General features: G+C 34.2%; 106 protein-coding genes, 1 CRISPR repeat array and 2 other annotated features (2 of these 109 cut by a window edge). Of the genes, 44 read left to right on the plus strand and 62 right to left on the minus strand.

All coding sequences use genetic code 11. From position 1 onward, the window contains the following. The 3 genes in view from EKM77_RS07490 to EKM77_RS07500 are tightly spaced (at most 53 nt apart) and all read left to right on the plus strand, a layout consistent with a single transcriptional unit that may run on beyond the window. Nucleotides 1-846: the 3' portion of a lactonase family protein gene (locus tag EKM77_RS07490; RefSeq protein WP_125593436.1), read on the plus strand. Its footprint begins 168 nt before the window's first position; the window shows 846 of its 1,014 coding nt (coding positions 169-1,014); its start codon lies beyond the left edge, outside the window; the stop codon is at nt 844-846. 30 nt (nt 847-876) lie between these two features. Further along, nucleotides 877-1,716, plus strand: a complete 840-nt coding sequence (locus EKM77_RS07495; protein ID WP_125593437.1) for an undecaprenyl-diphosphate phosphatase — start codon at nt 877-879, stop codon at nt 1,714-1,716. 53 nt (nt 1,717-1,769) lie between these two features. Next, nucleotides 1,770-2,408 carry a copper homeostasis protein CutC gene (locus tag EKM77_RS07500; RefSeq protein WP_125593594.1) on the plus strand — a complete coding sequence of 213 codons (639 nt, stop codon included), beginning with the start codon at nt 1,770-1,772 and terminating at the stop codon, nt 2,406-2,408. 75 nt (nt 2,409-2,483) lie between these two features. On the opposite strand, the gene mgtE is transcribed toward EKM77_RS07500, so the two are convergent. From mgtE to EKM77_RS07520, 4 genes are read right to left on the minus strand one after another with little or no spacing between them, the layout of a single operon-like run. Further along, on the minus strand, nt 2,484-3,857 hold the full coding sequence (gene mgtE, locus EKM77_RS07505) for a magnesium transporter (RefSeq protein ID WP_125593438.1): 1,374 nt from the start codon (nt 3,855-3,857) through the stop codon (nt 2,484-2,486). Between the two features lie 5 nt (nt 3,858-3,862). Further along, complete coding sequence (locus tag EKM77_RS07510; RefSeq protein ID WP_125593439.1) at nt 3,863-4,768, minus strand: RluA family pseudouridine synthase; 906 nt, start codon at nt 4,766-4,768, stop codon at nt 3,863-3,865. Next, on the minus strand, nt 4,758-5,567 hold the full coding sequence (locus EKM77_RS07515; RefSeq protein ID WP_125593440.1) for an NAD kinase: 810 nt from the start codon (nt 5,565-5,567) through the stop codon (nt 4,758-4,760). Before EKM77_RS07515 ends, EKM77_RS07510 begins: the two co-directional genes overlap by 11 nt. After that, complete coding sequence (locus EKM77_RS07520; protein WP_125593441.1) at nt 5,567-6,220, minus strand: GTP pyrophosphokinase; 654 nt, start codon at nt 6,218-6,220, stop codon at nt 5,567-5,569. The genes EKM77_RS07515 and EKM77_RS07520 overlap by 1 nt, the downstream gene beginning before the upstream one ends. A gap of 143 nt (nt 6,221-6,363) precedes the next feature. Between EKM77_RS07520 and EKM77_RS07525 the strand changes: the two genes are divergently transcribed. Then, nucleotides 6,364-7,017, plus strand: coding sequence for a DsbA family protein (locus EKM77_RS07525; protein WP_125593442.1), 654 nt, complete (start codon nt 6,364-6,366; stop codon nt 7,015-7,017). A gap of 125 nt (nt 7,018-7,142) precedes the next feature. Beyond that, nucleotides 7,143-7,514: a hypothetical protein gene (locus tag EKM77_RS07530; RefSeq protein ID WP_125593443.1), complete on the plus strand. Its 372-nt coding sequence runs from the start codon at nt 7,143-7,145 to the stop codon at nt 7,512-7,514. Here EKM77_RS07530 and EKM77_RS07535 read toward each other — a convergent pair. From EKM77_RS07535 to EKM77_RS07595, 13 genes are all read right to left on the minus strand, one after another. Further along, a complete protein-coding gene (locus tag EKM77_RS07535; protein ID WP_125593444.1) occupies nt 7,504-8,367 on the minus strand; it encodes a competence protein CoiA family protein in 864 nt (287 codons plus the stop codon). The genes EKM77_RS07530 and EKM77_RS07535 overlap by 11 nt on opposite strands. Nucleotides 8,368-8,518: 151 nt before the next feature. Then, nucleotides 8,519-9,295 (minus strand): SDR family NAD(P)-dependent oxidoreductase, encoded by a 777-nt coding sequence (locus EKM77_RS07540; RefSeq protein WP_125593445.1) that lies wholly within the window; start codon nt 9,293-9,295, stop codon nt 8,519-8,521. A 13-nt stretch (nt 9,296-9,308) separates the two neighbouring features. Next, the gene (locus tag EKM77_RS07545) at nt 9,309-9,782 is read right to left on the minus strand and encodes an S-ribosylhomocysteine lyase (RefSeq protein ID WP_125593446.1); all 474 of its coding nucleotides are present in this window, start codon (nt 9,780-9,782) and stop codon (nt 9,309-9,311) included. 20 nt (nt 9,783-9,802) lie between these two features. Further along, the gene (locus EKM77_RS07550; protein WP_125593447.1) at nt 9,803-10,651 is read right to left on the minus strand and encodes a MetQ/NlpA family ABC transporter substrate-binding protein; all 849 of its coding nucleotides are present in this window, start codon (nt 10,649-10,651) and stop codon (nt 9,803-9,805) included. Between the two features lie 458 nt (nt 10,652-11,109). Beyond that, entirely contained in the window at nt 11,110-11,820 is a 711-nt protein-coding gene (locus EKM77_RS07555) for an ABC transporter ATP-binding protein (protein WP_125593448.1), read from the minus strand. Continuing rightward, entirely contained in the window at nt 11,807-12,772 is a 966-nt protein-coding gene (locus EKM77_RS07560; RefSeq protein ID WP_125593449.1) for a FecCD family ABC transporter permease, read from the minus strand. The genes EKM77_RS07555 and EKM77_RS07560 overlap by 14 nt, the downstream gene beginning before the upstream one ends. After that, nucleotides 12,741-13,631, minus strand: coding sequence for an ABC transporter substrate-binding protein (locus EKM77_RS07565; protein ID WP_125593450.1), 891 nt, complete (start codon nt 13,629-13,631; stop codon nt 12,741-12,743). Before EKM77_RS07565 ends, EKM77_RS07560 begins: the two co-directional genes overlap by 32 nt. Next, the gene (locus tag EKM77_RS07570; RefSeq protein WP_125593451.1) at nt 13,609-14,367 is read right to left on the minus strand and encodes an NEAT domain-containing protein; all 759 of its coding nucleotides are present in this window, start codon (nt 14,365-14,367) and stop codon (nt 13,609-13,611) included. The genes EKM77_RS07565 and EKM77_RS07570 overlap by 23 nt, the downstream gene beginning before the upstream one ends. Further along, nucleotides 14,367-15,527: a hypothetical protein gene (locus tag EKM77_RS07575; protein ID WP_125593452.1), complete on the minus strand. Its 1,161-nt coding sequence runs from the start codon at nt 15,525-15,527 to the stop codon at nt 14,367-14,369. Before EKM77_RS07575 ends, EKM77_RS07570 begins: the two co-directional genes overlap by 1 nt. Nucleotides 15,528-15,916: 389 nt before the next feature. Next, nucleotides 15,917-16,570 (minus strand): adaptor protein MecA, encoded by a 654-nt coding sequence (locus EKM77_RS07580; protein WP_125593595.1) that lies wholly within the window; start codon nt 16,568-16,570, stop codon nt 15,917-15,919. A 68-nt stretch (nt 16,571-16,638) separates the two neighbouring features. After that, the gene (locus EKM77_RS07585; protein ID WP_125593453.1) at nt 16,639-19,170 is read right to left on the minus strand and encodes a BspA family leucine-rich repeat surface protein; all 2,532 of its coding nucleotides are present in this window, start codon (nt 19,168-19,170) and stop codon (nt 16,639-16,641) included. A gap of 164 nt (nt 19,171-19,334) precedes the next feature. Then, nucleotides 19,335-19,733: a transcriptional regulator SpxA gene (gene spxA, locus EKM77_RS07590; RefSeq protein ID WP_125593454.1), complete on the minus strand. Its 399-nt coding sequence runs from the start codon at nt 19,731-19,733 to the stop codon at nt 19,335-19,337. Nucleotides 19,734-19,996: 263 nt separating this feature from the next. After that, complete coding sequence (locus tag EKM77_RS07595) at nt 19,997-20,719, minus strand: MBL fold metallo-hydrolase (protein ID WP_125593455.1); 723 nt, start codon at nt 20,717-20,719, stop codon at nt 19,997-19,999. Nucleotides 20,720-20,761: 42 nt separating this feature from the next. Between EKM77_RS07595 and EKM77_RS07600 the strand changes: the two genes are divergently transcribed. Beyond that, complete coding sequence (locus EKM77_RS07600; protein WP_125593456.1) at nt 20,762-21,208, plus strand: hypothetical protein; 447 nt, start codon at nt 20,762-20,764, stop codon at nt 21,206-21,208. Here the strand turns inward: EKM77_RS07600 and EKM77_RS07605 are convergent. Together EKM77_RS07605 and EKM77_RS07610 are read right to left on the minus strand one after the other, a co-directional pair. Continuing rightward, nucleotides 21,201-23,189 (minus strand): ABC transporter permease family protein, encoded by a 1,989-nt coding sequence (locus EKM77_RS07605; protein WP_125593457.1) that lies wholly within the window; start codon nt 23,187-23,189, stop codon nt 21,201-21,203. The two genes, EKM77_RS07600 and EKM77_RS07605, sit on opposite strands and share 8 nt — an antisense overlap. Then, nucleotides 23,170-23,940, minus strand: coding sequence for an ABC transporter ATP-binding protein (locus EKM77_RS07610; RefSeq protein ID WP_125593458.1), 771 nt, complete (start codon nt 23,938-23,940; stop codon nt 23,170-23,172). Before EKM77_RS07610 ends, EKM77_RS07605 begins: the two co-directional genes overlap by 20 nt. 75 nt (nt 23,941-24,015) lie before the next feature. Here EKM77_RS07610 and EKM77_RS07615 point away from each other — a divergent pair, with 75 nt between their 5' ends. The 4 genes from EKM77_RS07615 to EKM77_RS07630 all read left to right on the plus strand — a co-directional run bounded on the left by EKM77_RS07615 (nt 24,016) and on the right by EKM77_RS07630 (nt 27,422). Further along, a complete protein-coding gene (locus EKM77_RS07615) occupies nt 24,016-24,690 on the plus strand; it encodes a response regulator transcription factor (protein WP_125593459.1) in 675 nt (224 codons plus the stop codon). 12 nt (nt 24,691-24,702) lie between these two features. Continuing rightward, nucleotides 24,703-25,707, plus strand: a complete 1,005-nt coding sequence (locus EKM77_RS07620; RefSeq protein ID WP_125593460.1) for a sensor histidine kinase — start codon at nt 24,703-24,705, stop codon at nt 25,705-25,707. A gap of 78 nt (nt 25,708-25,785) precedes the next feature. After that, complete coding sequence (locus tag EKM77_RS07625) at nt 25,786-26,502, plus strand: hypothetical protein (RefSeq protein ID WP_125593461.1); 717 nt, start codon at nt 25,786-25,788, stop codon at nt 26,500-26,502. After that, nucleotides 26,499-27,422, plus strand: a complete 924-nt coding sequence (locus tag EKM77_RS07630; RefSeq protein ID WP_125593462.1) for a sce7725 family protein — start codon at nt 26,499-26,501, stop codon at nt 27,420-27,422. The genes EKM77_RS07625 and EKM77_RS07630 overlap by 4 nt, the downstream gene beginning before the upstream one ends. 531 nt (nt 27,423-27,953) lie before the next feature. Here EKM77_RS07630 and EKM77_RS07635 read toward each other — a convergent pair. The 3 genes from EKM77_RS07635 to EKM77_RS07645 form a co-directional block, all read right to left on the minus strand. Beyond that, on the minus strand, nt 27,954-29,993 hold the full coding sequence (locus tag EKM77_RS07635; RefSeq protein WP_225425207.1) for a heavy metal translocating P-type ATPase: 2,040 nt from the start codon (nt 29,991-29,993) through the stop codon (nt 27,954-27,956). Then, nucleotides 29,993-30,412: a CopY/TcrY family copper transport repressor gene (locus EKM77_RS07640; RefSeq protein ID WP_125593463.1), complete on the minus strand. Its 420-nt coding sequence runs from the start codon at nt 30,410-30,412 to the stop codon at nt 29,993-29,995. Before EKM77_RS07640 ends, EKM77_RS07635 begins: the two co-directional genes overlap by 1 nt. A gap of 254 nt (nt 30,413-30,666) precedes the next feature. Then, a complete protein-coding gene (locus EKM77_RS07645; RefSeq protein ID WP_164507737.1) occupies nt 30,667-33,198 on the minus strand; it encodes a leucine-rich repeat protein in 2,532 nt (843 codons plus the stop codon). A 270-nt stretch (nt 33,199-33,468) separates the two neighbouring features. Here EKM77_RS07645 and EKM77_RS07650 point away from each other — a divergent pair, with 270 nt between their 5' ends. Next, the gene (locus EKM77_RS07650) at nt 33,469-35,490 is read left to right on the plus strand and encodes a hypothetical protein (RefSeq protein ID WP_125593465.1); all 2,022 of its coding nucleotides are present in this window, start codon (nt 33,469-33,471) and stop codon (nt 35,488-35,490) included. Nucleotides 35,491-35,570: 80 nt separating this feature from the next. Here EKM77_RS07650 and EKM77_RS07655 read toward each other — a convergent pair whose 3' ends face one another. The 4 genes from EKM77_RS07655 to EKM77_RS07670 all read right to left on the minus strand — a co-directional run bounded on the left by EKM77_RS07655 (nt 35,571) and on the right by EKM77_RS07670 (nt 40,614). Continuing rightward, a complete protein-coding gene (locus EKM77_RS07655; RefSeq protein ID WP_125593466.1) occupies nt 35,571-36,734 on the minus strand; it encodes a cation:proton antiporter in 1,164 nt (387 codons plus the stop codon). A gap of 16 nt (nt 36,735-36,750) precedes the next feature. Then, complete coding sequence (gene brnQ, locus EKM77_RS07660; RefSeq protein WP_125593467.1) at nt 36,751-38,118, minus strand: branched-chain amino acid transport system II carrier protein; 1,368 nt, start codon at nt 38,116-38,118, stop codon at nt 36,751-36,753. Between the two features lie 154 nt (nt 38,119-38,272). After that, nucleotides 38,273-38,500, minus strand: a binding site (T-box leader). A gap of 123 nt (nt 38,501-38,623) precedes the next feature. Next, nucleotides 38,624-40,348: a phosphoenolpyruvate--protein phosphotransferase gene (gene ptsP / locus EKM77_RS07665; protein WP_125593468.1), complete on the minus strand. Its 1,725-nt coding sequence runs from the start codon at nt 40,346-40,348 to the stop codon at nt 38,624-38,626. Then, the gene (locus EKM77_RS07670; RefSeq protein ID WP_057765009.1) at nt 40,348-40,614 is read right to left on the minus strand and encodes a phosphocarrier protein HPr; all 267 of its coding nucleotides are present in this window, start codon (nt 40,612-40,614) and stop codon (nt 40,348-40,350) included. The genes ptsP and EKM77_RS07670 overlap by 1 nt, the downstream gene beginning before the upstream one ends. Nucleotides 40,615-40,906: 292 nt before the next feature. On the opposite strand from EKM77_RS07670, the gene EKM77_RS07675 reads away from it, so the two are divergent. Together EKM77_RS07675 and EKM77_RS07680 are read left to right on the plus strand one after the other, a co-directional pair. After that, the gene (locus tag EKM77_RS07675; protein WP_125593469.1) at nt 40,907-43,117 is read left to right on the plus strand and encodes an ATP-dependent Clp protease ATP-binding subunit; all 2,211 of its coding nucleotides are present in this window, start codon (nt 40,907-40,909) and stop codon (nt 43,115-43,117) included. 168 nt (nt 43,118-43,285) lie between these two features. Continuing rightward, nucleotides 43,286-44,260 carry a MucBP domain-containing protein gene (locus EKM77_RS07680; RefSeq protein ID WP_125593470.1) on the plus strand — a complete coding sequence of 325 codons (975 nt, stop codon included), beginning with the start codon at nt 43,286-43,288 and terminating at the stop codon, nt 44,258-44,260. Between the two features lie 207 nt (nt 44,261-44,467). Here EKM77_RS07680 and EKM77_RS07685 read toward each other — a convergent pair whose 3' ends face one another. Then, entirely contained in the window at nt 44,468-45,385 is a 918-nt protein-coding gene (locus tag EKM77_RS07685) for an AEC family transporter (protein WP_125593471.1), read from the minus strand. 166 nt (nt 45,386-45,551) lie between these two features. Here EKM77_RS07685 and EKM77_RS07690 point away from each other — a divergent pair, with 166 nt between their 5' ends. Beyond that, nucleotides 45,552-46,001 carry a PTS sugar transporter subunit IIA gene (locus EKM77_RS07690; protein WP_164507738.1) on the plus strand — a complete coding sequence of 150 codons (450 nt, stop codon included), beginning with the start codon at nt 45,552-45,554 and terminating at the stop codon, nt 45,999-46,001. Between the two features lie 49 nt (nt 46,002-46,050). Here the strand turns inward: EKM77_RS07690 and EKM77_RS07695 are convergent, their stop codons facing one another. After that, complete coding sequence (locus EKM77_RS07695) at nt 46,051-46,617, minus strand: TetR/AcrR family transcriptional regulator (RefSeq protein ID WP_125593473.1); 567 nt, start codon at nt 46,615-46,617, stop codon at nt 46,051-46,053. 171 nt (nt 46,618-46,788) lie between these two features. Here EKM77_RS07695 and EKM77_RS07700 point away from each other — a divergent pair, with 171 nt between their 5' ends. After that, complete coding sequence (locus tag EKM77_RS07700; RefSeq protein WP_125593474.1) at nt 46,789-49,374, plus strand: YhgE/Pip domain-containing protein; 2,586 nt, start codon at nt 46,789-46,791, stop codon at nt 49,372-49,374. A 338-nt stretch (nt 49,375-49,712) separates the two neighbouring features. On the opposite strand, the gene EKM77_RS07705 is transcribed toward EKM77_RS07700, so the two are convergent. The 12 genes from EKM77_RS07705 to hisJ all read right to left on the minus strand — a co-directional run bounded on the left by EKM77_RS07705 (nt 49,713) and on the right by hisJ (nt 59,320). Further along, a complete protein-coding gene (locus EKM77_RS07705; protein WP_125593475.1) occupies nt 49,713-50,396 on the minus strand; it encodes a GTP pyrophosphokinase in 684 nt (227 codons plus the stop codon). A gap of 86 nt (nt 50,397-50,482) precedes the next feature. Further along, nucleotides 50,483-51,556 (minus strand): histidinol-phosphate transaminase, encoded by a 1,074-nt coding sequence (gene hisC / locus EKM77_RS07710; RefSeq protein WP_125593476.1) that lies wholly within the window; start codon nt 51,554-51,556, stop codon nt 50,483-50,485. Between the two features lie 9 nt (nt 51,557-51,565). Continuing rightward, nucleotides 51,566-51,898: a phosphoribosyl-ATP diphosphatase gene (hisE, locus tag EKM77_RS07715; RefSeq protein WP_125593477.1), complete on the minus strand. Its 333-nt coding sequence runs from the start codon at nt 51,896-51,898 to the stop codon at nt 51,566-51,568. Between the two features lie 2 nt (nt 51,899-51,900). Continuing rightward, complete coding sequence (hisI, locus tag EKM77_RS07720) at nt 51,901-52,218, minus strand: phosphoribosyl-AMP cyclohydrolase (protein ID WP_125593597.1); 318 nt, start codon at nt 52,216-52,218, stop codon at nt 51,901-51,903. Next, a complete protein-coding gene (hisF, locus tag EKM77_RS07725; protein WP_125593478.1) occupies nt 52,218-52,970 on the minus strand; it encodes an imidazole glycerol phosphate synthase subunit HisF in 753 nt (250 codons plus the stop codon). The genes hisI and hisF overlap by 1 nt, the downstream gene beginning before the upstream one ends. Next, complete coding sequence (gene hisA / locus EKM77_RS07730; protein WP_125593479.1) at nt 52,960-53,679, minus strand: 1-(5-phosphoribosyl)-5-[(5-phosphoribosylamino)methylideneamino]imidazole-4-carboxamide isomerase; 720 nt, start codon at nt 53,677-53,679, stop codon at nt 52,960-52,962. Before hisA ends, hisF begins: the two co-directional genes overlap by 11 nt. Further along, nucleotides 53,660-54,280 carry an imidazole glycerol phosphate synthase subunit HisH gene (gene hisH / locus EKM77_RS07735; protein WP_125593480.1) on the minus strand — a complete coding sequence of 207 codons (621 nt, stop codon included), beginning with the start codon at nt 54,278-54,280 and terminating at the stop codon, nt 53,660-53,662. Before hisH ends, hisA begins: the two co-directional genes overlap by 20 nt. Continuing rightward, on the minus strand, nt 54,280-54,864 hold the full coding sequence (hisB, locus tag EKM77_RS07740) for an imidazoleglycerol-phosphate dehydratase HisB (protein ID WP_125593481.1): 585 nt from the start codon (nt 54,862-54,864) through the stop codon (nt 54,280-54,282). Before hisB ends, hisH begins: the two co-directional genes overlap by 1 nt. A gap of 11 nt (nt 54,865-54,875) precedes the next feature. Next, complete coding sequence (hisD, locus tag EKM77_RS07745) at nt 54,876-56,162, minus strand: histidinol dehydrogenase (protein ID WP_125593482.1); 1,287 nt, start codon at nt 56,160-56,162, stop codon at nt 54,876-54,878. Then, on the minus strand, nt 56,159-56,794 hold the full coding sequence (gene hisG, locus EKM77_RS07750) for an ATP phosphoribosyltransferase (RefSeq protein ID WP_125593483.1): 636 nt from the start codon (nt 56,792-56,794) through the stop codon (nt 56,159-56,161). The genes hisD and hisG overlap by 4 nt, the downstream gene beginning before the upstream one ends. Then, the gene (locus EKM77_RS07755) at nt 56,787-57,935 is read right to left on the minus strand and encodes an ATP phosphoribosyltransferase regulatory subunit (RefSeq protein ID WP_125593484.1); all 1,149 of its coding nucleotides are present in this window, start codon (nt 57,933-57,935) and stop codon (nt 56,787-56,789) included. Before EKM77_RS07755 ends, hisG begins: the two co-directional genes overlap by 8 nt. 249 nt (nt 57,936-58,184) lie before the next feature. After that, nucleotides 58,185-58,414: a binding site (T-box leader), on the minus strand. Between the two features lie 69 nt (nt 58,415-58,483). Continuing rightward, nucleotides 58,484-59,320, minus strand: coding sequence for a histidinol-phosphatase HisJ (gene hisJ / locus EKM77_RS07760; protein WP_125593485.1), 837 nt, complete (start codon nt 59,318-59,320; stop codon nt 58,484-58,486). 115 nt (nt 59,321-59,435) lie between these two features. On the opposite strand from hisJ, the gene EKM77_RS07765 reads away from it, so the two are divergent. Both EKM77_RS07765 and EKM77_RS07770 read left to right on the plus strand, forming a co-directional pair. Next, nucleotides 59,436-60,242: an HAD family hydrolase gene (locus tag EKM77_RS07765; RefSeq protein ID WP_164507740.1), complete on the plus strand. Its 807-nt coding sequence runs from the start codon at nt 59,436-59,438 to the stop codon at nt 60,240-60,242. 9 nt (nt 60,243-60,251) lie between these two features. Continuing rightward, nucleotides 60,252-61,205: a LacI family DNA-binding transcriptional regulator gene (locus tag EKM77_RS07770; protein ID WP_125593487.1), complete on the plus strand. Its 954-nt coding sequence runs from the start codon at nt 60,252-60,254 to the stop codon at nt 61,203-61,205. Nucleotides 61,206-61,264: 59 nt separating this feature from the next. Here the strand turns inward: EKM77_RS07770 and brnQ (EKM77_RS07775) are convergent, their stop codons facing one another. Further along, complete coding sequence (brnQ, locus tag EKM77_RS07775; protein ID WP_125593488.1) at nt 61,265-62,587, minus strand: branched-chain amino acid transport system II carrier protein; 1,323 nt, start codon at nt 62,585-62,587, stop codon at nt 61,265-61,267. Nucleotides 62,588-62,740: 153 nt separating this feature from the next. Between brnQ (EKM77_RS07775) and EKM77_RS07780 the strand changes: the two genes are divergently transcribed. Next, a complete protein-coding gene (locus tag EKM77_RS07780) occupies nt 62,741-63,295 on the plus strand; it encodes a GNAT family N-acetyltransferase (protein WP_125593489.1) in 555 nt (184 codons plus the stop codon). Nucleotides 63,296-63,468: 173 nt separating this feature from the next. Here the strand turns inward: EKM77_RS07780 and EKM77_RS07785 are convergent, their stop codons facing one another. After that, nucleotides 63,469-65,046: a peptide chain release factor 3 gene (locus EKM77_RS07785; protein WP_125593490.1), complete on the minus strand. Its 1,578-nt coding sequence runs from the start codon at nt 65,044-65,046 to the stop codon at nt 63,469-63,471. Nucleotides 65,047-65,054: 8 nt separating this feature from the next. After that, complete coding sequence (locus EKM77_RS07790) at nt 65,055-66,410, minus strand: hemolysin family protein (RefSeq protein ID WP_125593598.1); 1,356 nt, start codon at nt 66,408-66,410, stop codon at nt 65,055-65,057. A gap of 131 nt (nt 66,411-66,541) precedes the next feature. On the opposite strand from EKM77_RS07790, the gene EKM77_RS07795 reads away from it, so the two are divergent. The 8 genes from EKM77_RS07795 (at nt 66,542) to EKM77_RS07830 (ending at nt 72,566) form a co-directional block, all read left to right on the plus strand. Beyond that, nucleotides 66,542-67,006: a hypothetical protein gene (locus EKM77_RS07795; protein WP_125593491.1), complete on the plus strand. Its 465-nt coding sequence runs from the start codon at nt 66,542-66,544 to the stop codon at nt 67,004-67,006. Nucleotides 67,007-67,272: 266 nt separating this feature from the next. Further along, a complete protein-coding gene (locus tag EKM77_RS07800) occupies nt 67,273-67,932 on the plus strand; it encodes an amino acid ABC transporter permease (RefSeq protein WP_125593492.1) in 660 nt (219 codons plus the stop codon). Beyond that, entirely contained in the window at nt 67,913-68,605 is a 693-nt protein-coding gene (locus EKM77_RS07805) for an amino acid ABC transporter permease (RefSeq protein WP_125593493.1), read from the plus strand. The genes EKM77_RS07800 and EKM77_RS07805 overlap by 20 nt, the downstream gene beginning before the upstream one ends. After that, nucleotides 68,595-69,335 (plus strand): amino acid ABC transporter ATP-binding protein, encoded by a 741-nt coding sequence (locus EKM77_RS07810; RefSeq protein ID WP_125593494.1) that lies wholly within the window; start codon nt 68,595-68,597, stop codon nt 69,333-69,335. Before EKM77_RS07805 ends, EKM77_RS07810 begins: the two co-directional genes overlap by 11 nt. 23 nt (nt 69,336-69,358) lie before the next feature. Further along, entirely contained in the window at nt 69,359-70,213 is an 855-nt protein-coding gene (locus tag EKM77_RS07815) for a transporter substrate-binding domain-containing protein (RefSeq protein ID WP_125593495.1), read from the plus strand. An 85-nt stretch (nt 70,214-70,298) separates the two neighbouring features. Further along, nucleotides 70,299-71,087, plus strand: coding sequence for a transporter substrate-binding domain-containing protein (locus EKM77_RS07820; protein WP_125593496.1), 789 nt, complete (start codon nt 70,299-70,301; stop codon nt 71,085-71,087). A gap of 37 nt (nt 71,088-71,124) precedes the next feature. Beyond that, a complete protein-coding gene (locus tag EKM77_RS07825) occupies nt 71,125-71,820 on the plus strand; it encodes an amino acid ABC transporter permease (RefSeq protein WP_125593497.1) in 696 nt (231 codons plus the stop codon). Then, complete coding sequence (locus tag EKM77_RS07830; RefSeq protein ID WP_125593498.1) at nt 71,820-72,566, plus strand: amino acid ABC transporter ATP-binding protein; 747 nt, start codon at nt 71,820-71,822, stop codon at nt 72,564-72,566. Before EKM77_RS07825 ends, EKM77_RS07830 begins: the two co-directional genes overlap by 1 nt. 50 nt (nt 72,567-72,616) lie before the next feature. Here the strand turns inward: EKM77_RS07830 and ntdP are convergent, their stop codons facing one another. After that, a complete protein-coding gene (ntdP, locus tag EKM77_RS07835) occupies nt 72,617-73,150 on the minus strand; it encodes a nucleoside tri-diphosphate phosphatase (RefSeq protein ID WP_125593499.1) in 534 nt (177 codons plus the stop codon). A gap of 182 nt (nt 73,151-73,332) precedes the next feature. Between ntdP and cas9 the strand changes: the two genes are divergently transcribed. The 4 genes from cas9 (at nt 73,333) to csn2 (ending at nt 79,474) form a co-directional block, all read left to right on the plus strand. Further along, nucleotides 73,333-77,430 (plus strand): type II CRISPR RNA-guided endonuclease Cas9, encoded by a 4,098-nt coding sequence (gene cas9 / locus EKM77_RS07840; protein ID WP_125593500.1) that lies wholly within the window; start codon nt 73,333-73,335, stop codon nt 77,428-77,430. Between the two features lie 151 nt (nt 77,431-77,581). Continuing rightward, complete coding sequence (gene cas1 / locus EKM77_RS07845; RefSeq protein ID WP_125593501.1) at nt 77,582-78,460, plus strand: type II CRISPR-associated endonuclease Cas1; 879 nt, start codon at nt 77,582-77,584, stop codon at nt 78,458-78,460. Between the two features lie 4 nt (nt 78,461-78,464). Next, a complete protein-coding gene (gene cas2, locus EKM77_RS07850) occupies nt 78,465-78,770 on the plus strand; it encodes a CRISPR-associated endonuclease Cas2 (RefSeq protein WP_125593502.1) in 306 nt (101 codons plus the stop codon). Then, nucleotides 78,767-79,474, plus strand: coding sequence for a type II-A CRISPR-associated protein Csn2 (gene csn2, locus EKM77_RS07855; protein WP_125593503.1), 708 nt, complete (start codon nt 78,767-78,769; stop codon nt 79,472-79,474). The genes cas2 and csn2 overlap by 4 nt, the downstream gene beginning before the upstream one ends. Nucleotides 79,475-79,493: 19 nt before the next feature. After that, nucleotides 79,494-81,774: direct repeats of the CRISPR family, unit length 36 nt; unit sequence GTTTTAGAAGTAAGTCATTTCATTTAGTTTAGAACC. Between the two features lie 52 nt (nt 81,775-81,826). Here csn2 and recX read toward each other — a convergent pair. Beyond that, nucleotides 81,827-82,588, minus strand: a complete 762-nt coding sequence (gene recX / locus EKM77_RS07860; protein WP_225425213.1) for a recombination regulator RecX — start codon at nt 82,586-82,588, stop codon at nt 81,827-81,829. Nucleotides 82,589-82,661: 73 nt separating this feature from the next. On the opposite strand from recX, the gene rlmD reads away from it, so the two are divergent. Continuing rightward, nucleotides 82,662-84,041 (plus strand): 23S rRNA (uracil(1939)-C(5))-methyltransferase RlmD, encoded by a 1,380-nt coding sequence (rlmD, locus tag EKM77_RS07865; protein ID WP_125593505.1) that lies wholly within the window; start codon nt 82,662-82,664, stop codon nt 84,039-84,041. A 75-nt stretch (nt 84,042-84,116) separates the two neighbouring features. After that, complete coding sequence (locus tag EKM77_RS07870) at nt 84,117-85,049, plus strand: aldo/keto reductase (RefSeq protein WP_125593506.1); 933 nt, start codon at nt 84,117-84,119, stop codon at nt 85,047-85,049. Here EKM77_RS07870 and EKM77_RS07875 read toward each other — a convergent pair. After that, nucleotides 85,046-85,474 (minus strand): MarR family winged helix-turn-helix transcriptional regulator, encoded by a 429-nt coding sequence (locus tag EKM77_RS07875; protein WP_125593507.1) that lies wholly within the window; start codon nt 85,472-85,474, stop codon nt 85,046-85,048. The genes EKM77_RS07870 and EKM77_RS07875 overlap by 4 nt on opposite strands. Before the next feature lie 92 nt (nt 85,475-85,566). Here EKM77_RS07875 and EKM77_RS07880 point away from each other — a divergent pair, with 92 nt between their 5' ends. Continuing rightward, nucleotides 85,567-86,943, plus strand: coding sequence for an MDR family MFS transporter (locus tag EKM77_RS07880; protein ID WP_125593508.1), 1,377 nt, complete (start codon nt 85,567-85,569; stop codon nt 86,941-86,943). Nucleotides 86,944-87,024: 81 nt separating this feature from the next. On the opposite strand, the gene EKM77_RS07885 is transcribed toward EKM77_RS07880, so the two are convergent. Beyond that, a complete protein-coding gene (locus EKM77_RS07885) occupies nt 87,025-87,891 on the minus strand; it encodes a DegV family protein (protein ID WP_125593509.1) in 867 nt (288 codons plus the stop codon). A 566-nt stretch (nt 87,892-88,457) separates the two neighbouring features. Here EKM77_RS07885 and EKM77_RS07890 point away from each other — a divergent pair. Further along, a complete protein-coding gene (locus EKM77_RS07890; RefSeq protein WP_125593510.1) occupies nt 88,458-89,489 on the plus strand; it encodes a branched-chain amino acid aminotransferase in 1,032 nt (343 codons plus the stop codon). A gap of 20 nt (nt 89,490-89,509) precedes the next feature. Next, nucleotides 89,510-90,442, plus strand: coding sequence for an L-lactate dehydrogenase (locus tag EKM77_RS07895; protein WP_125593511.1), 933 nt, complete (start codon nt 89,510-89,512; stop codon nt 90,440-90,442). Between the two features lie 421 nt (nt 90,443-90,863). Here EKM77_RS07895 and EKM77_RS07900 read toward each other — a convergent pair whose 3' ends face one another. Beyond that, nucleotides 90,864-91,880 (minus strand): YeiH family protein, encoded by a 1,017-nt coding sequence (locus EKM77_RS07900; protein WP_125593512.1) that lies wholly within the window; start codon nt 91,878-91,880, stop codon nt 90,864-90,866. Nucleotides 91,881-91,987: 107 nt separating this feature from the next. On the opposite strand from EKM77_RS07900, the gene EKM77_RS07905 reads away from it, so the two are divergent. After that, the gene (locus EKM77_RS07905) at nt 91,988-92,845 is read left to right on the plus strand and encodes a LysR family transcriptional regulator (RefSeq protein ID WP_125593513.1); all 858 of its coding nucleotides are present in this window, start codon (nt 91,988-91,990) and stop codon (nt 92,843-92,845) included. Here EKM77_RS07905 and EKM77_RS07910 read toward each other — a convergent pair. Then, entirely contained in the window at nt 92,840-94,540 is a 1,701-nt protein-coding gene (locus EKM77_RS07910) for an FAD-dependent oxidoreductase (protein ID WP_125593514.1), read from the minus strand. The genes EKM77_RS07905 and EKM77_RS07910 overlap by 6 nt on opposite strands. Nucleotides 94,541-94,711: 171 nt before the next feature. On the opposite strand from EKM77_RS07910, the gene EKM77_RS07915 reads away from it, so the two are divergent. The 5 genes from EKM77_RS07915 to EKM77_RS07935 all read left to right on the plus strand — a co-directional run bounded on the left by EKM77_RS07915 (nt 94,712) and on the right by EKM77_RS07935 (nt 99,090). Beyond that, nucleotides 94,712-95,185, plus strand: a complete 474-nt coding sequence (locus tag EKM77_RS07915; protein ID WP_125593515.1) for a nucleoside 2-deoxyribosyltransferase — start codon at nt 94,712-94,714, stop codon at nt 95,183-95,185. Nucleotides 95,186-95,349: 164 nt separating this feature from the next. After that, the gene (locus EKM77_RS07920) at nt 95,350-96,174 is read left to right on the plus strand and encodes an RlpA-like double-psi beta-barrel domain-containing protein (RefSeq protein WP_125593516.1); all 825 of its coding nucleotides are present in this window, start codon (nt 95,350-95,352) and stop codon (nt 96,172-96,174) included. Between the two features lie 101 nt (nt 96,175-96,275). Next, the gene (locus tag EKM77_RS07925) at nt 96,276-96,731 is read left to right on the plus strand and encodes a phosphatase PAP2 family protein (protein WP_164507742.1); all 456 of its coding nucleotides are present in this window, start codon (nt 96,276-96,278) and stop codon (nt 96,729-96,731) included. Between the two features lie 586 nt (nt 96,732-97,317). Continuing rightward, complete coding sequence (locus EKM77_RS07930; protein ID WP_125593518.1) at nt 97,318-97,599, plus strand: ArsR/SmtB family transcription factor; 282 nt, start codon at nt 97,318-97,320, stop codon at nt 97,597-97,599. Between the two features lie 117 nt (nt 97,600-97,716). Further along, complete coding sequence (locus tag EKM77_RS07935; protein WP_125593519.1) at nt 97,717-99,090, plus strand: MFS transporter; 1,374 nt, start codon at nt 97,717-97,719, stop codon at nt 99,088-99,090. 122 nt (nt 99,091-99,212) lie between these two features. Here EKM77_RS07935 and EKM77_RS07940 read toward each other — a convergent pair whose 3' ends face one another. From EKM77_RS07940 to EKM77_RS07965, 6 genes are all read right to left on the minus strand, one after another. Further along, entirely contained in the window at nt 99,213-99,416 is a 204-nt protein-coding gene (locus EKM77_RS07940) for a transposase domain-containing protein (RefSeq protein WP_125593520.1), read from the minus strand. A gap of 215 nt (nt 99,417-99,631) precedes the next feature. After that, entirely contained in the window at nt 99,632-101,497 is a 1,866-nt protein-coding gene (locus tag EKM77_RS07945) for a lectin-like domain-containing protein (RefSeq protein ID WP_225425208.1), read from the minus strand. Nucleotides 101,498-101,626: 129 nt separating this feature from the next. Beyond that, nucleotides 101,627-102,388 carry a helix-turn-helix domain-containing protein gene (locus EKM77_RS07950; protein WP_125593522.1) on the minus strand — a complete coding sequence of 254 codons (762 nt, stop codon included), beginning with the start codon at nt 102,386-102,388 and terminating at the stop codon, nt 101,627-101,629. A 513-nt stretch (nt 102,389-102,901) separates the two neighbouring features. Then, nucleotides 102,902-104,056 (minus strand): hydroxymethylglutaryl-CoA synthase, encoded by a 1,155-nt coding sequence (locus tag EKM77_RS07955; RefSeq protein ID WP_125593523.1) that lies wholly within the window; start codon nt 104,054-104,056, stop codon nt 102,902-102,904. Next, nucleotides 104,056-105,288 carry a hydroxymethylglutaryl-CoA reductase, degradative gene (locus EKM77_RS07960; RefSeq protein WP_125593524.1) on the minus strand — a complete coding sequence of 411 codons (1,233 nt, stop codon included), beginning with the start codon at nt 105,286-105,288 and terminating at the stop codon, nt 104,056-104,058. Before EKM77_RS07960 ends, EKM77_RS07955 begins: the two co-directional genes overlap by 1 nt. Beyond that, nucleotides 105,285-106,439 carry a thiolase family protein gene (locus EKM77_RS07965; RefSeq protein WP_125593525.1) on the minus strand — a complete coding sequence of 385 codons (1,155 nt, stop codon included), beginning with the start codon at nt 106,437-106,439 and terminating at the stop codon, nt 105,285-105,287. Before EKM77_RS07965 ends, EKM77_RS07960 begins: the two co-directional genes overlap by 4 nt. Before the next feature lie 91 nt (nt 106,440-106,530). Between EKM77_RS07965 and EKM77_RS07970 the strand changes: the two genes are divergently transcribed. Continuing rightward, nucleotides 106,531-106,815: a hypothetical protein gene (locus EKM77_RS07970; protein WP_125593526.1), complete on the plus strand. Its 285-nt coding sequence runs from the start codon at nt 106,531-106,533 to the stop codon at nt 106,813-106,815. Here EKM77_RS07970 and galU read toward each other — a convergent pair. From galU to map, 3 genes are read right to left on the minus strand one after another with little or no spacing between them, the layout of a single operon-like run. Beyond that, nucleotides 106,812-107,708 (minus strand): UTP--glucose-1-phosphate uridylyltransferase GalU, encoded by an 897-nt coding sequence (gene galU / locus EKM77_RS07975; protein ID WP_125593527.1) that lies wholly within the window; start codon nt 107,706-107,708, stop codon nt 106,812-106,814. The two genes, EKM77_RS07970 and galU, sit on opposite strands and share 4 nt — an antisense overlap. A gap of 3 nt (nt 107,709-107,711) precedes the next feature. Then, complete coding sequence (locus EKM77_RS07980) at nt 107,712-108,656, minus strand: YihY/virulence factor BrkB family protein (protein WP_125593528.1); 945 nt, start codon at nt 108,654-108,656, stop codon at nt 107,712-107,714. A gap of 11 nt (nt 108,657-108,667) precedes the next feature. Further along, complete coding sequence (map, locus tag EKM77_RS07985; RefSeq protein ID WP_125593529.1) at nt 108,668-109,462, minus strand: type I methionyl aminopeptidase; 795 nt, start codon at nt 109,460-109,462, stop codon at nt 108,668-108,670. Between the two features lie 135 nt (nt 109,463-109,597). Between map and EKM77_RS07990 the strand changes: the two genes are divergently transcribed. Both EKM77_RS07990 and EKM77_RS07995 read left to right on the plus strand, forming a co-directional pair. Continuing rightward, nucleotides 109,598-110,053 (plus strand): flavodoxin, encoded by a 456-nt coding sequence (locus tag EKM77_RS07990; protein WP_125593530.1) that lies wholly within the window; start codon nt 109,598-109,600, stop codon nt 110,051-110,053. Between the two features lie 3 nt (nt 110,054-110,056). Beyond that, nucleotides 110,057-110,497: a GtrA family protein gene (locus EKM77_RS07995; protein ID WP_125593531.1), complete on the plus strand. Its 441-nt coding sequence runs from the start codon at nt 110,057-110,059 to the stop codon at nt 110,495-110,497. A gap of 125 nt (nt 110,498-110,622) precedes the next feature. On the opposite strand, the gene EKM77_RS08000 is transcribed toward EKM77_RS07995, so the two are convergent. From EKM77_RS08000 to wecB, 4 genes are all read right to left on the minus strand, one after another. Then, entirely contained in the window at nt 110,623-111,954 is a 1,332-nt protein-coding gene (locus EKM77_RS08000; protein WP_125593532.1) for an APC family permease, read from the minus strand. A 28-nt stretch (nt 111,955-111,982) separates the two neighbouring features. Continuing rightward, nucleotides 111,983-112,939: an L-threonine 3-dehydrogenase gene (locus EKM77_RS08005; protein ID WP_125593533.1), complete on the minus strand. Its 957-nt coding sequence runs from the start codon at nt 112,937-112,939 to the stop codon at nt 111,983-111,985. Nucleotides 112,940-112,972: 33 nt separating this feature from the next. After that, entirely contained in the window at nt 112,973-114,160 is a 1,188-nt protein-coding gene (locus tag EKM77_RS08010; RefSeq protein WP_125593534.1) for a glycine C-acetyltransferase, read from the minus strand. Nucleotides 114,161-114,565: 405 nt separating this feature from the next. After that, a protein-coding gene (gene wecB, locus EKM77_RS08015; RefSeq protein WP_125593535.1) for a non-hydrolyzing UDP-N-acetylglucosamine 2-epimerase crosses the window boundary here: on the minus strand, nt 114,566-115,343 show its 3' portion. It continues 365 nt past the right edge of the window; 778 of the gene's 1,143 nt are visible here — the last part of the coding sequence; the start codon falls outside the window, past its right edge; the stop codon is at nt 114,566-114,568.

Genomic DNA, 115,343 nt, shown 5'->3' on the forward strand with positions numbered 1-115,343 from the left:
AAAAAAGACGGTAAAGGTGGGATTGCTGTCTATGATATCAATTCTGATCCTAAATTGCTGGATGAAGATATTTCAGAAAAGACTTCTCCCTCTTACGTAAAGTTTGACGCTAGTCGTAATTTGATTTTTAGTTCGTACTTTCATTTAAGCAAGGTTAAAATTGACCATTTGTCAAATGAAGGAAAAATTGAAAATTACGCTACTTTAAACTTTGAAGGGTCTGGACCAAGACCTGAACAAGATCAATCAAAACCACATTACAGTGCTTTAACTCCAGATGGAAAACTAATTATTTGTGATTATGGTGCCGATCGTATTTATATTTATGGATTGGATGATCCCAAAAATCCTAAATTATTAAACGAATACATCGTCCCTAGTGGCTATGCACCAAGACATTTAGTTTTTCATCCAACTGAATCATATTTGTACGTTGCATGTGAACTATCATCAAAGGTACTTGTTTTAGAATATGATGCTAAAAGTTCTCGATTAACATTAGTAGATGAAGTCGATGCGGCTAAAGATGAACAAAAAAATACAACTGCAGCTATTCGTATTAGTAACGATGCTAAATTTCTTTATGTTTCAACTAGAGGAGCAGATTCAATTGCTATATTCTCAGTTGATCCAGATGGTTCAAGATTAAAGAAGATCGATACCATCAAAACTAAAGGCAAAGGACCAAGGGACTTCGATCTCGACCCTTCACAGAATTTTGTATTAGCAGCAAATCAAGATAGCGACAATTTAACACTCTATAAAAGAAATACTAGAAAGGGAATTTTAACAATTATCGCTGATGATATTGCTATTCCTGAGTGTGTATGTGTACACTTTATCTAGTTTTAATTAATATTAGGAGAAAATTTTATAATGTTCATTGAAATAATAAAAACTATTATTCTGGGTATTATTGAAGGTTTTACTGAATTTCTACCAATCAGTTCAACTGGACATTTATACTTAGCCGATGAGTTTGTTAAATTAAATGAGTCAGCCGCCTTTATTCATATGTTCATGGTTGTTATCCAATTTGGTGCGATATTGGCAGTTATCTTAATTTATTTCCACAAGCTCAATCCTTTCTCACCAAGAAAATCTAGTCACGAAAAGAAATTAACTTGGAATATTTGGTTCAAAGTTTTAATTGCTATTATTCCTTCTGTTGTGATCGGATTTCCATTAAACGATTGGATGGATGCCCATTTAACTAGTTGGCAAGTAATTGCTGCCACTCTTTTGATTTATGGTATTTTATTCATCGTCGTTGAAAACTACTTTAAAAACAAACGTCCACAAGTAACTGATCTTGATAACCTTTCCTATAAGACCGCCTTTGAAATTGGACTTTTCCAAGTTCTATCTTTAGTTCCAGGTACATCACGTTCTGGTGCAACTATTTTAGGTGGTATCTCAATTGGTACGTCAAGATTTGTAGCAACTGAATTTTCATTCTTCTTGGCTATCCCAACAATGTTTGGTGCTAGTTTATTGAAAATTCTAAAGTATTTCAAAAACGGAAATACTTTCACATCTAGCCAAGCTATCATCTTACTTATCGGTACTTTTGTATCATTTGTAGTAGCTTATGTATCAATTAAATTCTTATTGAATTATATTAAAAACAATGATTTCAAGGCATTTGGTTGGTATAGAATTATCCTAGCTGTTATTGTTATCTTATACTTTGGATTCTTTAAAGCTTTCATCTAGAACGCCATCTGGCGTTTTTTTTATGAAAAAAATTAACGGGAGAAGTGATTATTATTTTTAAAGAAATTGCAGTAGAAAACTTTACCAATATTCCTCAAGCCGTTTTGGCCGGTGCCAATCGTATTGAATTGAACGATAACTTATCTGAAGGTGGAACTACTCCTAGTTTTGGAGTTCTTCAAGAAAGTACAAAATATCTTCAAGAAAAATCAATTCCTCTAGTCGAAATGATCCGTCCACGCGGCGGTGACTTTGTTTATAACGATTTAGAAATAAAAATGATGGAAGCAGATTTGTTTGAAGCTCAAAAATTAGGTGTAGACGCTGTTACTTTTGGAGCTTTGACTCAAAATGGAGAAATCGATTCTGACGCTATGGAGCAATTGATTGCCGCAAGTGCTGGTATGCAAATAGTATTCCATATGGCATTTGATGATATATCACCTGATAAACAAAAAGAAAGTATAGATTGGTTAGTAGAACATGATGTTGATCGAATACTAACACACGGTGGTCCATTTGAGATCTCAATCATGGATAATCTCGACAACATTAAACAATTAATTGACTATGCAGACAATCGCATTACGATCTTGCCTGGCGGTGGTATCACATACGAAAATTGTGATGAAATAGCCTCTAAACTAGGTGTTAAAGAATTGCATGGAACACGTTTAATAGACTTAGCATAATTACGAAAAAAAACAGACCTAGTAGTCCAAAAATCGGATTAATAGGTCTGTTTTTTGTATGTGTTTGATAAATTTTCATGCCCCCACAAATGATTGTAAGAACATACCAGCAATACTGAAATAAATTAAAACACTAGTTAAGTCACTCAAGGTAGAAATAAAAGGTCCACTGGCAACGGCTGGATCAAAACCAAAACTAGACATCAGCATTGGAATCAAGCTACCTGCCAAATTAGCGACCGTTATAGCGGCACACATTGCCAATCCTATAACCATTCCTAAGATAAAGTTATGTTTCCAAAAACCGACTAGCAGTAGTACTGATGCCCCCGTTACAACGCCAGTAATAAAACCAGTCAATAATTCTTTACCGACTAACTTGAAAAACTCATTGCGGTTTATTTCTTCCACAGCAAGCCTTCTAACTGCAACGGCCAGACTTTGCGTACCGGCATTACCAGCGGTACCAGTTATCGTGGAAATAAAAACAGCTAATATACTTGCTTCAGCAAGTAAGTTTTCATAATGATTGATCAAAGTTGCTGTGATCATACTAAGCAGTAACAATGTTATCAACCAAGGTAAACGTTTCGATGCCGCCTTTACTGGATTATCCTGAACGGTCTCATCTACACTAACACCGGCAAGTCCTGAATAGTCTTGCAATGATTCATCATCGATAACTTCAATAACATCATCAACCGTAACAATACCAACCATTTGATTCGAGTGATCAACAACAGGAACGGCCAAGAATTCGTAATCTCTAAAAACTTGAGCAACCTCTGCTTGTTCAGCATCAACGTTAACTGTAATAATATCTGAATTCATATTGTCTTTTAAAGTTGCATTATCATCTAACATGATCAAATCACGCAAAGACATAACTCCAACTAAATCATCATGATCATCTAAAACATATAAATAATAAATCGTTTCGGCAGTTTCAGCGAATCTTTTCAAATTACCAATTGCTTCTTTAGCTGTCTCAAACTCATGAAATCTCACGTAGTCAGTGGTCATAATACCACCGGCGGTTTCAGTATCATAGTGGAGTAATCCACGTAAATTATTGGCATCCGCTCGAGGCAACTGTCCTAAGAATCGATCTACATCCACCTTATCTAAATGCTCCAAAATATCGGCAGCATTATCGTCATACATATCATTTAACATCTTTGATGCATAACTTAGGTCCATTTCGTTTAAGTATTCTGGAATTTCTGGTAGATCATCCTCAAGTGTATCGAACATGTCTCCCATTTCGTTTGGCTCAAGAATCGTGTAAATACTTAATCGTTCGTCCTTATCTAAGGTTAAGTAGAATGTACTCTGGTCATAAAAATGCATATCCAGATAAGTTTTTCTAAATCGTTTCTTATCACCCTTATCAAGATATCTTTTTAACTGGGTAAATTTTTCCTGCAGTCTTTTTTCATTTTCATCCATTGTTTTCACCCCTTTAACACACTTCTTAACAATACCATATCTGGGGGAATAGGTGCCGTTAATTTTAACAGCTTTTTGGTGACTGGATGTACAATTTGAAGTTGATAACAGTGCAATGCTTGGCGATTTATTCGAGGATCTTTTTTGAGACTATACATTTCATCTCCAATAATTGGGTGCCCGATTGCTGATAAATGTACTCTAATTTGATGTGTTCGACCCGTCAATAATTTCAGTTTCAACATGCTATCTTTTTCATAATTTTCAATAGTTTCATAAACGGTTCTTGACTCTTTGCCAAGTTTATAATCAATAGTTCGTAAATAAAATGCCTCAGGATCGATTCCAATCGGCAAATCGATCAATCCTTTTGAAGGAGTAACCTTTCCATAGACAATTGCTAAATAAAACTTTTGAAAATCATTTGAATGTAAAATTTGGTCTAATAATGAGTGTGTATATGAATTTTTAGCAAATACCATCAAGCCAGAAGTATCTCGATCTAATCGTGTGACAAGATGGATCGATGAATTCTCGTGTTTTTCTTGCAGATAATATTTAACCATATTAGCAACCGTTTTACTTGTGCGGGCTTTAGCGGGAAGACTCGCTATTCCTGGCTGCTTATTGACGACTAATAAATACTTATCTTCAAAAATAACATCCAAATCACCCTTCATAGGTTCGATTAAATCTGAAGGTTCTTCATCATTTAAAACGACTAAAAGCGTGTCTCCAATTTCCATTTTGAAATTAAAGTGTCTTTGTTTATGATTAACATAAATTTTTCCACCTTTATTTTTCAAATTATGCAATTGGCTGGAGGAAAAGTTATGCTGAATCAAAAATTTTCTTAGAATCTTTTTATCTGTTTTTTGAATTATGAACTTTAAAAAACGATTATTCTGCATCTTGACCTAGAAAGGCAGTCCCAACTCTAGTCCAGAAATGTCTATGACGATACTGGGCAAACTGTGCTCGTTGACTATTTAATCGTATTGAGATCCTTTTAACTTTCATCAATTTAGTTGTAATTCCGTCACAACTAATAACATAATCATCAGCAACTTGTGGATAAAGATCTACTTGTTGATTGTGCGGAATTATAAGTGGTGAAGAGATCGTCCGATAAACACGATTATTGATCGAAGCCATCTCAACCATTTGAAAAACACTGATTTTTGGATGGATCAACGCTCCACCGATTGCTTTAGAATAGGCTGTTGAACCAGTTGGTGTAGAAAAACACAGTCCATCACCACGAAAACTTTCAAAAAATTCCCCATCAATATCAACATTGGTTTTCATTGTCATTGAAGATAAACGACGGACGACAACTTCATTGATCGCTATTTCATGCAAATAACATCCATCTTCACTCTCAACTCTGATATCGATCAAAGGATAGCTTGTTGAAGGGATCTTTTCTTTATATTCTTTAATTCTCTGTGTTAACTCCGGAATTTCTTGATCTGTCCAATCAGAATAAAATCCTAAATGACCAGTATGAAGTGCTAAAAATTTTACCTTATCTAAATGATTTGCATAAGCGTGAAATGTACTTAAAAGGGTTCCATCCCCACCAACACTGATGACTAGATCAGGATTGCGGCGATACTCTTCTAATCCGAGATCTCTCAAGTCAGATCTGATTTTATCCCCGGCGATGACTGATTGTTCCTTATTATTATTATTGACCCAAAATTTCATTAATTTTTATCCTTCGTAGAATTATTGATATCTCGTTTACTATCTGTAAAATATTGTTGGGCATCTTGAATTTCACCTCTGATTTTAGACATCTCTTCATCCAGCATAAAAGATGCTTCAGCGGCTCGCTTCAATCGTTCGTTTATTTCTTCTGGAAAATCACCACGATATTTATAATTCAATGAATGTTCAATAGTAGACCAAAAGTTCATTGCTAAAGTTCTAATTTGAATCTCGGCAATAATATTTTTTTGACCTCTAGATGTTTGAATGGGATATTCAATAACAACATGATATGAACGATAGCCACTAGGCTTACTATTGGCGATATAATCACGTTCTTCAATAACTTGCATATCTTCTCTAGAATGCAAAAGCTTAGCAACATCATAAATATCCTCTACAAATTGACACTGAATCCTGATTCCGGCAATATCTTGCATATCTTGTTCCAAAAGATCTTCTGTAATATATCTGCGACGCATTTTTTCTTTGATACTATCAACCGTTTTAACACGTCCAGTTACAAATTCAATTGGTGAATGTTCATTTTTCTCTAAAAATTCTTTTCGTAAGTTTCGAAACTTCAGTTTAAGTTCGTCGACTGTTTGCGAATAGGGTATTAAAAACTCATTCCATTTAATTCTTGTCATATTAACCCACCTTACCACTCTAAATATATCGTAATTCGAACAAAGATTCACCTAAATAGCCAAATTGTTCTCTGGAGTTATTATTTTACCTTTTATAAGTTTGCTGTTATGATGACTATGCTAGAGAGATGGAGGGAAGCAAAATGTGGGAAGTATTCTTATATATTAATCCCTTGTGTTCATATTGTTTGAAGGTTGAACAAGCTATTATCGACTTCACAAGAAAACACGATATTGAAACTCAATACCACTTTGTAACCACTAATAATATGGAAACAATCAACGAATACATGCAATTAAAAGGATACCAACTTTGTGATCTACAAAACAGATCAAAAGTTTCAACGGATATTTACGAAGCCGCTAGTCTTTACAAGGCTGCATCCTGTCAGGGAAATAAAAAAGCCCGTAATTTCTTAATGAATCTTCAAGAACAAATCAATGTTTTAGACAATCCTTTTGATGCTGAATCCGTTAAGGTTGCGATCAATAATAGTGGTCTTGATTATGAAGCTATAATGGAAGACAAACGAAGTGAATGTGTTGAACAAGGCATTAAACGCGATAAACAATTAGCGATTGAAATGAATATTACCAAAGCACCTACGATCGTTGTTTTTGATCTAAACAATGAAGAACGTCCTGGTGTAATGATCGATGATTTTGGAAGTAAGACTTCTGAAGATATCATCAATAGTAATCTAACAGCGATGTTAGAAGCAGCTATCCCAGAAATAGCTGAACAACCTACTATTAATAGCAGTTCCGTAATTAGTCTAGATAAATTTAGACGATAGTTCAAAAAGACTTGTTTAAACAAGTCTTTTTTTTTACTTAAAATTTGAAATGATGCTATTATGCTTTAAAACATCTCTACCCCTGTGGTAGTCATTTTTTTAATAATATTCGTTAGAGGTAAATTATGGAAATTGGTTCTTTAGCCGAATGGGTCGCTGGTATTGCTGAAACTCTTGCTGTAACTGTGGCATTATTTTTACCCTATTATCAAAAAAGAAAATCTGACCAAAATAGTAATCAACGAGCTAAGCAAATTATAGCTACGACCACAACTCATTTGTTACACCAAAATAATATTCAAGATAACAACAGCTACCTTGAATTGAAGCGCTTTGTAGAAATATATTCGGTTCTCGCAACTAATGAACGGACGATTAGAATAATCTCACAAGGAGATTTTATTTTAAGTATCATCGACAATTCAAATAATCTAGGTAACACTCAAATTAAAAGAATAAGTGAGATTTTGAATTCACTAAAAGAACTCAAATCCTAATTTTTTTAAATAACAACGGTTGCTCTAAATACCTTGGTTCTTCTCCACACAAAATACGCCAATAATGATTACTATAGACTGGTTTTTGACAATTAAGAGACTTTTTTAATAAGTATTCTTCCACAGTTTTTCCAGACTGATTAAAAAATTCTGATTTCAGCTTATCCACTTTTACACCTCGAACATTTTTTATTCGTTGAATTTGGTAATGATCGACCTTAATAGGTGGATAACTTTTTAATTCCGTACTAAATTTAAACAGTTCTGAAATGTCATCTGTGTAAAAGTCTTTTCTGCTGTAATTGATCTTATTGAACAAGCCAAAATAGCGTATTTGATAAAATAGATGGTAAATTTTATTCTCTGAATCTAACATGATCAAATAAAATCCCCAATTGGGATCATACGATAAAAATTTTAAATGCTTTTTCAAAATTTTCTTATTTAAATAAGCTCCACCAAGTATCCAAATGCTTTTAATATTCAAAGTCGAGTAACCATCGATCCTATCTTTAAACTTAGAAGAACTAATAGTCGCACACTGATATTCTAAAGCTAGATTGTTTGTTAATAAAATATCCGGTTTTTGTTTGATCTCTGTTAAAAATTTTTCTTGTTGAATATCTTGATAACCTAGTTGAGAAAAGTTATTTACTAGAATATCTTTACCCTTTTTATGAATATTGCGTTCATTAACTTCATTGAATTTCTTAGTTGAATGTTGAAAATACGCTGAATCATTTTTTTGAATCAGTCTGACTGTTTTTAAACACTTGGGACAATGATAATTTTCGATATTTTCAACTTCAACAGCATAAACTAAATTACCTTCTTCATTCAAAGCAGCATACATTATTATCACCTCAATAAAAATTACGAAAAAAGAACGAGACTAAGTCTCGCCCTTTTTATATGGTACTTAAGATGAAGTTTTGTGGTAGTCAACCTCTACCACAGATAGTGGGCCTATCTTGATAGATCCATTATCTGTGGAGAGGTTTATTTTAATTCATCGTCATCCCACCTGTAACATTGATTCCTTGACCTGTCATATAGTCAGATAAGGGACTTGCTAAAAATAACACGACATTAGCAACATCTTTAGGTGTCCCCGTTCTCCCTAGTGGAACTTGACTATTATCCTCTGCCTCAATTTCATCAGGAGTTAAGCCGCGAATGACTGCTCCATCTTTTCTCTCTCTATGCTTCATAGAAGTTTCGATAATGCCAGGACAAACGGCATTAACATTAATTTTGTCCTTAGCCACTTCGATCGCCAAAGTTTTGGTCAATCCTAGCACGGCATGTTTTGAAGCTACATAGGATGACATCGCACGATAGCCGTTCTTTCCTGCTTGCGAGGCAATGAAAACTACTTTGCCGCCATTTTTAGCATCGACGATCAATTTAACCAGATACTTAGCCACTAAATACGTCCCCCGAGTATTTACAGCAATAGTCTTATCAAAGTCTGACGTTTTGCTTTCAATTAAATAATCCATAGTAGAAATTCCAGCGACATTGACCAAAACATTAGGGATCAATTTGGCTGAGACTAAGTTTTGAGTTAGTTTTTTAACACTATCCTCATCACTGACATCTAAATGAATTTGATATTTATTACCGGAAACTTGCTTTAATTCTTGGTTTTCAAATGCTAGATCCGCTGCAACTACGATTGAATCTTCATTCAAAAAAGTATCAACAACTTCTTTGCCTATTCCTTGATGACCTCCAGTAACAACTACAATTTTCTTCTTTAATGATTCAAATAGACTCATATTATTACCTCTTCTAAATTACGTGACGTTCATATGGATCGGTACTGATACCTTCGTCAAGAATCTTTTTGGACCATTCTTTAGCAGAGAATAATGAATGATCACGATAATTCCCACAACTGTATTTATCAGTTCCTTGCACATCTTTCCATTCAACTTTGTTAGCAATATCATCTAAGGCACCTTTTAGCGCATTGGCAACTTCAGTTGTTGAATGTTCACCCCAAGTGATCAAATGAAATCCTGTTCGACAGCCAAATGGTGAACAATCAATGACGCCATCTAAACGATCTCTTAATAGTCCTGCTAGTAAATGTTCGATCGTATGAAGACCGGCTGTTGGAATAGCATTCTCATTTGGTTGAACTAAACGTAAATCAAAGTTTGAAATTGTGTCGCCTTTTTCTCCATTTTCTTCAGTGATCAATCTAACGTATGGTGCCTTTACCTTTGTATGATCCAATGTAAAACTTTCAACTTTAGCCATAATTAATATCTCCTTAAATTTTATTTATTTTTTAAATAACTTAATGGTTTTTGTACTTCAATTTTTGTTCCGTAATATTTCTTAGTGATCCATTTTTGAATGGTCTTGTTGTGGTATAACTTGACCAGCTTTTTGTATTCTTTATTATTTCGGTTCTTATAAACTGTTGCCAAAATATTAACGTTATCTTTTGTACTTTGGTTAACCTTTTCGTGGTAGATAGAATCAGTTAAAACATGCAGGCCGCCATCTAAAGCAACTGTATTAGAAATTAAAACTACATCGACATCATTTAAAACCCTAGGTCCTGTGGTATCATCAATCTCTTTAAATTGAAGGTCCTTAGGATTATCTTTGATATCTTTAGTATTGCTTAGAGCATTGAAGCCCTTCTTCAAAGTTAGTAATCCAGCTTTTTGCAATAATAATAAATCTCTGGAAGTATTGGCAGGATTGTTGGCAATCGCAATTGTGGCATTATCTGGTATTTCTGAAATACTCTTATATTTCTTAGAATAAATTCCTAGTGGTTCCAAATAAGTTGTCCCCAAAGCACTTAATTTACCACTAGGATTTTGTTTATTATAAGCTTCATAGTATGACCAAGATTGAAAAGCATTAACATCTACTTCTCCTTCAGTGGTTGCTTTATTAAGCTGTCCTCCATCGGTGATTTCTTTAACTTTGATCTTTAAGCCGGCTTTTTTAGCTTGCGGACTTTTGGCGATATGTTCCCAGATCTCTAAATCAGATCCTTGTGAACCAACTGTAATGGTTTTAGATTCTGAACTTGATTTGCCGCATCCTACTAACAAAATAACTGACAGTGCTAAAATAACGCTTAAAAATAATTTATGTCTTTTTCCCATCTTCTTATTCCCCTTCTCAACTTTGATCTTATCTTTTTAAAAGCGGTGGTCGAATCCTCATCATCTTCATCAACAATTCCTCCTAAAATTTAATTTTGTACAAAAAAATCGTCCCTACATACACAGAATTTCTCTGCAATGTAGGGACGATCACCCGTGATACCACCCTATTTCATATTTTGTTCACACAAAATACCTCAACGACACTAACATGTCCGGGATGATATCGCATCCTTGCGTACTTTTGGCTTGCACCTAAGTAAGACTCCAAGCTCATCTTCGATCAAGGTTTCGTTCCGCCTTTTCACCATCTAGCGGTCACTATTCAAAACTACTAATTGATCTACTCTTCTCTTCAACGTCTAATAAAATTAAATAAGTTTTAATTGATTGGTGATTAAATTACTCTTAAAGAAATACATTGTCAAGCAACTTTCTAAAGAAAATGAAAATCAACTTCAGAAATCTTGTATCAAACGCCTATTGCCATTAACATCTTGATGAATTTTAAATTCTGTTCCAAAAATATTTTTCAAGTTGTTTTCCGTTAATAATTCTACGGAACCTGACTTCACTATTTTGCCATTTTTATACAATAAAATCCTATCTGCCAAAATGGATAAAGTATCTAAATCGTGATCAACAATGAAAAAATTCTGTTCTGATCGTTTGATCAATTTAACCAATTTAGCTTTATATAAGGGATCTAAATTATTAAATGGTTCATCTAAATAGACATATGGGGTTTGTTCAACCATGACCGCTAAAACTAAAATAACTTGCTGCTGACCACCAGATAATTGATTGAATGGCAATTTTAATTTGTCAGTCAATCCAAAATAATCCAAATATTTCGTATAATCGATATTCTTTAAATTGCTCATCTCAAAAATAGATTCCACACTTATCAGTCCATAAATTTGCTCTTTTTGATTGAAATACGATAATAATCGACTAATTTGTGAGACAGATAAATTTTTAATATTATCGCCATCATATTCAATTGATCCTGAATAATTTTTAATTTGTCCAGATAATATCTTTAACAACGTACTTTTTCCACTACCGTTAGGGCCGATCAATGTTGTAACACCAACGTCAAACCGTATGGATACATCTTTGATAACTTGTTCCTTTTCATATGAATAACTAATATTATCTGCTTTCATAATTACCTCGCAAAACAATATAAAATAAGATTGGGGCACAAATTAGACTACAAATTAATCCTGCGGGAATTTCCACGGGATAAAACAAATTACGACCAATAAAATCAGACAATAACATTAGATTGGCACCTAGCATGAAAGTATCAATAAAATAATGCTTAACTTTAGTTCCATTAATGGATTTTACAATATTAGGGATAACTATCCCGATAAAAAAGAACTCGCCCACTATCCCGACAATCGTTGAAATTGCCAGACTGATAATTACTAAAATATAAAGATTGATTTTTCTAATATCGATCCCTAGATCCAAAATTTTTTGATCATTAAAGGCATAGTATGGAATATATTTATCAAAAAACATTAATCCTGTAACAATTATTGCCCCTAAAATTATCATCAAGTAAGTCACGCTAGGACTGACTAGGTTGAAACCTGAAAATAGATCTAATTGCCCATGAGTAAAATAACTTAGAACTTGATTAAGACTTATAAAGAAGATCGTCAGACATACTCCAAATAAAACAAATCTAGTGGGACTAATGACTTTGGTCTTTAACCATATTAAGATGCTCACTATAATCAAAGCACCTACTAAACCATAAATAACTTGCGAACCTAAAAAGGCTGGCAAAAATATTGCTAATAAGTTTTTAAAAAAACTTGTTCCAGAAGTTAAACCAACTAATCCCGGATCGACTAGATCATTTCTAAAAATCAATTGTAAAAATAGCCCCGATAAACTGATCAAACCTCCTGTGAATAAAGCTGTCATCGTTCGTGAAAGCCGTAATTGTAAAATCGGATAATCATTGACTTGAAGTTTGAATAAATTAAGTAAACTATTATCACCTGAAATAATATTGAGAATACCAAAAACAACTAAAATTAAAATATTCAAACTCAAAAAAATATTGATCTTACTTTTCATTAACAATTTTATCAATTCCATTCAACGCCTTAATGACGTTCATATTTGCGGTTGAAGAATAAACAGGTTCTCTCAGGTAATAAACTCGTTTATTTTGAAAAGCTGGTAATTCCTGCCACATTTGATTACTAGAAAATTCTTCCTTAAAAGATTTTTCGACCATCTCCGGCATCGCATGTGCCAAACAAATAACGACTTCTGGTTTTTCTTTTTGAATTTGTTCCATATTGACAGATATATATTCACCTTGGCTATTTTTAGGCTGGATCACAATATTGTTAGTATCCTTGACCAATGAACCAATATAAGAATTGGTGGTTGCCTGTAAATAACCTCCTCCGGGCATCCCAAATAAAACCAAGACTTTCTTGGAATCATTATTTTTATTTTTTTGTTTTACTTTCAAAATATTTCTATCTAATTTGTTAATAAATTTGTCAGCATAAACTTGTTTATCATAACGCTTAGCTAAAGTATTCAAAGTTGTTTTTAAATGATCAACAGTTTGTAAATTCAGATAAGTTACATTGATCTTATTTGCTTTATAACTTTTCCCCTGCATCGATCTCAAAGTCGTCACAGAATAAACTGTATCAGGATTCAATTTTTTAATTTTCTCCATGCTAGGAGCGTTCGGTGCCCCCACTTTATCAGTATTTTTGTAACGTTTAGGAATTGGATATTGAGTATTGGGAATACCCGCCAGATCCATATGCAAAGTATCAGCAACTTGTGTCAAGGCATAGGTTGTCATAACTACTGAATCACTTTGTTTAGCTTGTGTTTTCTTTAAATTATTCAAAGTAAAAATTGCCGCAAAACCAATGACCCAAATAGATAAAATAAAAAGAATTTTTTTAGAAGAATCTCTTTTTAACAAAGAAGCCGCCACCTATCACAACAGCTATTAAAGTAACCCCTGCGGAAATTTTAGGTACGTTAGATTTTTTATTATCTGATTTATCCGCTTTTTTAGCTGATTTCTTTTCCTGCTTATTTTTATTAGGAGTTTTCTTTTTCGTCTTTTTATCTGCCTTTTTATTTTTCTTATCAGACTGTTTCAATGGGTCGACTACATTCTCTGAAACATCAGTTTGAGCATTATCATTATTCGTATCAGCTGTATTCGCATTATTATCAGTTTGATCAGCAGTATCAGCACTGTTTTGATCACTTGCGGCGTTCAATTTAGGGGGATTGCTGAATTTCAGACCAAAGGGGTGAGTTTGATGAATATTGGCAGAATCCACGTCTACTTTCATCGTTCCAGTAATATTATCCAATTGATTAGACTTAAATGTGATCGATGTATAATAAGCATTGCTGTCTTCTTTGTTGCTGATCCCCGTCGTTTGAACATTCATTGAAAGGATCTTTACAGGATAAGTACCTAAGTCCTTATTGGTTCTAATAGTATAAGTGACTTCATATTGATCATTGGAAACATTGACCGTAGCTGGTTTCACTAAATAAGCATCAGCCATACTAGTCGATCCATTGGGCTGAATTGCTGTAACATTGACTGAATCAGCTTTAGCAGTTATTTGTGGTATTGAAAAAAGCGCTAAAACAATCAAAGTTAAACTTGTTACTAAAAAATAAATAACCTTTTTCATTATTTATCAAATTTTCCCATACTATTAATACCCGCCATTGCCACTGCTAAAGTAATGAAGCCGGCATACATGATATAAATTGGTAAGCTCTTTGATCCAGTTTGAGGAAGTGAACCAGTATTTGTTGGTAAATTTGAGACTGTTGATCCACTAAAGCCTGGCAAAGTTGGTGTTGAGCTAGTCGTTGGTAAATTAGTGGTACCACTTGGTGCTACACCTTGTCCTTGGCTAAATTTGAAATTAACGTTGTGAGTTGCATAATATCCAAAATTTGCCACGCTGATCTTTAAACTGGCAGGAATATAATTATTTAATGCATCAAGACTACTAATATTGAAACTATAATTCATGTAATTATAACTATCATCTGCTGAAGTAGTAACATCAGGATTGATCGACTCTCCATTGATCGATGTTATTTCAACTGGATCAGTTCCAAAATTCTTTGGCGTTCTCATTTGCATGGAAACTGTATAAGTGCCATCACTATTTGGGGTTACCGTAGATTGATTTGTAAAAAATTGGGCTGCTACTGATTCACCTGCACTAGGATCCTCTTGCAAAACTTGGTAACTATAAGCAATTGACTGTGTTGTATCAGTCGTTTGATCAGTATTTTCTTCTACAGTATTAGTATCTGGTGTTTCCGGTGTCGTTATCAGATTTCCATCATCAATATCTGGGATATTGATATCAGTTCCAGTATCAACATCCGGTGTTGGCTCTGTTGTAGATTGTGGATCAGCGATACTTACCTGCATTGGAAATACATTAGGTTTATCCTTACCCGGGATCAATACGCTTACAGTTGCATCACTACTGGATCCATCCGACTTAACCGGTATATTAATATACCCATTTTGTGGAGTATATTTTATTCCATCGATCGTCATTGATTGTAAACTCGAATTTGCCATGTCTGAAAGTTTGATCTGGGCATAAGTTCCATTTCCATCAGTTGTTATTGTCGCATTACCTTCAAAAACTGGCATCATAGTAAATGGTTTACCATTGAAATCTAAATTTATAGCTGATTGATAAGTGTTCCCTGACACTTCAGCTGCAACAACATTAGGATTATTGATCACAGAAATAGTTGATCCAACTCCACCCATCAATAAAAGTAATGTACTCAAATAAGTGATACCCTTATTCTTCATAATTTTTCTCCCCTGATAATTAAAATTGCATTCACACCCCTCATTTTTGATAAATGACTTATCGAAAACGTTAAAGCGATAAATGTACTTTAATGATATGATAGCGTTTACATTGTGTCAATACAGGCTTGCAATCAGAGCGTGCCATAAGGCGGTTAGAGACTGAGCATATCCTAGAATATCGAATAATTGTGTACTTTCAATTGTTCGATATTCGTAGATAAGCGGAGGTCTCTGCCTTATGGCACGCGTTTCAACAAAATGGATTAAAGAAAAAAATAACTTGTCTCAAAATATGCGGTATAGACGTGGAACAAAAACATAGCTTTTTCCACAAAAAAATAACCGTAATCCCCAATCGGATTACGGTTATTTAAAAACTAAAAATATTACTTACTAAAATAATATCTAGTCAACTCTAGTGCTGTTTTACTCATAACTTCTTTACCATACTCTGATAGCACGGCCGCTGTAACTTTAGTCTTATTGCTGTACTCACTCATCAGTGCCATAACGTCGTTATAGGTCATATCGTGCATTTCTTCAGTAAATAATACCAATTGTAGATAATATTTACCCTTATATTCCCAAAGATTTGAAACGCCGCTTTCCAAATGCAACAAGTCAGCTAATTGAATGTAGTCTTCAAAATCATCAAATTCAACAATTAATGTCTTTGTAGGTGTGTCAGGATCCTTCAGATAAGGTGAAGTATCACTGTCATATTCCTCAAAGCCTACGCGGTCATCAGTTACATCATTATTGTCAGATTCTGTATCAGCATACAAAGTATCATCAGCATCATCAAGACTCTTACTGATTATTAATTCCAGTCCCTGCTTGTTAGGCATGATTTGGAAAGTTACAGGTTCGTTGTTAGAGAAAACATGGTCCTTGTCAACTTCATCCAAAATACTATAGAAGAAAGATTCAATCTGTTTCTTGTTACCCAAGAGATCCAAAACAGTTACACCACGGTCTTGTAAATCCTGCGTACTAAGAATGACTTTGATTGTATTCTCATTAAGTCGATCCATTTCCATCATAGTCACCTCAATTCTGTATCTACATTCTAACAGTCTCAAAATTTATGTAAAGAAAAGAAACTCTACTAAAGGCTATTTTGCAAGGTCCAAGTTAAAGTTCCAGAATAATCTCCTGCTTTGACAGTTGAACCATCAAAATCCATCAAAAAGCCCTCATTTTTACTCCAGCTAATTGTCGAGTCACTCGTTGGAAATGATCTTGTCGCAATAGTAGTATCATCAGAACCAATAACTTGATCATCTTTGCCATAATCTCTAAAAATCAAAGATCCATTAAGACTATTACCATTAGCATCAGTCAAGTCTTTTGACATCTTGACTTTGACGTCGCCCTTTACATACTGAGCGGGGAAGGTGTTATTAGTTACTGTTATTCCCCAGTTGCTTTCTTGTCGATGGACTACCATTTTATTTGAACCTGTTTTACTAAAGGATAGATCCGGGACATCCATCTTCATATCTATAAGTGGAGTTTGTTGAGGAACATAAGTAGCAGTCGGACCGCCTTGTTTAGAATAAAGAGCCGCTAAATCATCATTTGAAATTAACTGACCTAATGCAGAATGAGGAGTTCCACCAATATCTTCCCCTACCGCTTGCCAGTAACCTGAGATTGAAGTATATTGTTTATTTTCTTCTTGATCAGTAAATAGATGATTTGAATATGCCTGAGGAAGTGACACATCATCAGTGAAGAACACTTTAGGACCTAATCCAAGGCTCCATAAACTATTAGCCCCGTCAAACATACTGTCCATACTTTTTACATTCGACATATCCCAATTGGAAAGATCCAATTTACCAAGAGAAGACGCACTTCCGAACATAGAAGTCATATCGGTAACTTTACTTGTATTCCAACTGGAAGTATCTAGTATTTTAATTCCGGAACTATAAAACATATGATTCATATTAGTTGCGCTACTTGTATTCCAGTTCGAAGTGTCTATTTTATCTATATTACCAATAGAATAAAACATACTAGAAAAGTTTTGTACCTTACCTGTATCAAAGTTAGAAATGTCCAAATTATTCAAATTTTTGTCCATAGAAAACATAGATGACATGTTAGTTACGTTTGGGGTGTTCCACTTTGAAAGATCTAGGTCTGTCAAATTAGACATTTGACTAAACATAGAATAAAAATTTTCGGCAGATCCTGTATTCCAATTGATTACCTCTGGTAAGGAGGTAAATTTAGTTTGACTAAAGGCAGCTGAAAAATTTGTTACGTTGCTAGTATCCCAATCAGCAATATTTAAACCAGAAAAATCAGAAATAGCACTCCCCAAGAATATACTGCTTAGAGTGTTTACTTTTGATGTATTGAATTCACCAATAATTTTAGTTAATGATTTTGTACTGAAAAACATGTTTGATAAACTTTCAGCGCTACTTGTATCAAAATTGGATAGATTCAAAACTGTAAATCCTGTACTAGAAAACATACTACCGAAGTCCTTAACTTTAGCAGTATTAAATTTATCGATTCCTATCAAGTTGTTTTCATTTAACTTAGCATCACTACCAAACATATATGACATATTAGTAACGTTATCCGTATTCCAATTGGATAGATCTAAGTTATTAAGATTCGTACATTGATAAAATATCTTAGACATATTAGAAACGCTTGAGGTATTCCAATTTTCTATTTCAGGTAGTTCACTAAACCTTGTGTTCGTAAAAAGACTTGACATATTAGTAATATTACTCGTATCCCATTCTTTTAGACCATTTATTTCAGTTAAAGCTGTATCATTTGAAAACATACTTGAAATATTTACAACTTTAGTTTTGTCCCAATTAGATAGATCGATACTTGTCATTTTAGAATTGAATGAAAGCATATTTGACATGTTGCTAACACTTGATGTATCCCAATTTTTAATATCATCGGTGTTAGTTAATTGGGTACTAGAAAAGATAGAAGACATATTTGCAACTTTACTTGTATCAAAATTTTTTAAGCCTGTAATATTGGCACGGCAAGATTGAAACATACTTGACATACTGGTAACTTTACTCGTATCAAAATTCGAGACATCTAAAGTTGTCAAAGCAGAATTGGAACTGAACATTGAGCTCATGTTGGTTGCGCTACTAGTATTCATCTTTTCAATACCGATTATGTTTTGTAATTTAGAATCACCTGAAAAAAAGCTACTAAAATCTATGACATTACTAGTATCTAAATTAGTAACATCGATCGATGTTACATTTGTTAAGTTATAAAAGAGTTGAATTGAATTAGAATTTGCTACTACTCCAGGATCAACATAGACACTAGTAACCAACGCTTTATTCCAATTACCCATACCAGCACCTAAAACACCAGCGTGAATCGTCAATAAACCTGTATCGTCAATATCCCAATCACAAGTTCCAAAAGTTCCACTATTGGTAACTGAATAAGCTGAGATACTGGCTGCTTGAGTTTTTGCTTTTGGTTGATTAACCACTAATGAATCATTTTGATTAATAAGATCTTGAACGTCATTAGCTTTAACGGAAGTATTTACCAAAAAAAACGAGACAAAAACAAATAAGCTTGCAAAAATAAGCTGAATTAAACTTTTTGTTCTGCCTTTATTCATAATTTCCTCCTATTAATAACAAAATAAACTTATATATACTAATAATATCTTAATATTTATAAAAAAGGCGGTCATATTTGAATACTTTGAATATCAAAAATTGGATTATGTAACTTAAAACTTATGGTAACAAAAAAAGCCGTTCACTTACGTGAACGACGTTCTTATAACCCAGCCATAAGTTGAGCTCTTTGTAATTCCATTGTTCTAACACTTCTAGGCAAGAATCTTCTGATCTCGTCTTCATTGAATCCTACTTGTAGACGCTTATCATCCATGATGATTGGGCGCTTCAATAATCCAGGGTTCTCTTGTACTAAGGTTAATAATTGATCGATTGTTAGGTCGTTAAGATCAACCTTAAGATTTTGGAATGCTTTGGAACGTGTAGAAATAATTTCTTCAGTTCCATTTTCTGTCATTTGTAGGACTTGTTTAATTTCTTGTTTATTTAAGGGTTCAGAATAAATATTTCTTTCTTTGTAAGGAATATCGTGTTGTTCGAGCCAAGCCTTTGCTTTACGGCATGAAGTGCAACTTGGAGATGTATAAATAGTTACCATTATAATCTCTCCTTTTCTGTATATTGTGCATTCTGATTACTAACACAATAATATTGTATCGTATTACTAATATAAAATCTATACTTTTTATAATAAAAACTTACGAATGTTTGTTCTCGTTTTTATAGATTGTGAACTTGATGAACCGTCAAATAAGCGTTAATTGTGATGTATTCACATTTAGCATAATTTAAAAGTTATACTAAAGATTATTGCCTATTTATGGTTTACAAGTGTAATACCTATAACAATAGGAATGGAGCCTAAACTTGAACCTCAAGACCTTGGAAAGCTCTGATTACTGGAATATCACCAGCATATTTTTGTGATTGTTCTAACAAAGTCTGCTTTTTATAATTTTGAGGTAAATGACTGATCATCATTCGCTTAACTCCAGCATCTTTTGCCAAAGTACCTGACTCTTTAGTATTCATATGCCACTTTCTACCAGTAACTTCTTCAGGGAAGTTAGTATCAGTGACCAATAGGTCAGCTCCTTTAGCAAAATCTACTAATCCATCAAAATAAGTTGTATCAGCAGTATAAACTATTGTCTTATCACCCTTTGTTATGCGCATTGCATAAGCTGGAACAGGATGAATGGTCCTTAGAAATTCAAATTTAAATGGTCCAATATTTGTTGGCTCATAATCATTATAAGCAATCCCTTTAGTAGCATTGCCTTCTGTTAATTGAGCAAAGTTAACAAAGTCTTGTGTATGACCATAGATAGGAAGTGGTTGTTCCTTATCCGCCGCTAACCAGTTATACTGCAAAACTCCAAGATCTGCGGTATGATCATGGTGATAGTGAGATAAAACAACGGCATCCAAATCAGTTGGATCGAGATAATTGGACAAAACGTTCAATACCCCACTACCACAGTCGATCAAAACATTGAAATTGTCATCTTTTAGTAAATATCCTGAAGTTCCGATACCATTGTGAGGGTATCCTCCGTAAAAGCCTAAAACTGTAATTAACATGTGAAAACCTCCAAAAATTTTGTTGAAAGGATTTCAATAATTATGAACATAACATTAAAGCTAGGAACATATAATTTTTTAAAGAATCAACAGACAACTGCTGATACTTTATTAAAACCCTTATTTGATGATAAAGCAGATCATCTTTTAATAAAAGTATTAGCTGAATCTGGTCAATACCGCAAGAAGACTGGATCCTTAGTAAGTTCAAATAGACTATATTTATTGACCTATTTAAAATTTAATAAAGATCAGGCGGCAATATTTGATAACAAACTATATTCAGAGGATTTTGCCATCAATACAAAAGACTCAGAAATATTTCAAAAAAAGGATGATCGTTTAGAATATTTAATTATTAATACTTTCCCTGACGAAAATTCATTGAAAAACTGGCGTGAATTTATCAAAAAACAAATCAATGTCGAAATCCAGCGCTTTTCAGAAGAACCATTTGGATTCTTCCTCAAAGAATACGAACTTAGTTAAGTTTCTGATCAACACTGCGCCAAGATATCAGGTAGGTTACAAAACCTATTATCCCATAAAGTGCAATATAACAAAGGTTAATCAAGATAAATGGAACAATCATCGTCATTGCAGAAAAACGTCCGATCAAGGCAATTACGATGTAAGACTGCATTACAGCAAAAACGATTGGGATGACAAACGTATAAATCGTTTCCTTTTTGACAATTTCTTTGATCTCACCTTTATCGACTCCAATTTTATTCAACGTCCTCAATTGTTTCCACTCGGAATCATCCCTTAATAACAATTTTAAAGTTAAAACACTTCCTAAAGCAATCAATAAGGCAACGCTGAATAAAGCAACAATAAATATCCCAAAACCACTTATTTGATCGACTTGAATTTTAGCCGTTTTTTGCCGTGAATAATTGGAATCCATAAAGATCTCACCTTGATAATGTTTTGGTTCATGTACCGCAGACAACTTTGTATCATTTAAGTTGTCTGCCTTTTTTATTAAAACACCTCTGGTATATTCCTGCTTATCTAGTTTTTTAAATTGTTTATGAGTTAATTTATCTCCATCTTTGAAAAACCAGCCATAAAAGGTGTTTTTAACATCAGCCTGCAGTTTATTATAGTAATTATCTGGTGCAATTATCATTAAACCTTGATACATCGTTGATCCATATGGGAAGGCCGAACCAATTTTATCAGATTTGATCTGTTTGGCATTTTTAACACTTACCACAGCTGTATCTGGTTTTTTAAAATTATAACCCGAAACATTATAGCCAAAATCTAGTATTAGAAACTGATTCTTTGATATTTTAGGGTTTTTTGCCACATTGGACTTAGGTAACTTTTGATAATCTGAATATGACATAAAAGTCCCTGGGATAATCTCACCGTTCGATCCTCGTTTAACTACGGTAGTTTTAACGGTAGTTTTATATTCACGAGTAATTTGAGAATTATTTTCTTTTAAGTCGTTTTTAATATCTTTAACAGTATATTGATTAGCCGTCAGTTCAAATGGATGGGCGTATAAATAATTACTATAAGCAGTTTGATAACTAAAATAACAAATCGATAATAAGATCAAAGCCAACGATGATAATTCTGTGATAAACCATAAAACAGAATTATTTCTAATTAGACGCTCTTTAAAATACTTGAATGAAAAAACATTGATCCCAGTATAAGCGATCCATTTAATATGCTGTAATATCGTCAAAAGACTTGGCAAAAAGCCAAAATATATCAAATATGATCCCAGTAAGTACGCTACGAACAAGAAAATCAATTGTTGCATAACTTGATTCGTCTGATTATCTTTAATATCGCTAATAAGCACGATCGTGACGAACAAACCACTGATAAAAAATAACACTCCTAAAAAGCCAGCAGGTATTCTTAAATAAAATCGAGATGATATTTTCTTATTATTCTTATCTTTTAGTAAACGGTTAACTCTAAAAGAATTCATGACACTAAAAACCAAGGTTGAATAAATACCTATTTGGATTAGTAAATTAAAGGTATTGCTAGTGAATAAGAAAGAAAATCCTGATTTAACTCCCATCAAATATAGCAGCAACATCCCAAAAAACTTTTGAAAAATTAACGCTATTAAAATTCCAATCACCCAAGATACCAATTGAACTAGCATTGTTTGAATGAATCCAATTATGAGAATAGTAAAACGTGACATGCCAAATTTATCAAAAGTTTTAAACTCATGTGCTTGTTGTTTAATAAAAAAGCCGCCGACAAAGCCCATATATACAAACGCACAAAAAATAAATAAAATGCTAAAAAACAAAGTAATATTAGCAAATCCGCTGCTCCAAATGGATATATTAGTCTTTAATTTAGGATTATCAACTAACGATAACAAAACACTAAAGATGCCAATTGCAAAACTACAAGCTAGCACATAAATCAGATAACTATCGCGCATATTGGTGAAGCTACGTCTAACTATTTTTAGAAACATTAAAGTAGCTCCCTCCGCCGATAGTTCTTTGCATATTTATAATTTGCTCAAAAAATTTATTACGATCTCCTGGATTGACTACTTCAGAGAAAATAATACCATCTTTAACAAAAACCACCCTTGAACAATAACTAGCTGTAAAAGCATCATGAGTAGCCATTAAAATTGTCGTTTTTTCTTTATCGTTTATCAGCTGCATATAATTTAATAAAATAGTTGCCGACTTAGAATCAAGACTTCCCGTTGGTTCATCAGCAAATAATATTTCCGGACCATTGATCAAAGCCCTTGCCGCGGCCACGATCTGTTTTTGTCCAAGCGATAGATCATCAACATTACGTTTACTTAATTCTTCAATGTTTAATAATCTCGTCATATGTTTAAAACTTTGTTCGATCAATCGCTTAGAAGCATGCCTTAAAGCCATTGGTAAAATAATGTTTTCTTTAACATTTAATGAGTCCAATAATTCAAAATTCTGGTAAATAAACCCCATCTTATTTCGACGATATTTAGCTTGATCTTTATCATGTAATTGCGTCATATCAATTCCATCGATCAAAACTTGTCCATGATCTGGTCTTTCATTAGTAGAAATAATGTTTAATAAAGTAGACTTCCCCGCACCAGACGGACCCATGATCCCTAGAAATTCACCTTGTTTAACTTCCAAGCCGATGTCTTTGATCGCATGTACCGCATTGAATCTTTTTCCATAATCTTTAGCAATATTCTTTACAATAATTTGCACAGTCTGTTCTCCATAAATTAAAAATTACTGTTATGATAATAGTTAGCCTTATTCTATCATGTGGGGGTTAATTCTATGGCAAAAATTATGATTATTGAGGATGATCCATCTATCTCCAAATTGATCAGTGAAAATCTGCAAAAATGGCATCTTGATAATTATGTAACAGAAAATTTTGAAACGATTATCGAACAATTTAAAACATATAAACCCGATTTAATTTTACTCGATATTAATTTACCTGTATTTGATGGTTATTACTGGAATCAGGAAATAAGAAAAATATCAAAAATTCCGATCATAATCATCTCCTCACGCAATTCTAATATGGATCAAATTATGGCTATGAATATGGGAGCTGACGATTTTGTCGAAAAACCATTTTCAGTTGATATTTTGATTGCTAAAATAAACGCCCTATTACGCAGAACATACGATTTTACGAAAAATAATAATGATATTGTCGAGTACAACGGTCTGAAATTGAATCTTGCTAATGGTACGGTTGAAATTGGCGAAGAGAAAATTGATTTATCTAAAAACGAATACAAATTATTACAGAGACTATTAAAGGATCAAGGTAAAATAGTCACTCGAGAGCAACTATTGAATTTCATGTGGGATGACGAACGATTTGTTGATGACAATACTTTGACCGTCAATATTAATCGCTTAAGAACTAAAATTTCTCAATTTGGTCTCAAAGACTATATCGTCACCAAAGTAGGCCAAGGTTACATTATTCCTTAAACGAGGTTATCTATGACATTAAATAAATACTTACGCGATCATATCGGATTGATTTTAGTAATACTCTTTGGCATAACCTTTATCGAAGTGATTTTTTATTTAGATCCTCAAGTACACTTTCAAAAAGGTACTCTGATCTACACTTGGATCTTAGCAATTTTGATCTCTGCTATTAGTCTGGTTTTATCATTTAATAGGAAGAAAGAATGGTACAATATCCTGCAAAATAGTGATAATGACCCTTCTAAAGAGCTATATGGCGCTAAAAATAACGAAGAAAAATTTATCCAAGCAAAGATCAATGATATTTCTTTAGATTATCGAAAAGAATTGACTGAACTGCATCAAAGCCAAAAAGATCAGCGTGAATATACAGAATCCTGGGTCCACGATATCAAAGTCCCCTTGGCAGCTTTGAAATTATCACAAGACAGTAATTTGGATAAAGAACTATTAGATGAAGAAATCGATCAAATTGATTACTTAGTCGACCAGGCACTGTATTTTGCACGTTTAACTAATTTTTCCAATGATTACTTAATTCAAGAACAAGATCTAAATAACATCGTCAAGTCATCGATCAGAAGTAACAAAAGAATGTTTATCGCTAAGCGCATCAGCATTGATTTGGATATTAGTTCTGAAAAAGTTTTAACCGATGAAAAATGGCTTAGTTTTATACTGAACCAAATCATTGCTAACAGTCTTAAATACACTGATCAAAATGGTAAGATCTCTATTTTTACAACGAATAAAAATGATAACGTTGCTTTACATATTAAAGACAATGGTATTGGTATCGCCGAACAAGATTTGAGCCGTGTTTTCAACAAAGGTTTTACAGGAAATAATGGTCGGACCTCAGGTAGTAAGTCGACTGGTATGGGATTATATCTCGTTAAAAAAATGGTGGATAAACTTGGGCATGAAATTGAGATCAATTCACAGGTGGATAAAGGTACAGAAATTACGATCATCTTTTTAGACCTGCCATACTATCAAAGAACGCAATCTTAAGACGTTCTTTTTTTTAGCGACAAATACGAACATATATTCTATAATATAACCAGATAATCTTACAAAGGTAGACAATTTATGAAAACTAAGCTAACAAAAAATCTCGAGAGTACCCTCTACCAATATTGTTTAGAACAAGATGCTTATGTTGTTGAGGAAGTTTCAATGCCCGAAAAAAAAGGTATTGTTGATACTCTAAGTTATCGCCAACTACCAAATGGCGAAATTGAATGGCGCTGTTTTGAATTAAAGATCACCAAAAATGATTTTCATTCTAAAGCCAAACTTTCATTCATAGGAAATTATAATTATTTTGTTTTGACACAGAAACTTTTTGAAGAAGTAAAAGAAGAGATTCCTGATCACATTGGGGTTTTAATTTATCGAGCCTTTGATAAAAAAGCCGTCGAATTATCTCCACAAACACAACGTGCTCCAGGTTTTTTAACAATTGCCAAAAAAGCACAATACCAAGATCTACAAGTAGATGAAAAATATCTGACCAGTCACTTTATAGCTTCATTGTTTAGAGAAGTGGATAAAGCTAAAAGAATCGAAAAAGGTTTACAACTATACTCTGATGATCAACTTTTTAAAGAACTAAAAAAACGTTCTAAAATTGGATATGATATTTACAAACCAGATCATAATTTGTATGACCGCTTTATAGAAGATTCAGAAAATGATAAAATTTCTGCTTTAGAAGAAGAACTAGACGCAAGAAATACCGAATTAAGAAATTTAAAATTGGATCTACAATCACAAAATTCTCCTAATTTGGAGGATAAAATATGACCTATTATCCATATTTGCGCGGTAGAATGTACGATTTATTAGCCTTAAAAGAACTCTGCGAAGATAAACAACTAGATAAAAATATCATCCCCATTATTGAACCAGTTAGAGATTCTAAAGAACTCCAAAAAACCGTTAATACATTTTTAAAATTTCATCAACCATTCAGTCTAGTTGCCAATCCTCAAGTAAGCGTTTATGGCTTAAACGACACTAAGCTATATCCACTTCCAGATATGTCAACTGTGGATTTCTTTTTACCAAGCGCCATTTTAGCCGCTGATTTTTCCACAGATTATTTAAATTCTGATCAAGAAACCATTTTAATAGCCAAGCACTACCCTCTTTTAAAAGCTTATCAACATTCAAATTTATTAAAGCAGACAGATCATATACTAATTCCTGAAGAAGCTCGCCTACATAAAATTGCCGGTAAAAAAGCCATATCACTGACTGATCCTTTAACCTTTGTTAAGCACGTCGAAGACTATAAAATATTAGAAGACGAATACTTTCAACCAGCAAGTTGGTATAAACAAGTGGATAATTATCAAGGGTTTGGTGATTATTCAATGGTAGGCAGTGTCTATTTTGATAAGGGGATGCCTAGTAGAGCCATCGCATTACATATTATTTACGTAACTTCAAATGGAATATTAAGAATTCACCACTTTGTTTCAGATAGTAATGAAAGTATGCGCGGACAAAAAGAAAAGTTCTTTGAAGCTTTAACCAAACTAGTTAATTGGTCTTCAAAAAACATTAACGGCATAAATAACACCCCAGCACTACAAGAATTATTATCTTACAGCAATCAAGATAAGTTTCCGGGATTAGGTATTGTTAAGAAATTGTCATTGAAGCACCATTTTCAATTGATTAGTAGGTTGTTTACTGACGTTTCCGGTCAAAAACGATAAAAGCCTGCTGTGGGACCGCTTTGAGTCACGGCCTCAAAGCTCGATTTTAAGCTTCGCATGGCGAATCTTAAAATGCGTCCGTTCTGTAAGCGACGAGTCGCTAACAGAACTAGCACTGCTGGCTTTTATCGTTTTTGTCCTCCAACTTATATGGATTTTTATTTTTTGACTTGTTGGTGGATATTTTAATAAATTACATCTGAATAAATTTTTAAAATAATTAATACAAAAAGGCAGAACATCAATACGAATTTACCTAATCTAAGATACACATTCGTAAAGATATTCTGCTTTTTTAATTCCCATAACAAAACCTAAAAATGAAACTAAAATCAAAGTCGGAGGTCAAAAGTGAGATAAGCCCCGCCGTGACAGTGGCGTTAGCGACTTGTCGCTTACACCACGGACGTATTTCAAGCTTTGCGTACCATGCAAAGCTTGAAATCGAGTCTTGAGACCGTGGCTCAAGACGGTCCCACGGCAGGCTTATCTCACTTTTGACCGGAGACGGCAACCGCATAATGACGCTCTCTATCTTAATGTCATAGCATTCAAAGCAACGATAACTGTTGATAATGACATTATGACAGCACCGACTGCTGGGCTAAGAACAAACCCTATTCCAGCTAAAACTCCGGCTGCTAGTGGAATTGCTAAGATATTGTATCCAGCTCCCCACCAGAGGTTCTCGACCATTTTACGATATGTTTTATGTGAAAGATTCAAGAATTTGATAATATCGCTTGGATCACTGTTATATAAAACCACATCTGCTGAATCGATTGCTACATCAGTACCAGCACCAATAGCGACTCCGACTGTTGCACTTGCCAAACTAGGAGCATCATTGATACCATCACCAACCATCATTACACGATGTCCGGTTAATTCAAGATTCTTAAGATAATCGTGTTTATCTTCTGGTAGTAATTCTGCTTTAAATTCATCAATACCTAATTGTTTTGCCATAATAGCGGCTGATTCTTTATTATCACCGGTCAACATAACTGGTGTAATATTTCTTGCTTTTAAGTCTTTAATAAATTGAACAGAATTCTTCTTGATCCTATCGCCTAAGGCAATAAATCCGATAATTTGTCCATTTAATAGAAGATAACTAATTGTATTACCTTTATCCAAATATGGTTGAATAATTGTTCTATCAATAGAGATATTATTTTCTTGAAGATATTTCATATTGATCAAAAGATATTCTTGTCCATCTTTTTTACCAGACATTCCGTATCCTTTGATAGCTTCAATGTTAGTTAAAGTATCAGCAAGGATGTTTTTTGATTTAGCATAATTTATAACACCACTGGCAATTGGATGACTTGATCCTGATTCCAAACCAGCTATCAATCCAAGAACTTTTTTATCGTCATATTTTTTATCAAGTGACTTGATCCCATTAACAGTAAACTTCCCTTCTGTTAAAGTACCGGTCTTGTCCATTAAAACGTAATCGATCTTGCGACTGTTTTCCATTGCTTGATTATCACGAATGATCAATCCATTTGTAGCAGCGATTGAGGTACTACGTGACATAACTAGAGGAATTGCCAAACCTAAAGCATGTGGACATGCAATAACTAAAACAGTAACTAATCTATTTAAGGCCACGTTCATACTGCCAAAGATCAACCAATAAACAAATGATAATAAACCAGCTGTGACTGCGGCATAGAATAACCAGCCTGAAACTTTGTCTGCCAAAGCTTGAGTTTTTGATTTACTACGTTGTGCATCGTTAACTAATTTACTGATCTGTGATAAATAACCTTCTTTAGAAGATTTAGTAACTTTTACTCTGATAGTTCCATCACCGTTGATCGAACCACCAACAACTTTTTTACCGACACCTTTTTTAACTGCTTTTGATTCACCAGTTATCAAAGATTCATTGATATAACTCTCACCTTGAATAATTTCACCATCAAGTGGAACTGATTCACCAGCACGAATTTCAATAATATCATCGGCTTTAACCATGCCAATTTCATGATCCATTGTTGTATCGTTATGAACCATATGTACTTTACTTGGAACTAGTGATGCAATTTTTTGAAGTGCATTACCGGCATCCATAGTCGACTTCATTTCAATCCAATGACCCAACAACATAATTACGATCAAGGAAGCTAATTCCCAGAAGAAATCCATTATATTAGCTGCACCAAAGAAATTATTCATTACAAAAGCATATAGACTGTAAATATAAGCAACACTGATACCCATTGTAATCAAAGTCATCATTGCGGGTTGTTTACTTTGAAGTTCTCCTTTTGCCCCGTTTAAGAATGGTTTACCACCATAAAAGAACAAAATCGAGGACAAGATCAAAACCACCCATTGCGAACCTGGAAATTGAAATTGAAATGGTAAATGCAATCCCATAAATGGTGAAAGTATAAATACAGGTATTGCTAAAACTAATGAAATCCAAAACTTCTTACGCAAATCTCCCATGTCCATCATATGGCCACCGTGCATCATCATGTGTCCGCCGCCCATATCGTCCATCTTCATATCATCCATTTTATGCATATCGTGATTTTTCATATTTTCCATTATAGGTTCGCCTCCAAACAATCGCATTCTACTTCATCAGGTGCTTCTTTTTTCTTATCTTGTAAAATTGATATTAAATCGTCAATGTCACCTTTAGAAATAGCTGAGTTCTCAATTATATCTCCAATTGCATTGCCCTTTTTCATACAGCAAAGACTATCGAATAAATTATTCACACTCTGATGAATAGCGTCTGTTTCTTCAATCAAGGGCTTATAAATATAAGGTCTTGATGATTCATCAGCTGTTAAAAAATTCTTTTTCTGAAGTCTAATTATTAAAGTTTTTATTGTTGCAGTCTTCCAAGAAGTCTTTTTTTCTAAAATATCAATGACTTCTTTACTCGTGGCTTGACCAAGTGTCCAAATAATTCTCATAACTTGCCATTCAGCTTTTGTCATATTTTCTATCTCTGTCATTTATATCAAGTCCTTCGTTTACATCTGTAATCTTTACTTCAATTTATAGTTTACATCTGTAATCGGGCTTTGTAAAGTTTTTTTATCTAAAAAAAGAGTGGAAAAAAACATGTTCAGCTTTCGAGCATTAAGATCAATAGCTCCAGTAATCTGCTTTTAGATTACTGGAGCTATTGGTTTTAAGCGGAAAAAGCTATGTTTTGTTCCACGTTTATGCTGCACATTTAGAGACAAAGTAGTTTTGTTCCAGACTTTTATTTATTATCGTGTTTTCTGCTCTTGAATCCTAGCCAACCTAGAAAGACTAATACTACAGCACCTACCCAGCCTAAAAAACTGGACTTATCGCTAGTTTGAGGCAACAAGCCTTGATTATTTGCATTAGATTTCAATTGGATGTTAGTTGAATTAATATTCGAATCCGTAGAAGTCTTTAGCAAGGGATCATTCTCTGAAATAGGATCCGAACGATTATTATTAAATTCTTTTACGATTCCATCTTTACCAGCTAATTTAACATTTCCGTTATTAGAAACCGGATCTGAAATTGAATTTATTATCAAATCCTTTGGATAATCAGAATGTTTTGTTGGATCACTTTCAATTTCATTTGGTTTATTTGATCCCGAATTATCAATTGAAGAACTATTATCTGAAGGGTTTTTAATATTTGGATCCGTATTTGGATTATTTGGCATTACTGGAGCTACTGGAGTTACTGGATCTGTTGGTGTAACTGGATCTGTCGGACTTACTGGGTTCGTTGGGTCTACTGGATCTGTTGGAGTTACTGGATCTGTGGGGTCTACTGGATCCGTTGGAGTTACTGGATCTGTCGGATCGACTGGATCTGTGCCACCGCCTGTTGGATCTTTATGAGGACCAAGATCTGGTTCATAATCCACTGATTCATTAGCCGTAATGGTTCCATCTTCATTAACTGTCGCTGTAATTGTATCTTTATCAGAAACATAACCCAAAACCTGTGGAACTTCGACTTCAACAATTGTACCAACTTGGCCGGTTACATCGTTGACTACTGATTTAACCCAAGGTTGATCAGATAGATTGCTAGGTATTTTAACATCGGCCGTTACCATCTTTTTTACTAAAGTTAATTCTAGGTCATTAGTTCCATACCAACCGGTATCTAATCCACCAGAATTTAACTTGGCGGTAACAGTAACATCTTGACCTTGGTAATTTTCAGGAAGTGTTAATTCATCATAATATTCATTATATTCTAGAGTTTTTCCATCAATAGAAAATTGTAATTGTGCCAATTGATCAGCTGAAGTTAATCCAAGATTTTTAGCAATAGCAGCTCTAATACCCAAAGCCTTGGTATATGTGGCATAAACTGTGACTGCCATAGTTTTCTGATCAGCAAAAGCTTCATTACCGATCGAGCCAATTTTTCCATCAATTTTAATGCTTTGTAAATTATTACTGTAAAAGGCTCTATCACCCAAGCTGTCTAATTCACCACTTAAAACTAAGCCTGTTAAATCATTATTGGCAAAAGAACTCTCACCAACACTAGTTACACTTTTAGGTATCGTCAAAGTACCAGTTAATTTATTGTTGGCAAAAGAATTAGTACCAATGGTTTCAACATCTGGATTTAAGACTAACTGTTCTAGTTGATTATTTTCAAAAGCTTGATCGCCAATATTGACCACATTATTAGGCAATACTAGAGAACCTGCTAAATTGTTATTTTCAAATACTCCAGTATTCATTTTAGTTATTAAATTATTAAAATTAATGCCAGTTATTTTATTATTAGCAAAAGCATAATCACCTAATTGTGATAATTTATCTGGTAAAGTTATTGTTCCAGAAATTTGATTGTTAGCAAAAGCTGACGTACCAATAGTTTCAATCTCTTTGCCCAAAGTTAAATCCGTTATTTCATTGTTACTAAAAGCATCATCCGCAATATTAGTTGTTTTATCGGGTATTACTAATTTTCCAATATGATTATTACTAAAAGCATCAGTATTTATTTGTGTTACTTGATTCAAATCGATATCTGTTAATTCGTTATTTTTAAAGGCATTAGAACCAATTGACCAAATTCCATCGGTAAAATTAATTGATGTTAACTTATTATTTTCAAAAGCGTTAGCACCGATCCATTGTAAGTTCTTGCCTAGAGTGACTGAAGTTAATCCATCAACGATCGAAAGATTATCATTGCCACTTCTGTCATTATTGAAGGCATTATCAGCAATGGCGATAACTGGTGTTCCTTTATAATAATCGGGAATCGTAATATCAGTAGCATACTTAGGATCTTTGCCGTCATTAGCAGCCTTTTGTGCTGCACCGGTATATCCAGTGACAATATAATTCCCATTTGAATCTTTACTATAACTAAAGTCGGACTGATCAGTTGTTTCTTTATCAGTATTAGTTTTTATATCAGTTGTCGAATCGTTATTATCCGTGGGCACAACATTGTTATCAGGAGTTGCTGTCTTATCTGGATCCGGTACTTCGGGGTCAGTGGCACTAGTATCTCCAGTTGGATCAGTATTTTTGGTCTCTGTTGTATCACTAGTATCTTTTTGGTCTACAGAGTTTTCTGGACTATCTGGATCTGGTTTTATTTGATCAATTTGTTCATTTGAAGATTCATTTTCAGATGTAGTATCTTGACTTGAAACTGTACTATCTGTATCAGCCTTAACATTAGTTCCCAGCATAACTCCGGCACCTAATCCAATTAAAGTGGCACTTGTTAGTATCAATTTACGTCTAAATTTAACTTTATCTTCCAATTTATCCGCCAAATCACCTGAAATATCAATGGTGTCCTTTCCTCAAAATATCAAATAATTTATATTTATCCTCTACTTTTAGAATAACACTTATCTCAAAATAGAATGACTTTTGGCGATATTTTCACTTAATACAACAAAATATTTTAATTTTTTTATCACAAGCATATAATTTGACTCATATTATATAAATAATTTTTGCGTAATATGGATTATTATTAAAAAATATTATGTTAAACTTATGAAAGCAAATTCATAAGGAGACGATTTATGAAAATAAAAAAGTTATCTATTATGTTTATAACCTTCTTATTAACCTTAAGTTGCTTCCAATTAAATCAGTTAAATACCTTCGCTGAAGACACAGACACTGGTCCCAGTATTGAAGATGTAGGATATTATCATAAACCTACTAAAGATGTAAAAAAATTCTTCGGCATTTGGCTTACGACTGGTTTTGCATTACAGCCAAAAGAAGAAAATAACGTTGTAGTCGGCGATACAATAACTTTACGAACAGATTCAGCACGTTCTGCTGTATACGCTGCTGCGACATTAGATCGTTGGGCAAGATATCAATGGTATCAATATAAGCCCGATGATGGAAAATGGACTGAAGTTAGCAAAGCTGACGGTGGCAAAAGCGAAAATCTCACAATAACTGGAAAAGATGCCAACCAAACGACCTTTTATCAGTTGCAAGTCCAATGGATCGGTATTATTCCTAATCCTTTTGCAAAAAAAATCTATTCCCACGTCGCGGCAGTACACACCGTACCTTATCCAGTCGATGGTGAAAAAATGTCCATCAGAACAGATGACGATTATATTTACAGTACTTCATTTGACATGGCAGCTACTTCAACCTATGCCCATGCCGACGTAATTCCGGAAAATTATACCGGAAATGTCACTTGGAGTGTCGATGATACGTCCTTAGCTACAATTGATGAGGATACTGGTTTATTAACAGCTGTAACCAAAAAAGAAGTACAAGGAACAGTTACCGTAATTGGTACTTTGCATAACCCTACCGGAGACGACATTCAGGCAACAACTAAAGTTCATGTCGGACAAGGTCTAGAAGATCAGGAAGTAAAGGCTGGACAAAAAGCAACTTTCGCAATTCAAGGAAATCTAGGTGACCTTGAAGATATAGATGATGACGGCGACGATGGCGATGAAGGCGGAGACGATAGTGGCGGCAGTAACCAATACACCGTGAAATGGTATCGTGATAATCCTGACGGTTCTAGGGTTCAAATAAATAAAGATGACGAAATCAACGGTTCTTTATCTGTAACGACTGATCCTACCACTATGGAAGATGATAACCAAAGTAAATATCAAGCTGTAATCAACGTTAAATTAGGCGTTATTAATAAGAGTTACACTACCAATAAAGCTACTTTGACAGTAATTCCAGATGGATCACCTGACATAAAGATCGATAACAGCTTAGATAACGAAGACTACAATGACGACTTAGACTACGATTTGCATTTGTTCGGAGTAAATGAAAATGACACTATTACAAGACAATCTACTTTAACAAATAATAGTGGAACTGGGATCTTAAATAATGCCACTTATCATGAACCAGTGAGAGAGAACTCTACTGTTAAATCAGTTACTTTAGATGATAATGAATTATCAGATGATGAATATGATATTGTTTCTAACACAAAAGATAATACTAAGGAAGTGGTGATTCCCAACTTGAGTTTCAGCACTAAACAAAGTCATTCTGTTAAAGTATCTACTAAAGAAGGTTCTGTTGATCAAAAAACAACCGTCCACACTACTCCTTACATTAAAGGACAAGTATCATCACCCGATGATTATCAGATGGAAGGTTCACAGGGAGTTATAACTTACTTAACGAATACTCTCCAAATGGACGTTGAGGATATAGATTTTGGTACAATAACACCACTTTCTGCCAATGAAACTATCTATCGTCCTGACGAATTAAATGAACCTAAAAATATTGTGGAAATAGATGACCAAAGACGTAATAAAAATCACACTGAAGTTAGAGTTAAACAAAACGACAATCTTTTGAATGATGACAGTGTTGCCTTACTAGGAAGTCTCAATTTTGTTGAAAACGGCAATACCTATGATCTATTCGACAACGACCAAGTTATTCAAGCTACTAATCAAGGAAATTCAGTCCCTTCGATCGGCTGGTCTAAAGAAAATGGAATCTTATTGCATATCAATAATAATAATTTAGCTTCTGGAACATATAAAACTTCATTAAAATGGTCAGTTGTGGAAAGTATTTAATCATTTTTAATAGTTACGACAAAATTTTGAAACGTTACGCAAAGAGACTCAATAATCCAATAGATTAATGAGTCTCTTTTTTATACAACAATCGATTCTTCTTTATTCGGCATATTTTTTATCGCTTGTTTTAACATAAACGGAGCAATGATAGTAATTAATATAATTACTAAAATTATATCGGAATAATACTCACTCGATAATAGATGCGCAGAAAAGCCGATTTGAGCTGTTATCAAAGCCATCTCTCCACGTGAGATCATTCCGGCCCCTACTAAATAGTTGCTACTATTGGAAAATCCATTTAACTTGGCACCCAATCCACAACCAAACAGTTTAGTTAATACACCTAAGAGTGTCATTGTAATGATAAATGGTAATGATTCCCAGACTCCTTGAAAAGTCATATTTAATCCTACACTTACAAAAAATATCGGGATAAATAAGGTATAACCTACTGGTTCAATATTAGTATCGACTTGTTTTTGATAGTCTGTCTGAGCGACAGCAATTCCGGCAAAGAAAGCACCTATTGCCCCGCTTAGGCCAACTAAATTAGCTAACCATGCCATACCTAAACAAATTATCATCGACATTATCGCTGGACTAACTGCCATTAATAAGTGGTTGCTCAAACTCATCAATAGAGGTGCTATAAAACGAAATAATAAATAAACACCTGCAAAAAAAGCAATTTGTTCTAGCAATACGATGCCAATATTAGTTGTTTCTTTACTGCCCATCATTGAAATCATAATACTCAATAAAATGACTCCAATAATATCGTCAGCAACGGCTGCACCAAGGATAGTTGCTCCTTCCTTAGTGTCCAATGTTTTAAATTCTTTTAAAACCTCAACTGATATGGAAACAGAAGTAGCGGAAAAGATAACTCCAATAAACAAAGCTTCAAATGGAGTAAATTTAAAAATCAAACTCACTCCTCCCATAATAACTACTGGAAAAATAACTCCAATAATTGCCACGATTATTGCTGGTCGAAGATACTTTTTTAGTAATTGCAGATTGCTCTCAAGTCCCCCAATGAACATCAAGATAACAACTCCAATTTCTGAAAAAGTATTTACTAAGGTATTCAGCTGAACAAGATTTAATATTGCCGGTCCTACTACTACACCAACTATAATCTCACCAATTACCGCGGGGACACCTAACAAATGGGAAAAATGCCCTGCTAATGTGGTACAGAATAATAGGAAACATAAAGTACCTAAAAACGCCATTTTGAACCTCCCCTGTTTAATCTATGACTTTTGAACGTTTAGTAACAAGTTGTACATAATGGATCGTTAATCCTAATAATAATCCAATCACTGCAGGAATAAACCAATCCATTCCTAATTGAGCCAAAGGTAAGTATGCTTTATCCCATTTCAAAATTATTTGAGAAAAATTTTGTTGTGAAATAATAGCTGGTGCAGAATTTAGTGCATCGATCAAAGCTGGGATGATCGTAAAGATCGTTGTCGTAATATAAACGATCGGATCACTATTGAATAGTGGTGACATGATCGAAAGAATGATCAAAGTAATTGCTAAAGGATATAAGAACATCAACATTGGTGTCGACCAAGCGATGATCTGCTCTAGTCCCATATTAGCAATCAAAAATGAGGCAACACATGAAAGAATATTCCAAAATCTATATGATGTTTTAGGAAATTTAGTATGTAAAGCTTCCGCAAATGATGAAATCAAACCAACAGCAGTTGTTAAGCAAGTTAACGTTGCCATAATTGCTAAAATAATTTCACCTGGTACACCCATAAAGTAAGACGCTATTTGAGAAAATCCAATTCCACCGTCAGCTGATATTTTGAAATGAGTAAGTGAAGTAGCACCGATCCAGATAAGACCTAAATAAATAAATGCTTCCAATGAAATACTTAACAGACTAGATTTAGCGGCTGTTTTGGCAATAGTAGCTGGATTATTTTGACCTAATCCTCTAATAGATGTAACAACAACTATTCCAAATAATAAAGCGGCTAAGGCATCCATAGTGTTATAACCTTGTAAAAATCCTTGTAAAAATGCTCCATTTTGATAATCAGATGTTATATGGGCAGTAGCGGCAGTTCCCATAGGATTAGTGAAGGCAATTCCAAAAATAATAGCTAAAAGAATTAGAAATGCTGGATTTAATAATTTACCGATCGTATCAACAACTCCGGTTGGCTTTCTAGAAGCCCATCCAGCGATTAAAAAGAAGATTAAAGAATATCCTAAAAGATACCATGGTTCTTGTGCGGCCGAAACGTGAGTAGCGATCCCAATTTGAAAAGGAGTTGTAGCAGTTCTTGGTGTTGCAAACAAAGGTCCTAATGTAGCACAAGTCAAAATCATAAAAAATGTGGCGTAACGATGTCCGATCGGCTTTGCTAAATCATAAATACCTGTTGAACGAGTAACACTGATAGCAATAATACCTAACAACGGTAACAAAGTACCTGTCAATAAAAATCCTAATCCAGCAGTCAGCCAATGTCCGCCAGCTAATTGTCCTAAATGAATTGGAAATATTAAATTACCAGCACCAAAGAACATCCCAAATAGCATAGATCCAATAATCAGATAATGTTTAAAAGTTAATTTTTTATTTTCCATAAGTAAACTCTCCTAAGTGAATATAGTATTTTTTTAAATAAATCCATACTATACACTCGTACAAGTCCACCATTGCTGTTAGTTACATTAGTCATTCTGACCGCCTCCAGTTCAAATGAACAAAAAAAAGCGCCCTAAGAAAATCAATAGATTTTCAAAGGACGCTTCTGCGCGGTACCACCCTCATTGCATTAGTAAAAATGCCACTTCACGTACAAAAATACGCTAGCACTGTAATGGGTGCACCCAAGCAACACTTACTTTTTAGTTCGCATTGCTAGCTGTGTGGTTACTTTCATTAATTGATCAATACCATTTTCCAGATAACATGGCTCTCTGTAATCTAATCAAATTAATTACTGTTCCACTTTTTCGCTGTTAAATTCATTTATTTTTAATGTGATTAGATTATTCTAATTTTAGACGTTTGTCAAATGTTTTTTAAAATTAATAATAAAAAAAGACCGGACAAAAGTCACAGTCTTTAAACATCTTATAAATTGATTTACTTATTAATATAAGATTCAACAAGTTTCTTGTTATCTTCGTTAGTTACTGATTCAGTAACAGCACGTTCTGCTAATTCTTTAAGATCAGCCGTGCTTAACTTCTTCATCAAACTTCTTACACGAAGTACAGATGTAGCACTCATTGAATATTCATCAAGTCCCATACCAAGAAGTAATGGAACCATGATGTTATCACCAGCAGCTTCACCACACATACCAGCCCACTTGCCTTCTTTATGAGCTGATTCAATAACATGCTTGACCAATCTCAAAATTGAAGGGTTGTATGGTTGATATAGGTAAGAAACATGTTCATTACCACGATCAGCAGCCATTGTGTATTGGATCAAATCGTTTGTTCCAATACTGAAGAAGTCTACTTCTTTAGCAAATTGATCAGCCAAAATAGCAGCGGCAGGAACTTCCATCATCATACCCAATTGGATCTCATCAGAAACCTTTACGCCCTTTTCAACTAACTTAGCTTTTTCTTCTTCAAAAATCTTCTTAGCATCACGGAATTCTTGAACAGTACCGATCATAGGGAACATAATACGGAGTTTACCAAATGCTGAAGCACGTAATAAAGCTCTTAATTGTGTTCTAAAGATCTCTTGTCTGTCCAAACTAATTCTAATAGCACGATAACCTAAGAATGGATTCATTTCTTCTGGAAGTGGCAAGTATGGTAAATGCTTGTCTCCACCAATATCCATTGTACGAACAACAACTGGCTTGCCATTCATACCTTCAACAACCTTTTTGTAGGCTTCGAATTGATCATCTTCTGAAGGTAATTCTTCAGATTGCATGTATAAGAATTCTGTACGATACAAACCAATACCTTCAGCGCCATTATCAACAACACCTTGAAGATCATCAGGTGTACCAATATTAGCAGCAATATCAAAATGCTTACCATCAGCAGTAACTGTGGCTTCATTCTTCAATTTTTCCCATTCTGCTTTTTGATCAGCAAAATCTTTAGCTAATTTTTGATAATGTTTGATATCTTCATCAGATGGATCAAGAATAGCAGCACCATTTAATCCATCGATAATAATGGTCTGTCCTTCTGAAGCATCTTTAGTAATAGTATCTGTACCAACAACGGCTGGAAGTTCAAGTGAACGAGCCATGATAGCTGAATGAGCTGTACGGCCACCGATATCAGTAACAAATCCTTTAACATATTTTTTATTTAATTGTGCAGTGTCACTTGGTGTTAAATCATGAGCTACAATGATAACCTCATGATCGATCAGTGCAGGATTTGGCAAGGCAACGCCAAGAAGATGTGCCATTACACGCTTAGTAACATCACGTACATCGGCAGCTCTTTCTTGCATATATGCATTATCTGTCATACCTTCAAAAATTGAAATGAAGTTATTTGAAACATCGCTTAATGCTTGTTCAGCATTAACACTTTGATCTTTAATCTGTTGTTCGACAGCACCAGTAAACTCTGGATCAGCCAAAATCATCTTGTGGGCATCAAAAACTTGAGCCTCTTCTTCACCCAATGACTCCTTAGCAGTGTCACGGATCTTAGTAAGCTCATCGTCTGATGTAGAAATAGCATCTTGTAAACGACTGATTTCAGCGTCCGCATCGGAAATACTCTTCTTATCAAAAGACAAATCTGGTTGAACTAAAAGGTATGCTTCTGCGGTAGCAATGCCATCACTTGCGGCAATTCCTTTGATAGTTTTAACCATTATTCAGCAAGTCCTTCCTTTGTCATTGTTTCTGCAATAGCAGCAACTGCATCAGCAGCATCGTCACCATCAGCTGAGATAGTAACATCTGAACCTTGGCCAACACCTAGTGACATAACACCCATGATTGACTTCAAGTTAACTGATTTACCGTTAAAGTCGATGTTAATGTCTGAGCTGAACTTGCTAGCTGTTTGTACTAACATAGTTGCTGGACGTGCGTGGATACCTGTTTCTGCGATAATGTGAAATTCTTTCTTTTCCATAATATAATACCTCACCATTTTAAAATTATTCTGTAGTAATCCTACAAATATTCACTAATTAATTTAACATTAACTAGTTTTATTCACAAGGGTTTAGCCTAAAAAATGTAACAAACCCTTTATATGTTAAGCCATATAACGCTTACAGTGCAAGTCTTTTGTAAGCGTTCATCTTTGTGATACACATTTACCTATTATATGTAGAAAAAATACTCAAGGCTTAGCACTTGCATTCCACGAGTGCTAATTATATACTACCCATGTATCCTGAAACAGGAAAGGTGGGGTGCGAATGCTTTGTCAGAATTGTCATAAAAATGAAGCTACAATTCATTTATATACAAGCGTTAATGGTCAACGTACAGAAATCAATCTCTGTCAAGATTGCTATCAACGTCTAAGAAATCAAGCTAACGAAGGTATAAATAATATGGCACAAAATCCAAACGGTTTTTCTAGTTTTGAAGATTTGTTTAATGCCTTAGGAAATCCTCAAATGGCTAATGGTGTTGAACAAGGTCCACAAACCCAAACTGGCGGTGGAAACGGCAATGGTCGTGGTCGCCAAGGCGGTAACGGAGTTTTAGGTCAATATGGTGTTGATCTAACTGCCCTTGCCAAAAAAGGTCAAATTGACCCAGTTATTGGTCGAGACAAGGAAATCCAAAGAGTTATTGAAATTTTAAATAGAAGAACTAAAAATAATCCGGTTCTAATCGGTGAAGCTGGTGTTGGTAAAACAGCAGTTGTTGAAGGACTCGCCCAAAAGATCGTTGACGGTGACGTTCCTGAAAAATTACAAAATAAACGAGTTGTACGTCTAGATGTCGTCTCACTTGTACAAGGTACTGGTGTTCGTGGTCAATTCGAGCAAAGAATGCAACAATTGATCAAAGAATTACAACAAAATAAAGAAATCATCCTATTTATAGATGAAATTCATGAAATTGTTGGTGCCGGTAATGCTGAAGGTGGAATGGATGCTGGTAATGTTTTGAAACCTGCCCTAGCCCGTGGCGATTTGCAACTAGTCGGTGCAACTACACTTAAAGAATACAGAACTATCGAAAAAGATTCAGCTCTTGAACGTCGTTTACAACCTGTTCAAGTTGATGAACCTAGCGTTGAAGAAACAGTTCAAATTCTTAAAGGTATCCAACCTAAATATGAAGCTTATCATCATGTTAAATATTCAAATGAAGCTATTAAAGCCGCTGCAGAATTGTCTGCTAGATATATCCAAGACAGATTCTTGCCCGATAAGGCAATTGACTTGATCGATGAAGCAGGTTCTAAAAAGAATTTGCAAATAAATCACGTCGATATGGCCGAAATTGATAATAAGATCTCTGATGCTGAAGTTCAAAAGCAAGCTGCTCTACGTAATGAAGATTATGAAAAAGCTGCCTATTATAGAGATCAAGTAACTAAATTCCAAAAGATGAAGGATTCCGCTAAGGACGAACCCGTTGATAAGAGTATCGTTAGCGAAAAAGAAATCGAAAAAATCATCGAAGAGAAGACAAATATTCCAGTTGGTGAATTGAAGTCTAACGAACAAGCTCAATTGAAGAATCTTGAACCTGATTTGAAATCACACGTCATTGGTCAAGACGAAGCTGTTAGCCAAGTTGCTAAAGCCATTCGTCGTAACAGAGTTGGTTTTAATAAGTCTGGTCGTCCAATCGGTAGTTTCCTATTTGTAGGTCCTACTGGTGTTGGTAAAACTGAACTTGCTAAACAACTTGCACGTGAATTATTTGGTACAGAAGATTCAATGATCCGTTTTGATATGTCTGAGTACATGGAAAAGCACAGTGTGTCAAAACTTATCGGTTCGCCTCCAGGGTATGTTGGTTACGAAGAAGCTGGTCAATTAACTGAAAAGGTTCGTCGTAATCCATATAGTTTGATCTTACTTGATGAGATCGAGAAAGCTCATCCAGATGTCATGCACATGTTCTTACAAATTCTTGATGATGGTCGTTTGACTGATTCTCAAGGTAGAACGGTCAGCTTTAAAGATACTATCATCATCATGACATCTAACGCCGGTCAAGGATTGCAAGAAGCTAACGTTGGATTTGGTGCTGAAGCAACTGGTAATACACATTCAATTATGAATCGTTTATCAGAATTCTTTAAACCTGAATTCTTGAACAGATTTGATGGTATCGTTGAATTTAATTCTCTAACTAAGACAAATCTTTTGAGTATCGTTGATTTAATGCTTGATGATACTAATAAGATGATTGCTGATCAAGGTTTGAGTATTCACGTTACTAAAGATGCTAAAGAGAAACTAGTTGATCTTGGCTTTAATCCTAAGATGGGTGCTCGTCCATTGAGAAGAGTTATCGAGGAACAAGTTGAAGACAAAGTAGCCGATTATTATTTGGATCATCCAAACGATAAGAAGCTTGAAGCTAGAATAAATAACGGTGAAATCAATATTACTAAATATGATGAACCGGCTCAAGCAGACGTAAAAGAAGATAAATAATTTAATAAAACACGAAAGAACTTAAAAAATTCTTTCGTGTTTTTTATATTTCTATTAAGTTATTTGATATCCAGTCTCCAAGGCCTAGTTTCTGATTTTAATATGGTAGAATTACTGTAATTTATAGACTGCCAGAGTAATCTGAGAAATTAAATCGGGGGAATGGAAATGACAAATAATTTAATCTCTCAAAACGTTAAAAGACTTAATCGTAATGACGTTTCAATAACAGTACGATATATTGATTCAGTCGGAAATCCAGTAGCTGACGAAGTTACTTTAGAAGGACACTACTTGGATAAATTAGATATACCTTGGAAATCAATTCCTGGTTATGTTTTGTCTTCGATTCAACACTTCCAACAGACTTTTATTCCAAGTGATGAAGGAATATCTTTGATCTATTCACAACAAGTAGCCGCTCCTGTCGTTATTTATCACAGAAATACCCGTGGTGAATTGATCTCTAATCCGCAATACTTAACTGGGGAGTTAAATAAATCATATAACGCTCAACCATTAGAAGATGCCGCCAAATATTTAGTTAAAAATCAAAAATCAGCAAACGGTACCTTCTCTAATGAAGTAAAAGAATACGAATTCGTCTATAACACTGCTTCTTTAGAAAAAGTCGACATCCCTGATAACTTATTTGTTCAAACGCTAAGTAATTCAAATGTTTACGAAAGACCAAACGCCCCCTATCCTTTGGAAAAACAAATTCCATACAATACTTCGTGGCACGTTTACGAAGCGCTAAAGGAAACTTACCGCGATATATATTGGTATAATTTAGGCGGAAGCACTTGGATATCAAGTCAGGAAAACATCAAAACTTTAAATATCAAAAATTACACAATGACTCAAAAGATGCTCAACACTCCTCTAGCATCAACCGTTGATAATATCAGTTTCACTTATCAAATAATTGATAGCATTGATATTAATCGTCGAGTAAAAGTTTTATATTACGCTGATCATAGTGTTACTGCCTGGGAAACTCCTTACGGTGATATGATCAATAATCGTTATAAAGGTGGTCAACAAGTTTTTGTTATTCGTTTGATCCAACTTGATAATCAAAGTATCTGGGCACAATTAGAAGATGGTTATTATATTGAGAGCAAGTATTTGGATCTTTAGTTAGATTTTAGAAAGAAGAACAGACATAGTAATCCGATTTTGGATTATTATGTCTGTTTTAGTTTAATTAGATGTTTAATTTGTTGAAACGCGTGCCATAAGGCAGAGACCTCCGCTTAGCTACGGATGGCGAATAATTGAAAGTGCACAATTACTCGCCATCCTAGGCTATGCTCAGTCTCTAACCGCCTTATGGCACGCTCTGACCTACACAAAAGCAAAAACCAACGGTATAGTAACTAAACTAAGTAAGGTCGACAAACTCATCAACGAAATTGCGGGACCTGCATCATCATGTGCTTGTAATGTAAACAATACGACTATGCCTGCTACTGGACAGGCTGCCATTATCACGGTCGTATACAATGCTATCTCCGATACTCCTAATAGCTTTAATATAAATACCATTAATATAGGAAAGATTAAATTTCTTAATACAATGGTCAGGCCAATATTCTTATCTAGCATTTCACGTGAAAACTTAATATTTGCCAGACTATTACCGATAATTATCATCGACAAAGGTGTATTGATCGATCCGACGTATTTTACTACTTGATTCAATGTTCCGGGAATCTTAAACATGGTTAAAAACATGATCAGTCCTAAAGCGATGGCAATAATGTTGGGATTTAATAAAATTTGTTTCCAGTCGATTGATTCATTATTATCTTTAGTTTTGAATAACGAAATCCCATGTGTCCAACTAAAGATGTTAAAAAATGCCAAAGAAACAACTGCGAAGAAAACTCCTTGTGCTCCAAATAAGGAACTGACTAAAGGTATACCCATAAATCCTGCATTGGAATATACACTACCATATTGAGTGATACGTCTAAGATTAGGATTTTTTATTCTTCCAAAAATAAAATGTGCGGCAACAATAGCAATAATATAAAACAAAAGAATTCCGATGGCGACTAAGATAAATTGCTGAATTCTTTTGGCGGAATAATCTTGTTCAAAAGCATTGATGATCAAACAAGGCGAAACAATATATAACAAAATATTCGTCAGATCATTTGATGTTGACTCTTTCATGAAACCTACTTTATTAATCAAAACTCCCACTAACATCAAGCAAAACATCAATATAATTTGATTAGTTAATTGAGCAACATTCATAAAAAATCCTTCCTTATTTGTGAAACGGGTTCGATAGTTAAATTATAACTGAAATTTTTCTTCACTACTGGCTGTAAAGGTTTACAGTTTTATTTAAATTTCCCCTTGACCTAAAACGCGTTTCACACCTTACACTTCAGTTGAACAAATGTTAAAGGAGTGTTTTATGATGAAACTAAATAAAAACAATGTTTTCGCAAACTTACCAATGTCAGATTATGATGAGGTCAAGGCACTATCTTTAATTTCATATGCTGTTGCTAAAAAGCTAAATGTTTCGGAACAAGAAGTTAAAAGCAGCTTTTTGGCACGTGAAGCAACTTGCCCATCATCTATCGGTCAAAAGATCGCTATGCCAAAAGCAAGTGCTAGTGAAGTATCAGAACCTCAATTATTCGCCTTCACATCAGAAATGCCGATCGAATGGTTAAGTGTCGACAATAAACCCGTCAACGTTTTCCTTGCTGTCGTAGCTTCTTCAGATGTTGAAATAGACTATGAAGGTATAAAACAACAATTATTAGCCAACGCTGATCTTTTACAAAAAGTAAAAGTTGATCCTGATCAATTAACTGATACTATTAATGGATTACTATTACAGGGAGTTGAGATTTAAGCAACCCCTATTTAATTTCTCTCACTCAAAACGAAGTGAGAGGAATTTTTTAGTTTAAGAAGGTTTTTAATCCTGATTGATTTAAACGAATTAAACGATCTTTAAATTCTTCTTTAGTCAATTGGACCTGCCCTTTTTCATATAATCTAAAAAGCATCAGAGTATTTCTGATCATAAAACTGGCGCTAATATATGCATCGATCTGCGTTATGTTAAAAGATTCTTTCAGGGCACTAGCAAAACCATCGCAAACTAAACGTTCTACCTTTCTGGATAAAAAGCTGTAATCGTCAGAAGTAAGGACGAACGAATAAAAATCTCTGGATTGCTCAAAATAATCAACTATACCGTCAAATAGATCTGCTGGATGAGTTAATGTATCATGTAACGATTTACCCGCAATAATTTCTAGTAATTGGTCCGCCAATTCTCCAGCAAAAGTATTAACAAAATCGTCGATCGAATCGTAATGTAAATAAAAAGTTTTGCGATTAATTTTGGCATTATCTGTTAATTCTTTAACTGTTATGTCTCGATATTTATGAATTTTGGATAAATCTCTAAAGGATTTTTTTAAAGCTTGATTAGTTCTTTGTACTCTTTTATCTATTTTCATAATTTAACTCCCCAGATCTAACTGACATCTTCAAAAGATATGTGGCTTAATTCTCACATCAAGCAAATTTGTTGTGGAAATTTAAGTTCATAGTTATTATTATTTATACTCATGTGAGTATTAAGTATTCACATCTATAATACAACACTTTTTAAAAATTGGGAGAAAAAAATGATAAAAGCGGAATGGCAATATTTACTAAAACATAAATTTATGATGCTGGTTCTGATTGTTATTATGTTCATCCCTTCGATTTATTCAGTTACTTTCCTAAAATCGATGTGGGATCCTTACGGCGAACTCGGTAACCTTCCCGTAGCGGTGATCAATAATGATAAATCAGTCACTTATCGTGGAACCAAGTTATCAGTTGGGAAGGATTTATCCAAAAACCTCAAAAAATCTGATGCAATGGATTTTAAAATCTTAACTTCTAAAAAAGAAGCAGCCAAGGGACTAGACGAAGGAAAATACTACATGGTAGTAACAATTCCGAAGGATTTTTCTAAAAGCGCTACTACTCTTTTAAAGAAGAAACCTGATAAAATGGTCCTTCATTATAAAACTAGTGCTGGTCATAATTTTATCGCTTCTAAGATGACCGCATCAGCTGCTAAAACGGCAGCTGAACAAGTTTCACAGCAAGTTACTAAAACTTACTCCAAAACACTCTTCTCAGCTATTCAAAAATTAGGTAAAGGTATGGATACCGCTGCCAAAGGTGGAGATAAGTTAACTTCTGGTAGTAAGAAACTTGCTTCTGCAAATGATCAAGTAACTTCAGGTTTAAATACTTTATCCAGTAGCTCATTAACATTTTCAAATGGTGCAACAACTTTGAATAATGGATTAAATCAATACATTTCCGGAGTTAATCAGGCTGCTTCTGGTAGTCAAACTTTGAGTAGTGGTCTTGATACTTTAAATAATCAGTCAGCAACCTTGGTTAGTGGTGTCAGCCAATTAGCAACCGGATCTAATACATTGAGCTCTGGTGTTCAAAGCTATACTTCTGGTGTAGATCAATTGAATACAGCCGCTAACACTTTGAATTCTGGTACTAATTCTCTAGTTAGTGGAACTAATACTTTAGCAACTAGTTCTAACACTTTAAACTCTGGAATCGGCCAACTATATACAGCCAGTGGGGAATTAACCTCACAGCTACAAAAAGTCAGTTCTGGTGTAAGTAGCAGTCAATCACAGCTTTCGCAACTAAGTAGTGCTTTATCAAGTGCTCAAAGCCAACTATCAAATTCAGCAACTCAATCAGCTGCAATTAAATCTGATATGCAAACTTTACAACAAGCCATTGCTGCTCAATCAAGTTCAAATAATTCAGACGTAGCTCAAAAGGTTTCAGAAGCTGCTGATCAGCAAAACTTAACTCCTGATCAAAAATCTGCCATGTTGGCGGCTGTAAATAGTGCTAACACAAAATCAGATACTTCAGCACTTCAAAGTGCTGCCGCTAGTTTAAGCAGTGATTTATCAAGTCTAAATACTGGATCAACTAACTTATCCGGTTTACAAAGTGCTTTAAGTACAGCTGGAAGTTCACAAGCAGAACTTGCTACAGCCCTAGCACAACTAGCAAGCGGTTCGCAAACAATAACTAATCAATTAGGAACTGCTTCAAGTGGTATGAACCAACTAACACAAGGTATGAACCAATTAAATTCAAGCAGTTCACAACTAGCCAGTGGTACTAGTCAAATTGCTGCTGGAACTGGACAACTAGCAAGTAATAGCTCGACATTAAACAATGGTGCAGCAACTTTAGCTAGTGGAATAAATTCCATGAATGGACAAATGCCAGCCTTGCAAAGTGGAGTTTCCCAACTTGATTCAGGAGCACAAACACTAACCTCTGGTTTGAATACACTTCAATCAAGCGGATCACAGTTAACCTCTGGTGCTACTACATTAGCAAGTGGAGCTACTCAAATTGCCAGCGGTTCACAGACTTTAGCCAGTGGTTCTTCTCAAATGGGAGAAGGTATAAATCAAGTTTATAATGGTAATAAAGAATTAGCATCACAATTATCTAATGGTGCTAAACAAGCCAAAGTCGACCCTACCAAGTTAACTTATAATCAAATTGCAAAACCCACAACTACTAAACACACAGAACGTGATGATGCACCGAATAATGGTACCGGTATGGCACCTTACATGCTATCAGTATCATTATTCATCGGCGCATTAGCCTTTAATTTGATGTTTGATACGTATACACCAAGAAAATATCCTCACAGTGGTGTCTCATGGTGGGCAAGTAAAGCTTCACTTAATACAGCTTTTGTTATCGGTGAAAGTGTCATCGTTTACTTCCTAATGAAAGTAGTAGACGGCTTAGCACCAATACATCCCGGAGCAACCTTTGTGATGATTTTCTTAACAGCAATGATGTTCATGATGATAGTCTCCTGGTTAAATCTAGTATTAGGAAAAGTCGGGTCGTTTATCAGTTTGGTCCTATTAGTCTTACAACTAGGAGGATCAGCCGGAACCTATCCAATTCAACTATCAGATAAGTTCTTCAATGTAATTAACCCCTGGTTACCAATGTCATATACAGTAACAGGATTAAGAAATACCTTAATGACCGGAAATTCAGCACTGCCACAAATGATCTATACAATGTTAGTAAGTTTAGTCTTCGTTGTACTTTGCTTATTATTCTTCATTCGTCGTAGATCCCGCATCAAAGAAATTGATTTCACCAAAGAATCATCAGAACAAAATTTAGTTTAATATTATATTTTTAACAAAAATAAATAGGATCAGTATTCTGAAAAAAATCAGATTACTGATCCTATTTGATTTAATACGAGAAAATCGAATATCTAAGTCGGAGGAAAAAAGCACTAAAAGCCAGCAGTGAAAGTATTGTTAGCGATTTATCGCTTACAATACCGGACGTATTTCAAGATTCGCGTATTGTGCGAAGCTTGAAATCTAGTCTTGAGACAACGACTAAAGACGGTCCCACAGCAGGCTTTTAGTGCTTTTTCCCGGAGACTGGAGCTTAAACGTTATTAAAACGTGTTATATAAAGCAGAGACCTCCGCTTAGCTACGGATAACACTCTTTTATAATTTATGAAAAATATTCTGCATATTAGTTTCGATATTATTTATTTCATCAGCATAACCGTGTAATTCTTTAGAGTATTTAGCCACCTTATCTTCTGGAGCGTCTGTTTTATAACGCAATTTATGTTCTAAACTACCCCACATATCCATACCCACCGTACGGATCTGGATCTCTACCGGCGTTACTTGAACACTATCAGCTTGAAATACTGGTACCGATACTACTAAATGCAAACTACGATAACCGCTTGGTTTAGGATTTTTAATATAATCTTTTCTTTTGATCAACTTAACATCATCTTGAGCTAATAAATTATCAGCAACTGTATAAACATCATCAAGATAATTTGTTATAACTCTAAGTCCACCGATATCATAAATATTATCAGGGATACTACTAAAACGAACTGGTAGTTCTTTGCGTCTCAATTTTCCCAATAAACTACCAACATCTTTCATGCGAACTTCAATATGATGAATTGGATTATGATCATGTCGTACTTGATAATCAGCATCCAAATTTTCTAATTTAGTACCAAACTCTCCCACAGCCGCTCTACAAAGTTGATAGTAACTAACTAAAGCACTGAAATCATCAACATCTTCATTGCCTAAAAAAACTTCTCCGAGTTCCTTTTTGATCTGGTTAATGTTGATCATATTTTCTCGTTCTAATATCAATTAAAATTCCTCCATGATTAAATCATATTCTTACAATATAACATTGATAGATTTAATACAAAAAAACTTAAATTGATAAAACCGGCCTATCCAATATAATTTTCAATCAATTTTCTAATGTCAGCATTATCTTCTTTAGTTCCTACTGTCATTCTTAACCAATCATCTTTTAAACCAGTTCTGATCAAATAGCCATTGTGTAATAAATAATCTGCTAATTTATTGGCATTTGGATATTCAAAAAAGATGAAATTGGCCTGACTATTTAAATAATGTATCTTTTTATCGTCAAAGAAGTTTTGCATTTTTTGTCGTTCCAAAGCATTCTTCTCGACAACTTTTGTAACAAATTCTTGATCTTTAAAAGCTGCAATAGCCGCAACTTGAGCAATAGAATTCACATTATATGGTAAACGTACTTTTTGAACATTTTCGGCGATAGATTTAGCGAATACTGCGTAACCCACTCGATAATTGGCTAAACCGTATGCTTTTGAAAAAGTTCTCATGACGACGATATTCTGATATTTTTTTGTTAATTGCATGGCAGAGATCGGTTCTTGGCACGTTACAAAATCAATATAGGCTTCATCTATCAATACCATGACATTGCCAGGTACTTGCGATACAAAATTATCGATTTCCTCAACAGTTTCATAAGTTCCGGTAGGATTATTAGGATTACAGATCCAAATTAATTTTGTCTCTGGTGTAATTGTCTGTAACATCCCCGAAAAATCGATCCTGCCGTCTTCTTTTGTCGCTACTTTTTGAATATTGGCTTGTTCGATTTCAGCGTGCAATGCATATTCAGAAAATGTTGGCGTAGAGATCATCTCTGCGTCCCCTGGAGAAAGAAAGACTCTTGATAGCATTACGATCACTTCATCAAGTCCAACTCCAAATATTATTTGTTCTGGATCAAGATCAAAATTTTTTGAAACTAGTTGTCGCAATTGATTGGCCGAACTGTCTGGGTAACGATTACTGTGACTGTGTTTGGCCCAATTTATAACGGCATCTCTGACTGTATTAGAGGTCCCATAAGGATTTTCATTAGCTGATAAACGAACTAATTTGTCCAAACCTAATTCGTCTCGTAAATCATTTAATGGCTTTTCAGGAATATAAGGGCTCAAATCTTGAATGATTTTTTTCATAGTTTCCTCCTACAAGTCTTGAATTTCAGGTCGATCTTTAAATTCACTCATTAAACCTTCTCGTTTGGCTAGCTCTTCTTTGATTTGATCAAAAGTAACATCTTTTTCAGCCCACAATACACATAGGTGATAAAGCAAATCTGCCGATTCATAGACTAATTCATCATCACCTCGAGGCTTATTTTCATTTTTCGCTGCCACGATCACTTCGGTTGATTCCTCACCAAATTTTTTTAAAATTTTATCCAAGCCTTTTTCAAATAAGTAATTAGTATAAGAACCTGATTTAGGATCAGCTTGTCTTTTTTTGACTACTTCATATAATTCATCTAAATTTTGCATGATCAATTCTCCTCTTTTGATACATTTTGAAAGAAACAACTGCGGTGGCCGGTATGACAAGCTGGACCATGTGGATCGACCGTGACCAGCAATGTATCTCGATCACAATCTAAAGTAAGATCCACTACATCTTGAAAATTACCGCTAGTTTCACCTTTATGCCAAAGTTCTTTTCTAGAACGTGACCAAAACCAAGTTTGTCCACTTTCAAGAGTTCGTTTATAACTTTCTTGGTTCATCCAAGCTACCATTAAAACATCTTTTGTTTTTGAATCTACAACCACGGTGGTCAATAATCCTTTAGAAAAATCCGGCTCGATCATCTGACTGTCACCCCAGCTTTCTTAACGGCTTTTTTAACATTATTGATAGATAGTTCTCCAAAGTGAAAGACTGAAGCTGCTAAAGCTCCATCGACATCAGCTTTTTTGAATACTTCTGAAAAATCTTCTACTTTGCCGGCACCACCAGAAGCGATGATCGGTACGTTAACAACTTGATTGATGGCTTGATACAACTCAATATCAAATCCGTCTTTAGTACCATCTTTATCCATACTAGTGATCAATAGTTCACCGGCACCTAATTCAACGACTTTTTTGGCCCATTTAATTGCGTCCAGATCAGTCGCTTTTTTACCACCGTGAGTATGAACTAAATACTTACCATTAGTTTTTTTGACATCGATTGCTACAACAATACATTGATTGCCAAATTTTTCAGCGCCTTCAGTGATCAATTGAGGATCAGAAACTGCTGCTGAATTAATAGCCACCTTGTCAGCACCGGCTTTTAATAATCTTTGGATATCAGAAATATCTTGTACTCCACCACCAATTGTTAACGGCATAAAAACTTGTGAAGAAACACTTTCGACTATATCAACCATCGTTTTTCGATGCTCATTTGTAGCTGTGATATCCAAAAAAACTAGTTCATCAGCACCTTGTTTTTGATACTCGGCAGCAATTTCGGTTGGATCACCTACGTCCATCAAATTTACAAAATTAACACCTTTTTTAACACGCCCATTATCAACATCTAAACAAGGGATAATTCTCTTAGCTAACATTTTCTACCTCCGCAATTTCTTCCAAGGTAATAGTTTTTTCATACAAAGCTTTACCAATAATTACGTCTTTGATACCTAGAGCTTTTAATTGATGTAAATCTTTGGCATCTCTAACTCCGCCACTGGCGACTAAATTGATTTGCGGCAATCTTTGTGACAAACTCATCAATAAATCTAAATTAGGACCTGTCATTGTTCCATCACGATCAACATCGGTAACAATAAATGATTTAGCTCCAAAATTTGACATCTCTAAAATTAAATCTGTCATTTTTATTTGTGACTGATCGATCCAGCCATTCACAGCAACTTTTCCATTCTTGCCATCGATTCCGATAACAGTTCGATCACTGCCAAATTCTGCTAGTAATTTTTTTACTAAAGCAGCATCTTCAATTGCAGCGGAACCAAGAATTATTCGATCGATCCCTAATTTCAAATATCTCTGTGCTGTTTGGTAATTTCTGATTCCACCGCCTAATTCTATAAATCCAGGAAAATTTTCTCTGATCTGCTTAATTATTTCAAAATTTTCTGGTGATCCAGTTTTAGCACCATTCAAATCAACTAAGTGCAGTTGAGGTACTTTAGTAAAGATTTTTTTAGCTTGAGCCACCGGATCATTATCGATCAAAGTTACTTTTTCATAGTCGCCTTTGTATAAACGCACGCTTTGTCCTTTATATAAATCAATTGCTGGAAAAATCATTTGTCTTCACCATCTCTTGAAAGTTTTTTAATAATTTTAATCCGACACTGCCGCTTTTTTCAGGATGAAATTGCATCCCAACAACATTTTCATTTTGAACAATACTAGGTATTTTTATTCCATAATCGACTGCTGCAATAGTGTTTTTAATATCACAATTAGCGTAGTAAGAATGAACAAAATAAGTATATTGATCCTTCACTGAATCAAATGAACTATTTTGGATAATTTTATTTTGATTCCAACCCATTTGAGGTATTTTTAATCCTTTATCAGGAATTTGCTCAACTTTACCAGCAATCAATCCTAATCCGTTAGTAAATCCATACTCTTGACTACTATCAAATAACAATTGCATTCCTAAACAGATTCCTAAGATCGGTGTCTTTTTTTTCGCCACTTGTTTTAAAACTTCAACTAAATTTCGTTCTTCTAATTTTGACATTGCTGCTTTAAAAGCACCTACTCCCGGTAAAATTACTGCTTCTGCTTTTAAAATTTTTGATTTATCGGATGTTAATTCATTTTCAATATTCAAATAATCGAGAGCTTTTTTTAAATTACGAGTATTACCGGTGTCGTAATCTACGATAGAAAACATTAGATAACACCCTTTGTTGAATTAATTCCGATAATATCTGGATTGATCGTCACTGCCTCACGCATTGCCCGGCCGAATGCTTTAAAGAGACTTTCAACTTTGTGGTGAGTATTTCTGCCGTATAAAATTTTGGCATGAAGATTCATTTCAGCTGCAAAAGCTGCGGCTTGGAAAAAGTCCTCAACGGTTTCTGTATCAAGTCCGCCTAATCTAGGATTAGTAAATTCGGCATCAAAAACTAAGTAAGAACGACCTGATAGATCAACACTAACTTGGCCCAATGTTTCATCCATTGGTACAAATTGAGTTCCGTAACGTTCTATCCCTGACTTATCCCCTAGAGCTTGTTTAAAACATTCACCTAATACAATTCCTGTATCCTCAGTTGTATGATGAGGATCAACATTCAAGTCGCCATTTGCTTTTACGATCAATCCAAAACGACCATGTTTAGCAAATAAATTAAGCATGTGATCTAAAAATCCAATCCCAGTATCAATCTCAATTCCAGACTGCTCGTCTAAATTAAGACTAATTTTAATTTGAGTTTCCTTTGTTTTTCTTTCAATCGTTGCTTGTCTCATTTCGCATTCTCCTAATCGTAAAATTTATTAAAACGTGACTCAATTGCTCTAGCGTGACCTTCCAGTCCTTCAACTCTGGCTAAAGTGGTAATTGCTGATGCCTCTTTTTCTAGTGCTGATTTTGTATATTGAATGAACGATGTACGTTTAACAAAATCATAAACTCCTAATGGTGACGAGAATCTGGCAGTACCGCCGGTTGGCAAGATGTGATTAGGTCCGGCAACATAATCTCCTAATGGTTCACTAGCATACTTGCCTAAGAAAACTGATCCCGCATTTTTAATCTGATTAAGATATTGAGTTGGATTTTCAACCTGAACCTCTAAATGCTCTGGAGCTACTGTATTCATCAACTCAAACATGTCGTCAATTTCTTCAACCACGGCAATAAAGCCTTTATCATTTACCGAGGCCGTGGCGATCTCTTCTCTAGGTAAAACCTTCAACTGTTTATCCACTTCTTTATCAACTGATTTTGCCAAATCTAAACTATCAGTAATCAAGATAGGACGGGCTCTTTTATCATGTTCAGCCTGTGATAATAAATCAGCTGCAATTTGTTTATAATTTGCTGTTTGATCTGCAATGATCCCAATTTCTGAAGGTCCGGCGACCATATCTATATCAACTTGACCAAAGACTTGTTTCTTAGCCGTGGCAACAAACACATTTCCCGGACCAACAATTTTATCCACTTGTGGAATAGATTCTGTCCCAAAAGCTAATGCGGCGATCGCCTGTGCACCACCAACTTGATAAATCGAATCAACTCCGGCAATTTTGGCTGCTGCTAAAACAGCGGGATTAATGCCGCCTTTTTGTGGAGGTGTGACAATAACAACTTGATCGACCCCAGCAATTTTGGCTGGCAATGCACTCATTAAAATAGTTGATGGATATGCGGCTGTTCCACCGGGTACGTAGAGACCAACTCGTTTTAGTGGTAAAACCTTTTGTCCCCTCAAAACTCCTTTTTGTTCTGAATCGATGAAGCCACTGGCTTTTTCCTTTTCGTGGAAACTAGTAATATTTTTTTTAGCTAATAACAAAGCATCTTTAACCTTGCTGTCTAAATTTTCAAAAGCTGAATCAATTACTTCTTGAGATAATTTGAAATCTTCAATATCTACTCCATCAAACTTCTTTTCATATTTTTTTAATGCGGCATCACCGTTTTCGATAATGTCTTCAATAATATTGCTAACCGTGCTTTCAACTTCTGGATCACTTAACTGCATTGTTTTTCTTTGAATGATCTTTTCTAATTCATCAATACTTTTTTGATATATTTTCATTTCGTTACGACCCCTTCTAATTTATCTACCAATGTATAAATTTCTTTGGAATGCTGTTTTAAGGACATACGATTAACGACTAACCTAGTAGACACTTTGTCTAAGTAATCATAAATTTTTAAATTATTTTCCCGAATTGTCGTTCCAGTTTCTGTTATATCTACAATTGCATCTGCTAAACCGGTTAATGGTGCTAGTTCAACTGATCCTTCTATCTTGATTATTTCGACATCTTGACCAAGACTATCAAAATATTTTTTAGTTATATTTGGATACTTTGTTCCAATGATTTTTCGTCTGGGTTCATCTGGATCAAAGTCCTTTGTGGAAGCTAAAACAAATTGACATTGTCCAGTTTTAAGATCTAATAATTCATATTGTGTGCTGCGATGTTCTGTTAGAATATCGCTGCCAACGATCCCAATATCAGCAGCTCCTCGTTCTAAAAATGTAGTTACATCTGGACCTTTGGCTAGAATAAATTCATAGGGTTGTTTAGGTGAGTCAAAAATCAAACGTCGCTTCTTTTGTTTTATCTGCTCACAATCAATACCTGCTTTGTCCAATAAAGGTAGTATTTGTTTTTCAACGCGGCCTTTTGTCAAAGCAATTTTTATTCGATTTTCAGTCAAAATCATTCCCCCCAGTCAAATCTAATAAAGTAGCATTGTTATTTTTTGCTTCAATTTCAGCGTCTTTTTTAGTCTCAGATAAAGATAAAATTCCGTTATCTAATTCTGCTAATTTGGATTCCGCTTTTTTCCACTGATCTTTATTGAAATAAATCATTGTCTTCTGGGATTTTTGTTTAGGGGTAATTAAATTGGCAATAAGATCAATGTCAATTCCCATACCTACGGCCGGTTCGGTCTGATCTTGAAAGTTAGCTAATAACTTGTCATAACGTCCACCACTGAATAAATAATCATTTCCATCTTGATAAAATCCTCTAAAAGTCAATCCGGTATAATAACTTTGTGGTGCTCGACTGCTAAGATCAACAGAAATACTTTGCTCTGGCATAACTTGTTTGATCCATTTAATAATTTCTTTTAGATTATTTAACTTATCTTGTAATTCTGTGGATAAATCAAATTCTTTTAATTCTGAAAAAATCGATTCTGGATCACCAAACAATCTAGGCCACTTTTTCAACAGTTTATATTGAGATGCTGTGGAATAATTTTGAATCAATTTAGAATATTCAGGAATATTTTTATCGTAAAGAGCTTGAGCTATCTCACTTTGCTGATTTTTATCATTTGTAATATTTTCCAATAACGTTGGGGCAAAATCGGCGATCCCTAATTCGATTTCAACATCTTTGCCTAACAGTTTTTTACTTAATTTATTTATGATCGTTAAACATTCCAATTCTGCTTTTAGCGAATCATATCCGATAAGTTCGATCCCAGCTTGTGTCAATTCATTGTATGAACCAGATAATTTACGGCTAATTCTAAAAATATCTCCAACATAAAAGAATTTTTGCGGTAATGGGATATTGGTTGAACTAAGAAATCTGGCAATTGGTAAAGTCATATCTGGTCTTAGTACGATAGTGTCCCCTTCAGGATCTAAGAATCGATACATTTGATAATTTCCTAATTGGTATTGATCGAATACTTCTTGTTTTTCTAATAACGGCGTTGAAATAACTGAAAATCCACGTTGATTTAAATGTCGTTGAACCACCGAAATTATCTTTTGTTTAGTAACGGCTCTTCTACCAAATTCATCACGGGTTCCTAATGGTAATAAGTTGTTTTTCATTTTCAACGCTCCTTTTTGTTATGTTGATTTATTGCTTGTTTAAACGCGAGTCATAATACCTTAGCTTCAAAATATCTTTCTATGCTTCTAGTATTATTTTGTGGAAACGCGAATCATAAGGCAGAGACCTACGCTTACTACGACTTGCACCTGCGCCACTTCGTGGCACTGGCGCAAGTCTAGGTAATGCTCAGTCTCTAACCGCCTTATGATTCGCTCTAAAAAAAAATCCCCTTAGCAAATAAATGCTAAGAGGACGTGTGAAAACGTGGTTCCACCTCACTTTGTCTAATCCTTACGAATTAAACCTCATGTTGGCTTATGTCAACTTGGATAACGAACCAATTCGGTGAAACTTACTTAATTTCAGTTCCACAGTTCATAGGTGTGTGTTCAGTAATAATTTCTATCTTGTTTTCAGCTACCAAGACTCTCTTTTAGATTGATTATTGCTTACTTTTCCTAATCATCACTATTATTAAATTTAAATTAGTTTTTCTAACTAATATCTAATTTAGTGATAACTATAAAAGCCGCCATTCAATTTGTCAAGAAAGAATTGCAGAATTTACTAAATGAAATCCATGACCAACTGATTTTATATCATGTGCATCAGACCCATATACTAGCGGTATATCCATCTTTTGGGCTAATTCTGTTATTTGTTTTCCTGGATAATAATCATTGCATAATGGTTTATATAATCCGGCTAGATTTAAGTCTAATTGTCGATTCTGCTGTTTTATTAAAGTTAATATTTCGGTGATTTGTTGCATTGTTTTTTCATCATAATCTTCTGTTAAATTAAAATAATCTTGAAATTTTCTAATTAAACTCATATGTCCGATTCTTTGCGGTGCATATTTGCCTAAATCAGCTTCAACTGATTTTTTAACAGTGTCATAATAAACTTGAAAGATGTGCTGTGGATCATCTAAGTAATCTGCAAAACCATCTTGATAGTTTTTCGTATCGTAATCGATACACCACTCTTTATTGTTAGTTCCCTTCATGAAATGAACCGACAAAATACTTTCTTGTGTTTCTGGACCGTATTCATCTAAGAAATCTTTGGTCCAGTTTTCAAAACCTTCTAAATAATCTACTTCAAAACCAATTGAAATTTGAATTTCTGATTGGTATTTCTTTTGAAGTCGCCGTGTTTCTTTGAAATAATTTGGCAGATCACTTATAGAAATGGCCGCACTATCGTACCCATCTGGCGTTCCTGCGTAAACTTTTTCAAATTCTTTTGGAATTGGTGCATGTTCTGTAATGCAATATTTTTTTATACCTAACTGAATCGCTCTTTGAATCATTTTTTCAGTCGGTTCACCACTACCATGCGGACAAAATTCCGTATGTGTATGTCCATCTATTAACATTTCATCACCCCGTTTTTTTAATTGAACCATAGTTTTGAACTATTAACAAAATCGAACTTGACCTGGAACGCGTTTCAGAAATTAATATAAATATATAAATTGAATGGAGAATAAAATGATAAAGCATATTTTTTCAGATATGGATAATACTCTTTTAAATGAAATTGGTGTAGTTAGTGAGGGCAATATCAAGGCTATTAAAGATAGCAAGATTCCTTTTACATTAGTATCTGCACGCGCACCGATGGAAATGAAAGATACCATCGACAAATTAAACTTAACTAGTGCCCAAATTGCTTTTAATGGCGGATTGATTTTTAAACCAGCAAATAACTCCATTGAAAAAATTTCCGAGCATAACCTACCTTTAAAAACGGTTGAAGAAATAATCGACCAAGTTAAGTCTAACTTTCCTGACGTAAGTGTCAGCACTTACGATACTGACAACTGGTATTCAGAAAAAATAGACTTTGGAATTGAATATGAATCCAAAATAACTTCAATTGATCCAACTATTGTGAATTTTAAAGAACTTTTTGCAAACAAGAATGATAATTTCTTCAAAATAATGTTAATAACTCCTACCGCAAAAGAAGTTATTGATTTACACAAGTTCATAACTAATTTGAATATTGAAAATATCTCAGTTCAACAATCCGGAAACAATTATCTAGAAGTTACAAATATTGATGCTCAAAAATCTCATGGGATCAAATATGTTCAAAATTTAAATAAACTTGATAAGTCTGAATTGGCTGCTTTTGGCGATGGTCATAATGATATTCCGATGTTAAAGATGGTCGCAAAACCAATTATTATGGCAAACGCTGTGGATGAAGTAAAGAAATATAGCAATTTGATCACTAAAAGTAATATTGAAGATGGAGTGGCATTTGGTATCCAAAAATTCATTGTTAATTAGGAGGCAAAAATGAATATTCATGATATTGCAAAGTTAAGCGGCTATTCTGCTGCAACTGTTTCGCGAGTTATCAACAACCGCAAGTATGTTTCAGACGATGCCAAACTTGCTGTGCAAAAAATTATCAAAGAATACGATTATGTTCCTAATGATGTGGCAAGAGATCTTAGTAAAGGTAAAACTCATAACATCGGCGTAGTTATGCCCTATACAAAACATCCCTACTACACTGGAATTATTAACGGTGTCATGGATGCTGCTTTTCCAGCTGGTTATCGAATTGTTTTATTGCCTTCGATGTATGATGCTGACGTAGAGATGAATTATCTGAATCGATTACGGCGCAAAGCCTATGATGCTATTATTTTTACTTCCCACGGAGTAACTTTAGATGATTTACTTGAATATCAAAAATATGGTTCGATCGTTTGTTGTCATGATCCTGGTAATTACGATATTTCAGCTGCTTACACTGAAAGAATTGATTCATATTTAAAAGCCTTTACTTGGGCTAAAGCTCAAAACGTAAAAAAAGTGGCTATTTTATTAAGTCGTAACTTTGAATTGAGTGCCACCAGTCAATTAACTAGAAAAGCATTTATTAAAATATTCCATCATGAACCACTTGAGTCACTTTTACGAACTGATGTAATTACATATAGCGATGGATATCGATCAGCTCAATCATTTTATAAAAATAATGTCACACCAGATTTGATTTTTGCTAATGGCGACGACGTTGCTACTGGAGCTAGACAATTTTATTTAGATCATCATTTACCAATACCAACATTGATCGGTCAAGAAAATCAATTATCTGGACAATTGTTAAACCTACCTACTATCGATCATAATTTTCATGAGATAGGCAGATTGGCATTTGAACTAGCAATCGGTGATGAAACTAAACAAGTATCGGTTGCTTCAAGATTCATTCTTAGAAATCAAAACGATCACAATTAAAAAATCGAGTATCAGTAGAAAACCTTTGATGTAGTTTCCTAGTGATACTCGATTTTTATTTAATTCTTCTTAAAATTCGCGATACAATATCCCAAAGCCAACCCAATAGCGGCTGGTACGACCCATGATAATCCCATATTTGATAGAGGTAAATAATCATTCATTTTGATAAATCCAGCTACTTGTAGATTCTTTGGCATAGAAACTGCTCCAGATAAAGCTGCCGGAATAAGCGTGAATAAGGTTGTCATTCCATAGATCCAACGTGAATCACCAAATATCGGTGACAAAACTGCCAACAATATTAAAACGATTGCTAACGGATAAATAAACATCAAAACCGGTGTGGAATATTTAATAATATTCGTTAATCCAACATTTGCAAAAACACATGGTACAATACTGGCAAAAATGATCAAAATTTTATATGAAATTCTTGGAAACATATCATGCATTGATTCCCCAAAAGCTGAAATTAGTCCAATTGCTGTTTTTAAACAAGCAATAATTACGATCAAGGCTAAAAGTACACTACCAAATGATCCAAAATAATAATTGAAGATTTGAGCCAATGTAATACCACCATTTTCAGCTCTAGCAAATTGACCTAAACTCATTGTTCCAATGAATGCCAATAATGAATAAATTGCACCCATCAAAACTACACTGATAATTCCTGATTTAATCGTATCTTTAGCTATTTGCGTCGGTTCAGTTATTCCTAGATTTTTAATAGCTTCTACAACAATAGTTCCAAATGCTAATGATGCCAAGGCATCCATAGTGTTATAACCTTCAGTAAATCCGCTAAAAATCGGATTTTTTACATAAGCCTTATTTGCCGCAAACGAAAAACTTCCCATTGGTTTCACTAATGCAACAATGATCAGTATTCCTAATAATACTAAAAACATTGGTGTTAACCATTTGCCAACATAGGTCATCAATTTACTAGGTTTACGCGCAAAAAACCAAGCGACTAGGAAAAAAATTACCGAAAATATAATTAATACTAATTTTTCATTTCCATCACTTATAAAAGGTACGATCCCCATTTGAAATGAAGAAGTCGCTAAACGAGGTGTCGCAAAAAATGGACCTATCGTCAAATAAAGTAAAATTGTAAAACCATAAGCATAAGGACGATTAACTTTTTGGGCTAGCTCGAATACATTATCACTACGAGTCATCCCCATTCCGGCAACACCCAGCAATGGTAAGCCGATTCCGGCAATCAAAAAACCAATAACAGCAAGAATAACTTTGTTCCCCGCTTGCTGACCTAAAAATACTGGAAATATTAAATTTCCAGCTCCAAAAAAAAGTCCAAATAACATTGAACCGATGAATAACAAATCACGCCACGATAATTTAGATTTCATTTTACAAACTCCCCTAGATAGCACTATTACAAAGATACCAATTTTTCAAAACTTAATACAGTTTTTTTGGATAATTAGTATTCTGCAAAACATCAAACTTTGCTAATAGTTTTAAATGACCTAAAATAGAAATTAATTCTGGGAGATGATGGAATGAAACAAGTTGGAACCATTCCTCTTGAAACAAAACGTCTGATACTTAGACGTTTAACGATCGAGGACTCTGAAGATATGTTCAATAACTGGGCAAGTGACTATAAAGTTACTAAATATTTAAGTTGGAGAACCTATAAATCAGTGGAAACTGCTAAAGATTTTTTAATTCAAAAGGAAAAAGATTATCTTAGTCCCTCAACATATGACTGGGGGATCGTGATTAAAGATACCAATGAATTAATTGGCACCATATCAGTCGTAAATATTGAGGAGAAGACTTATACAATGGAAATCGGCTATTGTATTGGATCAAAGTGGTGGGGTAACGGTTATACCCCTGAAGCTTTGGAACGTATAATTGAATTTCTCTTTGAAATGACTGATGTTAACCGCATTGAAGCTAAGCATGACGATAATAATCATAACTCCGGACGAGTAATGACGAAATGTCACATGAGATTTGAGGGAATCTTGCGCGACAAAGGGTTAAATAATAATGGTGTCTGTGATGAAGCTTGTCATTCTATTTTACGTCGTGAATACGATTATTGATTTATTTCTTTCTGTCTAAACCAAAAAAAGAGTCTTGGACAAAACTATTTTGTCTCGAAATATGCAGCATAAACGTGGAACAAAACATAGCTTTTTCCGCTTAAAATGAAAAGATCCAGTAATCTAAAATCAGATTACTGGATCTTTTCGCCTTAATGCTCGAAAAACGTCTTCTACAACTTAGAAGTTAACTTAACATCTGGATATTTATTAACAAACCAATTCTCAGCAAATCTATTTTCAAACAAGAATAATGGCTTGTCATCTAAGTCTTTCACTAGCATATTTCTAGTAGATGACATTGCTGGATCTAGTTGTTCTGGATCGATCCAGCGGGCGGTTCTAGAACCGATTGGTTTCATAATAACATCACAGTTATATTCATTTTTCATTCTAAATTGGAAAACTTCAAACTGCAATTGACCAACGGCACCTAAGATATAATCATTAGTCGTATAAGTTCTATACAACTGAACAGCACCTTCTTGAACAAGCTGTTGCATTCCCTTGTGGAAAGATTTTTGCTTCATAACATTTTTAGCTTGAACTTCCATGAACATTTCTGGTGTAAATTGTGGAAGATCTTCAAATTGAATCGACTTCTTACCGGTATAAATGGTATCGCCAATTTGGAAATTACCAGTATCGTACAGTCCAACAATATCACCGGCAACGGCAGTCTTAACTTGTTCTCTTTGATCAGACATAAATTCAGTGGCGTTATTTAAACGCATGACTTTACCAGTTCTTTGCAAGGTAACATCCATACCCTTTTCAAATTCACCTGAACAAATACGCACAAAAGCAATTCTATCACGATGATTAGGATTCATATTAGCTTGAATTTTGAAGACAAAAGCTGAAAATTCAGGATCATCAGGCTTAACTACTTCATCACTATTTTGCATTTTATGTTCTGCTGGAGCTGGTGCCATATCTAAGAAGGTATCCAAAAATGTTTGAACACCAAAATTAGTTAGTGCTGAACCAAAGAAGACTGGTGTTTGATCACCTTTTTTGATTTTTTCAAGGTCGAAACTATTCCCAGCTTCTTTGATCAAATCTACTTCACCAACAGCTTGTTCATAAACTCCTTCGCCTTCTAATTCTTCATTTCCAGCAGGAAGTTTTCCATTAGTTAATGGAAGGTAGCGGTCATCGCCTTCTTTACGATAAAGTTCAATGCGTTCATTAGCAATATCGTACAAGCCCTTTAATTCCTTACCCATACCGATCGGCCAATTCATAGCACAGCCTTCGATATTAAGCAATTCTTCAAGTTCAGCGATTAAATCAAGCGGATCACGACCATCTCGATCTAGTTTGTTCATAAATGTAAAAATAGGAATACCACGTTTTTTAACAACTTTAAATAACTTCTTTGTTTGTGGCTCAATACCCTTAGCAGAGTCAATAACCATGACAGCCGCATCGACCGCCATCAAAGTACGGTATGTATCTTCAGAGAAATCCTCATGTCCTGGAGTATCCAAGATATTAACGTCTTTATCATGATAGTGAAATTGCATAACAGAACTAGTAACTGAAATACCACGCTTCTTTTCAATTTCCATCCAGTCACTTGTCGCAAATTGACCTGATTTTTTGGCTTTAACGGTACCGGCAGAACGAATTACCCCACCAAAATAGAGCATTTGCTCTGTTATTGTTGTCTTACCAGCATCCGGGTGAGAAATAATTGCAAATGTTCTACGCTTGTTAACTTCATTTTCTAATTGTTTTTGTTCCATATTATCTCCTAATAACTCTTCTTAAACATGTTGCCTGTAACTGTTTTTACTTTTTCATTTGGGATGGTTACGATGACATCCTCAATTTTTGAACCGTCCATTGTACCAGAGGTCAACTCGGTTCCATCATCCAAGGTAAATGATTTAGGATGATTGTTGTCGGGAATTTCTCCAACGTTCATAATTAAAAATCCTGCGATGGTATCCACATCATCCACATGAATGTCTTCGTCAAACATATCATTAAAATCTTCAATTGATAAACGACCGAAAACAGAATATTTATTAGGACTGATACGTTGATAATTAGAAGTGGCTTCATCATACTCATCATCGATCTCACCAACAATTTCTTCTAATATATCTTCAATCGTTGCCAATCCAACAATTCCACCATATTCATCAACAACCATACTAATTTGTGTTTGTGTGCTACGCATCTTTAATAAGACAGCGTCAATGTTAGTTGATTCCTGAACAAATAGAGGCTCCGTCATGATTTCATTAAAACTAATATTATCAAATCCGGACTCACGAGCCTTTTTTAAAAGATCCTTAATATGAACGATCCCAATAACTTTATCCTTATCACCACCATAAATCGGGATTCTAGAATACGGTTGATTTAAAATGGCGTCAATATTTTCATTGATAGGATCATTTATATCGATCATGAAAGCATCAATTCGAGGAACCATGATTTCTCGAACTGTTTTATCACCAAAGCGAATGATCCCTTGTAACATCTCAAATTCGTCAGAATTTATCGTTCCACTCTGACGTGACTTTTGAATAGTTGCAAGCATTTCATTTCGACTTACTGGTTCATCTTTTTGACTAAAGTCAATTGGTGTTATCTTCATCAAGAGTTCAATCGTAATCGTCAACAACCAGACAAACGGTTTTAAAAATTTACCAAAAATAGTGATCATTGGTTCTGTAAAACTTGCCACTTGGTATGGACGATGTAATGCGATCCTTTTAGGATATAATTCACCGAATACTAGTGATATATAAGAAAGTATCACTGTAATAACAATAATAGAAACTTCTCGACTTCCCGGGAAAGTTCCGATCAAACTTTCAAATCTAGTACTTAAACTTGTTGCAGCACTAGCAGATGAAAGAAATCCTGCTAAAGTAATTGCTACTTGAATAGTTGATAAGAAACTATTCGGATTATTGATTGCTTTTAAAACCTTAACAGCCCGACGGTTACCATTATCGGCTTTCTCCTCCACCTTCGTTTTATTAACTGAGACAATTGCCATTTCGCCAGCAGCAAAAAAGGCATTCAAAAGTGTTAGAACAACAATTAAGATCAGCTGACCTAAAAGCGTCGCTCCGGTAGGATCATCACTCATTAAATTTCCACTCTCTTTCATAAAGAACTTTAAACAAAATTGATAGAATCATTATAGCAGGTGTTAAAGTTTTCAACAATAAAGCTTTTTCATGCTAGAATTAAGGTATCAATAGATTTGAGGTACTAGAAATGTCTAATAAGAAAATTGCAGTTATTTATCTTTTCTTTTTTATCATTCCATATATAGTTTGTTTAGGTGTCGTGGGTATTGCATATAACGCCCTAGTCCTACACGCTCTAACGTGGAGAGTAATCGCTGGTGGAGTTGTCGGTGCATTTGGAATGTTTGCCGTCAAAGTTATCGCTCAACGTCCGGTTTTAATTATGTATCGATCATCAACTAAAAAGCCGCTCAAAGAATTAATAAATTTCTTTATCCTTGAACGCAAAAGAACGACTATCGGTTTAAATTTAATTGTTGATTTTCTTTTATCGATCGCAAGTATTTATATCGTTGCAAAATTAATTCCATTATCAACAATTATCGGTTCTGCAATCGGCTGGTTAGTGCTGATACTCGTTGTGTCACTAACTTTAGCATCGTATTTAGAATTTGAATCTCTTTCCATATATTCTAGTAAAAAAGGAAAATGAGAAAAAAAACACTTGACTTAGAGAAATTTTAATAATAGTCTTTAGACATCAAATTAATCAAGGGAGGTTTTAGACATGACAAATTTTAACAACGTAAAACAAATGCAAGCATGTTGTTGTGTAGTAATGATGCAAAATACATTACTATACTATTTCGGCATGCCTAATACCACTCTCAATTAATAAAACACGTAGTGTAAACAATTAAGGAGAGCTGACATTAGTCAGCTCTCCTTTTTTTATTACCTACTGGAGGGGGGAAACAAATGAGTTTTGAAATTATCAAACAAAGCTTGCCAATGTTTCAACAAGGCTTTATCTTAACGCTCTACCTATCACTGATTGGAATCGTTGGTTCAGCTATTGTTGGTATAATTTGCAGCTTAGTACAATATTTTAAGATTCCAGTTTTAGATAAAGTTCTTCAAGTCTATATCGAAATTTCTAGAAATACACCGTTGTTGATTCAGTTATTCTTCTTGTACTACGCATTTCCAGCTATGGGCATAAAAATGAGTGCACAGCTTTGTGGGATCATCGGATTGATCTTCTTGGGTGGAAGTTACATGGCAGCAGGATTCAGTGGTGGATTTAATGGAGTTAGTAAAAAACAAGTTGAGTCAGGTAAAGCAATCGGACTTAATCGTTGGCAACTAGCAAGATATGTTGTCTTTCCACAAGGATTTGCATTGAGCATCCCTGCTTTAGCCGCAAACATTATCTTTTTGATCAAGGAAACTTCGATTTTCACCGTTATTGCAATTCCGGAATTAACCAATACTGCATTGGATTTGATCGGTCTGTACTACAATTCAAATGAATATTTATTCGTCTTAGTTGTTGCATACGCAATCATCTTAATTCCACTATCAATTATTCTGACACTTTTGGAGAGGAGGGTTCGTTATGGCACATTCGGGAATTAACGTTTTGTTTGAGGGAACAAATCTCACACGCCTATTGTTAGGAATGTGGACCACTTTTAAAATTGCTGCTGTAGCAATTATTATTGGTTTGATTATCGGCGTTATTTTAGGAATACTGCGAACTTTCCACAATCCAATTTTAAGATTTATTTTAAGAATATATCTTGAATTTTTCAGAATCGTTCCAACAGTAGTTTTATTATTCTTATTCTATTATATTTTGCCAAGGCAAATGAATCTCCATATGCCAGGTACTCAAGTGGCAACACTTGTCTTTGCTTTATGGGTCGCAGCAGAAATGAGTGATATTGTCCGTGGAGCTTTAATTTCTGTCCCGATCCATCAAAAAGAATCTGGCTTAGCCATCGGTCTAAATAGATTCCAACTTTACCGCTACGTTTTAGTTCCACAAGCAGTTCAATTGGAACTTCCGGCAACGATCAACTTAGTAACTAGAGTTATCAAAACTACTTCACTTTTAATGCTGATCAGTGTCATGGACGTTGTTAATATCGGTCAACAAATCGTGGAAGCTAATAATCAAAAATATCCAACCGGAGTTTTTTGGATCTATGGATTAATATTCTTACTATATTTTCTGATCGACTACCCATTATCATGGTGGGCCGGACGTTTAGAGAAAAAGAGATTGGAGCAGGCAAATGGCGAATGAGGTTTTAAAGGTCGAACACCTTGAAAAGTATTATCAAAAGAAACATGTTTTACACGACATCAACTTCTCCATTTCTAAGGGTGAAGTTATTACATTACTTGGACCCTCAGGATCAGGAAAAAGTACTTTGATCAGATGTCTTAACGGTCTTGAGGACTTTAGAAATGGTGAAATAACCTTTGAAAATAAAAAAGTTATTCCAAACGAAAAAAATTGGCAACAGTTACGACAAAAAATTGGAATGGTCTTCCAAAGTTACGACCTCTTTCCTAACCTAACTGTTTTAGACAATATTTTGTTGGGACCAACTAAAGTACAAAAAAGAAACGTTGATGAGGTAAAACAAGAAGTTGACGAATTATTAGAGAAAGTTGACTTATTGGATTATAAAAATGTCTATCCTAGACAATTATCCGGTGGTCAAAAACAAAGAATCGCCATTGTCAGAGCACTTGCACTACATCCAGAATTTATGCTCTTTGATGAAGTAACTGCATCACTTGATCCAGAAATGGTTCGTGGGGTTTTAAACATTATTCAGGATCTAGCTGATGAAGACGACATGACTATGATCATCGTCACTCATGAAATGAATTTTGCACAACAAATAGCTGATCGAGTTTTATTCTTGAAAGACGGCAGTATTCTTGAAGATACTCCGGGAAAAGAATTCTTTAAGAATCCAGCTACTGATCAAGCTAAAGAATTTTTACAAAGTATGAATTTTTAGTTTATATATTGGGGGAAAATATTATGAAACATAAATTATTGGTTAAATTAGTTGCACTGGTCGGAATAATCGCCAGTATTACATTGATCCTAGCGGGATGTGGTTCGTCTTCTTCATCTAGTGCTGATAGTAACAATCCTAGCAGTGTTGAAAAGATCAAGAAACGTGGTACCATTCGAGTTGCTGTCTTTGGCGATTTGCCACCTTATGGTTGGGTAAATAAAGATGGTAAGCGAGTTGGTTACGATATTACTTTAGCAAGAAGGATTGCTAAGGATTTAAATGTTAAACTTAAGTTTGTACAAGTAAATGCGAATAATCGTGTTGATGCTTTGAATTCTAATAAAGTAGATATTGTTTTGGCAAACTTCACTGTTACACCTGAAAGAAAAGATGTTGTTGACTTTGCTAAAGCCTATATGAAAGTTTCAGTTGGGGTCGTATCACCAAAGGACAACCCAATTACTAAAGTTGATCAACTTAAAGGCAAAAATTTGATCGTTACTAAAGGAACTACCGCTGAAAACTACTTCACATCTAAACAAAAAGATGTCGACTTACTAAAATTCGATTCTAAAACACAACAATTCAATGCTTTAAAGAATAATCGTGGTGTAGCTTTGGCAGATGATAACTCATATCTATACGCTTGGGTAAAAAATAATCCTACATATACTGTAGGTATCAAAAACATTGGACCTAATCAATACATCTCACCTGCTGTTAAGAAGGGCAACAAGTCATTACTAAATTGGACTAACAAAGAAATCAAGAAACTAAATAAACAAAGTTTCTTTACAGACGACTACAACAGTCAATTGAAACCATATTTTGGTGATGAAGTAAAACCATCAGATATTATTCTTCCACAAAAGTAAAGTTTAAAGGCTTATCTTTTTAAACATATTACTATTTGTGAGAAAATAGAAACTGGAAAATTTTATAATTGGGAGATTACTTAAGATGAAGAAACGAATTGCGTTAATCATAGCCGCAGCATTTGCTTTTATATTGGTATTAAGCGGATGCTCAAGCAATAGTGCCGAAAACGACACTAAGACTAAGGGAACATTAACAGTTGGACTTGAGGGGACCTTTGCACCTTATTCTTATCGTGAAAAAGGTAAACTAACTGGATTTGAAGTTGAATTAGCTAGAGATGTTGCTAAAGAATTGGATCTTAAAGTTAAATTTGTTCCAACAAAGTGGGATTCACTTATTGCTGGATTAAATTCCAAGACATTTGATGTTGTTTTCAACAACGTTGCTATCAATGCTTCACGTAAGAAACAATATATTTTCTCAACACCATACATCTACTCAAGATCTGTTATTGTTACTAAAAAAGACAATACTGAGATCACATCGATCGACGATGTTAAAGGTAAGAAGTTAGGTGAAGGTACTGGTACTGATAACTACAATAAAGCTAAGAAATTTGGTGCCGATGTAGTTCCATCATCAGATTACCAAACAACACTATCAATGATCGATCAAGGACGTATTGCCGGTACTATTAACTCTAAAGAATCATTCTTAACATGGAAGAAAGATGGTCACCAAGATACTGACTTGCACTATATTGAAATTCCATCAAGTAAGATAGAAACATCTAAGATCGCACCTATCTACAATAAGAACTCAAAGCACTTACGTGACAGAGTGAACAAGGCTCTTAAGAAGCTCGAAAAAGATGGTACTTTAACTAAGTTATCTAAGAAATACTTTACAGATGATATTACTAAAAAATAATTTCTAATTTAAGTCAGCGAGAGGGGTTTATTATTCCATGTGGAATATTATTATAACGTCGCTTCCGGAAATGATTGGGGCAATGCTTCAGTTTACTATTCCTTTAGCCGTCATATCGTTTATCCTAGGATTGATCCTAGCCGTTTTAACAGCACTAATTAAATTTATTGAGCCTAGTGAAAATAAGGCTATTCGTTATCCTTATTTAGTTTTACGAGGTATTGCCAACTTTTATGTTTGGCTATTTCGTTCAACGCCTTTACTAGTTCAACTGTTCATCATATTCTTTGGATTGCCAAGTATTGGTGTCCAATTACCTGCTTTTACAGCCGCCGTAATTGGATTTTCACTAAATACCGGAGCTTACGCATCTGAAACTATTCGTTCTGCCCTACTATCTGTACCGCAGGATCAATGGGATGCAGCTTATACTTTGAACTTTTCAACTAGACAAACACTAATGAAAATTGTTTTGCCACAAGCTGTCAGAATTGCACTTCCTCCACTATCCAATTCATTTATTGGTTTAGTAAAGGATACATCTTTGGCCAGTTCGATCACTATTTTGGAAATGTTTCAAGTCAGCCAACAAATCACAGCTAAAAATTACCAACCATTATTAATGTATACTTTAGCCGCTGCTTTATATGCAATCATCTGTACATTGCTTAGCTGGTTGCAACATTACCTAGAGCGCAGAACATCCAAATACGTTAAAGGAAGTGAAGCATAATGATTTCAATGAAAAACATTGTTAAGAAATATGAAGGCAAAACCGTTTTGAATGACATCAGTGTGGATTTCCCTAGTGGTAAAACATCAGTCATCCTAGGACCTTCAGGATCAGGTAAATCAACTTTACTTCGTTCTTTAGATCTACTAGTTCGTCCAGAGAGCGGATCAGTCAGTTTTCCTGACTTGTCAATTGACTATGCAGGAGCGATCTCGAAAAAAGATAGTTTCAATTTGCGTAGAAAAACCAGTATGGTCTTTCAAAACTGGAACCTCTTCCCTAACCTAACTGTTTTAGACAATATTACAGCTGCTCCAATAACTGTTTTAAAAATGTCAAAAGACGATGCTAAAAAGGAAGCAAGATCACTATTGAAACAAGTCGGACTTGCTGAACTTGAGGATCGTTATCCTAGTCAGTTATCTGGTGGACAACAACAACGTATTTCCATTTGTCGTGCGTTAGCTATCAATCCTGAATATGTTCTATTGGATGAGCCTACAAGTGCCCTTGATCCCGAACTTGAAACACAAGTTTTGAAAATCTTAGAGAAACTTGCTAATGAGGGACAGTCGATGGTAATTGTTACTCATAATATGGAATTTGCTCGTTTAGTAGCTGATAAAATCGTCTTCATTGAAGATGGTAATAAAGTATTTGACGGAGCAACTAAAGAATTCTTTGAGAATCCTACTCCTAGAATTAAGGATTTCTTATCCGGAATCTCACTTGAAGCTGAAAATTAGAAAATAAAAAAAGACCGCAATCGCGGTCTTTTTTTGTATATCGAGCAATCCTAATGGTGCGACAATTCTTTGTATCGTTGCATCCATAGATCAACATAAGCTTGTGAGAATGGACCTTTTCCCTTATCGATCCAATCGATTAAAACATCCACATTGTGATGTAAGATCGTATCTATTTCTGGCGGATAATTCCACATTTTGCTGTGGGCTGCATATTCGTCTACATCTAGTAAACGCTTCTCTCCGTCAGGAAAGACCTTAACATCCAAATCGTAATCAATATATTTGATGGCCTCTTTGTCTAAAGCAAATGGTGTCGCTAAATTACAATAATAAGAAACCCCACTCTCACGAATCATAGCTATTATATTGAACCAGTAGTGCTTGTGAAAATAAACTAGTGCTGGTTCTCTTGTGACCCAACGACGACCGTCGGATTCAGTAACAAGAGTGTTCTCATTACAACCAATTATTTCGTTTTCACTTGTCTTTAACACCATTGTTTCACGCCAAGTACGATGTAAATGACCATCATGCTTATAACTCTGGATTGCTACGTAATCTCCTTCTTTAGGGATCTGCATAAATTACCCAGCTTTCCAATTCTTGTTCACGAAAAATTATAACAGAGCTGTGAAACAAATAAAAGCTAATATAAGTTTAATTGTTAATGATTTGTAATCGCTTCAATTAATTCCTTATCTCCGCAATAAATCCCGCTAACATTTGGTATTATTAAATTGTTAATTTATGGAGGTCTGATCATATGAATAGAAAAGAGACTGTTTACAATATTGGATTAGATATTGGGACTAATTCGGTAGGATGGGCAATATCTGATGATAACTATAATTTATTAAAAGCTAAAAAGATGAATCTCTGGGGTGCTAGAAAATTTGAAGAAGCAGAAACTGCGGAGGACCGTAGACTGAATCGTTCCGCTAGAAGAAGATATCGCAGGCGACGTAATCGACTAAACTGGCTAGATGAAATTTTTTCTGATGCACTATTTCAAAAAGATCCTGGATTTTTGAATCGTATGAAACATTCTTGGGTTTCAAAAAAAGATACAGATAGAGAACGTGATCCTTATAATTTATTTATTGACAAAGATTTTAATGATAAAGATTACTTCAACAAATATCCAACAATTTTCCATTTAAGAAAAGAACTAATTGAAAATAAAGAACAAGCTGATATTCGATTAGTCTATTTGGCAATCCATAACATTTTAAAGTATCGTGGAAATTTCACCTATGAACATCAAAATTTTGATGTATCACAAATGGGTAAAGGATTAGAAAGTAGTTTAAAAGAATTCAATTCAGCATTAAGTATCTTAGGAATATCATTACCTGGAGAAACAAATCTTAAAACAATTAGCACTACCTTACTAAAAAGAGACTGGAGCCCTAGTAGTAAGGTTAAAAACATTATCAATCAAATAGATACAACATTGCTCAGCAAAAACATTTCTAAAATAATTTTCAATCTATTGGTTGGTCTCAAAGTAGATTTAGTGAAACTATTCAATTTGGAAATATCAGAAAAATTGGAACTCCAATTTTCATCACCAAAAGCGGAATCCGAAATGGCAGACTGCGCAGATGTATTAAATGATGAACAAATGGAGATTATAGATTCTGCAAACGCAATATACAGTGCGATAACTTTAAAAGATATCCTTGGTGATAATACTTATATAAGTTTCGCTAAAGTAGATACTTATAAAAATCATCATGAAGACTTGATAAAATTAAAAAATATCCTCCTAAAAGTTGAAGACAAACAATTAGTCTCATCAATTAAAGATTCATATAGTAAATATATTAAACCGGGTAAGTATGTTAAACCAGGTAAATATAAAGTTGATGATTTCTACAAGGATCTAAAAAAATATCTACCCAAAATAGATGACCCAATTGCAAAAGAAGCACTTCAAAAAATAGAAAGTGGAAACTATCTTTTAAAACAAAGGACTAGAGATAATGGAACTATTCCCTATCAGTTGAATGAAATGGAATTAACTAAGATTATTGATAATCAGTCAATTTATTATCCATTTCTAAAAGAAAATAAAGATAAAATCCTTTCACTTATCAACTTTAGAATTCCTTATTACGTAGGACCACTAAATATCAAGAATCAAAATAATAAAATAAACGATTTTTCTTGGATGGTTAGAAAAGAACCTGGCGCAATTCGGCCATGGAACTTTGATGAAAAAGTCGATCGTGAAAAATCCTCCAATAATTTTATTCGTAGAATGACTGCAACTGATACATTTCTGATTGGTGAACCAGTACTTCCTAAAAATAGTTTGATATATCAGAAATACGAAGTATTAAGTGAATTGAATAATATCCGTATCATTGACGATCCTGATTCTATTCAAAAGGGTAATCGCCTAACAACTGAAATGAAACAATCTATCTACAATGAATTATTCAAGAAATATATAACAGTAACGTCCAAAAGATTAGTAGATTGGTTAATTAAAGAAAGTCACTATACATCACCAGCCATTACAGGATTAGCAAATAAAACTAAATTTTTATCAAGTTTATCCACATATCATAAATTTGTAGCGATATTTGGAAAAAGCTTTGTTGACGAACGGAAAAACTTGAATCAATTAGAAGAACTAGTGGAGTGGCAGACAGTTTTTGAGGACAGAGATATCCTAAAATTAAAATTGCAAAATTCAAAACATAATTATTCAGATAACCAAATAAGCAAACTAGTTCAAACACGCTATCAAGGTTGGGGACGACTATCAAAAAAACTTCTAACGAACTTTGTAACATCCGAAAAAATTGGTAATGAACATCAACCAACTGACCACTCTATCTTAGATTTAATGTGGCTAACTAGAAGTAATTTTATGGAAATAATAAACAGTGATAAATATAATTTTGAAGAACAAATTAAAGAATTCAACATTAATGAAAATGATGAAAAATCTCAATTAGATATGGTTAAAGAACTTCATGGATCTCCTGCTTTAAAACGTAGTATTTGGCAATCACTAATAATCGTGAAAGAGTTAGTTACATTTATGAAGCATAATCCAAAAAATATCTTTATCGAGTTTACTCGTGAAGACGAAAAATCTGTACTATCAAAATCTAGGTATAACCAGCTTAACAAGCGATATAAAAAGATCAAAAATATTGCCGCCAATCTGGAACCCAACTTAAAGGATTCGCTCTATCCCACTAAAGATTTTGAAAATTTAATGAAAGAGTATAAAGCAGAACTATCTAATACAAGGTTAATGCTGTATTTCCTACAAATGGGTAAAAGCCTTTATAGTAATAATGAAATTGATATAAACAAATTATTTACAACGGATTATCAGATCGATCATATTTTGCCACAATCCTATATTAAAGATAATTCTCTAGAAAATATGGCTCTTGTTAAAGCTTCAGAAAATCAAAGAAAAGCCAATGATCTTTTACTTGAATCAGATATTATAAATAAAAATATTAATCGTTGGCAGTATCTAAAAAAATCAGGACTAATAGGCCCTAAAAAATTTGCAAATCTAACTAGAACTGAAATTACTGAAGAACAAAAGAAGGGATTTATTAAACGTCAATTGGTTCAAACATCGCAAATGATTAAAAACGTTGCCAATATCATAGATAAAGTTTATCCAGATACTAAAGTTATCGAGACTCGAGCTAATTTGGGATCAGAATTCAGACGGACCTTTAGTAACTTAAACAAGGAAACATATCATTTTGAACATCCTGAATTTGTCAAATATAGAGATATAAATGATAACCATCATGCTCAAGACGCTTATATTGCGACTATTGTAGGAACTTATCAACTAAAAAAATATCCAAAGGATAACATGCGCTTAACCTATGGCGAATACTCAAAATTTTTCGAAGATTTAAAGAAAAAAACACGTAAGAAAAATGGTAAGATACCCTATTATTCACAAAATGGATTTGTTATCGGCTCTATGTTCAATGGAAAAAATCAAGTAAACAAAGAAAGTGGAGAAATCATTTGGGATCAATCAATTAAAGATAAAATAAGTAAAACCTTCAAATATAGACAATTTAATATTACAAAACGCAATGAAACAAAAGATGGGGTGTTATTTAATCAAACCATTACAAACCATAATGGCAAAAAATTAATTCCACGAAAAAAGGATCTTGATCCACATATTTATGGTGGATATACGGGAGACACTACATCATATATTTCATTAGTAGAGATAGACGGAAAGAACAAACTAATTACCATCCCTACTCGAATAGGCAATGAAATAGAAAAAAACAGAATTGATTTAAAGAAGTGGATTTCTGATAACACTAAGCATAAAAAAGATATTCAAATTATTCTTAAAAAAATACCTGTAGGTCAATTAATATATAGCAAAGAAAATGGATACTTATCTTTAAAATCTGCAACAGAAATTGTTAACGCTCAGCAACTCATGCTTCCCTTTGAAGAAACTGCCTTATTAAGTCTGTTGGCTAGTTCTTCTCCGGATAATTATCGTTTTATACTAAACGAGTATAATTCAGATTACTTACCTAATATATATACCCACATACTTTCTAAAATGAAAGAATTCTATCCATTTTATAAATCAGAGTATAAAAGACTGGCAGATAATATTGATGCATTTAAGGAACTTGATAGCAAAGCTCAAATTAAGACTCTTTTGGAATTGGTAAAGTTCTTACATGCAGATTCTAGAAACGCCGATTTAAACTTTGGATCTATAAAAACTGATAGATTTGGAAGAAAATCTAACGGAATCAAAATTTCTAGCACCTATATTATTCATGAATCACCTACAGGTTTATATAAAACCAGCATTCACATAGATTAAAGGGTAAAAAAAAAGACCCCCACGCGGGAGTCATCGATAAGGACTATTAACATAAATGTTGATTTTAACTTGAGTAAGTCACTTCATTTAGTTTAGAACATGTTTATTGTAATTTATTTCTACAAATATAGCAATATCTTAGGAGCTTATTATGGGATGGAAAACAATATTTATTTCTAGCAAATCAAAACTAAGTTACAAAGCTAATCATTTACTAATTCAAACCGCAACTGAAGTCAAAACAATTCCTTTCCACCAAATTGGATGCATAATGATATCTACAACTCAAACTGTCATCACCAGTTACTTAATTGCCAAATTAATGGAACAAGATATAAAAGTGATTTTCTGTGATAACGAACATGATCCCTGTTCTGAATTAACACCTTATTACTCAAATTTAAAAAGGAACCAAAATATTGAAAAACAGATTTCTTGGTCGATTTCAAAAAAAGAACAACTATGGACAGAAATAGTTACTAATAAAATTGAAAATCAAATTAAAATAATGAAGATCTTCAATCTAAACACTTCAGAAGTAGTTGAAGAACTAAATCAACTCGAAGAAAACGATCATTCTAATCGAGAAGCAATAATAGCCATGAAATATTTTCCAGCAATCTTTGGGAACAACTTTACTAGAGGAAATCATGACGAAATAACTAATGTAATGCTTAATTATGGTTACACTGTCTTACTATCAACAATTAATCAAGAGATAGCTTCTCAAGGATATTTGACTCAACTGGGAATTCATCATCACAGTCTTCAAAATGATTTCAATTTATCGAGTGATTTAATGGAACCATTTAGACAGTTCTTTGATTTAGAGGTTTTAAAAATTAGAGACGAAGAATTCAATTTAGATAATAAATTAAGATTAATTGACGTCTTGAATCATGAAATAAAATACGATGGAAAAAATTATTTAATAAGAAATGCGATAACAAAACACATTCAATATTGTTTTAAATTCATGGATTCAAAAAAAGATAACTTTGTAAAAGTAGGTATTCCAGATGAGGTGTAGAGTTATGAGATTAATGGTTATGTTTGATTTGCCAACTTTAACATCAACAGATAGAAGAAATTATCGACAATTTAGAAAGTCTCTACTTAATGAAGGTTTTACTATGATGCAAGAATCTATTTATACTTGCATACTTATTGATAAACAAGCAGCAAAATTATTAGATAATCGCATAGCAATGTTTGCACCAACTAAGGGTGTAATTCAATCAATGATAATAACTGAAAAGCAATTCACAGCAATGAGATTTATAGCCGGTGATAAAAATACCGAACCTGAAAATAAATTCGACAGGATCGTGGTTATATGAAAAATAAAACTATAACAATATACCCCTACCAACCGTTTGAAATTTATGATGGTATTAATTTTTTAAATTTCCAGTCAGTAGATGAATTTTCTAAATTGATTTTTCAACTGAACTCCCTTAAAAATGGCGAAACTTTTTTGGATGATGTCGACCAGTATGTTCACTTTTATACAGATTCTTCTGATGAGCTAAAATCATCTATAAAGAAAGTAGCTCTAATTGGTGACTTGACTGAATATAACATTAACAGCCTTAACAATACCAAAAATATATTAAAGAAAATAATTTCCGACTCAATCATTTACAAAGAAAAAAGTGATCAAATAAACCAAAACTTAAATGAATTAATAATGGATATGACTAGTAGCTATGATGAAATATTTGATTTTGAGTCATCACCTGCGTTAGAAAAAATAGTTAAATCTAAAAATCTTAAAATAGACACTGGCAATTGGCGGAATTATTATGATAAACTTCAGTCGGTTATAGAATTTTATAGAGATTTCAGTAATAAAACAATGTTAATATTCCATGGTTTAGAACGCCTTTTAAATATTAACCAATTAAATGAATTGAATGAGTACCTTAAAGCCAATGAAATCACCGTTGTTAGTATGGAGTCATATCGAATGGTCACTAAAAGTAATAAAGTAAATTTCAAAGTTTACTCTATTGATGAAGATCACGTTAGATTTGATACTTAAAGTTAACGTTAAGTAGGTGGTTTTAGAAGTAAGTCATTTCATTTAGTTTAGAACCAATTACTTCTTTTAGGTTTTATCTCTTTACGTTTTAGAAGTAAGTCATTTCATTTAGTTTAGAACCTAAACTTTACTATAATCTTGATAATTAGTAGTTTTAGAAGTAAGTCATTTCATTTAGTTTAGAACCTTTTATGTGCGGGCTGTAACCTATTGGACTGTTTTAGAAGTAAGTCATTTCATTTAGTTTAGAACCATTAATCTGTCTCAAATCTTCTACATATTTGTTTTAGAAGTAAGTCATTTCATTTAGTTTAGAACCACCTTTCAAGTAGGATTATACATTTTGATTGTTTTAGAAGTAAGTCATTTCATTTAGTTTAGAACCTATCTCTGGTAGTGGTACAAGTCTAGGCGAGTTTTAGAAGTAAGTCATTTCATTTAGTTTAGAACCATATTAAATAAATAATTAAAGCGACCAATGGTTTTAGAAGTAAGTCATTTCATTTAGTTTAGAACCACCATCTGGCTGGACAACAACTAATGTTTCGTTTTAGAAGTAAGTCATTTCATTTAGTTTAGAACCTTGCCACCAGATACGAGTGCAGCCATTTTTGTTTTAGAAGTAAGTCATTTCATTTAGTTTAGAACCAAGTAACAATGTCTGTAATTAAGGGTGTTTGTTTTAGAAGTAAGTCATTTCATTTAGTTTAGAACCATGTTGATACTGGCGAACCAGTCCCAATGAGTTTTAGAAGTAAGTCATTTCATTTAGTTTAGAACCTACAATGCTATTATCAAAAGCAAGTTGTCGGTTTTAGAAGTAAGTCATTTCATTTAGTTTAGAACCATGGAAAGAATCAAAAACTGTATTGGGACAGTTTTAGAAGTAAGTCATTTCATTTAGTTTAGAACCTATGATCATGCCTATATATGCCAGTGATAGGTTTTAGAAGTAAGTCATTTCATTTAGTTTAGAACCAATGCATGATTTGGAATTTAAATCACATAAGTTTTAGAAGTAAGTCATTTCATTTAGTTTAGAACCAAAATCAAATGATGTTTGCATCAAATCAGAGTTTTAGAAGTAAGTCATTTCATTTAGTTTAGAACCCGTTTGCAAAACGTGGGCGCCCTTGAGGTCGTTTTAGAAGTAAGTCATTTCATTTAGTTTAGAACCCAAAGTTTAGACGATCAATATATTGGTCGTGTTTTAGAAGTAAGTCATTTCATTTAGTTTAGAACCATTTTCGTCAACTGTCGCTTTAACCGTAACGTTTTAGAAGTAAGTCATTTCATTTAGTTTAGAACCTAAGGCAACGGACTTTGACTCCGTGAGCGCGTTTTAGAAGTAAGTCATTTCATTTAGTTTAGAACCAAAACCGGCAAGCATATGAGTATTCCCTTTTGTTTTAGAAGTAAGTCATTTCATTTAGTTTAGAACCATCAATAGTTTGTTTTAAACGTGTTGCTGTGTTTTAGAAGTAAGTCATTTCATTTAGTTTAGAACCATAATCTTCTGGCGCTTCATCATAATCACTGTTTTAGAAGTAAGTTATTTCATTTAGTTTAGAACCTTATAGAAGCACATTAAAAATGTATAAGTCGTTTTAGAAGTAAGTCATTTCATTTAGTTTAGAACCAAGAGACCGAAGAATACAATTAGGGCTTACGTTTTAGAAGTAAGTCATTTCATTTAGTTTAGAACCATTAAACCGTATAGCCTATGAATATGCCCCGTTTTAGAAGTAAGTCATTTCATTTAGTTTAGAACCATCTGCTTAGACATTCGTTCGCGACAAGATGTTTTAGAAGTAAGTCATTTCATTTAGTTTAGAACCTCATCTAAAGTTATGATCATCTGTTCCTGCGTTTTAGAAGTAAGTCATTTCATTTAGTTTAGAACCGTCATATGTTGGTTCAACTGCTCATCAGGCGTTTTAGAAGTAAGTCATTTCATTTAGTTTAGAACCATCAGTATTGATATTGACTAATACTGCATAGTTTTAGAAGTAAGTCATTTCATTTAGTTTAGAACCCCTTTATTGGCAATCATTTTTCTTAAATCTGTTTTAGAAGTAAGTCATTTCATTTAGTTTAGAACCCATTTTTAAAGCTATATCCTGCTTTTTGTCGTTTTAGAAGTAAGTCATTTCATTTAGTTTAGAACCTGAAAACGTAACAGTTAGTGTTGATCCAAAGTTTTAGGAGTAAGTCATTTCATTTAGTTTAGAACCTGGCATGCTGTTTGGACAACATTATCTAATGTTTTAGGAGTAAGTCATTTCATTTAGTTTAGAACAGAACACAAAAATACGAATCAACTCAATTAACAGAGTCGATTCGTATTTTTGTCTATTCATCCTCCCCCAAAACCTGCTTAATAGCATCATACCGATAACCCTTACCCATCAAATAAGTTATCAGCTTAGATTGATTATCATAACGGCGACTGACTTTTGCGACCATTTTACGAAGATTTTCTAATTCGGTATCGTCATCTTTTTCCAAATCTAAATTATCGATTGCCGTGTTAACAATGTCACCACTATATCCTTTTTGGTACAAGCTCTGTTTTACTTTGGTCATTTGTTGCTGAAATGATGCTCGACGTTGTTTTCTAACTTGTTTTTCCGCAAATTTAGTAGCGTTTTCTATCAATCTATCTTCGTCGATCTGATCCATTTTATCTTGAATGATCAAACTGGGGACGCCTTTTTGAATCATCTTTTGTTCAATTATTTTAGGACCATTAACTGTTGTCTTCAGCTGTGTATTGATAAAACTATTTGCGTAAGACTCATCATCTAAATAATTTAAATCAGCTAATTTTTTTAAGACTGCATCAATTGTTGAATAATCGTATTCTTTTTTAAAAAGATAATCTTTCATTTCTTTTTTTGTTCGCAATTGATAACTTAAATAATTTGCTGCATCCCCGTAAGCTTTATTAATATTTTCACGGTTCTTTATTTCTTTGATTTGGGAGTCAGTTATTTCTTCATCCTTCATCAGTCTAAATTCTACTAGAGTCGCCTCTGATACGGGAAATGCATAACTTCCATCAAGAAAAACATTATACCTGCCTTTACGTTTTTGTGCTTGGACCTTAGTCACTTTTGCCAATATACTTACCTCACATGTTATACTCAAGTGTAAGTTTAACCTAGATTTTAAAAAAGGAAAAATAATGAATACAAATATTACAAGTGAACTAAAAGTTGGGGATCGTTTTCCCTTAACAATTAAACGTATCGGAATTAATGGTGAAGGTATCGGATTTTTCAAACATGTAATCGTCTTCGTTCCCAAAGCTGTTCCAGAAGACGTTATTGTCTGTGAAATAGTCGAACTTCATGACAATTTTATCAATGGTAAAATACATAAAATCAGAACCGCCAGTCCTTATCGAAATCCTGATGTACCAGAACTTGCTAGCAAAGTTGGCGGTTTGGAATTTGCACATATCAAATATGAAGATCAATTAAAATTCAAGGCCGATATTTTACGTGAATCTTTAGATAAATATAAACCTTATGCTTATCAAAACTACCGTATCAAACCCACCGTCCCTTCTGTCCAACAAGAAAAATATCGTAACAAAGCTCAATTCCCGATTCAAGAAATCGACGGAAAAATACTTTGTGGATTATACAAAGATGGCACACAAGATCTAGTGGATCTAACAGAGATGCCTACACAAATGGATCTAACGATGTCTGCTATGCGTAAAATCGTCCAAATTATTAAAGACTTAAATATTCCCGTCTTTAATCCTGAAAAAAAATCAGGTATTTTACGTATGATCGTTATTCGTGAATCAGTAGAATTTAACAAATTACAAGTTACTTTCATTACTCGTTCGCAAAAGTTCCTCAAAGAAAGACAAATTATTGAAAAGATCCAAGCAGAGATCCCTGAAGTAAGTTCAATTTCTCAAAATATCAATCCTGATGATAAAGGTAGCGTTTGGGGAGATGAAACAAAATTGATCTGGGGCGATGAATATCTTCAAGAAGATATTAACGGTTATATTTTCAATTTATCCCCTCGTGCCTTTCTACAATTGAATTCATTGCAGACTGATAAATTATACGATTTAGCGACTGAAGCACTTCACCCTGAAGCTGATGATGTTTTATTGGACGCCTATTGTGGTGTTGGTACGATCGGCATCACTTTAGCTGATCAAGTTAAACATGTTTATGGGATCGAAATAATCCCTGAAGCAATTGAAGATGCTAAAAAGAACGCTGAATTAAACGAAATAAAGAATGCTGATTATTATGTAGGTTCAGTCGATCAAGTCTATCCACAACTACTAACTGACGATATTCATCCCAATGCTGTTATCGTCGATCCTCCACGAGTTGGACTAGATGCTAAGTTAATCGATACTATTTTAAGACATCGCCCAGCAAAACTAGTTTATGTATCATGCAATCCTTCAACTTTGGCAAAAGATTTAACTAGACTAACAAATAAATATCGTGTGGAATATCTTCAACCTGTTGATATGTTCCCACAAACACCTCATGTTGAAACAATTGTTAAATTATCAAGAAGATAGTACCCGTCTTTTTCTTTTGTTTAGCGCTTACAAAGACTAATATGTAAGTATCGAATAAAAAAGGGGCATATTACTATGGATAAAAACTTACCTGCCGTAGCTCTTGGAACTTGGGCTTGGGGCGCAGAAAAAACTTTTGGCGATAATCTTAATGAAGCTAAATTAAAACCAGTAGTTGATCAAGCTATGAAAATGGGCTTAAACCTTTGGGATACTGCCGCAGTATATGGAATGGGTATCTCTGAAACTGCTGTTGGTGATCTCTTAGCGGATTATGACCGTAAGGATTACTATCTTTCAACTAAATTCAGTCCACAAATTGCCAGTGAACATGAAAAAGCTATGGAAGAAATGCTAGATGGTAGCTTGAAGAGACTCAAGACTGACTATGTCGATCTATATTGGATCCATCGACCATCTGATGTCGAAAAATGGACTAAACAACTTATTCCGTTAGTAAAATCCGGTAAGATCAAACATGTTGGTGTCTCTAATCACAACCTTGCCGAAATAAAACAAGCACAAGCTATTTTAAATGACGCTGGTATCAAACTAGCCGCCGTTCAAAATCATTTCAGTTTACTTTATCGTTCATCTGAAAAAGCCGGTATTATTGACTACTGTAATAAAAATGATATTACCTTTTATTCATACATGGTGCTTGAACAAGGTGCTTTGAATGGTCAATATAATGTTAAAAATCCCTTGCCAGAAGGTTCAGAGCGTGCCGAAAAGTATAATCAAATGTTGCCAGAATTAGAAACCTTAACGAAAAAAATGGCTGAAATTGGTAAAAAGTATCACGCCAATACTGCTCAAATTGCTGAAGCATGGGCAATAAATAAAAAGACCACACCTATAATTGGCTTAACTAAGGAAAAATACTTAAAACCAACTAAAGATATGATCGATATTAAATTAACTAATGATGAAATGAAGCAGCTTGAAGACCTTGCTGCAGCAACTAATTTGGAAACAAAGGGTTTTTGGGAACATGCTATGATTTAATCTAAATCCACTTTGTTACGTATAAAATCCATCGCCGAGATGACTTGATCCATTTCTTGGTCGGATAATTTTGAAAAGAGCTGATCAACTTGTTGGTCGGCTCTTTTATTTATTGTATTAAGTGTGTTGTGGCCTAAAGTAGTCAACGTCAGTAATTTAGAACGTTTATCAAGATTATCTATCGTCTGTTCAATGTAACCTCTTTTTTCCAAACTTTTTAAAACTCGACTTAAATAACCTTTATCTATTTCTAATAATGACACTAATTCATTAGCAGTTTGAAGCTTATTTTCGTAAATTTCTAGCAAAAGCCGTGACTCTAAAACTGTTAATCCAGTCCCTAAGTGATACTTATTAGTAAGTTGCAGTGTCCGCGTGTAAAAGCGATTGAACTGCCTAACTTCATTAATTTTATCGATATTCATAAATATCACTCCTTATACTTAGTTGACAAAAACAACTAACGACATTATCATTAAAAATGTTGCTTTTGTCAACTAATTAGGAGGCACATTTAATGTCGAAAGAAACTAAACTATCATTGTGGATCGTAACCATAGGGAGCTTTTTTGGTGTCCTGAGTTCCACCTTGATGAGTACCGCTTTACCTTCAATCATGACAACATTTGGAATTACGGCCTCATCTGGTCAATGGTTGACGAACGGATATATTATGGTCAACGCCATCATGATTCCGACAAGCGCTTTTTTGATGAAACGATTTTCATTTAGAAAACTCTATTTACTGTTTTCAATTATCTTTTTGTTGGGAACTATTTTTGGAGCCTTTGCACAACAATACGTACTTTTAATTATCGGACGAATGATCCAAGCAATCGGTGCTGGTGTCATGATGCCTTTAGTTAACGTTTTAGCAATGAGTGAAGCTTCCAAAAAATCTCGTGGCGCCATCATGGGAATAATCGGACTGGCATTTAATTTTGCCCCAGTTGTAGGTCCGACATTATCAGGATTCATTTTGTCAGAGTTTTCATGGAGATTTTTATTCATCTTCGTAATACCATTTACCGCCATTAATATTATTTTAGCAATTATGTATTTACCAGGATTATCCAAAAAACAAGATGTCTCATTTAATACTCTAGGACTGATATTATCTAGTTTTGGACTATTATTCCTATTATTTGGTTTATCCAATATCGGAACAACCAAGAGCTTGTCATTTAACGTTGTCGGATCGATTATTATTGGTTTGATAATTCTATTAATATTCGTTTTAACTCAAACAAAAGCTCACAGTCCTTTTATTAATCTAAAGGTTTTTGGTCGCCAACAATATGATGTTGCGACAATTATTAACATGCTTTTGATGATCACCATGTATGGAAATACTATTATCATCCCTTTACTAGTCCAAAATGTCATGCATTACAGTGCCCTAGTTTCCGGGTTAGTTATTTTACCTGGTGCGACTTCAACGGCAATTTTATCCCCGATCAGTGGAAGATTATATGACAGATTTGGAATCAAGCGTTTAGTTGTAATTGGATTATCAATTGATGTTATTGGAACGACCATGCAGTCATTTGTAACTAAAGATACTTCAATTTTGATGGTTACTTTTGGTCAATTTGTCAGACAGTTAGGACTTGTTTTAGTTCTTATCCCTATCCAAACACACGCCTTATCGTCTGTTCCTAATATGATGATCTCCGATGCCGTAGCGATGTTTAATACATTACGTCAGGTGGCCGCATCAGTTGGTACCGCCATTCTAGTCGGTATAATCAGTGTGACTGAAAATCTTACTCCTGGACATCACTTAGTTGGCGAATTAAGTGGTATCAAGGTCGGTTTTGTCGTTTCGATCGGCATGATTTTATTGTGTCTAGTCATGACCATTTGGTTGAAATCGGATAATGAATTTGAATAATTTATATTGTATATAAAAAATAGCATCAGTAATCTGATTTTAGATTACTGGTGCTATTTATTTGAGTATCTAAAAGCTTATTTAAATCATTGTTTGCCAATCACGACTCCACAAAATACCCATAGTTTTTTCACCGGTATGAACACTAATTGAAGGTCCTAAATGACTTATCGTCACTCGAACATCAGGAAATGCTTCATGCAATTCTTCGACCCAGGCTTCAGATAATACTTCGTTATTGGCATCGATCACAGTGGCATGAATTTTATAATCTACTTGTTCACTATTTTTTTGCAATTCTAATAGCATCAAACGCAAGCAACGTTTCATTGTTCGTTCTTTTCCAATGGCAATTATTTTACCTTCTTTATTGAAGGTTAACAATGGTTTGATATTCAAAAGATTACCGATAACAGCTGATCGGTTGCTTAAACGACCAGTTCTCATTAAATGTTTTAAATCATCAACAGCAAAGTATACGTTTACTGTCGATCTTAATTCTTCAAGTTTAGCCACAATTTCTTCTGCTTCTACGCCCTCTTTAGCTAGTGCACCAGCCAATAGACATAAATTAGCTTCTCCAGCACTGGCTGCTAAAGAATCCACAGGAAAAACCTTTGCACGTGTATAGGTCTTACAAAACATCCTCAAATTATCCATAAACGAAGTGATACCACTGGATAAATGAATTGAAATAATATTATCCACACCTTCATCAGCTAATTTATCATAGGCTTCTTCAATTTGTCCCATTGAAACTTGTGCTGTTGTTGGCAACTCTTTTTCATTCTTCAAATAATCATAAAATGTCTTGAGATCTAATTCTTCCGTCTCTTTATACTGCTTACCGTCTAAAATAACCGTCACTGGTAGAACAGTAATGTGATATTTCTCAATTTGTTCAGGCGTTAAGTATGCTGCTGTATCTGTCACAACTGCCGTTGTCATAGATTGTCCTCATTCCTTATATCAAATTTTTATATGATAGTAGTGGTTACAGCATAACACAAAAAAAGCTATTTTCTAGACTAAAAATAGCTAATTTTATTAAATCTTACCACAATTTCGTTGCTATTAATCCACCCCAGCCATGACCGAATTTTGTTCTTGATAATCCCATTATCTGGCGGTGAATTTTCATAGATGCTCCCCTTACTTATTATCTAATTAAATTGTAAATGTTTATATATGTATTTGTGATTGACTATCTGTCAAATCAATAAATTTATAATTCGTTATTGACAAGCAAGTATGAGAAGTCTTATTATGAGTCTAACTTAATTTTAATTAATTTCTAATCAAAGGAGGTACTATTCATGATGTTATCAGTTATTATTTTAATTATTGTGTTAGTCATTATTAAAAATATCAACTTGCATTCTAGTAGTACCTTCTCTAGAGGATTTTTCTAATTTTCTATTGATCGGAAACTATTGAATGACCAAGTTGATATTTATTCAACTTGGTCATTTTTTTATTCTAAATTAAGAACACATTCAAGGAGATAATTGTAAATGGTAAAAGCAGATGCATCAAAACTAGATTGGAACAACTTAGGATTTGAATATATGGATTTACCTTATCGATTCTTAGCAACATGGAAAGATGGTAAATGGTCAGAAGGTGAATTAACTGAAGATAATACTTTACATATCAGTGAAGCTTCAACAATTTTACACTATGGTCAAGGAGCCTTTGAAGGACTAAAAGCCTATCGAACACCAGATGATAAGCTTCAATTATTCCGTCCCGACCAAAACGCTAAAAGATTTCATAACTCATGTGAAAGATTATTAATGCCAGCCTTCCCAGAGGATAAGTTCGTTGAAGCAGTTAAGAAAGTTGTTAAAGCAAACGCAGACTTCGTACCACCTTATGGTACTGGTGGCACATTATATATTCGTCCATTAATGATCGGTGTTGGTGATCAAATCGGTGTTAGTCCCGCTCCAGAATATTTATTCACCGTCTTCGCACAACCAGTTGGTGCATACTTCAAAGGTGGTATGACTCCAATGAACTTTACAACTTCACAATACGATCGTGCCGCTCATAAAGGTACTGGTGAAGCTAAAGTCGGTGGTAACTATGCCGCTAGTCTCTTACCACATCAAAATGCTTCTGCTAATGGGTTTGCAGATTGTGTTTATCTAGATCCTGTTGAACATAAAAAAATCGAAGAAGCTGGTGCCGCTAACTTCTTTGGTATCACAAAAGATGATGTCTTTGTTACTCCTAAATCACCTTCTATCCTACCTAGTGTTACTAAATATTCATTACTTTGGTTAGCCGAACATAGATTAGGCTTAGGAACAGAACAAGGCGATGTCTATATTGACCAACTTGATAGATTCAAAGAAGCCGGTGCTTGTGGTACTGCCGCCGTTATCGCTCCAATTGGTGGTATCGAACACGAAGGCAATTTACACGTCTTTTACAGTGAGACAGAAGTTGGACCAGTGACACAGAAACTTTACGATGAATTAACCGGAATTCAATTCGGTACCGTAGAAGCTCCAGAAAACTGGGTACAGCAAGTAGACTAAAGAATAAGGGGATAGTTATTATGAGAAAATTTGGAGTTATCGGTGTCGGACACGTTGGCGTTACCGTTGCATATACATTAGTTACCAAAGGAATCGCTGATGAATTAGTTTTGATCGACAAAAATGAAAAATTAGCCGTAGCTGAACAACTTGATTTGCAAGATTGTCAGGCACGACTAGATACAACGACTAAGGTTAAGATCCAAGATTATAGTGAGTTAAAAAATGCCGACGTTTTATTCGTCACAGCAGGAAACATTCACGCCTTGGATAATAATTCCGGAAATCGTTGGGCTGAATTTGAGTATACCAGAGAAATTGTTAAAGATATTGCTCCTAAAATCGCTAAATCAGGATTTAACGGTGTTTTAGTCGATACTATGAATCCTTGCGATGCCATTGCACAATATCTTCAAAAAGAAGCTGGTTTTACTGCAGAACAATGCTTAGCAACAGGAACATTTCTTGATACAGCAAGAATGCAACGAGTCGTAGCCGAGCAATTCGGAACTAACTCAAAGAACGTTGGCGGTTATGTTTTAGGCGAACACGGTGAATCCCAATTTGTCGCATGGTCAACCGTTACAGTTAATAATCATCCCCTAAAAGAATACGCAAAAGCTAAAGGAAAAGATTTAGATTTAAATAACCTAGAAGATGAAATCAGACATGGTGGCTGGGCAATCCACTCCGGTAAAGGTTATACAAGCTTTGGAATCGGAACATGTGCCGTTAAATTAGCACAATCAGTTATCTCCGACGCACAACTAGAATGTCCAGTTTCTACCTATAATAAAAAGTACGACACATACTTAGGCCAGCCAGCCGTTGTAGGTAAAGGCGGCGTTCAATATGTTAATGAATTACACTTAACCGACGAAGAAGAAGCTAAATTAAAGAATTCAGCTGATACAATTAAAGAAAAATTTGCCACAATGTACCAGAGAGCGTAGCAGAACCGGTTAACTCTCGAGCATTGTCTAGGATAATATTAATGGTGATTTGTACCATTGATATTATTCGTAACAAGCGCAAAGAGTTGTTCTGGTAGCTCGTTTAAATCAGAGAGCGTAACAGAACCGGTTAACTCCTTCAAATAAATAAAACTAATATTATAAAAAAGTGTACTTATGGGAAAAATCCCATAGGTACACTTTTTGTTTACCAAAATGAATCGGAAGTTGAAAATGAAAAAAATCGCAGTGGTCGTGATGTTAGGACGAGTGGTCTTCTCGTTCTTACAGCACAGGACGTATTTTGAAATTCGCGTACTTTGCGAAGTTCAAAATCGAGATTGAAGATCGTAGCTTCAATCGTTCCTCACAGCGAATTTTTTTCATTTTCAACTGGAGATGGAAAGTTTTTTCTATCTTTCTAGAAAAAGGCTTTACTAACTAAAATCATAAAACCTAATAAAATAACGGAAACTATCAAAGCCGCTAAAACAGCTTTTTTCCCACTAGTAACAAAGACCTTAAAGTTAACACTCATACCTAAAGCCGCCATTGCCATTCCTAAAACTAAATAAGCTAGCTTTACTAACCCATTCAATATACCAACTGGCATAGGAATAAAACTTCCAATGATACTTGCCAAAATAAATCCACCCATAAACCATGGGATCGGTAATTTCTGCTTAGCTGTATTAACACTAGCTTCTGTCTTTTGATACCAGATTCCAATAATCAAAGCTGCCGGTGCCAGCATCAAAACTCTAGATAATTTAGTAATAATAGCCGCACTTAAACTTACTGATCCACCAGCCCCTCCTGTGGCAATTGCGTGAGCTATTTCATGCAATGATCCACCGGCCATAACACCAAATTGCGGTGCTGTCATATGTAACATCGGTTTAATAGCTATTTCAACTAAAGTGAAAATAGTTCCTAAAATAGCTACGATAGCGACTGCCAAAACTTCATCATCTTTTTTTCGTGCCTCTGAATCTGGATGAACTTTTATTTGAGGAGAAACTCCCATAACTGCGGCAGCTCCACAAATTCCTGTTCCACTGGCCGTCAAGATTGCTAGTTCCTTATTTACTCCTAATTTTCGAGCAATGTGATAAGTCAAAATAACAACCCCACTTACAACGACCATAGCAACAACTATCGTCTTCACCCCAGCATTGGCAAGTTCAATTAAATTCAATTTGAACCCTAATAAAATAATTCCTAAGCGTAAAAATTTATTGGAAATGAATCCGATCCCAGAATGTGCCTTTTTTATAACGGGTTGGTGTACTTGAAAAATCATTCCTAATATCAATGAAATAACTAGTGCTCCAATTACCATCAAATATGGCATCCCACCTAAAAACGTTCCTAAGATCGAACAAACCAAAGTCATGATAAAAGCATAATAAAAACTTCTCGTCTTAAAAATCCCCATAAATATTTTTTCCTCTCTTTTAACATGACTTAAATGATAATATAGAATAGATATAAGTAAAAATTAGTATTTATTTCTATATCATAAATAATGCTTATGAGGTAATCATGTTAGATAAACGATTTAAAACTTTAGTCATCCTATCAGAAACTCTTTCTTACACTAAAACTGCTAAACAGCTATTCGTCACACAACCCGCTGTTTCTCAGCAAATAAATTCTTTAGAAAATGAATTGAATCTCACTTTAGTCTCTAAAGATAATAATAAAATTCATTTAACCAAGGCGGGTAATGTTTTAGCCGACTACGCAAAAAAGACTTTCCTAGAAAGTACCAAATTGATCGAATCACTTCAAAAAGAGAAAAATTTACACCAATTAAAAATGGGCTGCACTCTATCTTTGAGTACAACCCTTTTGCCTAAATTCATTAATCAATTAACAGATGATTTCAAAATCACTACTACTGAAATTAATAATACCAAACATGTCCTAACTAAAATTCGTGAAGGCAAAATTGATTTTGGACTAATCGAAGGTAATTTTAATAAAAATGAGTTTGATTCCATTTTGATAAAATACGAACCCTTCATTTGCGTAGCCAATCCCAAATTGAAATTTGATAATCCTACTTCAATCGAAGATCTCTTTGACCAAAACATTCTAATCAGAGAGTTAGGTTCAGGAAGCAGAGAAATTTTAGAAAATTGGTTGGCAATTCAAAATTTTCAGATCAATGATTTTCAAAATATTTCAGAAATTTCTAGTCCAATAACTATCATTCAGCTATTAAAACAAAATCTTGGTATTAGTTTTATGTATAAGTCACTCGTCGAACAGGAATTGGATAATGAAATATTACAACAAATTCACATAAAATCATTCAACATAGATCATCCAATTAACTTAGTATTTTTAAAAAATAGTTATTTTACTGATATTTATCAACAACTAGTTAACTTATAGATCTAATTTATAATCAGTTACGATTGGTTCACGTTTATCATGAATATCGCGGAAATATTCATATTCAGATAAGCCTGAGAATGAACCTACTATATTATAAATATTAGTGTAGCCAAGATTATTTAAAGCTCTAACCATGTTGTAGCTTCTCTGGCTAGTTAAGCAGTGAATATAGACTGGTTGATTCTTTGGTATCTCATCTAATCTATCACGGAATTGGCTCAATGGTATATTGAGAGCGCCTTTGATGTGTCCCGCTGCATATTCATCAGGTTCACGAGCATCGATTATAAAGGCCTTTTCTTCAACTAATTTACGAACACAAGTTAGTGATACTTGCTTATACTCATCATTTAAAATATTAGTTCCCACAAGTCCTGCCATATTAACAGCATTCTTAGCGGTACTAAACATTGGTTGATAACACAATTCAAGATTTTGCAGGTCTTCAACGTATCCATGCATCGTGATCATTGTAGCGATAACATCAATTTGTTTATCAACTTGGCTCTTACCCACAGCTTGTGCCCCTAAAATTTCTCCAGTTGGATAGCTGAAAACTAATTTAAGGAAAATTGGATGAACATCTGGCATCAATGATACTTTATCTTTTGGTGCTACCATTGCAACACGATATTCAATGTTATTCTTTTGACATTGTTCTTCACTTAAACCTGTTGAGGCTGCATTCAAGCCAAATACACCAATAACTTGCGAACCAATAACACCATGTTGATGTACTAAACGACCATAGGCATGATTGACCGCATCACGAGCTTCTATTTGAGCTGGAAATGCTAAATCTAAACGTTCCTTTTTCTTCGTTATCATATTAACAACTTCGATCGCATCACCAACGGCATAAATATGAGGTAAATTCGTTTGATAATTTTGGTTAACTGCAATAGCACCAGTTTCTCCGATTTTTACACCGATCTTCTTGGCTAAAGAAACTTCTGGTGTAACACCAACTGCCATTATTATCATTTCTGTGGAAACGTTTTCCCCAGAATCAAAAATAACCGCATCATCTGTAAATTCAACGACTTTGTGGTTCAATAACAAATTAACACCATGTTCCATCAATTGCTTATGGATGATTTGTGCTAGATCATCGTCCATATTTTTTAGAACATGCTTAGAAGAACCAACTAAAGTAATATTCTTACCGGCTTCGACCAAGTTTTCGGTTACTTCTAATCCAATGAATCCCGCGCCAACTACCGTAATATTTTTAACGTTATTTTCTTCAATATAATCATGGATCTTTCTTATATCAACAACATTTCTAACTGAAAAGACATTCTCATTTTTTATTCCTTTAACGTAACTTGGCATTTTAGGAACAGCACCTGGAGATAAGAATAATTCATCATAATTATAAGTATTAATACTTTTTGTTTCCAAGTTCTTTATTTGAACTGTCTTATTTTCAGCAGATACATCAATAACTTCAGTATTAGTAACAGCGTTAATATTGTATTGTTTCTTAAATTGTTCCGGACTCATTAAGACAATATCATCGGCGTGTTCAACCGTTCCACTCAAATAATATGGAAGTGCACAATTAGAAAAGGAAACATCTGGCCCCTTTTCAAACATTGTTATTTCAGCATCTTCATCTAATCTTCTAACCCTCGCTGCAACCGACGCACCACCAGCAACGCCACCAACAACAACAATCTTTTTTCCCATTTTATTTCACTCCTTAAATGAGGTTGCACACATAATAATTTATAGAAAGCTAAGAAAGCTCTTACATTTCCAGCATACTTCATTCAAGGCGATTTAGCTATAAGAAATCAGTTTCTTCTACTATTTGTCCATGCTAAGATATTATTAACAATCATGAAAAGAGGATTTAGAATGAAAATTTATTTCGCTAACGGTTTATTTTCCCAAGCTGATCGTATGTTTAACGAAGTAGTTGTTAAGCAAATTCGTGAAATGTCAGATGATATTGAAGTTTACTTACCCCAAGAAAATGGTGATATCAACGATAAAACTAAATTTGCGGACTCGATCAAAATTGCTGAAGAAGATAATAAGGAATTACTCTCATCAGATTTAGTCGTTGCTATTCTTGATGGAGAAATTATCGATATTGGTGTTGCTTCTGAAATTGGACTGGCATTTGGTAAAGAAATTCCTGTCCTTGGACTTTATACTGATTTAAGACAACACGGTGCAGAGAATCCAGAAAAACTAAAAGCTGTTGGTGAAATCGGTGAAAATCCCTTCCAATATGTCAACACTTACACCATTGGTCTCATCAAATTAAACGGTAAAGTGGTTAATACGATCGACAAATTATTGCAAGAAATCAAGGCGTATATCTAAAATAATTTTCTAAATAATGAGTTTTTTAGATTTCAATAATATTACATGTCTTTTACAGTTGGATTATATCCAACTTTTTTTATGCCATGCGTTATATGATGTTTCTCGTAAGAAAATTCGTTAAGCCAAAAAGGCTTCAAAGTAATTCGGGGGAAATATTTCTAATGAGAATCAAAAAAATTGCAGTATCAGTTTTAACCGTAGCTTCACTTGCACTTACAACATTGGCAACAACAGGTAATGCTGTTCAAGCCGCCGTTTCAGTTTCTAACACAGATGGTGTGGTCTATGTTACAAATACTAACGGTGCAACTGTTTATAACGAACCTTCAGTTGATGGTGATATTACAACTGGCTCAGCTTCTCTACAAAATAATACAGCTTGGAAAATCGACAAATCAATTACACTTGATGATGCAACTTACTATGAAGTAGGTACAAACATGTGGCTCAAATCATCTGATATTTCATTTGATGCTCCACAAGCAGATTCATCAACACAATCTTCAAGTGAAGTTAATAAATGGATGTATGTTCAATCAGATCAAGGTAACGTAAATCTTTATGATGCACCAAATGGTTACTTCAACGGTAACTCTGTTTCAAATGGTTCAGGTTATGAAGTTTATGATGAATATACTGACTCAAGTAACCAAGTTTGGTATGATCTTGGCGCTGGTCAATGGATCAAAGCTGAATTCATGACAGAACAACAAGTATCAGAAACAATCACTATGAACGCAACTGCTTATGACCCAGCCGTATTAGGCTCAAACATGGGTTACAGTGGTGTTGCCGCTAACTTATCAAAATTCCCTAAGGGTACACATCTAAAGATCACTGATGGCAATGGTAACGTATATGACCGTGTTGTTAATGATACTGGTTACTTTGCATACAGCAACCCTAACCAATTGGATATTGCTATGCCAAATTCACAAGCACTACAATTTGGTCGCCAAAATGTTACAGTTCAAGTAATTAAATAATTAGTAATTAAATACAAAAAGGTATTTCTACAGTATTATATTGTGGAGATACCTTTTTTGGTAGTCCACCTGTTATTATTGTTTTAACAATATTTTTAGCCTTGTGGTTATTTTCAAGAAATAAAAAAATTGAAAGCATTTGGACTGTTTGTACATTAATGGCAGGTGATGCCATAGCATTTTTAATAAAAATAACTGTTAAACGTCCTCGTCCTACTGACAAACTAATTCCCGATGCAGGTTACAGTTTTCCTAGCGGTCATGTTTTTGGAACAACGATTTTGATTTTATTAGTAATCTATCTAGTCATACCATATTTTAAGAATCAAGAAACACAATTTTTACTTTGTGCACTAGCAATCAGCTGGTTAGCAGTGCTTATCTTCTCCAGACTATATCTTAGAGGACACTTTGCTTCTGATACTTTGGGTAGTGTTTTACTAGCAGCCTCATGGTGGGAAGTTTCGCAAATGCTTTATTTGAAATATTATGATACTGTTGCCGGAATTTTAAATAGACTTCCCTTATTGCAGAAAAAAATCAGAAGTAAAAAGTAAGCGCCATATAGTGAAGTACTGATTGATTTCACAACAAATAGACAACCACCGTTGGCTTTTCGGTTTGGTTGTCTATTTATTTGCAATTTAATTGAACTGATTGTAACCAGATCATGTAATGAATCATATATCAGTTTAAGAATTTGTTCACTACTGGTGATCTGCCAACGACATATATCATCTCGACTAATATCTAGTGGAGCACAACTTTCATATTAGAACTTATCTATTATTCTAAATTAGTTGGATAGAATATAAACTAAAATTTAAAAGGTACAGAACGGCTTCAATAACTTGATACCCTTCTAAGTTTAATTAAAATATTTTGAAAGATAAAAAAAACTAATGACTTAACCTTTGGAAACAGCACATCGCCAATACCACTACACATATGAAAGCTATATTCACCACTAGAAGGAATCAAAGAATGTTCAGCAACTATGCTGGAAATTCAGCAGTTATTAGGACAATTGATATAATAATTTCTTTAAAGAATCTATCATTAAAAGATTTGAATTATTTTTTTAAAAGAAATCGGTTTAGGAATGCTTGAATAATATGATAGAGATCTAGTATTATAAGCAATATGAAGAATGTTAATAAAACACAACAAATAGCAGTATTTAAAGCCTTGGCGGACCCTGTGCGTTTAGAAATAATTCAATATTTAAAGCAATCTGATCACGAGGTTTCTTGTGGTGAAGTTGGCAGGAAAATTGATATTAGTAAGACTTCCGGATCATATCACTTTAAACTCTTACAAGTAGCGGGTTTGATCAATGCACGAAAAGAAGCCCGTGAAAAATACGTCAGCCTCAACCAGGCAACCTTTGATAAGTATGTTACTAATTTTTATAAAAATATTTAAGAGTGGATATTTCCACTCTTTTTGTTTGGTTGTCAGAGATTTTGATCCATGTTAATTTTAAATAGTTCAAAATGTTTTGAACTATTTTGGAGTAAAACTTAAGACTGGGGAAGAGGAATGATAAAGAGACAAACTAATTCAAGTTGGGTTTTAGTATTAACGTCATTAGGCTTTTTTATGTCGATGATGGATTCAATGATTGTGACCACAGCCTCGACGGCTATTCGCAATGATTTTCATATCTCAGTTTCAACTTTGCAGTGGGCAATGAATGCTTATAATATTACGATTGCGGCTGTTCTTTTAGTTGGTGTTTCCTTTGGTGAGAGATTTGGTCGTCGTAAGGTTTATAACTTAGGAATACTTATTTTTACGATTGGTTCGGTACTTTGTGCACTATCAAATGATATTACATTTTTAGTGTTTGCCCGTGTTGTTGAAGGGATTGGAGCATCAGTGATGACACCAATGTCGATGGCCATTTTGACGAATTCATTACCCGCTTCAGAACGAGGCAAGGCTTTGGGAATTTGGAGTGGAATTGGTGGCCTGGCGCTCATTGTCGGCCCATCCTTAGGCGGATTTATTGTAGCTAAATTGACGTGGCAATGGATATTCTGGATTAATGTTCCAATTGGAATCATAGCAATTATTTTATCGGCTAAAATATTGCCAGATAGTGTGGGGAATAGCGATAAGGTGGGGTTACTTGATTCACTACTAGTTATAATTGCATCAAGTAGCATTATCTGGTCTTTGTCATCTCTGACAAATATTGAATCAAGTGTATTAACGCTTGGAGTTGGTATTTTAGGATTGTTAGTAGGTGTTTGGTTCGTATTACGTCAAAAATCGGAAGCTAAACCAATGATTCCATTGAAATATTTCCAATCGGTAGCTTTTACAGGTGGCAATGTTGCAACGTTCTTACTGTATGGGTCAATGTATGGTGTTGTATTCTTCCTACCACAATTTCTACAAGTAGTGAGTGGAGCCGATTCTTTAATTACTGGACTTGAGATACTGCCATGGACAGGTACTTTAGTGTTGATAGCACCGTTTTCCGGAGCAGCTGTCGATAAGTATGGTGAAAAATCGATTGCAACATTGGGACTAATTTTTCAGGGTATCGGTTATATTCTAATTACGATATTAGTTAGTAGTCACAGTTCATATGTGAAGTTAATTGTTCCATTAGCAATTGCTGGTGTCGGATTGTCAATGGCTGGTCCTGCCCTGCAAAAAATTGTTTTAGGATCAGTTGCTAAAGTAGAGATTGGTAAGGCCTCGGGAATTTATAATGTTTTTCGCTTATTAGGTGGAGCGGTTGGAACAACTGTTTCAGTAATTGTTTTTTATCAATTTGGTGGAGTTAGTAGTTCAGCATTGTTTGTTAATGGTTTTCGAGCAGTGATGTTGAGTGCGGGATTTATTTCTATTTTAGGAATAACCTTTTCATTTAGATTTACCAATTCGTCATTTGAAAGATAAGTTGGAAATCTTTTGTCGGACATGATTCACAATGAAGCGATGAATAGATTACCCAAAAAACTCATGTTACAATCCAATAAAAGTAAAAGAGATTACAATTATTTTGGAACAAATCAACTACGTTAAAATATAAAATGAAACGTAAGCGCCGTATAGTGAAGTACTGATTGTGACCAGGGCATATAATTCATCAACGATTCCTGATTAATAACTTCAAGATGAGGAATCTCGTTGAACAAGTAATTAAGATACTTACGAGGATCTAGTCCTTGAGCTTCAGCTGTATTGTTAGAAAATTCTAAACGTCCATCATTTAGAACTTCCATTATGCCCGAACGCTGCTTTGCAGCGTATTCGGCAACTCGCCCAAGTTTTATCCTTGACTAAGGGTAGAAAAATAACCTCCTTCAATTTCTTGATGTACTCAAGTTTACTGAAGAAAGTTATCTTTTTGTAGGTACCAAGTTATCCGATGCTTACAGTAAAAATACTTCAATCTCAAAATTATGAGGTTGAAGTATTTTTTATTGTATAACAATTTTTAACGTAATTTGTTCCAAATCAAGTGACTAATGAATCCTGCAAGTGCAAGCATGCAGATTCCTATACTTACTTGTATAGTTGATGATTTTTCACCTGTTTGTGGAAATTTATTAGCTGAAATCTTAGAAGATTCCGTTTTGGGTAATCCTTGATTAACCATTACATCATTATCGATTTTATTGTAATTATTGGGATTATCTAAATTATTAGTTCCGTCTGGATCAGATGTATCAGGATCCGTTGGGTCTACTGGTTTTTCCGGGTCTATCGGTTTCTCTGGATCTACCGGCTTTTCCGGATCTACCGGCTTTTCCGGATCTACTGGCTTTTCTGGGTCTACTGGTTTTTCTGGGTCTATTGGCTTTTCCGGATCCACTGGCTTCTCTGGATCTACCGACTTATCTTTGCTATAAACAACTGTAAACTCCAAATCCTTACTATCAGAACTGACAGTCTGCAATGCAACCTTCTCTAAATCACTATTAGGAGCATCATTAGAAATCACCTTATACCCGTCAATATCAGGATTGTCTACTTCTGAAAAACTAGTTTCATTACCTTCGATCCAATGAATATCTTCACTATCGATCGGAGTTCCATCTTCTCCAATTTCTGGATCTGATTGTCCGACTGAATAGTATTCTTTAATATCTTCAGTCAAAGGATCGGTAACTGTAATAAATGTAATAGGTTTAGCTATATAGTTGTCTTTTAATTTTTGATCATTCTCATCTAAGTAATGAATGGTCTCATTAACCACTTTTTTACTTACTTGAAAATCAGGTTCATAAACATACACTACCGTTCCATTATCACCAGCCTGTGTTAATGTCCCAGTCGTAGGTAAACTTTTATTTCCAGTAATTTTACCGTCATCTAAACGAACAAAACGATATCCTGGTATTTGCAATTCATCAGTAGAATATGTACCATTCACAACCGCACCATTTGGATAACTAACTTCGGCCTGGCCTATTTGACGACCAGTTAAATTTACGTATTTTACATTTACCGTTGCCGCTTGTTGAAAGTCAAAACTATTCAGCTTAAATTGTTGAAGATTTGTGAAAGCGCCTGTCGATGCGCTGACGATCATCGCCATTGCTTCATCGGAGGTAGGAACAGATTTCTCCCAAGTAAGTGTATTACCACTTGCTTGAGTGTAACTTATTGTTAGTGTTCTAGTAGTCCCATCATAATTGACCTTAAAATCATGAAATTTCCCGTCTAAATCTTTAGCATCAAGGTCTTTAACCGAATCTAAATCTGTTTCAGCCCACCAGCGATCATAATCTTTTCCATCAAAAGCCGTAATTTTTTTTAAACTAGTTGTTACGAAACTACCAAATTGTGGATTACTGGGATCACCTGCCCAACCATATCCTGTAGAATCTTCCGGTAATACTTGTGATCCTGGCAAACCAGCTTGAGGTTGATAAGCATCATTATGCCAAGTATCTAATTTGAATCCTAAGGCATTTATTAAATTTCCAATACCTAGATTTCCTCCAGCATTACCTACATCGCTGACATTTCCATTATGAAAAGCAAAACCAATACCATCTGCTCCACCATTAGTCGAGGTTTTACTCCCAAGATTAACTTGTCCATCAAGTTCAAAGTTAGTATTCATATCAATTTTACTTTTTAATGCAAAATTTCCAACTTTGTTTGTCTTGTCAGGTGTAATTGTGACAATACCTGAATCCTTATCGTAAGTGGCAGATCCATTCAAATCAAAATAATCAGAAAAATTATCTTTATTAACATTATCCGCATACACATTACTTGTACTAAAAAATATACCAACCAAAATAATCACTGCTAATATTCCAATTCGATGATAAAAATGTCTTTTCTTCATGTTCATATCCCTCAACTAAACTTAATAAACTCACTTTTCTTTTTACTAAAAATGAGTATATAGATTTAGAATTAGGAAAAACGATGATTTGTACAAAAATAAAAAAAGATGACGTAAAAAATACAAGCACTAATCAATTTCGCTATTGATTTGACGATACTCTAGCGGAGTCATTCCAATTTCTCTTTTAAATCGTCGAGAAAAATCAGCAGCATCATAAAAGTTTAACTGTTTAGAAATTTGACGAATTGAATCTTTAGTCGTTAACAAAATCTGTTGAGCTTCTTGAATTCTCTTTGCATTGATATAATCACGAATCGACATTTGCATTTCCGTATTAAAACCTTGCTGAACAACTTTTGTATTACAACGATTAGTAACATGTTCCAGCACTTTTTTAACAGTTAGTTTCTCTTGCAAATGTGAATTAACATAATAAATTACATCCAAAGTGGATTCTAAATTACTAGAATAAGATAATCCGTCTTTTTTAGTAAGCTCTCCAAAATCATTCACAATTTTTTCCATCATTGGAATATATTTTCTTTGAGTTATCGGAATATTCAACAATTCTTGATGATATTGTGTTCGTAATTGAATAAAATCATAAATCTCAACATGATTCTGGATTCCTTCAAAAGACAAAATATCTACTAGAGCGTGTAATTGAGCCTTTTTCTCATCAGCAGTCAATTTATTTAATAACATCTTTGCTCGAGATAAATTATCTTGTGCAAATTCAATTCCCTCTTTTATTCTGCCAGCACGGTAAAAGCGAATAAAATCTCTCTCGACGTATCCAATTAAAATAAAAGCCTTATCCGTCTGATTACGCTCTGTATAAGACCGCATAGAATCTAAATATTGCGTATATTGTAAATCATGTATCACAATAACTCCTCCAAAATATTAGGTTGCCCCCAACCAAGAAGTTATCCTATCAAAAAAAAGTTTATAAATCCATTTATGTACTCTCAATAGCAAAAAAAGGACATAAAAAAACCTCGTCTCACGACGAGGCATTTTTGAGGTGGTAAGATGAAATCTCTACTGCAGTTTTCATCAAATACATCTATCAAAAATATATACATAAGTGAATCATACTACGTAAAACAAATCTTACTACACTACGTGTTCTTTGTTTAAAAATTGGATCCTAGCAAATCATGTATTGAGCTTGCGCGACTACTATATTATTAAGTCGATTTTATGTTAACTTTTGTTGCTAGTTCCAAAATGCCTTTGTACCGTACTACTCTTATAATTCTGTGCTCTCTAATCCTACCATCTCCTTAATGGAAATGAATAAAACTCTGTCTAGCATGAAAATTATGGGGCTACAGTTCTTGGCATTTCATCTTTACCACGTCTTTAATATACCATTGTCGGAAAACGTTTACAAGATTAATGATCCATCTTTTTGTATAATCTTTCACTTTCTTTTATCTCTCGTAAGTAAAACTTATCCAATACGTCTGTATCCCTTGTAATATAGCCGTTAGCCGGACTTTCGTTAAAAATGTTTTCATATTCTGAAATACTTATTTTTTCACGATTTTTTAAAACTTTCTTAATTTTTTCACTATCTAAATTATTTTTAAATTCCGGCTGAATAGTTGCACTGTAAAGTTCGCCTACTGCTCCAGAACCATAGCTGAATAAAAGTATTTTTTCATTATCTTTGGGGTCACCATTGATCAAATAAGAAATCAAAGCTAAGTAAAGTGATCCCGTATAAAGATTACCTACTTCTCTACCCATTTGGACACTACTTTGATAGTTTTTGGAGAGTGAATCAAATTTATCAGGATCAATTTGATCTTTTAATGTTTTTAGTGCCTTCATCCCCATTTTGGTATATGGAACATGAAAGAGCATTGTGTCAAAATCATCCACACTTTGGTTAAAATCGTTTTGGTATTTTTTCCAAAGTTCGCTAAAGAATTCCACATAAATTTGATTAGAGAATTTCCCTCTAGCAAAAGCGGTCTTAGAAAAAGTTGGACGCCAAAAATCACCAACATTTTTAGTCATATATACTTCTTCATGATCAAATTTTAAAATTTTAGGATCTTGGCTAACTAACATTGCCACAGCTCCAGCTCCTTGAGTGACTTCTCCAGGTGTGTTGATACCATATCTAGCAATATCACTGGCAATAACTAAAGCTTTTTTATCAGGATTTAATGCTACAAACCCTTCAGCCATCTTTAATCCGGCCGTAGCTCCATAACAAGCTTCTTTGATCTCAAAAGAACGAATATTTTCTGGTAGATCTAAGAGATCAACTAAAAAAGTTGCAACTGCTTTGGACTCATCAACACTACTTTCTGTTCCAACGATCACTAAACCAATATTGTCATCTTTAGAAATAATCTGGTCCGCTGCTTCAGCCGCCATTGTGACACTATCTTGATATTCTAAAGGAACTGCCTGCTTACTTTGTCCGATCCCAATCGTAAATTTATCCGGATCTACTTTTCTAGCTTTAGCTAATTCTACAATATCAATATATTTCTTTGGTGTATAAAAACCAATTTTATCAATACCTATATCCATTAATTGTTCCTCAATTCCGACAAAATCTCTTTTGCATATTCTAAAGAATATTTTTTTGTTTGATTTAATTTTTGAGCTACAAGTTTTATCTCTTCGTCAACTGCACCAGCAGATATCGCCAAAGATTTACTTTGCAGACTCATGTGACCAGCCTGAATACCTGTTGTTACTAATGCTCTTAACGCTGATAAATTATTTGCTAGTCCAACTGCCCCAATAACTGATTGTAGTTGCTGGCTATTACTTATTTGCATGATCTGTAAACTTATTTTAGCCATTGGTAAAGCACTGATCGCACCACCAACACTGCCGACTTCGATCGGCATTTTTAATTTTCCAACTAAAGTATTATCAACTATTTCCCAATCACTAAAGGGTTGATAATGTTCATAATAACTATGAGCAGCAGCCTCTTGAGCTCGAAAATCATTACCCGTAGCAATCAAAACTGCATCAATTCCATTCATAATTCCTTTATTATGCGTGATAGCTCTTTTAGTAGAAGCTTTTGCAAAATCAGTCAACTTAACGATTCTTTGAGCGACTTCTTGTCCAGACATAGTCTTAGTAGCCAATTCGTCAAAACTAACTTTACCTTTAACCGTGATAACCTGATCAACACCGCTATTAGATAAAATACAACATAAAATGTCTCCAGAAATATCTTCCGAAATTTCATGAGCCACTTTTTCTAAAATAGAATTAACAATGTTAGCGCCCATTGCATCAACTGTGTTGATTTTTAAATCAATTTCAAAAAAATTGCCATTTTGAACAAATTCAATATCTACCACTCCGCCACCGCGCCTGATCAAACTAGGACGAACTTTTTTTGATATTTCTAAAATACGCTCTTTTGAAGCAGTTAACTTTGAAATATCAACTGATATTAAATTTTCTAAAACTATTTGTCCGGTTACGATCCTTTGACTTGGTTCAGTAGTAAAACCGCCACTATTTTTAATTCTTTTAGCACCGTTTGAGGCTGCAGCTACGACTGAAGGTTCTTCTATTGACATTGGTACTAGATATTCTTTCCCATCAACTAAGAAGTCAGTAGCAAAACCATATGGCAAACCAAACAAGCCAATTTGGTTTTCACTTAAACTATCTGACAGCTGTTCAGATACAGGTTGTCTTTTTGAGAGAAAATCGGCTTGTTCTTTTGTGATAAGTTTTTTGGATAGTAAATATTCAATTCTTTGTTCATCATTCATTTGATAAATTTTCATACCAATTTGACTCCCATTGCCATGCCCATACCGCCACCAATGCATAATGATGCCAGACCAGTAGATTTATTCTCTGTTCTAAGTGAGTTTAGCAAAGTTACGATCATTCGTGCTCCAGTTGCTCCTAGAGGATGTCCTAAAGCAATCGCACCACCATAAATATTAAGTTTATCACCGGAAATATTTAAATCTCTAGCTACGGCAATTGTCGGTGCAGCAAAGGCCTCATTGATCTCGATCAAATCAAAGTCATTTATATTTTGATTGAATTTATCTTGATACTTATTTATAGCGTAGTATGGTGCATAACCCATATAATTGGGATTTATTCCAACTTCAGTATAGCCGGTAATTTTAGCCACATATTTTAAGCCTAATTCATCAGCTTTACTTTTTTTCATCATAATTAAAGCGGCACCACCGTCATTTAAAGGTGACGAATTACCGGCAGTAACAGTACCATTCTCTTCAAATGCTGGTTTTAACTTCGCCATTTTTTCTAAAGTAGTGTCACTTCTAACTGACTGGTCGGTTGCAACCATTTTTCCATCTACTTCAATCGGCAAAATTTCTTGAGCTAATTTTTCTTGAGATTTAAGGGCACTTTGATGAGAATTCAAAGAATATTCATCTTGTGCCTGGCGGGTAACAGCGTATTTTTGTGCAACATTTTCGGCTGTCATTCCCATTGGCTGATGATTGAATGCATCATCTAAACCATCTTGGAATAGTGTATCTCCTAAAGTTTTATCTGCTTCTAATTTGCCAACTCTCTTAGCGTAAAAAGGAGCATTAGACATGCTTTCAACACCACCAGCGACGACAATTTCCGCATCGCCTAGTAACAAAGCATTAGTAGCAGCGTGAACTGCTTTCATACCTGAACCACAAACTTGATTAACAGTCATAGCTGTTGATTCAACCTTTGCCCCCGAATTCAGAGCAATTTGACGTGCAACATTTTGACCGGAACCGGCTTGATAAACATTTCCAAAAATAAATTGATCTATTATTTGAGGATCAAGTTGGTTTTTTTCAAGTAATTGTTTAACTAATTGGGTACCTAAATCTACAGCACTCAAACTGGCAAATTGTCCACGAAATTTACCTATCGCTGTTCTTTTAGCATCAATTATTACAATCGAATCCATAATTCATATCCTCTCTGGTAAAATAGCCTTAAAATTAAATAATAGTTTATCTGGAAATTAAAAACAATAAAAATGCAAGGTGGTGTTTTCGATGCGTGTTATCGATTTAATTTTATTATTGAGTGATTTTAACAAGAATAATCGTATTTTAATTGAAAATTCACCAGATAATTTAGCTGTCGTTGATGTTAATTCAAACAACAATCAAATAGTTCTCGAAACATCATCAAAGTTGAATGGTCTCAAAAATTGGGAATTTATTTTGATGATCAATAAACCTGAATTTTATTCTTTACCAGTCTTCTTTACTCACAAAAAAAATCACCAACAACTCTTTGGATTTAGGGTTGCTGGTGATCAGCTTTTATTAGGCTAGTTTTTCTTATTTTTTGGTTGTAATTTCTTACTTAAATCAAGAATATATTGTGTTAACTCATCCTTTACTTCTGGATGTGTCAAACCATATTCGATATTAGTTTTAACGTAACCAAATTTATTACCAACATCATATCTTTGACCCTTGAATTCATGAGCAAAGACACGTTGGGTTTTGTTCATACGATCAATTGCATCTGTTAATTGAATTTCATTACCTGCACCTGGTTTTTGAGTGCTTAACAAATCAAAAATTTCAGGTGTTAACAAGTAACGTCCAATAATTGCTAAATTACTTGGTGCATCTTCAACCTTAGGCTTTTCAACAAAGTTCTTCACATTATAAAGACCTGGTGCTTGTTCACCTTCAGGATCGATGACACCGTATTTAGAAACATCTTTTTCAGGGACTCTCATTACAGCAATAGTTGAAGCATGAGTTTTTTCATAGTCTTCAATCAATTGTTTTGTCAAAGGCACTTTATCTTGCATTAAATCATCACCTAACATAACGATGAAAGGCTCGTCTGAAATAAATGAACGTGCTTGAGCCACAGCGTCACCAAGCCCATTTGGATGTGCTTGACGGCTGTAATATAAGTTAACGCCTAAATCAGTTGTATCTTGAACAACTTTTAATAATTCGGTTTTATTTTTAGATGCCAAGTTTTGCTCTAATTCGGGAACAGAATCAAAATGATCTTCGATCGAACGCTTATTTTTACCAGTGATGATTAAAATATCTTCAATTCCTGAAGCCTTAGCTTCTTCAACTATGAACTGAATAGTTGGTTTATCAACAATAGGAAGCATTTCCTTTGCTAATGCTTTTGTTGCTGGTAAAAATCTTGTTCCTAATCCTGCAGCTGGAATAATAGCTTTTCTGACTTTCATTACTTATCTCCTTTTTTCGTGTAACCTTAAATAACTTGTGAGTTTACCAGTATTCTTAATAACAGAACCTTCGCTGGCTTCAGCGAAACCAACATTGATTGCATTTCCAAATAAGAATATCGTCACTGACATATTAACCCACAACAAGAAAACAATAATTGCACCGATAGCACCATAATTATCCCAAGCTGATCCAAAATACTTTAAATAGTAAGAAAACAGCTGTGAGACTGCTAACATGCCAACAGAAGCAATTACTGTTCCTAATAATACATAATGAACCTTAAGACGAACATTAGGTAAAAAATAAAATAAAGCAAAGACGATCAAGAACATTATAACAATAGCCAAGGGCCATTTCCACGTACTAAAAGCATCTAAAAATCCTGAATCTATCCCTAACAAGGGAACAATCCAGTTTAAAAATATTTGTCCAAAAGTAAAGATCACAATAACTACTACGGCGACAAACATTAAAGCAAAGGTCATAATAAATGCCAGCATTCTACGAATAATATAATTCAAAAATGTCTGCTCAACAAAGATACTATTAATATCTAATCCATATGACTCGTTCATCGACATTTGAGCCGTGTTTAACCCTCTCGAAATTGCCCATAAAGCTAAAATAATACCGGCAGACAATATTCCTTTATTAGAACTTGTCAAAACTTTTTCGATCGTGGGTATTAAATAACTATGCAGATCTTTAGGCAAAATAAATTCAATATATCCAACTACTGATTTTCGATCAAGATGCAAGAGTGGAATCAGGTTCCCTACAATGATGACGGCTGGAAACAGTGATAACAAAATATAATATGTTACAGCTTTTGAAGCCATAGGTATATTAGTATTCCCCATCGCTTCGGCAATACATTTAACAAACCCGATAAATTTATCTTTAATGGAGATGGGTTGTTTAAAAATTGGTGTATTGTCTTCCATTTAACTCTCCATTATAAAAGATATTTAGCATCAAACTCTGGATCTTGTGATGTTAGGATCTTGGGACCATCTTTTGTGATAGCAATCGTATGCTCATACTGGGCAGAATTAGAACCATCAGCGGAAACAAAGTATTCCCAACCATCAGCCTTAACAAATTTATCTGAAATTTCCCAAGTTCCAAGATTTACCATTGGTTCAATAGTAATGGTCATACCTTCTTTTAGACGAAGTCCTTGTCCAGGTTCACCATAGTGAGGTACATTAGGTGCTTCATGCATTGTTGGTTGGATACCATGTCCGATGAGGTCACGAACATCCCCCATATGTTGTTCATCTTCAACATAATGTTGAATAGCATAGCCAATATCACCTAAACGATTACCAACGATAGCTTGATCAATGCCAAGATATAAGGCCTTGTGAGTTACTTCCATCAAATGTTTATCTTCATCTGAAAGTTCTCCAACAGCATAAGTCCAACATGAATCACTTTCATACCCATCTAAGTTAACAGTCATATCAACTTTTAAAACGTCACCGTTTTTTAAGATAAGGTTTTTTCTAGGAATACCATGGGCAACTTCATCATTAACACAAACACAAGTTGCATATTTATAACCTTCAAAACCTTTTTCTGATGGTCTACCACCGTGTTCAGTTATATATTTATCAGCAAAATCTTCAATTTCCATTGAAGAGATCCCTGGCTTAATAATATCTCTTAATCCAATATGCACATTGGCAAGTAGTTCGCCTGACTTGCGCATACCTTCTATTTCACGTGCAGATTTTAATGTAATCAATTCCTACATTTCCCTTCAAAAAATAAATGATACTTACAGTATAACATTTTCAGCAATTTCCAATTAGATGGTAGAGAATATTATTTTTTGCTATAATACGTCAAGTAAATAAGCAGTTATAAGAGAGTGTAAAATATGACAAAAGTAAAAATAGTTTATGCTAGTATCACCGGTAATGATGAAGATATAGGCTATGTACTAACTGAAAAATTTGAAGAACTTGGTGCTGATGTAGAAATGAGTGAGATCTCACAAACTGATGCAGCCGATTTTGAAGATGCCGACATCTGTGTGATCGCCAGTTATACTTATGATCAAGGGATAGTACCTGATGAAGCATTGGATTTTTATGAAGATATGCAAGACCTTGATCTGGACGGAAAAGTTTATGGAACTTGTGGTTCTGGTGATACATTTTATGAAGACTTCTGCCGTGCGGTTGACGAATTCGCAACTATTTTTGAACAAGTTGGAGCAACTAAAGGTAGTGAACCAGTTAAAATTGAATTAGAACCTGAACAAGATGACATTGATCATCTTGATAAATTTGCTGAAGAGTTGGTTAAGAAGGCCAAAGAAATGGACCATTAGACTATGGAATTGATCAAAAAACACCGAGATTTTTTGGTATATTGTCTATTTGGATTTATGGCATCATTAATTAATATCATTGTCTTTACAATTGCACATAACAATTTAAAAATACCGCTTTGGTTAGCAAATACCATTGCCTGGTTGATATCAAACGTTTTTTCTTTTTTTGTAACTAAATTTTATGTTTTCAAAACTAAAATGGGCAATTATAAAATGATGTTCAAAGAAGGCTCATATTTTCTAGCCTCTAGGTTGTTCTCGTTACTATTTGACGATTTATTCATGATCGTAGCAGTGCTTGTTCTACCATTAAATAACATCATTATTAAAGTGATCGACCAATTAGTAGTTGGATTGTTTAATTATTTCTCATCAAAATGGATCTTTAATTACAATAACCGAAATTTATTAGAGAAGATAAAACATTTGAGATCGAAGTAATAGAGTGAGATATGAGGCGGTTAGAGACTGAGCATAACTAAGCGGAGGTCTCTGTCTCATATCTCGCGTTTCAATAGATATGAGATCAATAAAAAACACCCTAATTGGGTGTTTTTTTATTGATCTTATTTCGTATCCACATTCTGCTTTGATTTATATAGGTAAAAAGGTAATCCTATAAACGTCAATGCTAATCCTACTAAAGCGAGTATTGTTTGAGTAAACAATGTATTTATCACAATGAATGAGCCTCCGAGAATGGCAATAATCGGAACTACAGGGTAAAAGAGGGTTTTGTAGGGTCTATTCATATCTGGTTCACGTTTTCTAAGAATCATAGTAGCGAGGAAGGTCATCGTATAGAAAATCCAGATTACGAAAATCAACATATCCGTTAAAGTATTAAATGCACCTAAGAAAATCATAAGACAAGCAATTACGATCTGTAAGATACCACAATTAGTGGGGATACCATTTTTAGATAGTTTTTTTAACTGTTTACTAAATGGCAAAGTATTATCTAAAGCCATTGCGTATGGTATACGCATTCCAGTCATTGTATATCCGTTAATGGCACCAAATACGGATATTAGAATACCAATTGTTACTAATTTACCGCCAAATTCACCAAATAGTACGGTTGATACATCTGAAGCGGCATTATTGTTTCCAATAATTTGACCAATTGGCATTGTTTTAAGAAATACATAGTTGATCAACATATAAACGATCATAATTCCGGCTAAACCTAATAGAATAGCCTGTGGTAGATGTTTTCGAGGATTTTTCATCTCTCCGGCGATATTACCAACATGGATCCAGCCATCATAAGCAAACATAGTGGCAAGTAATCCATGTCCTAGAGCAGTGGCAAAACCTAAGTCTTTTCCAGCTGTAACCGGCAATAAACTGATTTGAACGTCTGATTTAGCGAATAAACCAAAGATAACAATTAAAATGATAGGAATAAGTTTAAATAGTGTCGTAAATGATTGTACTCGTCCACCAACTTTTGAACCTAATAAATTAGTTAAAGTTAGAAACAAGGCAATCGCTACTCCTATCGGAACCAGTAAACTTGGACTTAGACCAAATAAATTAATACATTGTGTACTGAATATAATTGCTAATGCGGCTATATTGGCAGGGAAATATATGACGGTCTCAGCCCAACCTAGTAAAAACGCAGGCTTCTTTCCATAAGTATATTCGATATAGCGCATCATTCCACCAGTTTCAGGGATTGCAGCGGCTAGTTCAGCGGCAGTTAAACCAGCACAGATGGTGATCACACCACCTAAAAACCAAGCTAATAGCGATAGGCTTACTGTTCCTGTTGCTTCAGAAACTACGGCAGCCTTGAAAAACACACCTGCACCAATAACTGTACCCATTACGGTGGACAAAGCAGCAACAAATCCAATATTTTTCTTTAGATCAGTTGTTCCTTCTCCCATTTGTTCACCTCTAAGCTAGGAATCAATTCTATCCTTGCTCTACTCTATCCTTTAATTTATCAAGCATATCGCGTGTCATCTTGTCCAAGTCATAGTTAGGTGAAAAGCCCCATTCTTCCTTGGCACTTGTTGGATCAATGCTATTTGGCCATGAATCTGCGATTGTTTGACGCATTGGATCAACGTCATAAGTCATTTCAAATTCTGGCATAACTTTTTGGATAGATTTCTTAATGTCTTCTGGTTCAAATGACATTGCAGTGATATTGAAGGCATTTCTGTGAATAAGTTTATCTGGATCAGCATTCATTAATTTAATAACAGCATCAATGGCATCTGGCATATACATCATATCCATATATGTGCCTTCTTTGATGAATGATTCATATGATCCTTTCTTTAGTGCTTCATAATAAATATCTACGGCGTAATCAGTTGTTCCACCACCTGGTAAAGTCTTATATGAAATAAGTCCTGGGAAACGTACACCTCTTGTATCGACACCAAATTTTGTGTGGTAGTAGTCACACAATAATTCGCCGGACACTTTAGTTACACCGTACATAGTAGTTGGTCTTTGAAGTGTATCTTGTGGTGTATTGTCTTTTGGAGTGTTTGGACCAAATGATCCAATTGAACTTGGAGTAAAGAATTTCAAATTAAGTTCGCGTGCAACTTCAAGGGCATTAACTAATCCACCCATATTTAAGTTCCATGCAAGTTGAGGTTTCTTTTCAGCTACAGCTGATAGTAGTGCTGCTAAGTGAATCAAGGTATCAACATTATTATCTTTTGCGATTTGCAACATGCGGTCATAATCATTAACATCTAATTCTTCAAAAGGTCCGCCTTGAACAGTTGGATTATCTAGTGGTCTTCTAATGTCAGTGGCAATAACACTATCAGGACCATTTAATTCTCTTAATTTTGCTACCAATTCTGAACCAATTTGACCTAAACAACCTGTTACCATAACTTTTTTCATCGTGAAATCCTCCAATAAGGTAATTTGATTTTTTTAAATTAAATCTAATTCTTTACCAACTTTTTCGTACACGGTGATAGCTTGATCCAACATTTCTTTAGTATGTGTACGCATTGGCATATTTCTAATACGTCCAGTCCCTAGAGGAACGGTAGGATAAACGATCGGTTTAACGTAAACGCCATTTTCGATCAATTTATTTGAAAATTGTTGTGTCTTGTTTTCATCACCAAGAATAACTGGTGTGATAGGTGTATCTGATTTTGAAAGTGTGAAGCCGATTCTTTCAAGATTCTCCTTGAAGTATTTAGCATTGTCCCAAAGTTGATCAACATATTCGGGATGATCCATGATCAAATCAAGTGATGCGATACAAGCAGCTGAAGCTCCTGGTGTAAGGGATGTTGAGAATAGGAATGGACGTCCACGTGCCTTTAGCCATTCGATCAATTCCTTTGTTCCGGCAACATATCCTCCAACAACACCGATAGCTTTTGATAAAGTACCCATTTGGAAATCGATCTTATCTTGAAGTCCAAAATGTTTAACAGTTCCTTTACCATGTCCCATAACACCTGATCCATGGGCATCATCAACATAAGTTATCAAATTGTATTCTTCTGCAACCTTAACGGCTTCAGGAAGGTTGGCAACATCTCCATCCATTGAGAAAACACCGTCAGTGATATACATGATCTTTTCATAAAGTCCACTTTCAGTAGCTTCCTTAGCCTTTTGACGAAGGTCATCCATGTCTTGATGCTTAACACGGATAATTTTGGCACCAGATAAACGACAGCCATCAATGATCGAAGCATGATTTAATTCATCTGACAAAATTGCATCCTTCTTGGTCATAACAGCAGAAATGGCACCCATGTTACAGTTAAATCCAGATTGGAAAGCAATTGCTGCTTCAGTTCCTTTAAATTGAGCAATTTTTTCCTCTAATTCTTTGTGAATCATTAAAGTTCCGTTGATAGGACGAACGGCACCTGCTCCGACACCCCATTTTTTGGTTGCTGCCATATCGGCATCCTTTAATTCATCACGACTAGCAAATCCTAGGTAGTTATTTGATGCGAGATTGATCATTTCCTGACCATTAATTTTGATGATTGGTCCATTGTGATCCTCTAAAACATCAATTGAGTTGAGAAGTCCTTTTTGCTTAAGATCGTCCAAATTTTCTCTCAAGTACGTTTGTAAAACCTCTGACATAACTATTTGCTCCTTCAATTAGATTTGGTTCACCGAGAATATATCATGATACGAAATCGCTTACAATAAATAACATTCGGATTATGATTAGCAAAATCTTAATATAACGATTATTCAATATAAAAGATTTCACAAGTTAAATGTATGCAAATATAGTTTGACTTAAAAAGGCTTATTTAATAATAAAATGGTTATAAATAATACTAGAGAAAAAAATTTCAAATCCGAAATAATTATTAGACAAAATTTAATAAAAAAATTTCTAATAATAATTAAAAAGATATTTTTCTAGAGCAAAAAAAGACCACTTGTTGACTATTATTGATACACTGTATCTTATAAGTCAACAAGTGGTCTTTTTATATGCACATTAAATAATTTTATTATTGTTCTTTTTGAACCAGATTATTCAAATTCTTCTGGCTTGTTTTTAGTTTGTTTAAAGTAATAACTGATCGAATCCAAAATACGGTCTGATGCTCTACCATCGCCATAAGGGTTCTTAGCATTAGCCATACGTTGATATTCGTCGTCGTTTTCGAGTAAATTATTCATTTCTTTCTCTACAACATCGGCATCAGTACCAACTAATTTCAAAGTACCAGCATCGACTCCCTCTGGTCGTTCAGTTGTGTCACGTAAAACAAGAACCGGCTTTCCTAGTGAAGGGGCTTCTTCTTGAACACCACCAGAATCAGTCATAATAAAGTAACTCTTTGATGCAAGATTGTGAAAATCTACAACGTCTAAAGGATCTATCAAATGAACTCTATCGACATCACCTAAGATATCCTTGGCTGTTTTTTGAACAACTGGATTCAAATGAACTGGGTAGATCAATTCGATATCATGATGTTTTTGAACGACCTTTTTCATTGCATTAAAAACTTGTTTCATCGGTTGACCTTGATTTTCACGACGATGCATTGTTACTAAGATCATTTTTTTATTTGGATCAATAATATCAAGAATATCATGATGATAATCTTGATGGACTGTGCTGCTTAATGCATCGATGGCAGTATTACCAGTAACGAAAATATTATTTCCATTATGATTTTCTTTAAGAAGGTTCGCCTTACTTTGATCAGTTGGGGCAAAGTACAAATCAGAAAGATCATCAGTCATTTGACGATTCATTTCTTCAGGCCATGGGGAATACTTATTCCAAGTTCTAAGACCA

The organism is Companilactobacillus baiquanensis (assembly GCF_003946605.1).
GTDB lineage: Bacteria > Bacillota > Bacilli > Lactobacillales > Lactobacillaceae > Companilactobacillus > Companilactobacillus baiquanensis.

What these genes read in the sequence shown, in the direction of transcription:
- EKM77_RS07495 (WP_125593437.1), top strand. Translation starts at nt 877, where the DNA reads ATGTTCATTGAAATAATAAAAACTATTATTCTGGGTATTATTGAAGGT.
- mgtE (WP_125593438.1), bottom strand. Translation starts at nt 3,857, where the DNA reads ATGGATGAAAATGAAAAAAGACTGCAGGAAAAATTTACCCAGTTAAAA.
- EKM77_RS07510 (WP_125593439.1), bottom strand. Translation starts at nt 4,768, where the DNA reads ATGCAGAATAATCGTTTTTTAAAGTTCATAATTCAAAAAACAGATAAA.
- EKM77_RS07515 (WP_125593440.1), bottom strand. Translation starts at nt 5,567, where the DNA reads ATGAAATTTTGGGTCAATAATAATAATAAGGAACAATCAGTCATCGCC.
- EKM77_RS07520 (WP_125593441.1), bottom strand. Translation starts at nt 6,220, where the DNA reads ATGACAAGAATTAAATGGAATGAGTTTTTAATACCCTATTCGCAAACA.
- EKM77_RS07525 (WP_125593442.1), top strand. Translation starts at nt 6,364, where the DNA reads ATGTGGGAAGTATTCTTATATATTAATCCCTTGTGTTCATATTGTTTG.
- EKM77_RS07530 (WP_125593443.1), top strand. Translation starts at nt 7,143, where the DNA reads ATGGAAATTGGTTCTTTAGCCGAATGGGTCGCTGGTATTGCTGAAACT.
- EKM77_RS07535 (WP_125593444.1), bottom strand. Translation starts at nt 8,367, where the DNA reads ATGTATGCTGCTTTGAATGAAGAAGGTAATTTAGTTTATGCTGTTGAA.
- EKM77_RS07540 (WP_125593445.1), bottom strand. Translation starts at nt 9,295, where the DNA reads ATGAGTCTATTTGAATCATTAAAGAAGAAAATTGTAGTTGTTACTGGA.
- EKM77_RS07545 (WP_125593446.1), bottom strand. Translation starts at nt 9,782, where the DNA reads ATGGCTAAAGTTGAAAGTTTTACATTGGATCATACAAAGGTAAAGGCA.
- EKM77_RS07550 (WP_125593447.1), bottom strand. Translation starts at nt 10,651, where the DNA reads ATGGGAAAAAGACATAAATTATTTTTAAGCGTTATTTTAGCACTGTCA.
- EKM77_RS07555 (WP_125593448.1), bottom strand. Translation starts at nt 11,820, where the DNA reads ATGAAAGCAGATAATATTAGTTATTCATATGAAAAGGAACAAGTTATC.
- EKM77_RS07560 (WP_125593449.1), bottom strand. Translation starts at nt 12,772, where the DNA reads ATGGAATTGATAAAATTGTTAATGAAAAGTAAGATCAATATTTTTTTG.
- EKM77_RS07570 (WP_125593451.1), bottom strand. Translation starts at nt 14,367, where the DNA reads ATGAAAAAGGTTATTTATTTTTTAGTAACAAGTTTAACTTTGATTGTT.
- EKM77_RS07575 (WP_125593452.1), bottom strand. Translation starts at nt 15,527, where the DNA reads ATGAAGAATAAGGGTATCACTTATTTGAGTACATTACTTTTATTGATG.
- EKM77_RS07580 (WP_125593595.1), bottom strand. Translation starts at nt 16,570, where the DNA reads ATGGAAATGGATCGACTTAATGAGAATACAATCAAAGTCATTCTTAGT.
- EKM77_RS07585 (WP_125593453.1), bottom strand. Translation starts at nt 19,170, where the DNA reads ATGAATAAAGGCAGAACAAAAAGTTTAATTCAGCTTATTTTTGCAAGC.
- spxA (WP_125593454.1), bottom strand. Translation starts at nt 19,733, where the DNA reads ATGGTAACTATTTATACATCTCCAAGTTGCACTTCATGCCGTAAAGCA.
- EKM77_RS07595 (WP_125593455.1), bottom strand. Translation starts at nt 20,719, where the DNA reads ATGTTAATTACAGTTTTAGGCTTTTACGGAGGATACCCTCACAATGGT.
- EKM77_RS07600 (WP_125593456.1), top strand. Translation starts at nt 20,762, where the DNA reads ATGAACATAACATTAAAGCTAGGAACATATAATTTTTTAAAGAATCAA.
- EKM77_RS07605 (WP_125593457.1), bottom strand. Translation starts at nt 23,189, where the DNA reads ATGTTTCTAAAAATAGTTAGACGTAGCTTCACCAATATGCGCGATAGT.
- EKM77_RS07615 (WP_125593459.1), top strand. Translation starts at nt 24,016, where the DNA reads ATGGCAAAAATTATGATTATTGAGGATGATCCATCTATCTCCAAATTG.
- EKM77_RS07620 (WP_125593460.1), top strand. Translation starts at nt 24,703, where the DNA reads ATGACATTAAATAAATACTTACGCGATCATATCGGATTGATTTTAGTA.
- EKM77_RS07625 (WP_125593461.1), top strand. Translation starts at nt 25,786, where the DNA reads ATGAAAACTAAGCTAACAAAAAATCTCGAGAGTACCCTCTACCAATAT.
- EKM77_RS07630 (WP_125593462.1), top strand. Translation starts at nt 26,499, where the DNA reads ATGACCTATTATCCATATTTGCGCGGTAGAATGTACGATTTATTAGCC.
- EKM77_RS07635 (WP_225425207.1), bottom strand. Translation starts at nt 29,993, where the DNA reads ATGGAAAATATGAAAAATCACGATATGCATAAAATGGATGATATGAAG.
- EKM77_RS07640 (WP_125593463.1), bottom strand. Translation starts at nt 30,412, where the DNA reads ATGACAGAGATAGAAAATATGACAAAAGCTGAATGGCAAGTTATGAGA.
- EKM77_RS07650 (WP_125593465.1), top strand. Translation starts at nt 33,469, where the DNA reads ATGAAAATAAAAAAGTTATCTATTATGTTTATAACCTTCTTATTAACC.
- EKM77_RS07655 (WP_125593466.1), bottom strand. Translation starts at nt 36,734, where the DNA reads ATGGCGTTTTTAGGTACTTTATGTTTCCTATTATTCTGTACCACATTA.
- brnQ (WP_125593467.1), bottom strand. Translation starts at nt 38,118, where the DNA reads ATGGAAAATAAAAAATTAACTTTTAAACATTATCTGATTATTGGATCT.
- ptsP (WP_125593468.1), bottom strand. Translation starts at nt 40,348, where the DNA reads ATGGTTAAAACTATCAAAGGAATTGCCGCAAGTGATGGCATTGCTACC.
- EKM77_RS07670 (WP_057765009.1), bottom strand. Translation starts at nt 40,614, where the DNA reads ATGGAAAAGAAAGAATTTCACATTATCGCAGAAACAGGTATCCACGCA.
- EKM77_RS07675 (WP_125593469.1), top strand. Translation starts at nt 40,907, where the DNA reads ATGCTTTGTCAGAATTGTCATAAAAATGAAGCTACAATTCATTTATAT.
- EKM77_RS07680 (WP_125593470.1), top strand. Translation starts at nt 43,286, where the DNA reads ATGACAAATAATTTAATCTCTCAAAACGTTAAAAGACTTAATCGTAAT.
- EKM77_RS07685 (WP_125593471.1), bottom strand. Translation starts at nt 45,385, where the DNA reads ATGAATGTTGCTCAATTAACTAATCAAATTATATTGATGTTTTGCTTG.
- EKM77_RS07690 (WP_164507738.1), top strand. Translation starts at nt 45,552, where the DNA reads ATGATGAAACTAAATAAAAACAATGTTTTCGCAAACTTACCAATGTCA.
- EKM77_RS07695 (WP_125593473.1), bottom strand. Translation starts at nt 46,617, where the DNA reads ATGAAAATAGATAAAAGAGTACAAAGAACTAATCAAGCTTTAAAAAAA.
- EKM77_RS07700 (WP_125593474.1), top strand. Translation starts at nt 46,789, where the DNA reads ATGATAAAAGCGGAATGGCAATATTTACTAAAACATAAATTTATGATG.
- hisC (WP_125593476.1), bottom strand. Translation starts at nt 51,556, where the DNA reads ATGAAAAAAATCATTCAAGATTTGAGCCCTTATATTCCTGAAAAGCCA.
- hisE (WP_125593477.1), bottom strand. Translation starts at nt 51,898, where the DNA reads ATGCAAAATTTAGATGAATTATATGAAGTAGTCAAAAAAAGACAAGCT.
- hisF (WP_125593478.1), bottom strand. Translation starts at nt 52,970, where the DNA reads ATGTTAGCTAAGAGAATTATCCCTTGTTTAGATGTTGATAATGGGCGT.
- hisA (WP_125593479.1), bottom strand. Translation starts at nt 53,679, where the DNA reads ATGATTTTTCCAGCAATTGATTTATATAAAGGACAAAGCGTGCGTTTA.
- hisH (WP_125593480.1), bottom strand. Translation starts at nt 54,280, where the DNA reads ATGTTTTCTATCGTAGATTACGACACCGGTAATACTCGTAATTTAAAA.
- hisB (WP_125593481.1), bottom strand. Translation starts at nt 54,864, where the DNA reads ATGAGACAAGCAACGATTGAAAGAAAAACAAAGGAAACTCAAATTAAA.
- hisD (WP_125593482.1), bottom strand. Translation starts at nt 56,162, where the DNA reads ATGAAAATATATCAAAAAAGTATTGATGAATTAGAAAAGATCATTCAA.
- EKM77_RS07755 (WP_125593484.1), bottom strand. Translation starts at nt 57,935, where the DNA reads ATGAAAAACAACTTATTACCATTAGGAACCCGTGATGAATTTGGTAGA.
- hisJ (WP_125593485.1), bottom strand. Translation starts at nt 59,320, where the DNA reads ATGTTAATAGATGGACATACACATACGGAATTTTGTCCGCATGGTAGT.
- EKM77_RS07765 (WP_164507740.1), top strand. Translation starts at nt 59,436, where the DNA reads ATGATAAAGCATATTTTTTCAGATATGGATAATACTCTTTTAAATGAA.
- EKM77_RS07770 (WP_125593487.1), top strand. Translation starts at nt 60,252, where the DNA reads ATGAATATTCATGATATTGCAAAGTTAAGCGGCTATTCTGCTGCAACT.
- brnQ (WP_125593488.1), bottom strand. Translation starts at nt 62,587, where the DNA reads ATGAAATCTAAATTATCGTGGCGTGATTTGTTATTCATCGGTTCAATG.
- EKM77_RS07780 (WP_125593489.1), top strand. Translation starts at nt 62,741, where the DNA reads ATGAAACAAGTTGGAACCATTCCTCTTGAAACAAAACGTCTGATACTT.
- EKM77_RS07785 (WP_125593490.1), bottom strand. Translation starts at nt 65,046, where the DNA reads ATGGAACAAAAACAATTAGAAAATGAAGTTAACAAGCGTAGAACATTT.
- EKM77_RS07790 (WP_125593598.1), bottom strand. Translation starts at nt 66,410, where the DNA reads ATGAGTGATGATCCTACCGGAGCGACGCTTTTAGGTCAGCTGATCTTA.
- EKM77_RS07795 (WP_125593491.1), top strand. Translation starts at nt 66,542, where the DNA reads ATGTCTAATAAGAAAATTGCAGTTATTTATCTTTTCTTTTTTATCATT.
- EKM77_RS07800 (WP_125593492.1), top strand. Translation starts at nt 67,273, where the DNA reads ATGAGTTTTGAAATTATCAAACAAAGCTTGCCAATGTTTCAACAAGGC.
- EKM77_RS07805 (WP_125593493.1), top strand. Translation starts at nt 67,913, where the DNA reads ATGGCACATTCGGGAATTAACGTTTTGTTTGAGGGAACAAATCTCACA.
- EKM77_RS07810 (WP_125593494.1), top strand. Translation starts at nt 68,595, where the DNA reads ATGGCGAATGAGGTTTTAAAGGTCGAACACCTTGAAAAGTATTATCAA.
- EKM77_RS07815 (WP_125593495.1), top strand. Translation starts at nt 69,359, where the DNA reads ATGAAACATAAATTATTGGTTAAATTAGTTGCACTGGTCGGAATAATC.
- EKM77_RS07820 (WP_125593496.1), top strand. Translation starts at nt 70,299, where the DNA reads ATGAAGAAACGAATTGCGTTAATCATAGCCGCAGCATTTGCTTTTATA.
- EKM77_RS07825 (WP_125593497.1), top strand. Translation starts at nt 71,125, where the DNA reads ATGTGGAATATTATTATAACGTCGCTTCCGGAAATGATTGGGGCAATG.
- EKM77_RS07830 (WP_125593498.1), top strand. Translation starts at nt 71,820, where the DNA reads ATGATTTCAATGAAAAACATTGTTAAGAAATATGAAGGCAAAACCGTT.
- ntdP (WP_125593499.1), bottom strand. Translation starts at nt 73,150, where the DNA reads ATGCAGATCCCTAAAGAAGGAGATTACGTAGCAATCCAGAGTTATAAG.
- cas9 (WP_125593500.1), top strand. Translation starts at nt 73,333, where the DNA reads ATGAATAGAAAAGAGACTGTTTACAATATTGGATTAGATATTGGGACT.
- cas1 (WP_125593501.1), top strand. Translation starts at nt 77,582, where the DNA reads ATGGGATGGAAAACAATATTTATTTCTAGCAAATCAAAACTAAGTTAC.
- cas2 (WP_125593502.1), top strand. Translation starts at nt 78,465, where the DNA reads ATGAGATTAATGGTTATGTTTGATTTGCCAACTTTAACATCAACAGAT.
- csn2 (WP_125593503.1), top strand. Translation starts at nt 78,767, where the DNA reads ATGAAAAATAAAACTATAACAATATACCCCTACCAACCGTTTGAAATT.
- rlmD (WP_125593505.1), top strand. Translation starts at nt 82,662, where the DNA reads ATGAATACAAATATTACAAGTGAACTAAAAGTTGGGGATCGTTTTCCC.
- EKM77_RS07870 (WP_125593506.1), top strand. Translation starts at nt 84,117, where the DNA reads ATGGATAAAAACTTACCTGCCGTAGCTCTTGGAACTTGGGCTTGGGGC.
- EKM77_RS07875 (WP_125593507.1), bottom strand. Translation starts at nt 85,474, where the DNA reads ATGAATATCGATAAAATTAATGAAGTTAGGCAGTTCAATCGCTTTTAC.
- EKM77_RS07880 (WP_125593508.1), top strand. Translation starts at nt 85,567, where the DNA reads ATGTCGAAAGAAACTAAACTATCATTGTGGATCGTAACCATAGGGAGC.
- EKM77_RS07885 (WP_125593509.1), bottom strand. Translation starts at nt 87,891, where the DNA reads ATGACAACGGCAGTTGTGACAGATACAGCAGCATACTTAACGCCTGAA.
- EKM77_RS07890 (WP_125593510.1), top strand. Translation starts at nt 88,458, where the DNA reads ATGGTAAAAGCAGATGCATCAAAACTAGATTGGAACAACTTAGGATTT.
- EKM77_RS07895 (WP_125593511.1), top strand. Translation starts at nt 89,510, where the DNA reads ATGAGAAAATTTGGAGTTATCGGTGTCGGACACGTTGGCGTTACCGTT.
- EKM77_RS07900 (WP_125593512.1), bottom strand. Translation starts at nt 91,880, where the DNA reads ATGGGGATTTTTAAGACGAGAAGTTTTTATTATGCTTTTATCATGACT.
- EKM77_RS07905 (WP_125593513.1), top strand. Translation starts at nt 91,988, where the DNA reads ATGTTAGATAAACGATTTAAAACTTTAGTCATCCTATCAGAAACTCTT.
- EKM77_RS07910 (WP_125593514.1), bottom strand. Translation starts at nt 94,540, where the DNA reads ATGGGAAAAAAGATTGTTGTTGTTGGTGGCGTTGCTGGTGGTGCGTCG.
- EKM77_RS07915 (WP_125593515.1), top strand. Translation starts at nt 94,712, where the DNA reads ATGAAAATTTATTTCGCTAACGGTTTATTTTCCCAAGCTGATCGTATG.
- EKM77_RS07920 (WP_125593516.1), top strand. Translation starts at nt 95,350, where the DNA reads ATGAGAATCAAAAAAATTGCAGTATCAGTTTTAACCGTAGCTTCACTT.
- EKM77_RS07930 (WP_125593518.1), top strand. Translation starts at nt 97,318, where the DNA reads ATGAAGAATGTTAATAAAACACAACAAATAGCAGTATTTAAAGCCTTG.
- EKM77_RS07935 (WP_125593519.1), top strand. Translation starts at nt 97,717, where the DNA reads ATGATAAAGAGACAAACTAATTCAAGTTGGGTTTTAGTATTAACGTCA.
- EKM77_RS07940 (WP_125593520.1), bottom strand. Translation starts at nt 99,416, where the DNA reads ATGGAAGTTCTAAATGATGGACGTTTAGAATTTTCTAACAATACAGCT.
- EKM77_RS07945 (WP_225425208.1), bottom strand. Translation starts at nt 101,497, where the DNA reads ATGAAGAAAAGACATTTTTATCATCGAATTGGAATATTAGCAGTGATT.
- EKM77_RS07955 (WP_125593523.1), bottom strand. Translation starts at nt 104,056, where the DNA reads ATGGATATAGGTATTGATAAAATTGGTTTTTATACACCAAAGAAATAT.
- EKM77_RS07960 (WP_125593524.1), bottom strand. Translation starts at nt 105,288, where the DNA reads ATGAAAATTTATCAAATGAATGATGAACAAAGAATTGAATATTTACTA.
- EKM77_RS07965 (WP_125593525.1), bottom strand. Translation starts at nt 106,439, where the DNA reads ATGGATTCGATTGTAATAATTGATGCTAAAAGAACAGCGATAGGTAAA.
- EKM77_RS07970 (WP_125593526.1), top strand. Translation starts at nt 106,531, where the DNA reads ATGCGTGTTATCGATTTAATTTTATTATTGAGTGATTTTAACAAGAAT.
- galU (WP_125593527.1), bottom strand. Translation starts at nt 107,708, where the DNA reads ATGAAAGTCAGAAAAGCTATTATTCCAGCTGCAGGATTAGGAACAAGA.
- EKM77_RS07980 (WP_125593528.1), bottom strand. Translation starts at nt 108,656, where the DNA reads ATGGAAGACAATACACCAATTTTTAAACAACCCATCTCCATTAAAGAT.
- EKM77_RS07990 (WP_125593530.1), top strand. Translation starts at nt 109,598, where the DNA reads ATGACAAAAGTAAAAATAGTTTATGCTAGTATCACCGGTAATGATGAA.
- EKM77_RS07995 (WP_125593531.1), top strand. Translation starts at nt 110,057, where the DNA reads ATGGAATTGATCAAAAAACACCGAGATTTTTTGGTATATTGTCTATTT.
- EKM77_RS08000 (WP_125593532.1), bottom strand. Translation starts at nt 111,954, where the DNA reads ATGGGAGAAGGAACAACTGATCTAAAGAAAAATATTGGATTTGTTGCT.
- EKM77_RS08005 (WP_125593533.1), bottom strand. Translation starts at nt 112,939, where the DNA reads ATGAAAAAAGTTATGGTAACAGGTTGTTTAGGTCAAATTGGTTCAGAA.
- EKM77_RS08010 (WP_125593534.1), bottom strand. Translation starts at nt 114,160, where the DNA reads ATGTCAGAGGTTTTACAAACGTACTTGAGAGAAAATTTGGACGATCTT.